Annotated in this window: 98 protein-coding genes and 1 riboswitch (2 of these 99 cut by a window edge); of the genes, 38 read left to right on the top strand and 60 right to left on the bottom strand. The window is 57.6% G+C overall.

Annotated features, from left to right (window positions below; all coding sequences use genetic code 11):
• The 3 genes from CFBP5473_RS01455 to fdxA form a co-directional block, all read left to right on the top strand.
• Nucleotides 1-671, top strand: the end of a protein-coding gene (locus CFBP5473_RS01455; protein ID WP_027673533.1) for a helicase-related protein. The gene continues 2,383 nt to the left of window position 1, outside the view; the window shows 671 of its 3,054 coding nt (coding positions 2,384-3,054); the start codon falls outside the window, past its left edge; its stop codon occupies nt 669-671.
• 4 nt (nt 672-675) lie between these two features.
• Nucleotides 676-1,086 carry an RNA-binding S4 domain-containing protein gene (locus tag CFBP5473_RS01450; RefSeq protein ID WP_027673532.1) on the top strand — a complete coding sequence of 137 codons (411 nt, stop codon included), beginning with the start codon at nt 676-678 and terminating at the stop codon, nt 1,084-1,086.
• 254 nt (nt 1,087-1,340) lie between these two features.
• The gene (gene fdxA / locus CFBP5473_RS01445; protein ID WP_027673531.1) at nt 1,341-1,679 is read left to right on the top strand and encodes a ferredoxin FdxA; all 339 of its coding nucleotides are present in this window, start codon (nt 1,341-1,343) and stop codon (nt 1,677-1,679) included.
• A 141-nt stretch (nt 1,680-1,820) separates the two neighbouring features.
• On the opposite strand, the gene holA is transcribed toward fdxA, so the two are convergent.
• Genes holA through leuS form a run of 3 tightly spaced genes read right to left on the bottom strand, consistent with a single transcriptional unit; the run spans nt 1,821 to nt 6,036 of the window.
• Entirely contained in the window at nt 1,821-2,858 is a 1,038-nt protein-coding gene (holA, locus tag CFBP5473_RS01440) for a DNA polymerase III subunit delta (RefSeq protein WP_027673530.1), read from the bottom strand.
• A 9-nt stretch (nt 2,859-2,867) separates the two neighbouring features.
• The gene (locus CFBP5473_RS01435) at nt 2,868-3,416 is read right to left on the bottom strand and encodes an LPS assembly lipoprotein LptE (RefSeq protein ID WP_027673529.1); all 549 of its coding nucleotides are present in this window, start codon (nt 3,414-3,416) and stop codon (nt 2,868-2,870) included.
• Complete coding sequence (leuS, locus tag CFBP5473_RS01430; protein ID WP_027673528.1) at nt 3,406-6,036, bottom strand: leucine--tRNA ligase; 2,631 nt, start codon at nt 6,034-6,036, stop codon at nt 3,406-3,408. Before leuS ends, CFBP5473_RS01435 begins: the two co-directional genes overlap by 11 nt.
• A gap of 192 nt (nt 6,037-6,228) precedes the next feature.
• Here leuS and CFBP5473_RS01425 point away from each other — a divergent pair, with 192 nt between their 5' ends.
• Nucleotides 6,229-6,888, top strand: coding sequence for a YggS family pyridoxal phosphate-dependent enzyme (locus tag CFBP5473_RS01425; protein ID WP_027673527.1), 660 nt, complete (start codon nt 6,229-6,231; stop codon nt 6,886-6,888).
• A gap of 89 nt (nt 6,889-6,977) precedes the next feature.
• Here the strand turns inward: CFBP5473_RS01425 and CFBP5473_RS01420 are convergent, their stop codons facing one another.
• A complete protein-coding gene (locus tag CFBP5473_RS01420) occupies nt 6,978-15,470 on the bottom strand; it encodes a glycoside hydrolase family 94 protein (RefSeq protein WP_027673526.1) in 8,493 nt (2,830 codons plus the stop codon).
• A gap of 594 nt (nt 15,471-16,064) precedes the next feature.
• On the opposite strand from CFBP5473_RS01420, the gene CFBP5473_RS01415 reads away from it, so the two are divergent.
• Nucleotides 16,065-17,204, top strand: coding sequence for a M20 aminoacylase family protein (locus tag CFBP5473_RS01415; protein WP_106389315.1), 1,140 nt, complete (start codon nt 16,065-16,067; stop codon nt 17,202-17,204).
• 55 nt (nt 17,205-17,259) lie between these two features.
• Here CFBP5473_RS01415 and cobM read toward each other — a convergent pair whose 3' ends face one another.
• From cobM to CFBP5473_RS01400, 3 genes are read right to left on the bottom strand one after another with little or no spacing between them, the layout of a single operon-like run.
• A complete protein-coding gene (gene cobM / locus CFBP5473_RS01410; protein WP_027673524.1) occupies nt 17,260-18,024 on the bottom strand; it encodes a precorrin-4 C(11)-methyltransferase in 765 nt (254 codons plus the stop codon).
• Nucleotides 18,021-18,428 (bottom strand): cobalamin biosynthesis protein, encoded by a 408-nt coding sequence (locus tag CFBP5473_RS01405; RefSeq protein ID WP_027673523.1) that lies wholly within the window; start codon nt 18,426-18,428, stop codon nt 18,021-18,023. Before CFBP5473_RS01405 ends, cobM begins: the two co-directional genes overlap by 4 nt.
• On the bottom strand, nt 18,395-19,660 hold the full coding sequence (locus tag CFBP5473_RS01400) for a bifunctional cobalt-precorrin-7 (C(5))-methyltransferase/cobalt-precorrin-6B (C(15))-methyltransferase (RefSeq protein WP_027673522.1): 1,266 nt from the start codon (nt 19,658-19,660) through the stop codon (nt 18,395-18,397). The genes CFBP5473_RS01405 and CFBP5473_RS01400 overlap by 34 nt, the downstream gene beginning before the upstream one ends.
• On the opposite strand from CFBP5473_RS01400, the gene CFBP5473_RS01395 reads away from it, so the two are divergent.
• Nucleotides 19,659-20,426 carry a cobalt-precorrin-6A reductase gene (locus CFBP5473_RS01395; RefSeq protein ID WP_027673521.1) on the top strand — a complete coding sequence of 256 codons (768 nt, stop codon included), beginning with the start codon at nt 19,659-19,661 and terminating at the stop codon, nt 20,424-20,426. The genes CFBP5473_RS01400 and CFBP5473_RS01395 overlap by 2 nt on opposite strands.
• Here CFBP5473_RS01395 and CFBP5473_RS01390 read toward each other — a convergent pair.
• From CFBP5473_RS01390 to CFBP5473_RS01360, 7 genes are read right to left on the bottom strand one after another with little or no spacing between them, the layout of a single operon-like run.
• The gene (locus tag CFBP5473_RS01390; RefSeq protein ID WP_027673520.1) at nt 20,393-21,154 is read right to left on the bottom strand and encodes a precorrin-3B C(17)-methyltransferase; all 762 of its coding nucleotides are present in this window, start codon (nt 21,152-21,154) and stop codon (nt 20,393-20,395) included. The genes CFBP5473_RS01395 and CFBP5473_RS01390 overlap by 34 nt on opposite strands.
• Entirely contained in the window at nt 21,151-21,930 is a 780-nt protein-coding gene (locus CFBP5473_RS01385; protein ID WP_037170644.1) for a precorrin-2 C(20)-methyltransferase, read from the bottom strand. The genes CFBP5473_RS01390 and CFBP5473_RS01385 overlap by 4 nt, the downstream gene beginning before the upstream one ends.
• Nucleotides 21,927-22,559 carry a precorrin-8X methylmutase gene (locus CFBP5473_RS01380; protein ID WP_027673518.1) on the bottom strand — a complete coding sequence of 211 codons (633 nt, stop codon included), beginning with the start codon at nt 22,557-22,559 and terminating at the stop codon, nt 21,927-21,929. Before CFBP5473_RS01380 ends, CFBP5473_RS01385 begins: the two co-directional genes overlap by 4 nt.
• Nucleotides 22,556-24,046 (bottom strand): precorrin-3B synthase, encoded by a 1,491-nt coding sequence (cobG, locus tag CFBP5473_RS01375; RefSeq protein ID WP_027673517.1) that lies wholly within the window; start codon nt 24,044-24,046, stop codon nt 22,556-22,558. Before cobG ends, CFBP5473_RS01380 begins: the two co-directional genes overlap by 4 nt.
• Nucleotides 24,043-27,387 (bottom strand): cobaltochelatase subunit CobN, encoded by a 3,345-nt coding sequence (gene cobN, locus CFBP5473_RS01370; RefSeq protein WP_027673516.1) that lies wholly within the window; start codon nt 27,385-27,387, stop codon nt 24,043-24,045. Before cobN ends, cobG begins: the two co-directional genes overlap by 4 nt.
• Nucleotides 27,388-27,393: 6 nt before the next feature.
• On the bottom strand, nt 27,394-28,431 hold the full coding sequence (cobW, locus tag CFBP5473_RS01365; protein ID WP_027673515.1) for a cobalamin biosynthesis protein CobW: 1,038 nt from the start codon (nt 28,429-28,431) through the stop codon (nt 27,394-27,396).
• Nucleotides 28,425-28,850, bottom strand: coding sequence for a DUF1636 family protein (locus tag CFBP5473_RS01360; RefSeq protein ID WP_051441130.1), 426 nt, complete (start codon nt 28,848-28,850; stop codon nt 28,425-28,427). Before CFBP5473_RS01360 ends, cobW begins: the two co-directional genes overlap by 7 nt.
• A 111-nt stretch (nt 28,851-28,961) precedes the next feature.
• A riboswitch (cobalamin riboswitch) is annotated at nt 28,962-29,172 on the bottom strand.
• 107 nt (nt 29,173-29,279) lie between these two features.
• Here CFBP5473_RS01360 and cobO point away from each other — a divergent pair.
• Entirely contained in the window at nt 29,280-29,897 is a 618-nt protein-coding gene (gene cobO, locus CFBP5473_RS01355) for a cob(I)yrinic acid a,c-diamide adenosyltransferase (RefSeq protein ID WP_027673513.1), read from the top strand.
• Between the two features lie 3 nt (nt 29,898-29,900).
• Entirely contained in the window at nt 29,901-31,358 is a 1,458-nt protein-coding gene (locus CFBP5473_RS01350; protein WP_027673512.1) for a cobyric acid synthase, read from the top strand.
• Here the strand turns inward: CFBP5473_RS01350 and cbiB are convergent.
• On the bottom strand, nt 31,345-32,310 hold the full coding sequence (gene cbiB, locus CFBP5473_RS01345) for an adenosylcobinamide-phosphate synthase CbiB (RefSeq protein WP_027673511.1): 966 nt from the start codon (nt 32,308-32,310) through the stop codon (nt 31,345-31,347). The two genes, CFBP5473_RS01350 and cbiB, sit on opposite strands and share 14 nt — an antisense overlap.
• On the opposite strand from cbiB, the gene cobD reads away from it, so the two are divergent.
• Complete coding sequence (cobD, locus tag CFBP5473_RS01340) at nt 32,309-33,337, top strand: threonine-phosphate decarboxylase CobD (protein WP_027673510.1); 1,029 nt, start codon at nt 32,309-32,311, stop codon at nt 33,335-33,337. The two genes, cbiB and cobD, sit on opposite strands and share 2 nt — an antisense overlap.
• A 57-nt stretch (nt 33,338-33,394) precedes the next feature.
• Here cobD and CFBP5473_RS01335 read toward each other — a convergent pair whose 3' ends face one another.
• The 7 genes from CFBP5473_RS01335 to CFBP5473_RS01305 all read right to left on the bottom strand — a co-directional run bounded on the left by CFBP5473_RS01335 (nt 33,395) and on the right by CFBP5473_RS01305 (nt 41,369).
• Complete coding sequence (locus tag CFBP5473_RS01335; RefSeq protein WP_027673509.1) at nt 33,395-34,672, bottom strand: L-fuconate dehydratase; 1,278 nt, start codon at nt 34,670-34,672, stop codon at nt 33,395-33,397.
• Nucleotides 34,673-34,726: 54 nt separating this feature from the next.
• Nucleotides 34,727-35,737, bottom strand: coding sequence for a zinc-binding alcohol dehydrogenase family protein (locus CFBP5473_RS01330; protein WP_027673508.1), 1,011 nt, complete (start codon nt 35,735-35,737; stop codon nt 34,727-34,729).
• Nucleotides 35,738-35,740: 3 nt separating this feature from the next.
• Nucleotides 35,741-36,562 carry an amidohydrolase family protein gene (locus CFBP5473_RS01325; protein ID WP_027673507.1) on the bottom strand — a complete coding sequence of 274 codons (822 nt, stop codon included), beginning with the start codon at nt 36,560-36,562 and terminating at the stop codon, nt 35,741-35,743.
• Between the two features lie 4 nt (nt 36,563-36,566).
• Nucleotides 36,567-37,580 carry an aldo/keto reductase gene (locus tag CFBP5473_RS01320; RefSeq protein WP_027673506.1) on the bottom strand — a complete coding sequence of 338 codons (1,014 nt, stop codon included), beginning with the start codon at nt 37,578-37,580 and terminating at the stop codon, nt 36,567-36,569.
• A 152-nt stretch (nt 37,581-37,732) separates the two neighbouring features.
• Nucleotides 37,733-38,674, bottom strand: coding sequence for an ABC transporter substrate-binding protein (locus tag CFBP5473_RS01315; protein ID WP_027673505.1), 942 nt, complete (start codon nt 38,672-38,674; stop codon nt 37,733-37,735).
• Between the two features lie 98 nt (nt 38,675-38,772).
• Nucleotides 38,773-39,795: an ABC transporter permease gene (locus CFBP5473_RS01310; protein WP_027673504.1), complete on the bottom strand. Its 1,023-nt coding sequence runs from the start codon at nt 39,793-39,795 to the stop codon at nt 38,773-38,775.
• A gap of 8 nt (nt 39,796-39,803) precedes the next feature.
• Nucleotides 39,804-41,369 (bottom strand): sugar ABC transporter ATP-binding protein, encoded by a 1,566-nt coding sequence (locus tag CFBP5473_RS01305; protein ID WP_027673503.1) that lies wholly within the window; start codon nt 41,367-41,369, stop codon nt 39,804-39,806.
• A 256-nt stretch (nt 41,370-41,625) separates the two neighbouring features.
• On the opposite strand from CFBP5473_RS01305, the gene CFBP5473_RS01300 reads away from it, so the two are divergent.
• Together CFBP5473_RS01300 and CFBP5473_RS01295 are read left to right on the top strand one after the other, a co-directional pair.
• Nucleotides 41,626-42,318, top strand: coding sequence for a FadR/GntR family transcriptional regulator (locus CFBP5473_RS01300; RefSeq protein ID WP_027673502.1), 693 nt, complete (start codon nt 41,626-41,628; stop codon nt 42,316-42,318).
• A gap of 41 nt (nt 42,319-42,359) precedes the next feature.
• On the top strand, nt 42,360-43,892 hold the full coding sequence (locus tag CFBP5473_RS01295; RefSeq protein WP_027673501.1) for a UxaA family hydrolase: 1,533 nt from the start codon (nt 42,360-42,362) through the stop codon (nt 43,890-43,892).
• Nucleotides 43,893-44,018: 126 nt separating this feature from the next.
• Here the strand turns inward: CFBP5473_RS01295 and purH are convergent, their stop codons facing one another.
• From purH to htpX, 4 genes are all read right to left on the bottom strand, one after another.
• A complete protein-coding gene (gene purH / locus CFBP5473_RS01290; protein WP_027673500.1) occupies nt 44,019-45,635 on the bottom strand; it encodes a bifunctional phosphoribosylaminoimidazolecarboxamide formyltransferase/IMP cyclohydrolase in 1,617 nt (538 codons plus the stop codon).
• Nucleotides 45,636-45,762: 127 nt separating this feature from the next.
• Nucleotides 45,763-47,445 carry a heparinase II/III family protein gene (locus CFBP5473_RS01285; RefSeq protein WP_413228959.1) on the bottom strand — a complete coding sequence of 561 codons (1,683 nt, stop codon included), beginning with the start codon at nt 47,443-47,445 and terminating at the stop codon, nt 45,763-45,765.
• Between the two features lie 184 nt (nt 47,446-47,629).
• Nucleotides 47,630-48,898 carry an RsmB/NOP family class I SAM-dependent RNA methyltransferase gene (locus tag CFBP5473_RS01280; protein WP_234881768.1) on the bottom strand — a complete coding sequence of 423 codons (1,269 nt, stop codon included), beginning with the start codon at nt 48,896-48,898 and terminating at the stop codon, nt 47,630-47,632.
• Nucleotides 48,899-49,002: 104 nt separating this feature from the next.
• Nucleotides 49,003-49,962, bottom strand: coding sequence for a zinc metalloprotease HtpX (htpX, locus tag CFBP5473_RS01275; RefSeq protein ID WP_027673497.1), 960 nt, complete (start codon nt 49,960-49,962; stop codon nt 49,003-49,005).
• A gap of 115 nt (nt 49,963-50,077) precedes the next feature.
• Between htpX and CFBP5473_RS01270 the strand changes: the two genes are divergently transcribed.
• Nucleotides 50,078-50,278, top strand: a complete 201-nt coding sequence (locus tag CFBP5473_RS01270) for a DUF1674 domain-containing protein (RefSeq protein ID WP_027673496.1) — start codon at nt 50,078-50,080, stop codon at nt 50,276-50,278.
• 54 nt (nt 50,279-50,332) lie between these two features.
• Here CFBP5473_RS01270 and CFBP5473_RS01265 read toward each other — a convergent pair whose 3' ends face one another.
• The 8 genes from CFBP5473_RS01265 to hemE all read right to left on the bottom strand — a co-directional run bounded on the left by CFBP5473_RS01265 (nt 50,333) and on the right by hemE (nt 59,055).
• Nucleotides 50,333-51,217, bottom strand: a complete 885-nt coding sequence (locus CFBP5473_RS01265) for a ParB/RepB/Spo0J family partition protein (protein ID WP_027673495.1) — start codon at nt 51,215-51,217, stop codon at nt 50,333-50,335.
• A gap of 38 nt (nt 51,218-51,255) precedes the next feature.
• On the bottom strand, nt 51,256-52,050 hold the full coding sequence (locus CFBP5473_RS01260) for a ParA family protein (RefSeq protein WP_027673494.1): 795 nt from the start codon (nt 52,048-52,050) through the stop codon (nt 51,256-51,258).
• A 20-nt stretch (nt 52,051-52,070) separates the two neighbouring features.
• Nucleotides 52,071-52,688 carry a 16S rRNA (guanine(527)-N(7))-methyltransferase RsmG gene (gene rsmG / locus CFBP5473_RS01255; RefSeq protein ID WP_027673493.1) on the bottom strand — a complete coding sequence of 206 codons (618 nt, stop codon included), beginning with the start codon at nt 52,686-52,688 and terminating at the stop codon, nt 52,071-52,073.
• Nucleotides 52,689-52,699: 11 nt separating this feature from the next.
• A complete protein-coding gene (gene mnmG, locus CFBP5473_RS01250) occupies nt 52,700-54,577 on the bottom strand; it encodes a tRNA uridine-5-carboxymethylaminomethyl(34) synthesis enzyme MnmG (RefSeq protein WP_027673492.1) in 1,878 nt (625 codons plus the stop codon).
• A 53-nt stretch (nt 54,578-54,630) separates the two neighbouring features.
• Nucleotides 54,631-55,947 carry a tRNA uridine-5-carboxymethylaminomethyl(34) synthesis GTPase MnmE gene (mnmE, locus tag CFBP5473_RS01245; RefSeq protein ID WP_027673491.1) on the bottom strand — a complete coding sequence of 439 codons (1,317 nt, stop codon included), beginning with the start codon at nt 55,945-55,947 and terminating at the stop codon, nt 54,631-54,633.
• 80 nt (nt 55,948-56,027) lie between these two features.
• Nucleotides 56,028-57,293, bottom strand: coding sequence for a transcription termination factor Rho (rho, locus tag CFBP5473_RS01240; RefSeq protein ID WP_027673490.1), 1,266 nt, complete (start codon nt 57,291-57,293; stop codon nt 56,028-56,030).
• A gap of 185 nt (nt 57,294-57,478) precedes the next feature.
• Nucleotides 57,479-58,024 (bottom strand): protoporphyrinogen oxidase HemJ, encoded by a 546-nt coding sequence (gene hemJ, locus CFBP5473_RS01235; protein WP_027673489.1) that lies wholly within the window; start codon nt 58,022-58,024, stop codon nt 57,479-57,481.
• Nucleotides 58,021-59,055 carry a uroporphyrinogen decarboxylase gene (gene hemE / locus CFBP5473_RS01230; RefSeq protein WP_027673488.1) on the bottom strand — a complete coding sequence of 345 codons (1,035 nt, stop codon included), beginning with the start codon at nt 59,053-59,055 and terminating at the stop codon, nt 58,021-58,023. The genes hemJ and hemE overlap by 4 nt, the downstream gene beginning before the upstream one ends.
• 98 nt (nt 59,056-59,153) lie before the next feature.
• On the opposite strand from hemE, the gene CFBP5473_RS24980 reads away from it, so the two are divergent.
• The 6 genes from CFBP5473_RS24980 (at nt 59,154) to dnaQ (ending at nt 63,113) form a co-directional block, all read left to right on the top strand.
• Nucleotides 59,154-59,501 carry a hypothetical protein gene (locus CFBP5473_RS24980; protein WP_169696859.1) on the top strand — a complete coding sequence of 116 codons (348 nt, stop codon included), beginning with the start codon at nt 59,154-59,156 and terminating at the stop codon, nt 59,499-59,501.
• The gene (locus CFBP5473_RS01225; protein WP_027673487.1) at nt 59,465-60,286 is read left to right on the top strand and encodes a pyruvate, water dikinase regulatory protein; all 822 of its coding nucleotides are present in this window, start codon (nt 59,465-59,467) and stop codon (nt 60,284-60,286) included. The genes CFBP5473_RS24980 and CFBP5473_RS01225 overlap by 37 nt, the downstream gene beginning before the upstream one ends.
• A 28-nt stretch (nt 60,287-60,314) precedes the next feature.
• Nucleotides 60,315-60,914 (top strand): Maf-like protein, encoded by a 600-nt coding sequence (locus tag CFBP5473_RS01220; protein WP_027673486.1) that lies wholly within the window; start codon nt 60,315-60,317, stop codon nt 60,912-60,914.
• A complete protein-coding gene (locus CFBP5473_RS01215) occupies nt 60,907-61,770 on the top strand; it encodes a shikimate dehydrogenase (RefSeq protein ID WP_027673485.1) in 864 nt (287 codons plus the stop codon). The genes CFBP5473_RS01220 and CFBP5473_RS01215 overlap by 8 nt, the downstream gene beginning before the upstream one ends.
• Complete coding sequence (coaE, locus tag CFBP5473_RS01210) at nt 61,767-62,351, top strand: dephospho-CoA kinase (protein WP_027673484.1); 585 nt, start codon at nt 61,767-61,769, stop codon at nt 62,349-62,351. The genes CFBP5473_RS01215 and coaE overlap by 4 nt, the downstream gene beginning before the upstream one ends.
• Nucleotides 62,352-62,414: 63 nt before the next feature.
• Complete coding sequence (gene dnaQ, locus CFBP5473_RS01205) at nt 62,415-63,113, top strand: DNA polymerase III subunit epsilon (RefSeq protein ID WP_027673483.1); 699 nt, start codon at nt 62,415-62,417, stop codon at nt 63,111-63,113.
• 112 nt (nt 63,114-63,225) lie between these two features.
• On the opposite strand, the gene secB is transcribed toward dnaQ, so the two are convergent.
• Both secB and CFBP5473_RS01195 read right to left on the bottom strand, forming a co-directional pair.
• Nucleotides 63,226-63,708 (bottom strand): protein-export chaperone SecB, encoded by a 483-nt coding sequence (gene secB / locus CFBP5473_RS01200; RefSeq protein WP_027673482.1) that lies wholly within the window; start codon nt 63,706-63,708, stop codon nt 63,226-63,228.
• Nucleotides 63,709-63,792: 84 nt separating this feature from the next.
• Nucleotides 63,793-64,305, bottom strand: a complete 513-nt coding sequence (locus CFBP5473_RS01195; RefSeq protein ID WP_027673481.1) for an FxsA family protein — start codon at nt 64,303-64,305, stop codon at nt 63,793-63,795.
• 141 nt (nt 64,306-64,446) lie between these two features.
• On the opposite strand from CFBP5473_RS01195, the gene CFBP5473_RS01190 reads away from it, so the two are divergent.
• From CFBP5473_RS01190 to gyrB, 5 genes are all read left to right on the top strand, one after another.
• Entirely contained in the window at nt 64,447-65,139 is a 693-nt protein-coding gene (locus CFBP5473_RS01190; protein WP_027673480.1) for a Tim44/TimA family putative adaptor protein, read from the top strand.
• Entirely contained in the window at nt 65,139-66,254 is a 1,116-nt protein-coding gene (mltA, locus tag CFBP5473_RS01185) for a murein transglycosylase A (protein ID WP_027673479.1), read from the top strand. The genes CFBP5473_RS01190 and mltA overlap by 1 nt, the downstream gene beginning before the upstream one ends.
• A complete protein-coding gene (locus CFBP5473_RS01180; RefSeq protein WP_027673478.1) occupies nt 66,254-66,826 on the top strand; it encodes a Smr/MutS family protein in 573 nt (190 codons plus the stop codon). Before mltA ends, CFBP5473_RS01180 begins: the two co-directional genes overlap by 1 nt.
• Entirely contained in the window at nt 66,823-67,188 is a 366-nt protein-coding gene (locus CFBP5473_RS01175; RefSeq protein WP_027673477.1) for a helix-turn-helix domain-containing protein, read from the top strand. Before CFBP5473_RS01180 ends, CFBP5473_RS01175 begins: the two co-directional genes overlap by 4 nt.
• A 160-nt stretch (nt 67,189-67,348) precedes the next feature.
• On the top strand, nt 67,349-69,784 hold the full coding sequence (gyrB, locus tag CFBP5473_RS01170) for a DNA topoisomerase (ATP-hydrolyzing) subunit B (RefSeq protein WP_027673476.1): 2,436 nt from the start codon (nt 67,349-67,351) through the stop codon (nt 69,782-69,784).
• A gap of 108 nt (nt 69,785-69,892) precedes the next feature.
• Here gyrB and CFBP5473_RS01165 read toward each other — a convergent pair whose 3' ends face one another.
• Nucleotides 69,893-70,492 carry a nitroreductase family protein gene (locus CFBP5473_RS01165; RefSeq protein ID WP_027673475.1) on the bottom strand — a complete coding sequence of 200 codons (600 nt, stop codon included), beginning with the start codon at nt 70,490-70,492 and terminating at the stop codon, nt 69,893-69,895.
• A gap of 129 nt (nt 70,493-70,621) precedes the next feature.
• On the opposite strand from CFBP5473_RS01165, the gene CFBP5473_RS01160 reads away from it, so the two are divergent.
• From CFBP5473_RS01160 to CFBP5473_RS01125, 8 genes are all read left to right on the top strand, one after another.
• A complete protein-coding gene (locus tag CFBP5473_RS01160; RefSeq protein WP_027673474.1) occupies nt 70,622-71,464 on the top strand; it encodes a fumarylacetoacetate hydrolase family protein in 843 nt (280 codons plus the stop codon).
• 543 nt (nt 71,465-72,007) lie between these two features.
• Nucleotides 72,008-73,243: a polyhydroxyalkanoate depolymerase gene (locus CFBP5473_RS01155; RefSeq protein ID WP_027673473.1), complete on the top strand. Its 1,236-nt coding sequence runs from the start codon at nt 72,008-72,010 to the stop codon at nt 73,241-73,243.
• Nucleotides 73,244-73,286: 43 nt separating this feature from the next.
• Nucleotides 73,287-74,051 carry a M48 family metallopeptidase gene (locus CFBP5473_RS01150; RefSeq protein ID WP_027673472.1) on the top strand — a complete coding sequence of 255 codons (765 nt, stop codon included), beginning with the start codon at nt 73,287-73,289 and terminating at the stop codon, nt 74,049-74,051.
• Nucleotides 74,052-74,155: 104 nt separating this feature from the next.
• Nucleotides 74,156-74,812, top strand: coding sequence for a phosphoribosylanthranilate isomerase (locus CFBP5473_RS01145; protein ID WP_027673471.1), 657 nt, complete (start codon nt 74,156-74,158; stop codon nt 74,810-74,812).
• A 2-nt stretch (nt 74,813-74,814) separates the two neighbouring features.
• Nucleotides 74,815-76,035, top strand: coding sequence for a tryptophan synthase subunit beta (gene trpB / locus CFBP5473_RS01140; protein ID WP_027673470.1), 1,221 nt, complete (start codon nt 74,815-74,817; stop codon nt 76,033-76,035).
• Nucleotides 76,036-76,039: 4 nt separating this feature from the next.
• A complete protein-coding gene (gene trpA, locus CFBP5473_RS01135) occupies nt 76,040-76,879 on the top strand; it encodes a tryptophan synthase subunit alpha (protein ID WP_027673469.1) in 840 nt (279 codons plus the stop codon).
• Nucleotides 76,880-76,915: 36 nt separating this feature from the next.
• Complete coding sequence (accD, locus tag CFBP5473_RS01130; RefSeq protein WP_027673468.1) at nt 76,916-77,812, top strand: acetyl-CoA carboxylase, carboxyltransferase subunit beta; 897 nt, start codon at nt 76,916-76,918, stop codon at nt 77,810-77,812.
• A gap of 30 nt (nt 77,813-77,842) precedes the next feature.
• Nucleotides 77,843-79,195 carry a bifunctional folylpolyglutamate synthase/dihydrofolate synthase gene (locus CFBP5473_RS01125; RefSeq protein ID WP_027673467.1) on the top strand — a complete coding sequence of 451 codons (1,353 nt, stop codon included), beginning with the start codon at nt 77,843-77,845 and terminating at the stop codon, nt 79,193-79,195.
• Nucleotides 79,196-79,271: 76 nt separating this feature from the next.
• Here the strand turns inward: CFBP5473_RS01125 and trxA are convergent, their stop codons facing one another.
• From trxA to chvI, 12 genes are all read right to left on the bottom strand, one after another.
• A complete protein-coding gene (gene trxA / locus CFBP5473_RS01120) occupies nt 79,272-79,592 on the bottom strand; it encodes a thioredoxin (RefSeq protein WP_027673466.1) in 321 nt (106 codons plus the stop codon).
• 75 nt (nt 79,593-79,667) lie between these two features.
• On the bottom strand, nt 79,668-83,234 hold the full coding sequence (addA, locus tag CFBP5473_RS01115; RefSeq protein ID WP_027673465.1) for a double-strand break repair helicase AddA: 3,567 nt from the start codon (nt 83,232-83,234) through the stop codon (nt 79,668-79,670).
• Nucleotides 83,224-86,451 carry a double-strand break repair protein AddB gene (gene addB / locus CFBP5473_RS01110; protein WP_051441129.1) on the bottom strand — a complete coding sequence of 1,076 codons (3,228 nt, stop codon included), beginning with the start codon at nt 86,449-86,451 and terminating at the stop codon, nt 83,224-83,226. The genes addA and addB overlap by 11 nt, the downstream gene beginning before the upstream one ends.
• On the bottom strand, nt 86,420-87,142 hold the full coding sequence (locus CFBP5473_RS01105; RefSeq protein WP_027673463.1) for a nucleotidyltransferase family protein: 723 nt from the start codon (nt 87,140-87,142) through the stop codon (nt 86,420-86,422). Before CFBP5473_RS01105 ends, addB begins: the two co-directional genes overlap by 32 nt.
• A gap of 10 nt (nt 87,143-87,152) precedes the next feature.
• On the bottom strand, nt 87,153-88,670 hold the full coding sequence (gene tsaE, locus CFBP5473_RS01100) for a tRNA (adenosine(37)-N6)-threonylcarbamoyltransferase complex ATPase subunit type 1 TsaE (RefSeq protein ID WP_027673462.1): 1,518 nt from the start codon (nt 88,668-88,670) through the stop codon (nt 87,153-87,155).
• Nucleotides 88,667-91,207, bottom strand: coding sequence for a PAS domain-containing sensor histidine kinase (locus CFBP5473_RS01095; protein WP_106389312.1), 2,541 nt, complete (start codon nt 91,205-91,207; stop codon nt 88,667-88,669). The genes tsaE and CFBP5473_RS01095 overlap by 4 nt, the downstream gene beginning before the upstream one ends.
• Before the next feature lie 249 nt (nt 91,208-91,456).
• Nucleotides 91,457-92,857: an adenosylhomocysteinase gene (gene ahcY / locus CFBP5473_RS01090; protein ID WP_027673460.1), complete on the bottom strand. Its 1,401-nt coding sequence runs from the start codon at nt 92,855-92,857 to the stop codon at nt 91,457-91,459.
• 130 nt (nt 92,858-92,987) lie between these two features.
• The gene (locus CFBP5473_RS01085; RefSeq protein ID WP_027673459.1) at nt 92,988-93,263 is read right to left on the bottom strand and encodes an HPr family phosphocarrier protein; all 276 of its coding nucleotides are present in this window, start codon (nt 93,261-93,263) and stop codon (nt 92,988-92,990) included.
• A 12-nt stretch (nt 93,264-93,275) separates the two neighbouring features.
• The gene (locus CFBP5473_RS01080; RefSeq protein ID WP_027673458.1) at nt 93,276-93,677 is read right to left on the bottom strand and encodes a PTS sugar transporter subunit IIA; all 402 of its coding nucleotides are present in this window, start codon (nt 93,675-93,677) and stop codon (nt 93,276-93,278) included.
• A gap of 125 nt (nt 93,678-93,802) precedes the next feature.
• Nucleotides 93,803-94,267: an HPr kinase/phosphorylase gene (locus tag CFBP5473_RS01075; RefSeq protein ID WP_027673457.1), complete on the bottom strand. Its 465-nt coding sequence runs from the start codon at nt 94,265-94,267 to the stop codon at nt 93,803-93,805.
• On the bottom strand, nt 94,257-96,047 hold the full coding sequence (locus tag CFBP5473_RS01070) for a sensor histidine kinase (protein WP_027673456.1): 1,791 nt from the start codon (nt 96,045-96,047) through the stop codon (nt 94,257-94,259). The genes CFBP5473_RS01075 and CFBP5473_RS01070 overlap by 11 nt, the downstream gene beginning before the upstream one ends.
• A gap of 50 nt (nt 96,048-96,097) precedes the next feature.
• Entirely contained in the window at nt 96,098-96,823 is a 726-nt protein-coding gene (chvI, locus tag CFBP5473_RS01065; RefSeq protein ID WP_106389311.1) for a two-component system response regulator ChvI, read from the bottom strand.
• Between the two features lie 342 nt (nt 96,824-97,165).
• Here chvI and CFBP5473_RS01060 point away from each other — a divergent pair, with 342 nt between their 5' ends.
• Complete coding sequence (locus tag CFBP5473_RS01060) at nt 97,166-98,776, top strand: phosphoenolpyruvate carboxykinase (protein WP_027673454.1); 1,611 nt, start codon at nt 97,166-97,168, stop codon at nt 98,774-98,776.
• Between the two features lie 112 nt (nt 98,777-98,888).
• Nucleotides 98,889-99,323: an alternative ribosome rescue aminoacyl-tRNA hydrolase ArfB gene (arfB, locus tag CFBP5473_RS01055; protein ID WP_027673453.1), complete on the top strand. Its 435-nt coding sequence runs from the start codon at nt 98,889-98,891 to the stop codon at nt 99,321-99,323.
• A 33-nt stretch (nt 99,324-99,356) separates the two neighbouring features.
• Here arfB and coaA read toward each other — a convergent pair whose 3' ends face one another.
• The 7 genes from coaA to hisB all read right to left on the bottom strand — a co-directional run bounded on the left by coaA (nt 99,357) and on the right by hisB (nt 104,012).
• Entirely contained in the window at nt 99,357-100,349 is a 993-nt protein-coding gene (gene coaA, locus CFBP5473_RS01050; RefSeq protein ID WP_169696889.1) for a type I pantothenate kinase, read from the bottom strand.
• A 5-nt stretch (nt 100,350-100,354) separates the two neighbouring features.
• Nucleotides 100,355-100,678, bottom strand: coding sequence for a phosphoribosyl-ATP diphosphatase (locus CFBP5473_RS01045; RefSeq protein ID WP_027673451.1), 324 nt, complete (start codon nt 100,676-100,678; stop codon nt 100,355-100,357).
• 15 nt (nt 100,679-100,693) lie between these two features.
• Nucleotides 100,694-101,470, bottom strand: a complete 777-nt coding sequence (gene hisF, locus CFBP5473_RS01040; protein ID WP_027673450.1) for an imidazole glycerol phosphate synthase subunit HisF — start codon at nt 101,468-101,470, stop codon at nt 100,694-100,696.
• Nucleotides 101,467-102,201 carry a 1-(5-phosphoribosyl)-5-[(5-phosphoribosylamino)methylideneamino]imidazole-4-carboxamide isomerase gene (hisA, locus tag CFBP5473_RS01035; RefSeq protein ID WP_027673449.1) on the bottom strand — a complete coding sequence of 245 codons (735 nt, stop codon included), beginning with the start codon at nt 102,199-102,201 and terminating at the stop codon, nt 101,467-101,469. The genes hisF and hisA overlap by 4 nt, the downstream gene beginning before the upstream one ends.
• A 1-nt stretch (nt 102,202) precedes the next feature.
• Nucleotides 102,203-102,853 carry an imidazole glycerol phosphate synthase subunit HisH gene (gene hisH / locus CFBP5473_RS01030; protein WP_027673448.1) on the bottom strand — a complete coding sequence of 217 codons (651 nt, stop codon included), beginning with the start codon at nt 102,851-102,853 and terminating at the stop codon, nt 102,203-102,205.
• A gap of 1 nt (nt 102,854) precedes the next feature.
• Nucleotides 102,855-103,343 (bottom strand): DUF2628 domain-containing protein, encoded by a 489-nt coding sequence (locus CFBP5473_RS01025; RefSeq protein ID WP_027673447.1) that lies wholly within the window; start codon nt 103,341-103,343, stop codon nt 102,855-102,857.
• A gap of 72 nt (nt 103,344-103,415) precedes the next feature.
• Entirely contained in the window at nt 103,416-104,012 is a 597-nt protein-coding gene (gene hisB, locus CFBP5473_RS01020) for an imidazoleglycerol-phosphate dehydratase HisB (protein ID WP_027673446.1), read from the bottom strand.
• Between the two features lie 221 nt (nt 104,013-104,233).
• On the opposite strand from hisB, the gene hslV reads away from it, so the two are divergent.
• The 4 genes from hslV to CFBP5473_RS01000 all read left to right on the top strand — a co-directional run bounded on the left by hslV (nt 104,234) and on the right by CFBP5473_RS01000 (nt 109,531).
• Nucleotides 104,234-104,758 (top strand): ATP-dependent protease subunit HslV, encoded by a 525-nt coding sequence (hslV, locus tag CFBP5473_RS01015; protein ID WP_027673445.1) that lies wholly within the window; start codon nt 104,234-104,236, stop codon nt 104,756-104,758.
• A gap of 75 nt (nt 104,759-104,833) precedes the next feature.
• On the top strand, nt 104,834-106,141 hold the full coding sequence (gene hslU / locus CFBP5473_RS01010) for an ATP-dependent protease ATPase subunit HslU (protein WP_027673444.1): 1,308 nt from the start codon (nt 104,834-104,836) through the stop codon (nt 106,139-106,141).
• A gap of 148 nt (nt 106,142-106,289) precedes the next feature.
• Nucleotides 106,290-107,243: a DUF1402 family protein gene (locus tag CFBP5473_RS01005; protein ID WP_027673443.1), complete on the top strand. Its 954-nt coding sequence runs from the start codon at nt 106,290-106,292 to the stop codon at nt 107,241-107,243.
• Nucleotides 107,244-107,362: 119 nt separating this feature from the next.
• The gene (locus CFBP5473_RS01000) at nt 107,363-109,531 is read left to right on the top strand and encodes a malate synthase G (RefSeq protein ID WP_027673442.1); all 2,169 of its coding nucleotides are present in this window, start codon (nt 107,363-107,365) and stop codon (nt 109,529-109,531) included.
• Between the two features lie 71 nt (nt 109,532-109,602).
• On the opposite strand, the gene CFBP5473_RS00995 is transcribed toward CFBP5473_RS01000, so the two are convergent.
• Nucleotides 109,603-110,289 carry a L,D-transpeptidase gene (locus CFBP5473_RS00995; protein ID WP_027673441.1) on the bottom strand — a complete coding sequence of 229 codons (687 nt, stop codon included), beginning with the start codon at nt 110,287-110,289 and terminating at the stop codon, nt 109,603-109,605.
• 185 nt (nt 110,290-110,474) lie between these two features.
• Here CFBP5473_RS00995 and CFBP5473_RS00990 point away from each other — a divergent pair, with 185 nt between their 5' ends.
• Nucleotides 110,475-110,960 carry an MmcB family DNA repair protein gene (locus CFBP5473_RS00990; RefSeq protein WP_027673440.1) on the top strand — a complete coding sequence of 162 codons (486 nt, stop codon included), beginning with the start codon at nt 110,475-110,477 and terminating at the stop codon, nt 110,958-110,960.
• Nucleotides 110,961-110,962: 2 nt separating this feature from the next.
• On the opposite strand, the gene CFBP5473_RS00985 is transcribed toward CFBP5473_RS00990, so the two are convergent.
• The 3 genes from CFBP5473_RS00985 to hrpB all read right to left on the bottom strand — a co-directional run.
• Nucleotides 110,963-111,547: an ActR/PrrA/RegA family redox response regulator transcription factor gene (locus CFBP5473_RS00985; protein WP_027673439.1), complete on the bottom strand. Its 585-nt coding sequence runs from the start codon at nt 111,545-111,547 to the stop codon at nt 110,963-110,965.
• 65 nt (nt 111,548-111,612) lie between these two features.
• On the bottom strand, nt 111,613-112,917 hold the full coding sequence (locus CFBP5473_RS00980) for an ActS/PrrB/RegB family redox-sensitive histidine kinase (protein WP_027673438.1): 1,305 nt from the start codon (nt 112,915-112,917) through the stop codon (nt 111,613-111,615).
• A 16-nt stretch (nt 112,918-112,933) separates the two neighbouring features.
• A protein-coding gene (gene hrpB, locus CFBP5473_RS00975) for an ATP-dependent helicase HrpB (protein WP_027673437.1) crosses the window boundary here: on the bottom strand, nt 112,934-115,343 show its 3' portion. Its footprint extends 80 nt past the window's final position; the window shows 2,410 of its 2,490 coding nt (coding positions 81-2,490); the start codon falls outside the window, past its right edge; its stop codon occupies nt 112,934-112,936.

The raw sequence follows: 115,343 nt of genomic DNA, 5'->3' as shown, positions 1-115,343 counted from the left end.
AAGAGATTCTGAAGGGTCTTGGCTACCGCGCCGATCAGGTTTCGGCAGAAGAGGCAGCAAGCTTCCTCGCCAGCCAGAGCGGTGATGCCACCAAGGTAGAGGCAACCGAAGCCGCTCCCGCCGAAGAAACAGCGCATGACGATGCAGATGCCGAGGAAACTTCCGAAGGCGAAGCTTCTGCGGAAGTTGCGACCGAAGCCAAGACGGACGAGGCACCTGCCGAGGCCAAGGCCGACGACGCTGCCACCGAGAATGCCGAGCCGAAGCCGGTTCTGCTGTGGCGTCCGGGTGGCCGCAACGACAACCAGCGCACCGACAATCGCCGTCCGGGCAACCGCAATGCCGGTAACCGTGGCGAAGGTAATCGCGGTGAAGGAGAGCGTCGCGGCGACGCAGGCGAGGGCCGTCAGGGCAACCGTCAGAACTTCAACCGCGACGGTGATCGCAAGCGCGAAGGCGGACGTCCGGACAACAACAACGGCCGCGGCAACAACCGCAATGAGCGTCATGATCGCGGCGAGCGCAAGGATCGGCCAGAGCGTAACGACCGTGGCGGTAAGCCACAGGGTCAGCAGCGCTTCGAATCCAAGCCACCGCGCAAGGAAAAGCCGATGGACCCGGATTCTCCATTCGCAAAACTCGCTGCTCTCAAGGAGCAGTTGAAGAAGTAAGGCCATGGGCGAAAAGGAACAGTCACAGGATTCAGGGCGCCAGCGCCTCGATAAGTGGCTGTTCTTCGCCCGTATGGTCAAATCCCGCTCTTTGGCGCAAAGCTATATCCAGTCCGGCAATGTCCGCATCAACGGCGCGCCGGTCCGTCAGGCAAGCCATGTGGTAAAGATCGGTGACCGGCTGGACATCGGCCTGGAGCGCGTCGACCGTGTTCTCATAGTAAAGGCAGCGGGAGATCGACGCGGCCCTTATGAAGAAGCCAAACTGCTTTATGATGACCAGACACCACCGAAAGAACCCGGCGAGCGCCTGACATTGCTTGAGCAGGCCGTCCGTGAGCCCGGCAGCGGTCGCCCGACGAAGAAGGAGCGCCGCGCGCTCGACAGATTCATGGATGACAGCAGCGACGACTAAGGATCACGGCAACACTCAGTGTCACTGCTTACCGAAGACCGTTCGCCACATGCATGGTCTGCCGACGAGCGAATCAGAACGCCCTCGACGCTTTAGAATAAATCACTAAGATGAGCCTGTTTTTCAGGATTGTTTATCCTTGCTATCTGCTGGCAAAGGCATTACCTCACTTGCCAAAATGCCCTATCTGAATTCCGGGCGAGGGCTTCCGTTTCAAAGCCAAACCACCCGGCCTGCATATTCTGGAGTTCATCATGACGTATGTCGTGACCGACAATTGCATCCGCTGCAAATATACCGACTGTGTTGAAGTCTGCCCCGTGGACTGCTTCTATGAGGGCGAGAATTTTCTGGCGATCAATCCCGATGAGTGCATCGACTGCGGCGTATGCGAGCCGGAATGTCCCGCCGAGGCCATCAAGCCGGATACGGAGCCGGGTCTCGACAAGTGGCTGAAGCTGAATGCCGAATATGCCGCCATCTGGCCGAATATCACGGTCAAACGCGACCCTATGCCGGAAGCCAAGGAAATGGACGGCGTGGAAGGCAAGCTGGACCTCTATTTCTCCGCAGAGCCCGGCAAGGGCGACTGAGCGAGAATCTACTGCGCGAATTTTAAAAGCCTCCCGGCAAAGCTGAGGAGGCTTTTTCAATGTCTGTGAGCCGCTTTCTACGTTGAGACAAATGCAGTCATTATTCTGCGACGTATGACAGCGCCGCCTGCCTGCCGAACCTCAACTCCCTCGTCCCGCCTGAAGCGTTGTAGCGAGCAGCGTTAAAAGTGCCACGCTTTCCTCCAGGCTTTGCCTCTGACGGCTTTGGAGGATGGCGGACTGTAATCGGTTCATCTCACGCGCAATCGCCGCTGGCTGCCATGTTCTGAGCGCCCGCTCGATCACCGGCTTGCGCCGAAAGTGAATGCCGCGCCCGAGCGTCTGCATGACCTGACCGGCCTGCAGCTTCTTCTCATCCATTTCGGCCCGCATCTGGTCGAGAAGCTGGAACTGCCGCAGGCACCCCTGAAGCACGAGAAAGATCGGGGTCTTTGAGGAAATGATCTTCTGCGTTGCGTGGAAGAAGGCATTGCGGTCGCCTTTCAGAATGGCATCCACGGCATCGTCGGCGGAAACCGCGCTGGCATCGCCTATGATCGCCGCAACATCATCCTCTTCGATCACATCGCGACCACGGCAATAGAGCGCCAGCTTCCTGACCTCGTTGCGCGACGCGATGCGGTCGCCACCAAGCGATTCGATCAGACGCTGGCGCGCCGCTGGCGATATGCGAAGCTGTTCATCTGCGAGCTCGTGATCGATCAGCGCGTTCAGCGAACGGGCATCGTCCGCGTAGCAGGGAATGGCAGCAATAGCCCGCGACGGCTCGGCGATCTTGCGCAGGCCGACACCCTTCTTGATGTCACCGGCTTCGATGATCAGAAAGCTCGATTGAGGCGGCGTCTCAGCCAGCACGTTAAGCGCATCCACAAGCGCTTTCTCGTTTGCAGCGCCCTTCACCCAGACAAGCTTTTCTCCGCCGAAGAGACCGATGGCATTGACCTCATCCAGAAGCCGCCCGGGATCACCCTGCAGATCGGTCACGGCAAGCTTCAGGGACGCAAAGGCATCGTTGGGATCGATACCGGTCTTGGAGGCAATGGCTGCGGCGCGCTCGGAAACGAGACCGCGGTCAGGCCCGTACAGGACGAAGATGCGAAAACGCTCCGCCGGGTTCTCGGCGAAGCGTTCGAATTCATGAGACTTTATTTCCGTCATGGTCGCAGCTCATCGGCTGAGCGTGGCGGCAATGTCCGTGCGGATGATCTCGGCCAGTTCGCGCGCGGCACGGTTTTCACCGTCACGAATGGCGCGGATCTTGGCAAATTCCTGCTGTGGCAGGTCGAGCATGGAGGTGACGGTGCGCTTGGCGGAACGTAGCACCTGACCGTCCGACACGCGCGTCAGCACATATTGGCCCGTCATGGTAACGCGACCCGGATAGGGACCGTCATAATTGTTCTTGGCAGCCGAAAGGCTCGTATCGTTCGTGACCTCGGTGGAGGTCGCGCTGGACGTGACGACGAGCTTCACCTGATAATCCGTCTTCGTCGGCGAGCCTTCGCCGCCGTAAGCCAGAAATACGAGATGGTTACGCACTTCCTGTGTCAGCCGGTCGCTGGCTGGAGAAAAGTTGACCGAAGCCAGCTTCTCACGCGTTCCCGAAGCTTCGCCATAGAGAGGGCGCACCTGGCAACCCGCCAGAAGGCCAGCGAAGAGAACGACTGAAATTGCCGCTGCTACGCGGCCCCATCTGGAATAGGCATCAGACAACAATGTTCACAATCCTTTGTGGAACCACGATGATTTTCTTCGGCTCGGCACCGGCCAGCGCCGCTTTCACGGCATCCACTTCCAGCACGGCGGCGCGGACGGCATCTTGATCCGCATCGCGCGCGATTGTCAATTCGCCACGCTTCTTGCCGTTGATCTGGATCGGCAGAACGACATCGTTCTCCTCGACCAGCGCGGGAACGAAATTCGGCCACGCCGACTGCGCGACCAGACCGCTATTGCCCAGCACCGTCCAGCACTCTTCCGCCAGATGCGGGGTCATCGGCGCGATCATGCGGATAAGGATTTCGACCGCTTCGCGCGCGGCTGCCTTCACATCGTTCGGCTTGCCGCCAGCAGCGATCTCGGCCAGAGGCCCGGCAATCGTGTTGACGAATTCATAGATGCGGGCAATCGCCTTGTTGAAGGCGAGCTTGTCCAGATACTCCTGAACGGCCTTCAGCGTCTTGTGCGCGGCCTTGGACACGACAAGACCTTCGCCTTCCGTTGCAGGAGCGGCGTTCACCGTCTTGAGCTCTTCCGCTGCTTCACCGACGATGCGCCAGACGCGCTGCACGAAGCGATGCGCGCCTTCGACACCTGCTTCCGACCAGATCACGTCGCGATCCGGTGGGCTATCCGAGAGGACGAAGAAACGGGCGGTATCGGCGCCGTAAGACGCAATGATATCGTCCGGATCGACCACGTTCTTCTTCGACTTCGACATCTTCTCGATGGAGCCGATAGCGACTTCCTCGCCGCCTTCCAGCATGAAGGCGCGGCGCTTGCCGTCTACTTCTTCGATGCGGATGTCTGCCGGTACGACCCACTGGCCGTTCTGGCCTTCACCGAGGCGATAGGTCTCATGCACCACCATGCCCTGCGTGAACAGGCCCTTGAAGGGCTCCTTCACGTCCACATGGCCGGTTTCCTTCATCGCGCGGGTGAAGAAGCGGGAATAGAGCAGATGCAGGATCGCGTGTTCGATACCGCCAATATACTGGTCTACAGGCAGCCAGCGATTGGCGACCTTCGGGTCGGTCGGCTGGTCTTCCCACGGCGCGGTAAAGCGGGTGAAGTACCAGCTGGAATCCACGAAGGTATCCATGGTGTCGGTTTCGCGCCGTGCATCATGACCGCATTGCGGGCAGGCAACGTGACGCCAGGTCGCGTGGCGATCCAGCGGGTTGCCGGGCACATCGAAAGTCACGTCATCGGGCAGCTTGACCGGAAGATCCTTCTTCGGAACCGGCACGACGCCACAGACTTCGCAGTGAATGACCGGGATCGGGCAACCCCAATAACGCTGGCGCGAAATGCCCCAGTCGCGCAGGCGGAAATTCACCTTGCGCTCTGCCTGCGGCTCATTGCCCAGCGTCTGAGCGGACAGCCTGGTGACGACGGCTTCGAAAGCATCCGTCGTCTTCATGCCGTTCAGGAACTTGGAGTTGATCATGATGCCGTCATCGACATAGGCCTCGTCGCCAACAGCGAAGGTCTCGGCATCACCATCTTCCGGCATCACGACAGGCACGACCGGCAGCCCGTATTTGCGGGCGAAATCCAGGTCGCGTTGATCGCCGGACGGGCAGCCGAAGATGGCGCCCGTGCCATAATCCATCAGAACGAAGTTGGCGATATAGACCGGCAGCTCCCAGGAGTGATCCAGCGGATGCACGACCTTGACGCCCGTATCCATGCCCTTCTTTTCAGCCGTTTCCAATGCTGCCAGAGACGTTCCCTGACGACGGCATTCGTCGCAGAATTCGGCGATCTCGGCGTTGTTTTCCGCCAGCTTCTTCGCCAGCGGATGGTCTGCGGCAATGGCAAGGAAGGATGCACCGAACAGAGTGTCCGGGCGTGTCGTATAAACCGTAACGTCATCGAAACCGGCAGGTGCTGTTGCAGCAACCGTCTGCCAGCGCAGCGACAGACCTTCGGACTTGCCAATCCAGTTCTTCTGCATCAGACGGACTTTTTCCGGCCACTGGTCCAGCTCATCCAGCGAGTCCAGCAGATCCTGACTGAAATCGGTAATGCGGAAGAACCACTGCGTCAGTTCACGCTGTTCGACCAAAGCACCGGAGCGCCAGCCGCGCCCGTCGATAACCTGCTCGTTGGCCAGAACGGTATGATCGACCGGGTCCCAGTTGACCTTGGATTGCTTGCGGTAAACCAGCCCCTTCTCCATGAAGTCGATGAACAGCGACTGCTGGCGGTGGTAATAATCCACATCGCAGGTCGCAAATTCGCGCGTCCAGTCCAGAGACAGGCCCATGGACTTCAGCTGGCTGCGCATGCTCGCAATGTTCTGGTAGGTCCAGTCCTTGGGGTGAACCTTGTTCTGCATGGCGGCATTTTCCGCAGGCATGCCGAAGGCATCCCAGCCCATGGGGTGCAGGACGTTATAACCGCGTGCGCGCTTGTAACGCGCAACGACATCGCCCATGGCGTAATTGCGCACATGACCCATGTGGATGCGGCCCGAAGGGTACGGGAACATCTCAAGAACGTAATATTTCTCGCGTGCATCGCTGTTGTCTGTGACGAAAACCTTGTCTTCGTTCCACTGCTGCTGCCAGCGCGGCTCGGCGTCGCGAGGATTATAACGTTCGATGGCCATACTTCTGAAATCCGGGTATCGAGGGTAAATTTGCGCTGACCTTCACCATGAAACGACCCATGCGTCAAGTTTGGGAGGGGTTTCGCGGGACAATCTTCACGCTACCGCGCTTAAATGGTGACAATCGCGCTTGGCATCAAGGCGAAGCGCGTTTACCTAGCCTGCTAACGCATTCAAACGAAGGTCTTTGTCATGGAAATCGAAGCGCGTCTCGAAGAGGTCAGGCATCGGATCAGCAGCACAGCCGAAAAGGCCGGTCGCAAACCCACCGATGTCAATCTGGTCGCCGTCTCCAAGACCTTCGACGCAGATGCAATCCAGCCGGTGATGGATTGCGGACAGCGCGTTTTCGGTGAAAACCGGGTTCAGGAAGCGCAGGGCAAATGGCCAGCGCTTAAGGAAAAGACGCCGGATATCGAACTCCACCTGATCGGCCCGCTGCAATCCAACAAGTCGGCGGATGCGGTGGCGCTTTTCGACGTCATTCAAAGCGTGGACCGCGAGAAGATCGCGCGGGCGCTTTCCGAGGAATGCCAGAAGCAGGGCAGGGCACTGCGCTTCTATGTGCAGGTCAATACGGGGCTTGAGCCGCAAAAGGCGGGAATCGATCCACGCGAAACCGCAGCTTTCGTCAGCATGTGCCGCGATGAGTTGAAGATCGCCGTCGAGGGCCTGATGTGCATTCCGCCTGCCGATGAAAATCCCGGCCCGCATTTCGCGTTGCTGGGTAAGCTTGCGAAGGAATGCGGTCTGGAAAAGCTGTCCATGGGCATGTCCGGCGATTTCGAAACCGCCATCGAATTCGGCGCGACGAGCGTTCGAGTCGGCTCCGCGATTTTCGGCGCGCGCTGAACCATAATATCTCAACAAAAAGCCACGGCACCCTTCGGCGCCGTGGCTTTTTATTTGGACGGAGGACAGACAGCCTGCCCTCCGATCAATCAGTCGAACGGAATTGCGCGATCGGTACCCGATGCCGGCTTGCCATCGAGCGTAACGGCGACGTCCGGTGAACCTGCGGTGCGCTTGACGACGACTTCTCTCGTCTTGCCTTCCAGCGTGATTTTGGCGGAGAACGTATCCCAGCCTTCCGGCAGCGAAGGCTCTATATGTAGCTTTCCGCCGATCCGCGTGATGCCGAGTATGCCTTCGACAGCAGCACGGTAGAGAAGCCCTGCGGAGCCTGTGTACCAGCTCCAGCCACCGCGACCGGCATAGGCATTTTCGCCATAGACATCCGCCGTCACCACATAGGGCTCCACGCTATAGGCCTCGGCTGCACCACGATCCAGCGCATGGTTGACCGGGTTCAGCATAGAGAAGCACTTCCATGCATCCTCGCTGCGACCGAGCTTGGCGAGCGCCAGCACGACCCATGTCGCCGCATGCGTATATTGACCGCCATTCTCACGGACACCCGGCGGATAACCCTTGATGTAGCCAGGATTATGCGGCGTGCGACGGAAAGGCGGCGTGAACAGGCGGATGATCCCCGTCTCTTCATCGACCAGCTTCGTCATCACGGCATCCATGGCCTGCTGGGAACGCTGCTCCTCGCCTTCACCGGACAGAACACTCCAGCTTTGGCCGAGGGAATCGATCTGGCATTCGTCGCTGGTGGAGGAGCCGAGCGGGGTACCATCGTCGAAGTAACCACGACGATAATATTCGCCATCCCAGCCAGCGGTTTCCAGCGCTGCACGCAGCTTGTCGCGGTGCGTCTTCCAGCGTTCCACACGGTCAAGATCGCGCCGCTCTTCGGCAATCGCAATAAGATCGCGCAGCGTGCCGCAGAGGAACCAGCCGAGCCATACGCTCGTACCCTTGCCGCCAACACCGACGAGGTTCATGCCGTCGTTCCAGTCACCGCCCAGCATGAGCGGAAGACCGTTTTCGCCGGTGCGATGGATCGCAAGATCGAGCGCAAGTGCCACGTGCTCATAAAGGCTCGCGGTCTTGTCGCTGACTTCCGGCTGGAAGAACGCGTCATGCTGACCGGGCATCAGCGCCGCACCCTTAAGGAAGGGGATTTCCTCGTCAAGGATCGCCTTATCGCCCGTTGCCGAGATGTACTGATAGGTCGCATAGGCGAGCCAGACCACGTCATCGGAGATCGTGGTGCGGACACCTGCACCCGTCAACGGCAACCACCAGTGCTGGACATCACCTTCCACGAACTGACGCCCGGCTGCACGCGTGATCTGCTTGCGCGCGAGTTCCGGCTGGTAGAGCAGGAAGGCAAGCGTATCCTGCAACTGGTCACGGAAACCGAAGGCACCGCTGGACTGGTAGAAGGCGGTGCGTGCCAGAATGCGGCAGGCAAGCGCCTGATAGGGCAGCCAGCTGTTGACCAGATGGTTGAAGCCCGCATCCGGCGTGGACACCTGCAACTGGCCGGTAAAGCCAGCCCAGAAATCCTTGTTCGCCTGAAGCACCGTATCGAAATCAACCTGACGAATATCCTTCACCAGAGCGCGGGCTTCTTCGACAGTGTCGCTATCGCCAAGATAGAACAGCACATGCCGCTCTTCGCCGGGCTTCAGATGGATTTCCTGCATCAACGCGGCACAGGGAGCGCCATCCAGCTCCGTGGTGCCGGAAAGAGCGGCACCCGTCACCACTGCCTGCGGCGAGTGGATCGAGCCATAGCGACCGATGAACTCCCGCTTGCTGGTGGTGAAGCTTGTCGATGGTGCATCGAGCGAGAGGAAGGATGCCCTCTTGTTATAGTCGATGCTGTAGGGGTTCGAGGCGAAAAGTGCGCCCGTTTCCTCATCATGGCTGCTGAGGATGAAGGGAGCTGATTTCTGCGTGTTATTGCCCAGCACCCATTCGACATAACCATAGGTCTTCAGGCGTCTGTTCTGCGTTCCGACGTTGCGGATCGTGAGGCGCGAAAGCTTGACCGGCTTTTCGCGATCCACTGTCTGCGTCACCTCGATATCGAGACCATCATCCACGCTACGGAAGGTGGAGTAACCGAGACCATGACGGGCCTCGAAAACGGCTTCCGGGTGGCGGCCGATAGCGGCGAACGGCGAGTGGATCTTTCCGCTGTCGGCATCGGCAACATAGATCGCCTCGCCGGGACGATTGGTCACCGGGTCGTTCGTCCATGGCGTCAACTGATAGTCGCGCGAGTTTCTGCTCCATGTGAAACCAGCGCCTTCCGCCGAAACATGGAAGCCAAACTTTTCATTGGAGATGACGTTGATCCATGGATGCGGCGTGGATTGGCCGCGGTTCAGGCGCACGACATATTCACGCCCGTCCTTGGTGAAACCACCGAAGCCGTTCCAGAAATCGAGATCATGCGCATCCTCGACAGGATCTGCGACCGGATAGGCAGGTGCAGGCAGGCGTGCCAGCGCCACATTGGCATTGTCCGGTCCGCGATGGGCCGCAAAGAGCGACACGGCGCGGTTCACCTGATCCACGATCTTGCCGTTGCGGACGTGAAGAACGACACGGGACGCGGCGAGAAGTGCCGACCAGGTTTCCTCGTCGATCAGATCGCGGCGCACCGAGAAGACATGCGGTCTGCCGCCATCTGCCGGATTGATACGGCGCTGCGCTTCGGAAATGTGATCCAGCGCATGCTGCATGTCCTGGGCATAGGAAGCCGCACGTTCGTTGACGATGACGAGATCGAAGATCACGCCACGTGCGCGCAGATATTCATGGGCACTCAGCGCTTCACGCGCAATGTCCATATCCATGTCGTCATTTATGCGAAGGGCGAAGATCGGGAAGTCGCCCGAAATCGCCAGCGGCCAGAGGGCACGCTGCGAGGCAAGGCCCGTCTTCAACGTATCCGCATCGGCGCGCAGATGCATATCCGGATAAACCAGATAACGTGCAAGATGCTGGAACGCCGCCGCCTGCTGGGAAGTGACGCCGACATGGCGCATCTGAACCTGCGTGCGCGTCCAGGCATGAACGAGTTCATGCGCGAAAGCATCCGGGTGACGGTAGCGATCGATAGCCTTGTCGACCTCTTCGCGGCTTGGTGCGGCGATGGTCCAGAAAATCACACTGACTTTCTTGCCCGCCGGTACGCGCACCACACGGCGAAGCGACAGGATCGGATCGAGCGTAAAGCCATCGGCGCTGGAGAGCGTCGCACCCGCGTCGAATGCGGCAGCTTCCGAAAGCGAACGTCCGCGACCGAGGAACTTGGCGCGATCCGTTTCGAATTCCGTCTGGCGTGACGAACCGGCATTGTCCGCTGCTAGATGGGCGATAACGGTACCGGCTTCACTCGGCGAGCGCTTGTTGCGCCATGCACGAATGACATCGCCGCGCTTGCCGATTTCCGTCTGCACGAACATGCGGGAAAAGAGCGGATGAGCATTGTCATCGTCTTCATTCGCAATGACGGGCTCCATATAGGAGGTCACTTCGATGTAACGATCTTCCGTTCCGACATTGAGAAGCGTGACGCGGCGGCCTTCCGCATCATGCTCGGTGGCGACGATGCATTCGACCACGCTCTGCAGATCACCCACGGTTTTGTGGAACTCGGCGCGATCGTCCATGAAGACGGTCTTGGTCTTTTCGCCTTCAGCGACACGCGGCTCAGCCGTGGCGCTCCACCACTGACCGGATGCCGTATCGCGCAGGAAGAGGAACGTGCCCCAGCGATCTTCCGTCGGATCGGCCTTCCAGCGCGAGATCGCCTGACCGTTCCACTTGGAGTAACCGGCACCCGTCGCCGTCAGCATGGTCGAATAGTGACCGTTCGACAGGAACACCACTTCGCGGTCACGGACAGCCGGATCGGCAATCGTGCGAACTTCGGCACGCAGCAGGTCGGCCTGTTCCTTGCCGGGCGTTTCCGGCTCGTATTTCGCGCTCATGACCGGCACTTCGCGCGGCGCCTTTTCCTGCAACAGCAGTTCGGCCGCCTCGATGACCGGGTCGGCGTGGAAGAGTTCACGCAGGAAGCCATCGAATGCCACGTTGGCGACAGCCGCAATCGACATGCCATGGTGGTGGGCGTAGTAGTTGTAAACAACCGCGCAGACCTTGCCATCCGGCACACGGGTCGGCGTGAAGTCCACGGCATCATGGAAACCGTAGCGTCCAAGAGCGCCGAGCTTGCGCAGCTTTTCAAGGTTTTCCAGCGCGCCATCCGGATCATACTGCGCAGCGAGAATGGAAGCGTAAGGCGCGATAACGGCGTTCTGGCCGAGGCCGCGCTTGAGGCCGAGCGTCGGCACACCGAAGTTGGTGTACTGGTAGTTCATATTATGATCGCGCGCGTTAAAAGCGGCTTCGGAGATGCCCCACGGCGTACCGAGACGGCGGCCATGGTTCATCTGTTCCCGGACGATCAGATTGTTGGTCTGGTTGAGAATACCACCCTGACGCTCCTGCATGACAAGCGGCGGCATCAGATATTCGAACATCGAGCCCGACCAGGAGACCAGCGCACCCTGGGCGCCAATCGGCACGACCTGGCGACCGAGACGATACCAGTGCTCCGTCGGCAGGTCGCCCTTGGCGATGGCGAAAAGGCTGGTCAGACGGCACTCGGAGGCCAGAAGGTCGTAGCAGGCCTCGTCCAGTTCCTTGCTTTCCACGCGGTAGCCGATGGAGAGCAGACGGCGATCCTTGCGATAAAGGAAACCGAAGTCCATGGAGAAGGCGAGATCGCGGCTGCGATCCCTCAGCGATGCGAGACGCTCGCGAAGCGAATCGATGGTCGAGTGATCGAAGGCGCTATCTGAAATATGCGCTTCACAGCAATCCACCAGCATCTGCGCCCAGCGGGTCACTTCTGCACTTTGCTCGGACTTCACTTCCAGATCGAGGTTGGAAGCGAGCTTCTGAATGTCACGCGCCAGAACCGCAAGGTTGATGACGCGGATGGACGCAAACTCATGCTCGCGCTTCACGGCAGCAAGCGCGTTGGAGAAGCCGATGATGCGCTCTTCCAGACGACGATGCAGCGGACGCAGGTTCTTGCGGTCGTCCGGCAGTTCTTTCAGGCTTTCACGGACAATACCTGCGACATCGCCGATACCATCGAGATTGCCCTGAAGATGCGCCGATGGCGCTTCTGCCCACTGGCGGCAGGCAGAGGAAATGGCGATCAGGTGACCTGCGAGGTTACCGCTATCGACAGCCGAGACATAACGCGGTCCAAGCGTCTGAAGCGTATCCGTGTGGTACCAGTTATAGAGGTGACCGCGATACTTCTCCATCTTCTCGACGGTCTCGATGGTCTTCTCCAGACGCTCGATGGTATCGGAGAAGCTTATCCAGCCGAACTGGCGCGCGGAAATAGTCGACAGCAGATAAACGCCGATATTAGTGGGCGAAGTACGGCTGGCAACGATCGGCTCCGGCGTTTCCTGGAAGTTATCCGGCGGCAGATAGTTCTCGTCCTTGTTGACGAAAGTTTCGTAGTAACGCCACGTGCGACGTGCGATCTTTCTCAGCTCGCTCGAAACATGCTCGGACACGAACATGCGGTCCTCGGTCTCAGCCGACTGGCTGACATACCACGCGACGACAGGCGAGAAGACCCAAAGAAGCGCGAAAGGCACGCCCACAAGGAAGGCGTTGTCTCCCGGAAGCGAAGCGAACAGCAGGCCGAGCAGCGCTACGACCGGCGCATGCCACATCTGACGGTAATAATCGAAAACGCTGCCCTGCGCGCTGGACTGGATGCTGGCGGCAGTGCGCCATTCCAGCATCAGCTTGCGGCTAACGAAGAGACGATAGAGCGAACGACCGATGGCATCCGCCATCATGCATGCGCCATCCGCGATGAAGACGATGCGCAGGGCAACCTGCGCATTGGTCGCGCGGATTTCAGACCAGATCGTATGGAAATGCGCCTGCGGCACGATATCGGTGGAGCGCGGCACGAGACCGGACAGCAGCGAGATCGTCGGGGCAACGAAGAGCGAGAAGATCAGCAGGATCTGCCAGATCAGCGCGCCGAACGGACCCATGAAGTACCAGCCGAGGACGGATGCAACGAACCAAGCAATCGGCGTCAGTGAACGACGGAGATTGTCGATCATCTTCCAGCGGCCAAGCGGAGTAACGCCGCGCGCGGCATCGAGAATATAAGGCAGCAGCTGCCAGTCGCCACGCGCCCAGCGATGCTGACGCGAAACTTCCACCTCGTAACGGGTCGGGAAGTCTTCAACCAGTTCCACATCGGTCACCAATGCGCAGCGCGCAAAGGAGCCTTCAAGAAGGTCGTGCGATAGAACGGCATTTTCTTCGATACGGCCCTTGAGCGCCGTTTCGAAAGCATCGACGTCATACAGACCCTTACCCGTGAAGGTGCCTTCCGAGGTCAGGTCCTGGTAGACGTCGGACACGGTAAAGACATAAGGATCGATACCGCGATTGATCGAGAAAACGCGCTGGAAGACGGATGCGTCCTTACCGGTCGTCAGAGACGGTGTGACACGCGGCTGCAGAAGACCGTAGCCGTGGATGACGCGACCGGTCTCTGCATCGTGAACCGGTCGGTTGATCGGGTGATGCATCTTGCCGACGAGCTTGGTCACGGCGTCGCGCATCAGGCGCGTATCCGCATCCAGTGTCATCACGTATTTGACGTTCTCAGGCACGATATTGGCGCCGCTGAGGAAGGTCGTATCCTTGTCGCCGCGCAGCAGCAGGTTCAGTTCATGCAGCTTGCCGCGCTTGCGCTCCCAGCCCATCCAGCAACCTTCGGACGGATTGTAGATGCGGCGGCGATGCAGCAGGAAGAAGCGGGTCTTGCCATCAAAGGCGTAGCGCGCCGAAAGCGTTGCGATTTCGCGTTTGGCATAGTCAAGTATTTCCACATCCTCGGGCGTCTGCTCCTGCTGGGCATCGCGCCAGTCGCTGATCAGCGAGAAGTAGATTTCACCATGCGGATTGGCGAGATAATGAACCTCGAGATTGCGGATCATCTCATCGACGGCATCGCGACTGGTGATCATGCACGGCACGGCGACCAGGGTACGCGCATCTTCAGGAATGCCGTTCTTGAACTCGTAACCGACGAGGCGGAACGGCTTGACGAAGAATGTGACCAGCGTGTTGAAGAGACCCGTCGCGCCTTCCGACGCCGGAAGCGCAAACATCAGCAGGAACGCCGTAACCACGTACCAGGGCATGCCCGCTTCTGCCAGGAACCAGCCCACGGCAAGCATGGCAATCGCAGTCAACACCAGAACCGGTGCCGCAACCGCCATCCAGTTGAACCGGCGCATAACGCGCACGATCTTCTGCGAGACAAGCGGGTTATAGCCGATCCGTTTCTCAAGCTCCTTGCGGCGCTGGCCGACGAGGAAGGAGCCGACATTCGGCTGATGCGGATATGTCTCGTTGGACGAAGCGGTCTCGGCCACCATGTCGACCGCAGTCTGGGCGACTTCCACTTCGGTCTTGGAGGACCGGCGTGCCAGAAGCTCCACGGTGTTGCGGTAAGTATTGCGTGAGCCGAAATCCAGTGTCTCGTAATCGGTCTGCTCACGCAGAACCTTGTCGATATGGCTGACTTCCTCGAACCAGACCGACCATTCCGTATCATCGATCTCGCGCAGGCTCTTGACGATGTTACCCATCGTCACATTGCCGGAGGCGAGGCGGTTATGCTCCGCCATCATCACGTTTTCGGCGTCGGTACCGACGCTGTGAAGACGCTCTTCCAGCCAGTTCAGCGCAAAGTTCGATGTCTGTGAACCGTTTCTCAGACGGTAGAGGAACTGCGTTGCGAAGGTCGGATCATCGACCAGCGGGTCGATCTGCTTCAGGAATTCGGCGGAAGGCTCGGCCTCGTTGAGGCGGATGATTTCATCGACAACCTCATTCGCCTTCTGGCGCATGCGGCGCGAACGCTCCACGCGAATGGAAATGCGGCGCAGGTTTTCGATCAGCACGAAGCGGAGGAAGGAGGGCAGGGCCCAAAGCTCACCGATCTGCAATGTGCTGGATGTCTGGAAGCCTTCGACAAGCGCCGTCAGGCTTTCACGCGATACCGTACTGTGCGTATGGGCCACATAAAGCCAAGCCAGCGCCATAACCCGCGGAATTTCGACATTGCCGACCTTCATCGTCGGAAGCTGACGATAGAACTTGCGCGGGAAGTCGCGGCGGACTTCCTGGATCGCCTCTTCGATCACGTAGTGGTTGTCCAACAACCACTCGGCAGCAGGCGTAATCGTCTGGCCGTTTTCCGAATCCACCGCCGTCGTGCGGTACACTCTCAGAATTTCTTTTTCATTCTCGCGGTGACGCGCGAAGAAATCGAACTCCATGAAGCCCGGCAGGGTTTCGGCACCGGACTTTGAAAGCTCGGCTCCGCAAGCCTTCAGTTCGTCTATATTGAAATAGACGGACCGGATCGAATCGTTGTGATCGATCTGCTTGGTTTCTGAATCACGGGCGGCGGCGGTCGGCGTAATATGAAATGACATCGGCTCGTATTCTGGACCCTGAATGGAGATGCTTTAGACTTGTCTTAACCGGTACTTGTTTCAGTTTGCTTGTCGAGATTGAAACAACGTAGCTTTATTTCGCGCCGATCCTGAACCTTTGCTGAACCGTCGCGAACCAGCGAACGACGATTGGGATTGAAGTGCTCGCCCAACATAGTGGCTTTTTTGGGCGCATGGGATTTTAAAAAGCAATATCAATGGCTTGGAAGATATATCGCGAGTTGAGGCAGGGATATAAATCCCACCTTCGCAAATGTTTCGCCCACTCCCCCAATGCGAAAACGTCCACGCCCTTTCAAAATCCCCTCTTCAAGCACGATCCTGCTTCTTTTCTCGAAGCGATGTGACCCGAAGCTTGGGAATGTTTCAAGGCGCTTTCAGTTCCATGCCATCTGTTTTGTTCCTGCGCAAGCGGCGAAATATCGGGGTGTGCGGCTCCGGTCTTACCAGCACTCGCCAATGCTGCTATTCCTCTGCCTTGAGATTATGCCGGGCACTCGCAAGCCTGAGCAGGAAACTGGAATTCCCATCATGACGTCCCAAACCAAAACCATCTCCGCTTCATCCAATATCATGGAGGAGGTTGTCGAAATCCGTCGGCACTTGCATCGTCACCCCGAAATCGGCCTGTCGGAATTCAAGACATCCGATTTCATCGCGGATCGGCTGGTATCCATGGGGTACGAGGTGACGAGAGGTCTGGCCGGTACGGGCGTCGTTGCCACGTTGCGACACGGAAACAGCGGCAAAAGCGTGGGTATTCGCGCCGATATCGACGCGCTTCCGATCCACGAGGAAACGGGCGCGGATTATGCTAGCGAAAACCCCGGCATGATGCATGCTTGTGGCCACGACGGACATACCGCCATGCTGCTCGGCGCAGCGAAAATCATTGCGGAACGTCGTAATTTCGATGGCACCGTCAATCTGATTTTCCAGCCGGCCGAAGAGAATTTCGGCGGCGCGCGCATTATGATCGAAGACGGATTGTTTGAACGTTTTCCGTGTGATGCGGTGTTTGCGCTACACAATGAGCCAGCACATCCCTTCGGTCACTTCGTTCTCCGCGACGGCCCCATTATGGCGGCGGTGGACGAATGCAAGATCATCGTCAAAGGTTATGGTGGACACGGCGCCGAACCTCAAATCGCATCGGACCCGATCGTTGCGGGAGCTAGCATCATCATGGCGCTGCAAACCATCGTTTCCCGTAACATCCACCCTTTGATGCCAACCGTGGTAACCGTCGGTGCCTTTCACGCGGGGGTGGCGAGCAACGTGATCCCAGAAACAGCCGAGATGTTACTGACGATCCGTTCTTTTGATCCCGAAGCACGTGATGAACTTGAGAAGCGTATCCGACTGGTTGCAGAAGGGCAGGCTGCGAGTTACGGGATGACCGTGACGCTGGATTATCAGCGCGGCTATAGCCCGACCGTCAACCACAAGGCTGAAACTGATTACGTTATGGGCTTGGCATCTCGGTTTGTAGGCTCGGACAAAGTAATGGAAATGCCTCGTCCGTCCATGGGGGCTGAAGATTTCGCCTATATGCTGGAAAAGCGTCCCGGAGCCTACTTCTTCCTGGGCACCAAACGCACCGAAAACGATCCGCCGCTTCATCACCCGAAATTCGATTTCAACGATGACATCCTGCCAATCGGAACGGCATTCTGGGTCGAACTGGTCGAAGATTATCTGAAGTCTGGCTGAGGCAGAAGCCGCGTCGCGCAAAGCCCACGGCTTGCGCGACAGCACGGTTCAAGCGTCAGTCTGCCGAAGGCTTTCTGAATCTGCGAACGTAATCCGCGCTATAAAGCGCGCTTTCGCGAAAATCGGAAGAAGCGAGGCCCTTGCCGACAAAAATCATCGCGGTGCGCTCCACCGGTTCGGCTGCCAGCAGACCCTCTATGGTTCCAAGCGTGCCAGTGATGACCCGCTCTTCCGGCCATGATGCGCGCACAACGATGGCCACAGGGCAATCATCACCATAGAGCGGCATCAAATCTTCAACGACCTGACCGATGGCGTGAATGGCAAGGTGAATGGCAAGCGTCGCACCCGTTGCACCGAACGCCTTCAGATTCTCGCTCTCAGGCATTTTTGAAGCACGCCCGGAAATACGTGTCAGCACAAGGCTTTGTGCCACTTCCGGCACAGTTAGCTCGCGTCTCAGCGTTGCGGCAGCGGCGGCGAAGGAAGGGACGCCGGGAGTAACGGTGTAATCGAGACCAAGGCGCTCCAAGCGGCGGATCTGCTCGCCCATTGCGCTCCAGACGGAAAGATCACCGGAATGCAGCCGTGCCACATCCTTGCCGTCGCGCGCAGCTGCTACGAATTCGGCTTCGATCTCATCCAGCGACAAAGCTGCCGTATCGACGATGCGCGCACCGGGCGGGCAATAGTCGAGAAGCGCTTTCGGCACCAGAGAACCGGCATAAAGGCATACGGCGCAGGCGGCAATGAGATCGCGCCCGCGAACCGTGATGAGATCTGCGGCACCGGGGCCAGCACCAATGAAGTGAACCGTCATTCCTTGTCTCCAGAGGTGGCAAAGGCCACCGTAATATCGCCAATCACCATACGAGGGCCGATCAGCTTTGAACTTTCACCCAGCGCCGCCAGAGCGGAGGCTTCGCTGACGCTTGGCGAACCTGCATGGTTCAAACTCACCGCAGATTGCGTCAGCGTGCGCCCGCTCGCAGCCTCGAAATCCACCTGCGCGACCACCACGAAAGCCATGCCAAGCCGCGTCGCTGCTTCCAGCAATCCCGGTTCATCGGCCTTAATCGGGGCTGTGGCGATGAAATCGACGCTGATTTGATGCGCGTTTGAAGCCTGCTCCAGCGCAGCGATGATTGCGTTCGCACCGACACCCCTTCGACACCCGATACCGGCAACGATCACGGCATGTCCTTCGGCTTGACCCAAGTCCATTGCGTGACCGGCATGGCCGGACGCCATCCCTGCATCTGCCCAACAGGCGAGGCGCGTGCGATGTCGATCCTGATCAGCGAGCCGCCCAGCCGCGCCTGCGCTGCCAGCAGCATCGCTTCCATCTCCAGCGTAACGGCATTGGCGACCAGCCGTCCGCCCGGCTTCAGGGCCTCGACAGCGCCATCGAGAACACCTTCCTCGCTGCCACCGCCACCGATGAAGATGGCGTCAGGCTGCGAAAGCCCCTCGAAGGCCTGAGGCGCAGTTCCGATAACGACCTCCAGCCCCGGAACACCGAAGGCTTCGGCATTGCGCATGGCCCGCTCCGCCCGCTCCGGGTTCTGTTCGATTGCGATGGCATTCAGCGATGGGTGAGAAAGCATCCATTCGATGCCAATAGAACCGGAGCCCGCCCCGATGTCCCACAACAACTCACCATATCGCGGTGACAGCGAGGACATTGTTATAGCTCGAATTTCCCGCTTGGTGATCTGACCGTCGTGCTCGAAGAGACTATCGTCCAACCCGCTGGAAAAGGGCAAAATGCGCGCCTTCTTATCTGCCACCACCTCGATGGCGATGACGTTGAGCGGATCGATATCGGAAAAGGCAAACTCTCTCGCTCTCGTCTTCCGCAGCCTTTCGCCGCTCCCGCCGATGGCTTCCAACAGAGTGAAAGCCGAGTGGCCAAAACCCGTCTGGGCGAGCAGCGAGGCGATAAGAGAAGGTGCATTTGCATCCGAGGTCAAGGCGATGATCCGCGCACCCGGATGCAGATGTGGGCGGATGAGATCAATCGAACGACCATGAAGCGATACGCATTCCGCCGTCTGCAAGGCCCAGCCGAGACGTGATGCAGCGAGCGAAAAAGCTGACGGCGCGGGATAGGTGACAACCTCCCTGGCATCGATCTGCCTCAGTAGCGTTACCCCGACGCCGTAGAAAAACGGATCGCCTGAAGCGAGAACGGAGATTTTTCTGCCCGCCAGAGCAACAACCTCGGCCATGCTGGGATCGAACGGAACCGGCCAGGCGCGTGCCTCGCCCGCGATTGCGGAGGAAGCCAACTCAAGATGGCGCTTGCCGCCAAAGACGACCTCGGCCTCTGCAATGGTGCGACGCGCGTTCTCTCCCAATCCACCGAGACCATCTTCACCGATCCCAACGATCGAAAGCCATGGCGCTCGATTTTCGGTGGCGGAGCCGGAGGTTCCGTCATATTCAACAGCCATGACGCGCTCCATTCTCATTCTCGGCGGCACGGCGGATGCCCGCATTCTGGCCGGTCGGCTTGTCAAAGATTCCGGCCACAGGATTTTGCTGTCCATGGCGGGCCGCACGAAAAATCCTGTCGAGCAGCCCGTTCCCGTCCGTATTGGCGGTTTCGGTGGCGCCGAGGGGCTTGCCAATTTCCTTCGTTCGGAAGGTTTCGACCTGCTGGTGGACGCGACCCATCCCTATGCGGCACGAATTTCCGCTAATGCTGTTCACGCCGCGAAGAGTGCCGGGGTTCCGCTGGTAACGCTGGCGCGCCCTGCGTGGGTGCCCATACAAGGCGACAATTGGAACGCCGTCGCAGATGTCGAGGATGCCGTCTCTACGCTCGGCGCCGAGCCCAAAAATGCTTTTCTCGCACTTGGTCGGCAGGAGCTTCTGCCTTTTGAGGCAGCCCCTCAACACGCTTATCTTATACGCAGCGTCGACCCTGTCGAGCCGCCGCTCTCGGTGCCACAGGCGCGATACATCACCGCGCGCGGGCCTTTTGCGCTCAACGATGAAATCGCGATGCTCAACGACAACGGCATCGACGTGATCGTGTCGAAAAACTCCGGTGGCAAGGCAGCCTATGGCAAGATCGAGGCGGCGCGTGTGCTCCACATTCCAGTCATCATGATCGACCGGCCGCCGCTTAGCGATGGCGATACGGTGCCGGATATCGAAACTGCGCTGGCCGCCATTCGCCATCAGCTTTCCCTTTTGGAAAATCGCGGCGAGTAAACGATAGGCTGCCTGTCTTTACGCTCGATGATGCGTGTCTCGGTGGAGCCGACGATAATGCAGGTCGCCATATCGGCCATGTTGCTCGAAGCCTCGGACAGCGGTACGACGCGCATGCGCTCATCGGCACGTCCAGCAGCACGACCGAAAATGACCGGCACGGTTCCGGGAAGATGAGCCCGCAGCACATCGAATGCTGTTGCCAGCTGATGCGGGCGTGCCTTGCTGACGGGGTTATAGAAAGCCATGACGAAACCCGCTTCCGCCGCCGCAATCAACCGCTTTTCGATCAGGGACCATGGCTTCAGATTATCGGAGAGCGAGATTGCGCAGAAATCATGCCCAAGCGGCGCGCCAGCCTTTGCCGCAACGGCCAGCATGGCGGTGACACCGGGAACGACCGAAAAGTCGATATCGCGCCATTCCTCTGGCCCGTTTTCAATCGCCTCGCAAACCGCCGCCGCCATGGCGAAAACACCGGGATCACCGCCGGATACCACGCAAACCTTGCCACCCGCCGCCGCAATGGTTAGTGCTGCTTCTGCGCGGGAAATCTCCTCGCGATTATCCGAGGCGTGACGGCGTTGGTCTTCACGAAGCGTGAGCCGGTCGAGATAGGGAATATAACCGAAGAAATCCTCTGCCTCCGCCACGGCTGCGAGAGCTTCTGGCGTGATCTGGTTGAGGTTTCCGGGGCCTAGCCCAACGACAGTCAGCCGACCGCTCAACGTGCGTCTCCAGCCGGTCGGTCTTTCCAGCCGGGTACGAGAACCAGCGAGAAATAGGGCGCAGGCAACTCGTCGCGCTCGACCAGCCGTATTGCGTGACCGTTCGCCATGGTTCCGCGCTCCACATAAAGAGCGCCTTCCAGTTTGCCCGCTCTTTCCAGCGCGCGACGGATTTTCGGCAGGTTACGACCAACCTTCATGATGACAGCGCCATCCGTACCGGACAGCCGCTGAAAAAGCTTCTCCTCGTCCAAAGTGCCCGGAAGAACGCTCAATATGTCATCGCCCTGCACCAGCGGCATGCCGGTCATGGACCAGCAGCCGGACATGGCTGTGATGCCCGCAACAACTTCTGCCGGATAATTCGGCGCCAACCGCAAATGCAGATGCATGTAAGAACCGTAAAACAGCGGATCGCCTTCCGACAGCACCGCAACCGTGCGGCCTGCGTCCAGATGAACGGCAATATCACGCGCGGATTGATCGAAGAAGGCCGCAATCGCACCGCGATAATCGTCGCCATTCTTGTCGCTCTCGACGGTGACCGGGTAGACCAGCGGCATTTCCAACGTGCCGGGACGGATAAAGCTTTCAACGATACCGCGCCCGTTGCCCTTGCTGCCTCTCTTGCAGAAAAACGCAACGACATCGGCATTCTCAATGGCGCGGACGGCTTTTAGCGTCAGAAGATCTGGATCGCCCGGGCCTGTGCCCACGCCGATGACCTTGCCCTTCAATGCCTTTTCCGGCGTCGGATCGAACAGCGCCGCACTCATAGGCCAGCCCTCGCAATGGCGTTGACGGCGGCTGCGGTCATGGCGGAACCACCCATGCGGCCCTTTACGATAGCGTAGGGAATGCCGAGCAGGCTCTCCTCCAGCGCATCCTTGGACTCCATGGCGCCAACAAAACCAACCGGCATCCCGATGATGGCAGCAGGGCGGGGAGCGCCTTTTTCCAGCATTTCGAGCAGATAGAAGAGGGCAGTCGGCGCATTGCCGATGGCAACCAGTGCACCGTCCAACTGCTCCGCCCACAGATCGAGCGCGGCAGCGGAGCGGGTATTGCCTATCGCCTTCGCCAGTTCGGGCGTGCGCGGATCGCGCAAAGTACAGATGACGGCATTGTTCGCAGGCAGTCGCGCCCGCGTCACACCATGTGCAACCATTTCAGCATCGCAGAGGATCGGTTTCCCAGCGGCGAGAGCGCCGCGCGCTGCGGAGACGAAATCCGGCGAGAAGCGAAAATGCTGGGCAGCCTCGACCAGTCCGCAGGCATGGATCATGCGGATGGCGACATCCGCCTGCTCGGGCGTGAAGGCGGACAGATCCGCCTCTTCACGAATGATGGCAAAGGAACGCTCATAGATCCCATCGCCATTGCGGATATAGTCGTAAGTCGTCATCTCTCATCCTGTCGGAGAGCCTCGACAATTCTTGCTTTCCCCAATCGGGAAAGAAGAGCGCGGGCATTTTCTCCGGGCTTATGTTCTTTTTCGTAAAGGCGGGCAAGTCGCGAAAGCGCGGCCTTTTGGTCTGCAAAGGGTAAAACACCGTCCGGAACGGCGGAAACTTTGGCGCAATAGCCGAAGGCAAGCCCATCGGACGTGCCGGAAAAGGCTAAAAGTGCAGGCGAAGGATGGGCGCAGCCTTTACCGCAACCGGAAAGATGCAGAGTGAAAGACCCGTCCAGCACCTGGACGCATTCTTTGGCCGCAAATTCTGCTAGTTCCCTCACGGGGGCAAATGCGGATGCGCAGGCGGGCGAGCCGGAGCAGACAGCAATCGAGGTTCGCGGGTCGTTATCGCTGACGATGAAACCGGCGTTCTCCGCGTAGTCGAGAAGCGAGTCGCAGACCTCATCCGTTCCAAGGAAATAGAGAGCGTGCAGGGGACCGGGACGGACGGATTTCACGTTCAGTTCCGACGCTCTTTTGCAAAGATCTGAAAGCGCACCTGATGGGATTTGCCCGAAAGCGGGTGCGATGACGGCGACGGAGAGATTCGATTTCAAAGGCCAAAGTTTGCGTTGGTGGGTGTGGTTTACCCCCCTCTGTCCTGCCCTCAAAGGGGGAGATTGAAAAGACGTAGGCTTCTCATCCAATTCAAACCCCTTGAGGGGGTCGAGAGGTTGTCGCGAGTCGATCTCTCCCATTGAGGGTGAGATGTCCAGCGGGACAGAGGGGGGTAAGCCAAACCCACCAACGACGCCAAGGCGCGCCCCGCAGACCTGCCGCACCGTATCGATATCCAGATCACGCCCCCGCGCATCCGGCCCCAAATCAGCAAGGTGGGAGAGCAGTTCAACGACGCAATCCGCAGCATTTTTCGTCTGCAAGACACCTGCAAGCAACGCCTTGCCTTCACTTCCACCCAGCATCAATTGCCAAACGATACCGCTATTCAGCGTGACTGCCTTCAAACGGATATCCGCAAGCAAATCTCCCATCAGAACAAGCCCGCCGCCATCCACTATGACCGACATTTTGGCCGCCAGCCTCTCGTGAAGGCGAAGCGCCATGGTATTCTCGGAAATCTGGCGAATAATGACGCGGGGATCGGCGATCTCACTGCCGTCCACACCGGCAAGCGGCGACGTCTCTACCGCCAGCCCCTGCCTCAGCGGCAGACCAAGCTCCAGTACGTCGCGTTCAAGCGCGACAGCGCTCTCTGCCGTCAGCCCGCGGAACTGAAAGCTGCCACGAGCGGTAATATCCACAAGCCCGTTGCCATGGTGGCGCGAAAGGTCGCAGAGACGTACCAAATCATTCGGAGAAAGATCGTCGGTGAAAGCAACGCGTGACAGAAGTCCGTCACCCGTCTGCATCGGTGCGGAAAGGGCCGGGCAGACGCCTCTTCGCGAGAAGGGCTGGATATCTGGGAGGGCGGTCATGCCGAAGCCCTTTCGGATTTCGGTGAGATCAGCATTTCCAGTTCCGCATCCACCGCATTGCGGCGGCTGTGCCAGAGATTGCGGCGGCGCGCGGAAAGGAAGCGCTGCGCCATGACTTCTGCTGCCTTGGGGTTCTCCCTCAGAATGAAATCGCGGACCTCTTCATTGCCGAAATAGGCGTCGTAAAGCGCCTCGATCAAAGAGGAGGAAACGGCATGCGTCGTTTCGGCAAATCCGATGAGGCGGTCGACTGTCTCGGCAAATTCGGCGGCACCACGCGGACCATGACGCATCTGCCCCGCGATAAAGCGTGGGTTGACGGCGCGAGCACGCACAATTCGGGTAATCGCCTGCGCGATGGAGCGGGCACGCGGACGCGCCGGATCGGTCGTGTCCAACGCCACGACATCAGCCGCTTGTCCCAACCTCGCCTTGGCTGCGGCAAAGCCGCCGATAAAGGCAACGTCAGAGGAGCCATCGAGCAGATCGCGCCCCGGATCGTCTCCGGAATGGACAAGAAGTTCAGCCTTCTCGACCTGCGTAGCGAAGCCTGCGTCGGAGAAGATACTTAGACCATCCACACCGCCAAAGGCGTGGCTTGCCGTGTCCAGATAAGTTTGACCGAGGTCTTCTCGTTCGGCCCAGTCCCCGCTTGCCAGCTTTTCTTCAATGCCAGCACCGTAAGTGCCGGGCGCAGAGCCGAAAATTCGCGCAGGCATGCGCCCGAGAGAGGCTGTCTCTTCTGCCAAGGGATTGTCGCCCGGTGCTTCCTGGCGTGCGGCAATAGTTCTGGCCGCAGCATCAAGCAGGGCGATAAGTGCGGGGAACATATCGCGAAACAGGCCGGAAATGCGGAAGGTGACATCCACGCGTGGGCGTCCCAGCGCCGCGGGCGGCAGAACTTCGATACCGTTCACGCGGCCTGTCGCCTGATCGTAAATGAGCCTTGCGCCCATCAGATGCAGCGCCTGACCGACATCTTCGCCACCGTTGCGCAGTGAAGCGGAGCCCCAGAGGTCGAACACCATATGCCGCGGCCAGTCACCGTGGCTTTGCAGATAATGGCGCAACACTTCTTCACCAGCCATGCGGCCCAACTCGAATGCCGTTGGCGTCGGCATGGTGCGCGGATCGGCAGCATAGAGATTACGCCCCGTCGGCAATACATCCAGCCGCCCGCGTGCTGGCGCGCCAGATGGGCCGGGAGGAATATGCAGGCCATTGAGCGCGGAAAGCAGGGATGCCTTTTCCTGCGCAGCACTCTCCTTGCGAAGCCGATCGGTCTCATCAGCCGCACAGCGACCGAAGACATGCTGCCCATCCTTGATAGCGAAATCCTTGAGATCGCAAAGAAACGCATCGATACGCGTCAAGGCAGAATCCGCATCCTCATCCGAACCGATCCCGGCATCCGCTGCGAGACCCGTCTCAAATGCTTTTTCGACGATCAGCTTCGCAAGCCGATCCCGACGGCGGCGGTCCAGACCATCGGCTTGAGCATACTCATCGACCAACTGCTCCAAAGCAGCCTGTTCCGGCGAAAGACCGGCATCGACCAGCACAGGTGGAACATGCCCTATGGTCACCGCCGCGATGCGGCGCTTGGCAACGGCAGCCTCACCGGGATTGGAGACGATGAAAGGATAGATGACCGGTAGAGAGCCGGTAACGATTTCCGGGAAACAATTCTCCGAAAGCGCGACAGTCTTCCCGGGCAGCCATTCCAGCGTTCCATGTGCACCCACATGGATGATGGCATGGGCCTCGAAATCCTGTCGCATCCATGCACCGAAGGCTGTGAGAGCATGGCGCGGAGGAAGGGAGGGGTCGTGGTAGTCCACGCGCCTGTCTGCCTGACGTCCGCGGTCTGGCGCAAGCGCTACGACGACGGACCCGAAACAGGCGGCGCGGAAGCAAAATTCATCATCGACAACGGCCTCGTCCTCGCTCGCGTCGCCCCATGTACCATCCAGCGCGGCGCGTACTTCAGCAGGCAAGGAGGCGAGAAATTCTCGATAGCGGCCCACGTCGAGCTTCGCGGTTTCACCCTCGATCCGATCCAGCAATTCCCGTGCAGTAGCGGGAATATTCTGAAGAACATAGCCCGCATCGCGAAGATCGCACAGCATTTCTAGTACGCTTTGCGGAACGTCCAGACCAACCGCATAACCCGTGCGGCCAGGCGCGGCACCCGGATAATCCGGCATCAGGATAACGATGCGCCTTTCGGCCACCGCTGCTCTTTTGAGGCGTAAGAATGCAGCAATGCGGTTCGCTACCTGCGCGATACGATCCGGCTCAGGCGCGTTGGTCAGCTCTCTACGCCCATCCAGGTCCGCCTGCTTGAAAGAGATCGCGCCCGCCAGAATTCGCCCATCCAGCTCCGGCAAAACCACATGCATGGCCAGATCGGAAGGGTTGAGGCCCCGACTGTTTTCCGCCCAGCCATCGCGTCGCGTGGTCGCCATGATGACCTGAAACACGGGCACACCCAGCCGGTCGAACAGCGTCTGGCCGTCATCATCCGTCTGGCTCGCAAAGGCTGTTGCAGCGATAATTGCGTCAGGCTTCAATGGTGACAGCGTGTCTTCCAGAAAGCTGATCGCGTCACCGTCTTTCAGCCCGCTCACGAAGATAGGCAGCGGTGCGCAGCCGCGTGCTGCTAATGCATCGAACAGAGCGCCGATTGGCGCGACATCCGCAGCCAGTAACATGGAGCGATAAAAGAGGATCGGCAGTCGAGGAGCGTCAGGCGCATGCGCTTGAAGCGCGTTCTCGAGATCAACGACGCCCTGGCCGGGAAGATAGATACCTGCCTTCGGCAGCGGTTCTGGTGACACTTCCGGCCAGACGCCTTGCTTGACGAAAGCCGCAAGCCCTTCTGAAAGAAACCACATATTCCGCGGTCCGCCTTCGCGGAAAAATGACAGGATCGACGTTAGCGTTCGATAATCGACGGTGGAGGCCGCCTCAAGCTTCTCGTCTCTCTCGCTGCACTCCCCCGGCAAAAGCACCAGCTTGATACGGCGCCTGCGTGCCATCCGCTCTAACTGATCGACACCGTAGCGCCAGCGATCGGCACCGCCAAGAATCCGGATAAGGATCAGCTTTGCATGTTCCGCCGTCTTCTCGATCCAGAGATCGACGGACATGGGGTGACGAAGTTCAGAAAGGTTTGCCGAACTCAGCGATACCACACCATCCTCTGGCCAAACTCTCCGCAAACCCGCGAGGTCGCTGGAGGAAAAGGAGAGCACCACCACATCCGCCCGCGGCTGGTTGAGATCAACCGGCTCTATCAGGTCATCCAGAGACGAAGATGTGGTGGCGAGGATATGCATGGATAATCAGGCCGCCAGCATCTGTTCGATTTTTTCGCGGTTGATGCCCTTCTCACCGATCACAACGAGAGCAGAACGGCGCACTTCACCGGCGGCCCAAGGGCGGTCGAAATAATGGTTGACGCGCGAACCGACCGCCTGAACCTGCAAGCGCATCGGCTTTGCCGAAACCTCAACAAAGCCCTTGATGCGCAGAACATTTTCAGCAGCAGCCGTTTCCGCGATGCGTGCGGCCAGCGCTTCCGGATCGGACACGGCACCGAGCTCCACGACGAAGCTGTCGAACTCGTCGTGATCGTGATCTTCTTCGTCATCGTGATGCGTGTGGCGGTTTTCGATGTCGTTTTCGACAGCAAGACCAAGCCCGATCAGGACAGCCGGGTCGATGGCACCATTGGAGGCAACGACGATCTTTGCGGCCTTCGGAAGATGCTCGCCAATATGCGCCTTGGCACGCTCAAGACCATCGGCATCCAGGAGATCGCCCTTGGTGAGCACGATGAGATCGGCGCAGGCGATCTGGTCTTCGAAGACTTCCTCGACCGGATCATCGTGATCGAGCGCTTCGTCATTGGCGCGCTGGGCAGCGAGTGCCTCCAGATCGTGGGAAACCATGCCCTCGGCAAGGGCTGCACCATCCGCCACGGCAACCACGGCATCGACCGTAACGCGGCTGTTGATTGCGGGCCATTGGAAGGCCTGCACCAGAGGCTTAGGCAGGGCAAGACCGGAGGTCTCGATAAGAATGTGCTCGACCTTCGGCTGACGACTCAGAATCTGCTCGATGGCGGGCTGGAAATCATCCGCAACGGTGCAGCAGATGCAGCCATTGGCCAGTTCCACGATGTTTTCTTCCGGGCAACTTTCGATGCCGCAGCCTTTGAGGATTTCACCATCGATGCCGACATCGCCGAACTCGTTGACGATGATGGCCAGACGCTTGCCATCCAGCTTTTCCAGAAGGCCGCGCAGCAGGGTGGTCTTTCCCGCGCCTAAAAAGCCGGTAACGATGGTGCAGGGAACGCGGTCTAGCGTGGTCATGATCTCTCCTCGGTAAAATTCAATGGGGGTATGCGCGCGACCATGCCGCGCTTCAAACTATCGGGACGGCCACGCCATGGCATGAGGCCGTCGGCGGAACCTGCGAGCAGCTTTGCACCGGAAATCAAATCCTCGGCATTGTCGGGCGTCAGCCCGCCGAACACGTAGGACCAGCCGTCGGCGCTGCGCATCGCCGCACTCGCACCGCGCTTGCAATTGGCAAGGCAATTGACGCTGCGAACTTCGACGTGGCTTTGCGCACCAAGATGAACTGTCGCTTCCGCCAGCAGCGCGCCCGGACGCGGTTCGGCATTCGGATCGGCCTCATCACGGCAACTGCGGCACACGTAGACGACCACGCCGGAAACGGTGCCTGCGTCTGCTCGTTCAGTCTTTTGAGAAGATGTCGCTGTAATATCCAAACCTGAGTCCGCGCCTTTAAACCAAACAGGGGTGCGGATGCCGAAGACGGTGCGCGGAAGGCGCGAACCAGCATTCGACCGAACCGACTGACCGGAGCACCCCGCCCGACAGACGTTTTTCCTGAAACGGCAGGTCTCCTGGCTCGCGGCTTGAAATGACCGCCCTTGCACCGCCTTCCCGGAGATTCATCCAGTGGCTTAACAGTGCGGGCTCACCGCTTACAGTTGCGGGGGCAGCCACGGATTGACCCGGATGGGCGGAACCGTGTTCCCTCTTAGCTTTTCCCGTTGCCGGAAAAAGACCGTCAGTGCCTTACCCTTACGGCCAAGCGGCTTTGGGGTCAATGTGTTAATGCCGCATTGCCGCGAGGGTCGATTCGACTATAGTCGCCGCTTCGAAAAGCATCTGGCCCGAGAGGAAGCGACATCATGACACGCGATATCAGCGATAGCGAAGCCGCGCGCCACCGCGAAAAAATGGTGAACCGTAAAACGGTGCAGGATGCGGAAGTCGCTGAAAAGACCATCGAAAAAGGTCTGCTGATGATCAACACCGGTCCCGGCAAGGGCAAGTCCACGGCGGCTTTCGGCCTCGCCCTGCGCATGCTCGGCACCGGCAGAAGGGTCGGCGTCGTGCAATTCATCAAGGGCGCGTGGTCCACTGGCGAGCAGCAGGCTCTGACGCTCTTCGGAGACAAAGTGGAATGGCGCACCATGGGCGAAGGTTTCACGTGGGACACTCAGGACCTCAAGCGCGATGTCGCCGCTGCGGGCAAAGCCTGGGAGGAGGCGAAGACTTTGATGGCGGATGAAAGCATCGGCCTTCTCGTCCTGGACGAGCTGAACATCGCCCTGCGCTACGATTATCTTTCCCTGGATGATGTCGTCGCAACGCTCTCCGCCCGTCGCCCCGATCTCCACGTCATCGTCACCGGGCGCAACGCCAAGCAGCCCTTGATCGATGCCGCCGATATGGTGACGGAAATGACGCTGGTGAAGCACCATTTCAAGGCAGGCGTCAAAGCGCAATCCGGCATCGAGTTCTGATCCATGGTCGCCAAATCCATCATGTTTCAGGGGACCGGCTCGGATGTCGGCAAGTCACTGATGGTGGCGGGTCTGGCGCGCGCCTTTATCAAGCGCGGGCTTTCGGTGCTGCCTTTCAAGCCGCAGAACATGTCCAACAATGCCGCCGTTACCGCCGATGGCGGAGAGATTGGGCGGGCGCAGGCATTGCAGGCGCGCGCAGCAGGCGTTCCGCTTTCCGTGCACATGAACCCAGTGCTGCTGAAGCCGCAAAGCGAAACAGGCGCGCAGGTGGTGGTGCAAGGCAAGGTGCTGGGCAACGCCAAGGCGGCTGATTACCAGCATATGAAAGCCGGGCTGATGCCCCGTGTACTGGAAAGTTTCGAGCATCTGAGAGCCAATGCCGACCTTGTGCTGATCGAGGGCGCGGGCAGTGCGTCTGAGGTTAACCTGCGCGCCAACGACATAGCAAATATGGGCTTTGCCCGCGCTGCGAACGCGCCCGTCATCCTGATTGGCGACATCGACCGGGGAGGGGTGATCGCCAGTCTCGTCGGCACAAAGGCAGTGGTGGATGCCGCCGATGCAGAGATGATCAAGGGCTTCATCGTCAACCGTTTTCGCGGCGATCCAGCATTGTTCGATGAAGGCATGCGGATCATAGCCGACCATACCGGCTGGCAGTCCATCGGTCTGCTGCCGCATTTTGCCGAGGCATCCCAGCTGCCCGCAGAAGACGCGTTGGGATTGGCGTCATCAAATCAGGCAAAACCGGATGCGAAAATCCGCATAGCGGTGCCGATCCTGCCGCACATCTCCAATTTCGATGACCTCGACCCACTGGATATGGAGCCGGATATCGAACTCACCCGTGTGCGTCCGGGCCAAGCCATTCCCGGCAATTGTGCACTGGTGCTGCTTTGCGGATCCAAGGCAACGATTGCGGATTTGGCCGTCCTCAGACAGGCTGGTTTCGACATCGATATCAAGGCGCATATGCGGCGTGGCGGCTATGTCCTTGGCCTATGTGGCGGGTATCAGATGCTTGGGAAAACCATCTCGGACCCGCAAGGCATAGAGGGTGCGCCGACCAGCGTAGAGGGTCTAGGCCTTCTCGATATCGATACGGTTCTGGCTCGAGACAAGAGGCTCGTATCGATAACGGGCCGCAGCTTCGATGGGCACGCCTTCTCCGGCTATGAGATGCATGTCGGCGTAACACACGGCGCCGACTGCCAACGTCCCTTTGCGACCATCGGCAATCATGTCGACGGAGCCATCTCACCGGATGGTCGCGTTTTCGGCACTTATATCCATGGCCTGTTTTCCGATGACCTTCAACGCAGCGCCTGGCTCAAAAGACTCGGCGGGCAAGCCTCGACGCTGAACTACGAAGCACAGGTGGACGCGGTTCTGGATCGGTTGGCCGAACATATGGAGCGCCATCTGGATCTCGATGCGCTTCTCGCTATAGCCCGATAATGAGCGCGAGTGCGCCGAAGACGCCAATCAGCAGACCATCGGCAACCCGTGCCAGCTTCAGCGCCTGTCGAATATCGGCAGCGCTTAAATCCCGCCGTCCTCCTTCCCCCATGAACCGCGCCTCGATCATCTGCCCGCCATAGGATCGGGGCCCGGCAAGCGCAAAACCCAGCGCACCGGCCAACGCCGCTTCTGGCCAACCGGCGTTGGGTGAACGGTGGTGACCCGCGTCTTGAGAAATCGCTCGAATGGCATTTGCTGGAGAGGCGCCTTTTACGAAGAACGCCGCTGAAACGAATAGCAGGCCACTCAACCGAGACGCGGGCAGGTTTACGAGATCGTCAAGCCGGGCAGATGCCCAGCCGAAGGCTTCATGCCGCGCGGTGCGGTGTCCGATCATGCTGTCTGCGGTATTGATGGCCTTGTAACCGGCACCACCCGGCAGACCAAGAAGGCCGAGCCAGAGCGAGGGCGCAACGATGCCGTCCGAGAAATTTTCCGCCAAACTCTCTATAGCTGCCCTGCAAACCGCCGCTTCATCAAGCTGATCCGGGTCCCGACCAACGATCATCGAAACCGCCTTACGCCCACCCTGAAGCCCTTCGGTTTCCAGAGCCGTCGCAACCGCCGCAACATGCTGCTCAAGGCTTTTTTGTGCCGGAAGCGACGCACCAATGACAGCAACGAAAAGCAAGCCCACCGGCAGAAGCAGAAGTGCGCCCTGCATAAGGATGGACAACAGAACCGTCACACCGAAAAAAACCGACAGCGCCAGTGCACCCTTCATTTTCCGCTTTGAAAACGCCTCATCTTCCCGGTTCCATTTTTTGTCCAACAGCGCGATAAGCGAACCGATCCACGTGACCGGATGGCCGATAAGGCGGAACAGCCAGTCCGGATAGCCGACGAGACGTTCGATCAGGAGCGACAGGAAAGCGAGAGCGAAGAACATGAGCGAGATTTTACCGGATAAGGCGCAGGAACCGATCCGCCACGGTGGCGATCTTGGTCGGGCGCGCGCGCTTTATCCGCATGCGCCAGAACCCTGGATCGACCTTTCGACGGGTATCAATCCGCATTCCTACCCGCATTCGCCCATCCCCGCCAGCGCATTTGCCCGCCTGCCTGAACCATCCGGCTTGGCGAGGCTGAAGGAGACAGCGGCGAAAGCCTTCGGCGCTCCATCAGCTGCACATGTGACCGCAGCGCCGGGAACGCAGATGATGATGCCGCTTCTCGCTCAAACCGCGTTGAGGCATGGCGCAAAGACAGCGGCTGTATTGACGCCGGCCTATGCAGAACATGCAAGAACCGCCCGCATGGCTGGCTTGACCGTGACGGAAGTTGCGAATTTTTGCGATTTATACGCGTTCGATTACGCCGTCGTCATCAACCCCAACAATCCCGATGGCCGGGTCATCGACCGTGCCGATCTCCTTGACCTCGCTGCGCATATGAGCACCAAGGGCGGCATGCTCGTCATTGACGAGGCCTTCATCGAAACCGGCTATGCCAAGAGCGTGGCGGACGCCACCACGATCAATGGGCTTATCGTGATGCGTTCCTTCGGTAAGTTCTACGGCATGGCCGGCTTGCGCCTCGGCTTTGCAATCGCACATCCCACCATCGCCGCCACGCTGGAGGCGCGTCTGGGCCCGTGGGCGGTATCCGGTCCCGCCCTGCACGTAGCGACGGAAGCGCTTGCGGATGAAGATTGGCGCGATGAAATGAGAATCCGGCTAAGTCGAGAGGCTGAGCGGCTCGACGTCTTGCTCAATGAGGCGGGGCTTTATGTTGCGGGCGGAACAAGCCTTTTCCGGCTGGTGCATGATGCGCGCGCATCGTCGGTTGCCAAACACCTTGCCGAACAGGGAATTCTCATCCGTATTTTCGAAGAGCGCCCGGAAGACATGCGCTTTGGGCTTCCCGGAACAGAGCAGGAGTGGCAGCGATTGAAAGCCGCATTAGCAGCTTTGTAGCGTTGTCTCCATCACATGCTCGGATTCAACCGGGCATGTGATGGCTAACGAGCTTTTTCACCCTTCAAACGTATAAGTCTCAATCGACTCCGGCTTCATTTCAATCGAGAAGCCTGGCATCTTTGGCGGCATGTAAGCGGCATCGCGGATATCGCAGGGCTCGATGAAGTGCTCGTGCAGATGGTCGACATATTCAATGACGCGGCCTTCCTTGGTGCCTGACACGACGAGATAATCGATCATCGACAGATGCTGGACATATTCGCAAAGCCCGACGCCACCCGCATGTGGCCAGACGGGGAGATTGTATTTTGCAGCAATCAGCAGCACCGCCAGAACTTCGTTTAGCCCGCCCATACGGCAACTATCGATCTGCACGACATCGATTGCGCCTTCTGCGATAAACTGCTTGAACATAATGCGGTTTTGGCACATTTCGCCGGTCGCGACTTTGACCGGCCCGATAGCCTGACGGATCTTTCTGTGACCGGCAACGTCATCCGGGCTCGTCGGCTCCTCGATGAAGAATGGTTTGCAGAAAGCCAGCTTCTTGACCCAGTCGATAGCCTGATCCACCTCCCATACCTGATTGGCGTCGATCATGAGATAACGGTCAGGCCCGATGACTTCGCGAGCAATGGTGAGGCGGCGAATATCGTCTTCGAGGTCGCGACCCACTTTCATCTTCACATGGTTGAATCCGGTGTCGATAGCCTCCTGGCAAAGGCGACGCAGCTTTTCGTCGTCATAGCCAAGCCAGCCAGCGGAGGTCGTGTAGCAGGCGTAACCCTCACTCTTTAAGATATCGATGCGCTCCTTCTTGCCGGCCTCGGCTTTTTTCAGGATTGCCAAGGCCTCATCGCGCGTCAGCACATCGGTCAGATAGCGGTAATCGACGATATCGGCGACCTCTTCCGCACTCATATCAGCAACCAGCTGCCAGACCGGCTTGCCCGCCTGCTTCGCCAGCAAATCCCAGACTGCGTTGACGACGGCACCGGTGGCGAGATGCATGGCGCCCTTATCCGGTCCGATCCAGCGAAGCTGGCTATCGCTCGTAAGATGCCGCCAATATTGGCCGGGATTTTCGAGAACCTTGGCGAGATCGGTTCCGACGACCAGATGCCGCATCGCCTCGATTGCCATGCAGCAGATATCGTTGCCGCGCCCGATGGTGAAGGTAAGACCATGCCCTTTCAGGCTTGGCTCATCGGTATCGAGAATGACATAGGCAGCCGAGTAATCGGGGTCCGGGTTCATGGCATCGGAGCCGTCGAGGCTCTGGGAGGTCGGGAAGCGCAGGTCGAAAACGCGCAGGTCGGTGATCTTGGTCATGGCCGTTTACTCGCGGTCAGAGGTCGTTGAATTCATGCGTCGTGGACGTCGCGCTCAGGCGACCTCCACCATTCCCTTGATGACGCCCGCTTTGGGGTTCGTCAGATCGGCAAATCGAGACGGTACGTCCGAGAGCGTCATGCGATGGGTGATGAGCGCTTCCGGCACCTTGCCTGCCCGCAGCGCCTCCAGCACCCGCTCGAAATCTTCCGGCGTCGCGTTGCGGCTGCCGAGAAGGGTCGTCTCACGTTTATGGAATTCCGGATCGTTGAAGCTGATATCACTCGCGACGATAGAGACGAGGACGTAGGAGCCACCATGCCCGACGAAGGAAAAGCCACGCTCCATGGCTTTCGGATTGCCGGTCGCGTCGAAGACGACATCGAAGAAATTGCCGCCGGTGATCTCGCTCAATTGGTCCTTGTCGCCTTCGCCAAGGAGAACGATGTTGGAAACGCCGAGGTGATCCCGGCAGAAGGATAGCCGGTCTTCACGGCTGTCGATCATCGTGACCTTGCCGCCATTCAAAACAGCAAAGACGGCAACCGCCATGCCGATGGGACCAGCGCCGACGATCAGGACATGCTGGTCCTTTTCGACAGCACCGCGACGCACCGCATGTGCGCCGATGGCCAAAAACTCAGTCATTGCCGCCTGATCGAGGCTGAGGCCTTCCGCCTTCAGAACGAATTGTTGCGGAACGCTCAAATATTCCACCATGCCGCCATCGCGGTGAACGCCGAGCACACCGATATTGCGGCAGCAATTGCTCTTGCCCTTCAGGCAGGCGCTGCAATGGCCACAGGAGATGTAGGGAATGATGGTGACGATATCTCCGGCAGCAAACATGCTTCCTTCCGGCGCTTCTTCCACCGTACCCGCCAGTTCATGACCCATGATCCGCGGATAGGAGAGGTAGGGCTGATTGCCGGTGAAGATGTGCAAATCCGTGCCACAGACGCCGATGCGACGAATGCGGACCAGAACCTCATCTTGGCTGCGGGAGGGCTTTGGCAGCTCCTTCGCGCTGAGTTGACCGGGTTTGTCGCAAAAAATCGCCAGCATGAATCACCTGTCTGAAAGAGAATAAAAACGAACGGCATTTCCACCAAAGACAGCGGCGTGATGCTCCTCCGGCACCATATCCCGGCAAAAATCGAGCCAGCCCTGATAGTCTCCCGCGAGCCGCAGCACCGGCCAGTCGCTGCCAAAAATCACACGCTCCGGGCCGAAGAGTTCAAGGATGGTTTCCGCATAGGGGCGCACGGCTTCCGGCTTCTGTTCACCGCGTTCCGTCAAAAGGCCGGAAAGTTTGCAGTGAAGATTGGGAAGGGCGGCGAGGGCGGCCATGTCCTTGCGCCATGCGCTATAGTGACCGGTCGCGATCAATGGCTTCGCGCCATGGTCGATGACGATGGGCAACGCGGAGTACTCCGTGGCGAAGCGCAGCAGATAGGGGAGATGCGGCGGCAGCACGAGAGCATCGAAAACAAGGCCATGCTCGATAAGCGCATTCACGGCAGGCTCAAGAGCGACATCGTGAATCCAGCTAACATCCGCAATATCCTGCAACATGGGCCGCACGCCCTTGAAGGCAGGATGCATCGCACGCCGTGCGATTTCCGAAGCGGCATTGTCAGCCTTCATATCCACCCAGCCAACCACGCCCTTGATGAAAGTATTATCATCGGCCAGCGCAAGCATGAAGTCCGTATCGGCAGCGGTTTCCATCGTTTGCACCAGCACGGTGCCGGAGATGTCCGCTTGCTCCATCAAAGGCTTCAGATCAGCGGGCAGAAAGTCGCGGTAGATCGCCGCGAGTGACGGCGGCGGCCATTGGCCCTGTCGGTCTTTCAGCAGCCAGAAATGCTGATGCGCGTCGATCAGCATCGGCTCAGCCCTCATTGCCCGGTACTGGCGCGCCGTCTGAAATCAGTCCACGCCTTTGCAATTCGCTCCAGAACTCAGCCGGAATCTGCTGCTCGAACCAATCGATATTGGAGGAAAGCTGCTCGGCATTGCGCGCGCCGGAGACGACCGTAACCGAGGCCGGATGCGCAAGCGGAAACTGCAACGCCGCCGCTCGCAGGGAAACGCCAAGTTCTTCACAGACATCGTGCAGCGCATCGACGCGCGCTAGCATGTCCGCAGGGGCATCGGCATAATTGAACTTGCGATTGCCCGCCAGAATGCCTGAATTGAACGCGCCAGCCACGACGATGCCGACACCCTTTTCGGCGCAGGTGTTCATGAAACCGAGGCTCTGCTGCTCCAGCAGCGTGTAACGGCCTGCAAGCATGGCGACATCGATATCGAATTCATCCATCGCGTCGCGCACGACTTCCCACTCGTTGACGCCAAGACCTACGGCCTTCGTGGACCCTTCGGACCGCAGCCTGTCCAGCGCCTTGAACCCGCCGCCCGATGTCAGCTGATCCCAGTAATGCTGGTGCTTTTCGCCATGGGTGAAGGGGCCGATATCGTGGATATAGAGAATGTCAGGCTGGAGGATACCCAGCCGCTGCTGACTCGCCTCGAAAGAGCGCATGATGCCATCATGCGAATAATCGTAACGTGGACGGAAGGGCAGGGGCGCGACGTAGGCGTCTTCCTCAGGTCCAACCGTCTCATCCGGCACCATGACGCGCCCGACTTTGGTGCTCAGCGTATATTCGCTGCGGTCATGCTCCGTTACCATCGTACCGAGCCGACGCTCCGAGCGCGTGTAGCCATAGAACGGCGCAGTGTCGAAATAGCGCATGCCGCTGGCCCACGCCGTATCGAAGGCCCCCTTGGATTCCTCGTAGGGGGTCAGGCGATAGAGATTGCCCATCTGGGCGCAGCCGAGACCCATCACAGTCACTTCGACATCGCGGCGTGGCAGTTTGCGTTTCTCGGAGACTTTCATGGCAATCGCTTTCAGAATTTGCAGATGGGTTGGTTGCGGTTCTCTCTTCGTCATCCTCGGCCTTGAGCCGAGGATCCACTCACGCCGGACCGAATGAGACCGCAATGGATCCTCGGGACAAGCCCGAGGATGACGGAGGCAATGGGTACAACTCAGTACAGAACGTTCTTCGCTTCCGGCTTGTCGATGTTGTCCTTGGTCACGACCACGACGCCGGTATCGACGAACTTCTCGACCTTTTCCTTCTTGATGAGCTTGGTGACGGTTTCGACGCCCTTCTCACCCATCTGATAGGAGCCCTGAACGACGATGCCGGCAAGCGTGCCGTCCTTGACGAAGTTCTGGAGATCCTGATTGCCGTCGAAGCCGATGGCGACGACCTTGCCAGCCTTGCCGGATTGAGCCAGTGCACGGCCAACGCCGATAGCCGTCGGCTCATTGGCGCCGAAGATGCCCTTGAGGTCGGAATTGGCGGCCAGAACGTCGGTGGTCTGGTTAAGCGCGGTCGCCATCTGCGACTGGGAATAGAACGGACCGACGATCTGGAGCTTCGAGTTCGCCTTGATGTAATCGGTAAAGCCGCCGACGCGACCGATTTCCGAACCGGCACCGGCCACATAAGACATGACCGCGATCTTGCCTTCCTTACCGACCTTGTCGATCAGGGCCTGAGCGGCAAGCTCACCGGCCTTCTTGTTATCGGTTGCAAGGAAGGACTGGTAATATTGCTCGGCTCCCTTGGCGAGCTGCGAGTCCACGATCACCACCGGAATACGGGCTTCCCAAGCCTTCTTAACGGCAGGCACCAGCGCATCCGGGTCGGACGGCGCAAGAACGATACCGGCAACCTTACGGTTGACCGCGTTTTCGACCATGTTGACCTGATCGGCGATGGCCGATTCAGAGGCCGGGCCCTGGAAGGTCATGGTGTTGCCGGACGAATTCTTCATCGCCGCATCCGCGCCCTTCTGGACGTTCTGCCAGAAAGTCGAGTTGACGGTTTTCACGATGACGGCGATTTCGCCAGCCTGAACCGTGGAAACGCTCCACAGCGCAATGGCGGAGGTCAAAAGGGCAGTCGCAAGTTTCTTCATGTCTTCCTCCAATGTGCCTGCACTGCGAGAGCTCCTCTTCCCAATGCCGGCTATCCCGCGGATAGGGTCCGCACCCTTTTCTTGAAACCTTGAGTCGATCAGCGGCGGTTGCGCAGCTGGTCGATCCACACCGTGCCCAGAATGACGAGGCCAATGATGATCTGTTGAGTGAAGGCGGAGACGCCATTCATGTTGAGGCCGTTGCGTAAGATTCCGATCACGAAGGCACCGATGAATGTGCCGGAAATCGTGCCCACACCGCCGATCAGCGACGTTCCGCCGATGACGGCACTGGCAATGGCATCAAGTTCATACATCACGCCCTCATTCGGCTGGGCCGTGACAAGGCGAGACATCAGCACGCAGCCGGTCAGGCCAGCCAGCGTGCCAGACAGAATGTATGTAAAATTCGTGACCCGGGCGACGTTGACGCCGGAAAGGCGTGCCGCTTCCGCATTCGAACCCACCGCATAGATGTGGCGGCCTAGAACCGAGCGGTTCAGCATGAAGGACACGGCAACCGCGATGACGATCATGAGAATGACGGGGTAGGGGATGCCCGGAAAGGCAACATTCGGAAAACCGTCATCACCAATCGTGACGACCTTGAACAGTGCACCATTACCCAGCTCACCAAAGGATTCGCCAAGCCCGGAAACCGCGCGCGCACCCGTAATCTGAAGCGCGACGCCCCGTGCAATCAGCATCATTCCAAGCGTGGCGATGAAGGGCGGCAGCTTGAAACGGGTGACCAGCAGGCCGTTGATGAGGCCGCAGAGCGAGCCCGTGAAAATGCCGAGCAACATGCCGACAGGCACCGGCATTCCGAGTTCTTTCACGGCAAGCGCGGCAACCACACCGGACAGCGCCAGCACGGAACCCACGGAAAGATCGATACCGCCGGTGATAATGACGCAGGTGGCGCCGATGCCGAGAAGCGCAATGGAAGTCACCTGAAGCGCAATCGTCATGGCATTGTTGACTGTGAAGAAGGCGCTGCTGGTAGCGGAAAACACCATGGTCAGCACCACAAGGCTGCCGAGCGCGGCGAACTTCTGGATGATGTCCTTCTGCCGGTCGTTGAACTTAAAGCTTTTCGACGTTTCTGCGATATTCGCCATGTCTCACCTCATTGCGCCTTGCGGCTATAGCCCGAGGCATAGCGCATGATTTCTTCCTGATTGGTCTTGGCCGTCTCGACCACGCCGGTAATCGTTCCCTCGTGGAAGACGGCGATACGATCCGTCAGCCCCAGCACTTCGGGCAGTTCCGAACTGATGAGAATGACGCCGATGCCGCGTGCGGCCAGCTCGTCCATGATCTTGTAGATCGCGAATTTCGCCCCGACATCAATGCCGCGCGTCGGCTCATCGAAGAACAGCACGCGCGACTGCCGGAACAGCCATTTGCCGATAATGATCTTCTGCTGGTTTCCACCGGAAAGCAGCCGAACCGTCTGCTTGATCGACGGCGTGCGGATATTGAGAAGATCAACGTAGCGCTTGGCCACCTCGTCGTGCTTCTTGAAATCGATCAGGCCGAAGCGGTTGGAAACCTCGTCCATATTGGCAAGCGATGTATTCGCAGCCACTGACATCTTGATCGCAAGGCCATCGCTCTTTCTATCCTCGGAAAGATAGGCGATGCCCTGTTCGATAGCATCCTGCGGCGATTTAATCGAAAGCTCGCGGCCTTCGAACGTGATGGTGCCTGCATCGAAGGCATCCGCGCCGAAAATGGCACGGGCAACTTCCGTTCGCCCGGCGCCCATAAGGCCTGCAAAGCCTAAGATTTCGCCACGGCGCAACTCGAAGCTCACGTCATTGAACACGCCGGTCCGCGTCAGTCCTTTTACCGAGAAGATCACCTCGTCACTCGGCACGGATGTCCGCTCCGGAAATTTCTCTTCCAGCGACCGACCGACCATCCGGGTTACGATATCGTCCACCGTGATGGCGCTGAAATCATCCGTCGAAATATAGCGCCCGTCGCGCAGCACGGTCACGCGGTCGACAATTTCCGCCATCTCATCCAGACGGTGCGAGATATAGACGACGCCGACGCCGGATGCCTTGAGATCGCGAATGACCTTGAACAGCAGCCGCGTCTCCTGCTCGGTCAGCGAAGATGTCGGCTCGTCCATGATGAGAACTTCGGCATCGAGAGACAGCGCCTTGGCTATTTCGACCATCTGGCACTGCGCGACCGAAAGCCCGCGAACCAGGCGGTCGGGATCGAGATCGATGCCGAGGCGGTCGAGACAGCGCTTCGCATCGGCGCGCAGCTTCTTCCGGTCAACCAGAAAGCCTTTTCTTGGCTCACGGGCCAGATAGATATTCTCGGCAACGCTCAAATGCGGGACGAGGTTGAGTTCCTGATGGATGATCGCGATGCCAGCCGCTTCCGATTCCAGCGGCGAGGCATATTCGACCTGCTGACCTTTGTGGAGGATCGTACCGCTGGTGGGCTGGTAGACGCCACTGACGATCTTCATCAGCGTAGACTTACCGGCTCCGTTCTCACCGCAGACGGCGTGAACTTCACCGGCGCGCAGATCGAAATGCACATCGCTCAGCGCTTTGACGCCGGGAAATTCCTTGCTGATATTGTCCAGCCTAAGAAGCACCCGCGATTGCTCGCGCGGCTTCCGGCGGACGCCATCATGGCTCGAAATAGTCGATGCGCCTTGCGCCATCCGCTCCTCCCAAAACGCGCCCGGTCTCCTCCCAGAGCGCTGCGAATGGCGAAATGGTTAGGCCGCATTTTTATCTTGGTCAAGCCAATTAAAGATTTTTGAGAGAGGATTTTCCGTAGCGAGCTAAAACAGCTTTGTTGAAAATAGCAATTACTATAGTTTTTTCAATGAACTATAATATTGCTTTGCCAAGATGTCAGCTTGGCGATACGGTAAGGCCAAATCCTTAACTCGAACAGGCTGTCGCGCATAATCCATGAATGGTCAGGCCAAAATCATCGAACCCCGCAGGCTGTATCAGCAGGTCGCCGATCAAATCCGCGAGCTTATCGAAGGCGGAGAGTTTCAGCCGGGCACACGTCTGCCCGCGGAGCGCGAGCTGGCGCAGAAACTGGGCGTCTCACGACCTTCGTTGCGCGAAGCGCTGATCGCGCTTGAAATCGATGGCAGCGTCGATATCCGAATGGGCTCCGGCGTCTATGTTCTCCCGGAACAGGGATCGCAGCCGACGCGCACCAAATCCCTTGGCGAAAGTCCATCGGAACTGATGCAGGCGCGCTCGACGCTGGAAGGCGCAACCATTCTGCTTGCGGCAAGCCGCATCGATGCCGCAGCCCTTTCCGCGCTTCGCTCCAATCTGGACGAGATGCGCGGCGATATCGAAGCTGGTCGCAAGCCGCTCGATCAGGACCGGAAGTTTCACACCATCATCGCCGAACAATCCGGCAACAGCGTGCTGGCCCGGCTTGTGGCTGATCTCTTCGATGAGCGGCATAGCCCCATCTCGGCGCAATTGCGCGTGAAGTTCGAGGACAAGGACACATGGGCCTTCGCCCTTCAGGAGCACGAGGCCATTCTGGCCGCGCTCGAGGCAAAGGATCCACTGCTTGCGCAGGCGGCCATGCATATTCATCTGGAAAGCTCGAGACGGCGCTGGATCGATAAATAATCAAGAAATGCCTCGGCAGGCATGTCGGGAGGAGGACATTTGTGACTGAGAATACCGAAGCAACCATTCTGCTGAATGCCAATGACAACGTGGCCGTTGCGCGCCGCTCGATAAAAGCGGGTAGCGAGACAGGGCGGGGAGACCTCAAAGCGCTCGACCTGATTGGCCGTGGCCACAAGGTTGCGCTGAAGCCGATCAAATCCGGCGAGGAAGTGCTGAAATACGGCCAGGTCATCGGCATCGCCACGCAGGACATCGAGCCCGGTCGCCATGTGCACCTGCACAATCTCGCAATGGTGCCGTCCGAACATGCGCATCAGTTCAGCACCGACATCGAAGAAAGAGGCATGCTGCCGGAAGCAGAACGCCGGACTTTCATGGGCTTCGATCGCGGAGCAGGAGGCGTTGGTACGCGCAACTATATCGGCGTCATCGCTTCGGTAAACTGTTCCGCCACCGTCTCCCGCTACATTGCCGATTACTTCAACAAGGAAGGCGGGCTGGACGGTTTCGAAAATGTGGATGGCGTCGTGGCGCTAACCCATGGCGGCGGCTGCGCGCTGAACACCAAGTCGGAAGGCTATCGCCTGCTGATCCGCACAATCCAGGGCTATGCACGGCATCCCAATTTCGGCGGCATTCTGCTGATCGGCCTTGGCTGCGAAACGAACCAGATCGCGCCCATCCTCGAACATTACAAAATAGAAGAGGGTGATCGCCTTCGCACCATGACCATCCAGCAGCATGGTGGCACGCGCAAGACCATCGAAGCGGCCATCGCCAACATCAAGGAGATGCTGCCCGCCGTCAACGCAGCCGAGCGGACTGAACAGCCCCTATCGAAGTTGAAGATCGCGCTGGAATGCGGCGGTTCAGACGGCTACTCCGGCATTTCCGCCAATCCCGCGCTCGGCTATGCTTCAGACCTCATCGTTCGCAACGGCGGAACGACCGTTCTTTCGGAAACGCCTGAAATCTATGGTGCGGAGCATCTTCTGACGAAGCGCGCCGTGACGCCAGCCGTCGCCGAAAAGCTGTTGCAACGCATCGACTGGTGGCGCGATTATACCGCCAGAAACGGTGACGAACTGAACAACAACCCCTCGCATGGCAACAAGCTGGGCGGCCTCACCACCATTTTGGAGAAGTCTCTGGGCGCTGTCGCCAAGGGCGGCTCGATGCCGCTGAAGGCCGTCTATGAATTCGCGGAAACCGTCACAGAATCCGGCTTCGTATTCATGGATACCCCCGGCTACGATCCCGTTGCCGTGACGGGGCAGGTTGCAGGAGGCTGCAATGTCATCTGTTTCACCACTGGTCGCGGCTCCGTCTCCGGCTTCAAGCCCGCGCCCTGCATCAAGATCGCCACGAATTCCGAAATGTATGAGCACATGAAGGAAGACATGGACATCAATTGCGGTGAGATCGTTACCGGTGCCGAGACAATCGAAGAATCCGGCAAACGGATTTTCGAACACATTATCGCGGTGGCTTCTGGCGACAAGACCGTCAGCGAAATCTATGACTATGGCGACAATGAATTCGTGCCGTGGCAGGTAGGCGCGGTAACGTGAGCTTGTCTCACGTGAAACGTCTCCAGACGAGTATAGAGACGTCTAAACAATCCTCCTCGGGCGAACCCGAGGAGAACCAAGATTGAAGAAGCGCCGCGGGTCGAAACCGCGACGCTTGATCACATCTTAGTGCCGGAAGTGGCGCATTCCGGTAAAGACCATAGCAACATTATGCTCGTTAGCAGCGTCGATCACTTCCTGATCCCGCATCGAGCCACCCGGCTGGATAACGGCTGTTGCACCGGCAGCGATGGCAGCGAGAAGACCATCGGCGAATGGATAGAAGGCCTCGGAGGCAACGGCGGAGCCCTTCGTCAGCGGCTCGGCAAGCCCCATGGCCTTGGCGGCATCTTCAGCCTTCTGCGCCGCGATGCGCGCGGAGTCGACACGGCTCATCTGTCCGGCGCCGATACCCGCCGTCTGTCCGTCCTTGGCATAGATGACGGCATTCGATTTGACGTGTTTAGCAATCTTGAAGGCGAACTTCATGTCTTCAAGTTCCTGCGCGCTTGGAGCACGCTTAGTGACGACCTTGAGATCAAGGTCTTCGACCATGCCGTTGTCACGGCTTTGCACGAGCAGACCGCCCGAAACCGTTTTGGCGGTGATACCCGCCGCGCGTGGATCGGGAAGGCCACCGGCAGACAGGAGGCGCAGGTTCGGCTTGCGCGCAACGACAGCCTTGGCTTCTTCCGTCACATCCGGCGCGATGATGACCTCGGTAAAGAGCTGGATGATCTCTTCCGCCGTCTCCGCATCAAGCGTCTGGTTCAAGGCAATGACGCCACCGAAAGCCGATACCGGATCGCAGGCCAGCGCCCGCTTATAGGCTTCCAGAAGCGTGGAGCCGGTTGCAACGCCGCACGGGTTGGCGTGCTTGATAATCGCAACGGCGGGTGCGTTTTCCGGCAGGAACTCAGCCACCAGCTCGTAGGCCGCGTCCGTATCGTTGATGTTGTTGTAGGATAGCTGTTTGCCCTGAAGCAGCGTCGCGGTTGCTACGCCTGGACGCTTGTCGCCAGTCAGGTAAAAGCCTGCGCTCTGGTGCGGGTTCTCGCCATACCGCATCTTTTCTTTTAGCACGCCGCCAATGGCGCGGTAGTGCGGCGTCTCAATGGCAAGAGCTTCCGCAAACCAGTTGGAAATCACGGCATCATAGGCCGCGGTGCGGGCATAGGCCTTGGCAGCGAATTTCTGCCGCAACGCATAGGTCGTCTGGCCTTCATCGGCCTGAAGCGCTTCCAGCAGTTCCGGATAGTCAGTCGGGTCGGTTACGACTGTTACATAGGCATGATTCTTGGCGGAAGCACGGATCATCGCAGGACCGCCGATGTCGATATTCTCAACCGTGGTCGGATAATCGCCACCCTTTGCGCGCACCTCCTCAAATGGATAGAGGTTGATGATGGAGAGGTCGATGCCTTCGATACCATGTGCACGCATGGCTTCCTGATGCTCCGCATCGTCGCGAATGGCCAGAAGACCGCCGTGAACATTCGGGTGCAGCGTCTTGACGCGACCGTCCATGATTTCTGGAAACTTGGTAATATCGGAAACGTCGGTGACCGGCAGTCCTGCATCCGCAATCGCCTTGGACGTACCGCCGGTGGACAAAAGCTTCACGCCAAGCTTTACCAGCGCACCAGCCAGCTCGATAATATCCGTCTTGTCGGAGACGGAAAGAAGTGCGGTACGAATCTTGACCTTATCGGGCGCGGGGATTTTCTTGGAAACGACAGCCATCGGGATTACTCCGTGAAACGTGGAGAAGAGCCGGAAACGGACACGCCCCGGCGGTTGCCGCCGCGTTAGCACAGCTTGACGGATTAATAAACAGAGCCAACAGCTTTATCCGCGACAGCGACGTCTCTTACACCCGCCGCTCGAGCAGCCAGCGTATGTCTAGCGTTTCCGCGAGGTCGAAGGCGATTTCGATCTGCAGGGACGCACGAATGCCTGAAGCATCCGCCATGAAGACATCCTCGCCGATACTTATCTGACGGGCTGGAGCAGAAAACGCCCAGGTCGTTCCATCCGGCGCGCGCATGACGACGGTTTCTTCATCTTCCTGAACCAGTTCGATTAGGGGATGAACGTGGAATCGTGAAATCGCTTCAACCGGCTGGATGCGCGCCTTCTCATCGGCTCTCAACCAGTCTCTGCCCCTGATCTTTGTCCCCGTGGCATTCAACTCCAGCTCGCGTTGATGAACGTAACCAAGAGATGCGACATAGCCATCATGTGATGCAGAAAGCGCGTCTGCGCCCTTCTCATCCACACCCCTTTGTATCTCGATTTCATCAATGCCTGAAACGACGACTGGACCGAGAAGCCGGGATCGTGAAATGCGCGAAGACGAGCGGTCACCAATCGTAACCGTGGAATGCGCGGCCGTCGATCTGCTGACCCGTCGAAACTCCCGCGTGGCATATTGAGGAAAGCCGGAATTGACGATGAACCTGTAGCGACCCGACGAGAGCTCAAACGAAAGACAACCGCAATGAGCGTTGCGCGAGAGCTCGATGGATCTCGGTTTTCCGGTGTCCACGATGATGACCGTGTCTGCAACGGCCAGACGATGATAGGCAATGTCCTGCAGCGACCGGGAGGGGCGTCCTGCGGTTTCATCGTAGCGCAGCACCGAGGCCAGCTCATTGGCAAGCGTCGCCGTTGCACCATTGAACAACGCAAGGTCACCATCCTGATGCCGGAAAAACCGGATGGCGGGGAACATGCGGTCGATGGCTGGCACAAGCCCTATCGGTACGTCATGCCCCAGATTGATGTAGCTCTGACGTAGAGGCAACAAATCCAGAAGCAGCTCGAGAATAACCCGTGGATTGCGTGACACATGGCCACCATCTGGAAGAATCTGGCGTTCCATTTCCCGGTCAAGCTTTGCGCCGTAGCGCGCGATCCTTGCCGCGCTGTTGGGCATGGAAATTGATGCCATCGCCAGTGCTATACGGATTTTGAGCCGAACCTCGCCATCCTGCGTGTATTTCGCGATCAGATTAAGGTAGCGAACATGCAGCCCGATACACTTCAGGAACCGGCGATAAAAACTCGCATCTGCCTTCTGAAGAATGATGGGGGAGTGGGATAGCCACGAAATCAGCCTCTGAGCCGCCATTTCAGGCGCCCATGCAAGCCCGCCGATTTTACGGCCATAGAAGCTCATCCATTCCGCAACATGCAGACGTGCACGATTGCAGGCCTCTTCTGATTTACTCGCTCGAACATGGCGCAGCCATCCAAAGGCGTGTAGTCGTTCTTCGAAAGCAGGAGAAGGCATCTCCAGCAGAAATGGCGAAACACCGCCAGTCTCAAGAATACGGCCCGCCAGGAATATCCGCCCATATACGAGTTCCTGCGCCACATAAGGATCGACTGCGCGCAAATCTGTCGGTGCGGCGACCAATCCGCTCGGTGTGCGATTGGAAAGTCGAAGGAGATGCAGACGCAGAGGCGCAACCGCGATCATTGCGCGGTTGAAGCTCGTGCGGATGAAATAGCCCGCCACGCTGACACGATTGTTCAGGGAGCTCGCCAAACTGTGTTTCCTGCCTCGCGGAATTTTTGTTTTTTCAGAGAACGCGCATGCGAAATCATCATGAAGGAGTCATTCAAAGTTTCACGAAAAGCTTCACATTTTGTAAATGAATGACGGACGTAACGCGGTTAGCCGCGAGGCTGAATACGCGTCCCGGTTCAAATGTCAAAATGAATGTAGCGCCTTAGCGTCTGCGAAGCACAGCGGCATAGAAGCCGTCGACACCACCGAACATATCCGGTGTCGTGCGAAGATCACCGTGAGAACTGATGGCTATCTCCATACCCGGCAAGGCCTCAGGCGTGACAGCGACCCGCTCGACGCCTGCATCGCTTTCCAGCACACGCGCCACCATTGCCTCACCTTCGGACGGATCAAGCGAGCAATTGGAGAAGACGACCAACCCGCCAGACTTCACCAGCCCGATAGCATGGCGCAGCATCTGCTCCTGAAGGTTCGCCAGCTTGGCAATATCTTTCTCGTCTTTCGTCCAGCTAACATCCGGGTGCTTGCGCAGGGTGCCGGTGGAAGAACATGGGGCATCCAGCAAAACCGCATCGAACAACTCGTCCGGCAGGAACTTAAGCATGTTCTCTTCAACCGTTTCGGCAACGAATCCAAGCCGAGACAGATTTTCTTTCAGCCGCTTCAATCGGTTTCCTGATTGATCCAGAGCAGTCACCTTCGCTCCCGCAAGAACCAGCTGTGCAGTCTTACCGCCCGGTGCCGCGCAAAGATCGGCAACACGTTTCCCCTTGATATCGCCCATCAGCCGCACAGGCATGCTGGCAGAAAAATCCTGTACCCACCATTCGCCTTCGACAAAGCCTTCAAGGGCAGACACCTGCCCCTCGAAAGAGCCCAAACGCACCGAACCGTTTGGCAATACAGTGCCATTGAGCTTCTTTGCCCAGCCTTCCGGATCTGACTTGACGGTGAGATCGATAGCGGAGGGAACGAGTTGAGACTGCGCGATACGCGCCGCGGCGTCCTCACCGTAGGCTGCCACCAAACGATCCTGAAACCATTGTGGAAGCACAGGGATAACTTCTATCGTCTCCATAGCGGCTTCTTTTTCTCGCCCAAGCCTGCGCAGCACAGCATTGACGAGCTTAACGAAACGCTTGTTGCGAGGATCGCGATGCGCCTGCTCGACTGCCAGATCCACTGCGGAATGATCGGGCACATCTAGATAAAGCATCTGCGCAACGGCAACGACGAGAACGTGATGAAGCGACCGCGCGCCCTGTGGCAAAGGCCCATCCAGCATCATCGAGATTGCCGCCTCGATACGAGGCAGGTGGCGGAGCGCACTGTTGATAATCGCCCGGACGAGAGCGCGGTCAGCGAGGCTGAGCGAGCGATAGGAGGGATTGCCATGTTCCGCATCGAGCATGCCATCGAGAGACGTCTTCTTGTCGATGACGGCAGCTATGATCTTCACAGCGGCCATGCGAGCAGAGAGACCCGGCTTCCAATCCCCACCTGGAACAGCTGAATCAGAAACAGCTGGCTTTCTTTTTTTGAATTTTGGCCGGGTAGGGGTGTCGGAAGATGTCAAGACCAGGGACCTTTACGCTCATTATCATCGCCACGCCCGAAGCCCGCATTGGGAACGGAACGTGATTTGCGCACGGGCTTATCACTTGCAGAGCGGAAGGTCGATGGCTGCGCGAGATCCTGCGACATGGCGTGAAGCGCGGCGATACGGTTTTCAGTATTGGGATGGGTAGAAAACAGATTGTCCATCCGTTCGCCTGACAGTGGATTGATAATGAACATATGAGCAGTGGCAGGATTACGCTCTGCATCGTCATTATGGATTTGCTGTGCAGCACCCGCAATTTTCTGAAGCGCGGATGCAAGCCAGAGCGGGTTACCGCAGATCTCTGCGCCGCGGCGATCAGCAGAATATTCGCGTGTGCGGCTGATTGCCATCTGAACCAGCATCGCTGCCAGCGGCGCAACGATCATGGCAACGAGGACACCGATGAAGCCGAGCGGATTATTGTTTTCCCTGTTACCGCCAAAAAAGAAGGCGAAATTGCCCAACATGGAGATCGCACCCGCAAGCGTGGCCGTAATCGTCATGGTCAACGTGTCGCGATTCTGGATATGCGCCAGTTCATGCGCCATGACACCGGCCACCTCCTGTGGCGTCAAACGTTCCATCAAACCCGTCGATGCCGCAACAGCGGCGTTTTCAGGATTACGACCGGTCGCGAAAGCGTTAGGCTGCGGGCTATCATAGACGTAGACCTTGGGCATCGGCAGGCCAGCATTGTGAGACAAATCCCGGATCATATTGAAGAATTCGGGAGCATTGCGCTCATCCACCTCCTGTGCACGGTAGGCGGACAAGACCATCTTGTCGGAATTCCAGTAGGAGAAGAGGTTCATGCCTGCGGCGATGAGAAGCGCAATCATCATGCCGCCGCGGCCACCAATCAGAAAACCAACCCCCATGAACAAGGCTGTCATGAAGGCCAACAGCATGGCGGTACGCATCAGGTTCATCCAGAATCTCCGTCAAATCGTGAAATCGGCCGACAAGGCTTATCAAGCCGGTCAGTTTTCTATAATCTGGTTACGCTGAAATGCTTTTCAATATGCCGTGACGAGGTGCCCGCCTATGCAAAACGCTGACAACGATAATGCCGATATCGGAAACAAAAAGATATCGCCTGCTGCGCAGCGCGCCCTGAAGGAAGCGGAAGAGCGCCGTCAAGCAGCGGAGGCGCTCAAGCTTCCTCCTGAAACCGGCGGGCGCGGTGGCGCAGAACCCGTTCGGTTCGGAGATTATGAGATCAACGGTCGTGCGATTGATTTCTAAAATAAAAAAGCCCCTTCAACGGGGCTTTTTTATTGTTAAAACAAATAGTTAGGACTATTTCTGCTCCAGAAGGCGACACACAGCTTCGAGCTGTTCCAGTGTACGATAATTGATCCGTATCTGGCCGCCATTCCCCTTATGGCTGATCTTTACATCCAGGCCCAGAGCATCGGACAACGTTCTTTCCAACGCGATGGTATCGGAGTCCTTCTCGCTATCGGACTTACGCGGCTGGGTCGGATCCATTTGAGCCCGAATGTCGCTCTGCGCCATTCGCTCCGCGTCGCGAACTGAAAGACCTTTCGAAACAATGGTTCTCGCCAGTTGGGTAGGATCAGAAGTCGACACCAGAGCGCGCGCATGGCCTGCAGACAACGAACCTTCCGACAGCATGTCTCGTACTGGATCCGGAAGCTTGAGAAGCCGCAAACTATTGGCAACATGGCTGCGGCTCTTGCCAATAATCTCACCGAGATCATTCTGCGTATATCCGTGCTCGGCAATCAGCTGCTCGTAACCCAGCGCTTCTTCGAGAGGATTAAGGTCGGATCGCTGGACGTTTTCAACAATCGCCAGCTCCAATGCCGTGCGATCATCGACATCGCGAACGATGACCGGCACTTCCGTAAAGCCAGCCAACTGCGCAGCACGCCAGCGGCGCTCACCCGCAATGATCTCAAAGCGATTCTGGCCAACCGTGCGGACGACGACTGGCTGCACGATACCATGCTGACGGATCGATGCAGCGAGATCCTGAAGTTCATTTTCATCGAAATGACGGCGCGGGTTACGCGCACTTCGTGCGATGAATTCAATAGGAACGGTTCTATCAGGGCTTACCGCCTTCTGCGGCTCGCCAACCGGCAGGGGCTGATCCATTTCGCCGATAAGAGCAGCCAAGCCGCGGCCGAGGCGGCGCTTAGAGAGATCGTCACTCATAAATTACTCCATGCAATCCAAGTCTTCAGGCCAAATCTTCAGGCGGCCTTGCGCAGTCGCTCGCGCTGAATGACTTCTGATGCCAATTGCAGGTACGCCTGACTACCCGCGCATTTCAAATCGTAAAGAATGGCAGGCTTGCCATAGGACGGCGCTTCGGAAACGCGTACGTTCCGGGGGATCAGAGTGTGATAGACCTTCTCGCCCAGATGCGTTCGAACATCACTTACGACTTGCTGAGCAAGATTGTTGCGCGAGTCGAACATCGTCAAAACGATACCCTGAATATCGAGCGCCGGATTGACGGTGCCTCTGATCTGGTTGACCGTATCTAGCAGCTGGCTCAACCCTTCTAACGCGAAGAATTCGCACTGGAGAGGTACAAGCACGGAATGCGCGGCAGCCATCGCGTTCATCGTTAAGAGGTTGAACGAAGGGGGGCAGTCCAGAAGGACGTACGAATAGGCAAGCGCCTCGTTGCTCTGCAAAGCATTGCGCAACAGAAAAACGCGATTGGACGCGTTGGCAACTTCCATCTCAAAGCCAAGCAGGTCCATTGTAGACGGAATGATATCGAGATTCGGTACTGCGGTCGGCACCACGACTTCAGCAACGGAATGAGCGCCAATCAACAGATCGTAGGAAGACATCTTCCTCTCACGACGATCGATTCCCAAGCCGGTGCTGGCATTGCCTTGTGGATCAAGGTCAACGACAAGCACTCGTTCACCAATCGCGGCCAACGCGGTTGCGAGATTAATCGCCGTCGTCGTCTTACCGACGCCGCCCTTTTGATTCGCGATTGTGATAATCCGGTTTTTTTCAAACATCATGCCGCACCTGGCTTCATTGATCAGCTCTTCGAGGCGAGGTTACTGATCTCCAGGACCACTGAACTCGCTTCGACAGCACTTTGATGTTTTAACAGATCAAAGTTCCAACGACCACGGGCTTTCGCTATCTCGGCTTCATAATCCCGGCCTTTATTGAGATAAGCGCGCATTTCAGAATTCAATTGTGCCCATGGATGTATGTATTGAAACAGCAAATCAAGGTCTGCCAGCGCCCGGGCCGATACAGCATCACAACGCCCAACAACGTCCGGTGCACCTTCAATGCGGATTGGATGGACACTGCCCCTTGCGCCCGTTTCGGCCAGTGCGACCCTTAAGAAGCCGGCCTTCTTGTGATTGCTCTCAACAAGATGAACCCAACCCCCGCCTAGTTCCGCCAAGAAAATCGCGGTGATTACGCCCGGAAAACCGCCCCCACTGCCAAGGTCCGCCCATGTCAGCGGACGGGGATTAAGTTGAAATATCTGGGCACTATCCGCAACATGGCGAGACCATAGATCGCTTAAAGTAGAAGGAGCGACGAGATTTGTAGTGGCATTCCATTTCTTGAAAAGTTCAACGAAATGCTCAAGCCGCTCATGTGTTTCACGTGAAACACTTTGGCCGTTTATCTTCATGTTGGGACTCGTTAGGGATGTACGCGTAATGTCTCGCTACGCGTATAAGTCCCTTTCTTCACCAAAGCAAGAACGAGTGAAATAGCAGCCGGTGTCATGCCGTCTAACCGCGATGCCTGAGCAATGTTTCTCGGTTTCGCCGCCAAAAGCTTCTGTTTCAGCTCATTCGATAGACCTGATAAAGCCTGAAAATCAAAATCATCTGGGATAATGCGATCCTCATCTCTCTTGATATCGATGATATCCGCATTTTGTCTCTGCATGTAAACAGCGTAACTGGCTTCGATTTCGAGAACCTCAGCGACCCGGGGTTCAAGCAAACTTAGCTGCGGCCAAATCGGCTTAAGGGTCTCGAGGTACATCTCGGGATACGCCAAAAGCTCATAGGCGCTACGCTTTTGACCGTCCTGATTGAGTTTCAATCCCTGCTTCAAAGCTTGAGTCGGTGTAATCGCAAGTGACCTCAACGTATCACGGCCCGCTTCGAGCGCAGCCATGTAAGAAGCAAACTTACCAGCTCGCTGCCGCTCAACCAATCCGACGTTAAGGCCAACCGGCGTAAGCCGAAGATCCGCATTATCGACGCGGAGCGAAAGCCGGTACTCCGCACGTGACGTGAACATCCGATAGGGTTCAGTCACACCCTTTGACGTGAGGTCGTCAATCATCACTCCGATATAGGATTCTGTGCGACTGAAGATGTAAGCATCGGTCGCAGCGGATAATCGAGCAGCGTTTAGACCAGCGACCAGTCCCTGCGCTGCGGCCTCTTCATAGCCCGTTGTGCCATTGATTTGGCCTGCCAGAAAAAGTCCCGGTATTTTTTTGCATTCCAAGGAAGGCTTTAGTTCGCGGGGGTCGACGTAATCATATTCGATTGCGTAGCCGGGCTGGATGATTGTCACATTCTCCAAGCCGGGAATCGTATGAATAAATGCTTCCTGAACCTCGGCGGGTAGGGACGTTGATATTCCATTCGGGTAGATCGTATGATCGTCCAGTCCCTCTGGTTCCAAGAAAATCTGGTGACCGTCGCGCTCACCAAATCGAACGATCTTGTCTTCGATCGACGGGCAATAACGGGGACCGACACCTTCGATCTGTCCGGAATACATAGCCGACAGGTGTATATTGTCCTGAATGATTTTATGGCCTGCTGGCGTCGTCCGCGTGACCCCGCAGTCGATTTGTTCGTTGGTGATTTTATCCGTCATGAACGAGAACGGGACCGGATCTTCGTCAGGACCCTGCTTCTCCACTGATGACCAATCTATCGTTCTCCCGTCCAGCCGTGCAGGAGTACCCGTCTTCAAGCGGCCAAGCATCAAACCGGCTCGCATCATTGTCTGAGACAAACCAAGTGAAGGAGCCTCCCCAACTCGACCGGCAGGAATCTTTTCGGAACCGATATGAATAAGGCCCCTTAGAAAGGTGCCTGTTGTTAGAACGACAGCTCCACAGGGTATACGGCGACCATCTGCCATGATCACCGCTTTCACGGTATCATTCTGTATTTCGATGTCGAACGCATCGCCTTCGATAATATCGAGATTTGCTATCGCATGGATTTCAGTCTGCATTGCTTCTTTGTAGAGCCTGCGATCAGCCTGGGTCCTTGGGCCGCGCACAGCAGGCCCCTTTTTTCGGTTCAGCATCCGAAACTGGATTCCACCAGCATCCGCGACGCGACCCATCAGCCCGTCCAGTGCGTCAATTTCCCGAACGAGATGTCCCTTGCCCAGACCTCCGATGGCCGGATTACAGGACATAACACCAATCGTTTCTCGCTTATGTGTAATCAGCGCAGTGCGTGCGCCATAACGCGCAGAAGCGGAAGCCGCTTCACTACCTGCATGTCCACCACCGATAACGACGACATCGTAAACCATCGAACTTCCAAGCTTAAACGAAAGGTGCAGTTACACCGAATGTTTCACGTGAATCATTTGCCAATGCAGAATTCAGAGAAAATGACGCCGAGTAAATCCTCGACATCTACTCTGCCTGTGATGCGTCCAAGCGACGTCGCGGCGAGCCTAAGATACTCCGACCGAATGGCAAGTTCCATGCCTTCGGATGCAAGCGCTTCCCTAACACAGTTTAGCGTCTCTTCAAGTCGTTTTTTGTGTCGGCTGCGTCCCGGCATCAGACTGGCGGCTCCACCAACCTGTTGCTCGATAGCTATTTTGATAAGATGCTTTAATTCATGAAGGCCCTCTCCGGTCACAACGGACACCGAGAGATCACTGTTCAATGAGGTGACGCCAATATTGTCAGCCTTGGTGTGAAGACGACGGGTTGCTTGACTCTCCCATATTTGTTCCGGATACGAATCGGTATCTGACAAATGTAAAACCAGGTTTGCAGTTTCGGCGGTTAGCGTCGCGCGTCTGATACCCTCTTTTTCAACGATATCAGATGTGTCTCTAATTCCAGCGGTGTCAAACAGCGTAACCAGATAACCATCAACATCGAGATCGATGCTCAGAACATCGCGGGTGGTGCCTGCAATATCGGTAACGATAGCGACATCACGACCGCTGAGCGCATTCATTAAGCTGGATTTGCCGACATTCGGCGCGCCGACGAGAGCCACTCTGAAGCCATCACGAATGATTTCAGAGCCTGTTCCGCTTTCGATGTGCGCTGATAGGTCCTGCTCCAATTGAGCGACCTTGGCCCACACTTGTTCTGCCACGGAATCCGGCACGTCTTCTTCATCCGCGAAATCAAGCTCAGCTTCGATAAGCGCTCTGCATCTCGTTAGTTGGTGTGCCCAACCATCATAGAGGTTTGAAAGGTTTCCCGTACTTTGCTCTACAGCAAGACGCCGCTGCATCTCCGTTTCTGCCGTCAGAAGGTCGGCGAGGCCTTCCACTTCGAGCAGGTCCATCTTTCCGTTATCAAAAGCCCGTTTTGAAAATTCTCCTGCCTCTGCAGGGCGAAAATCAGTTTGGCTTTCCAGAATATCAAAAATTGCTGCTACGACGGCGCGGCTGCCATGAACCTGAAGCTCGACGCAATCTTCACCGGTAAATGAATGGGGCGCCTGAAAATGCAGCACCAGTGCCTGATCGATAGGCTGACCGTTCCGGCTTCGAATCGTTCGCAAGGAAGCCTTACGAGGCGTTAGTGATTCTGCACCAACGAGTATTCGTGAAGCTTCGAAGGCTTTGCTTCCACTGATTCTGATAACAGCAACACCTGCGGGTAGCGAACCGCTGGACAGAGCGTAGATGGTATCTGAGGAATAGGACATGCCAAAGCTCTTCTAAAGAAAATGGCCGCGTCTGTTTTACAGACGCAGCCGATATCAGCCAAAGAATCCGGCTAAAGGGATCAGGTATTCATCGAGTCGAAGAAATCGCCGTTGTTCTTCGTCTGCTTGAGCTTGTCGATGAGGAACTCGATTGCGTCGGTGGTGCCCATCGGCGCCAAGATACGCCGCAACACGAAAATCTTCTGGAGATCCTGACGCGGAACGAGAAGGTCTTCCTTACGCGTGCCGGACTTGAGGATATCCATGGCCGGGAAGATACGCTTGTCTGCGACCTTGCGGTCGAGGACGATTTCAGAGTTACCGGTACCCTTGAATTCTTCGAAAATGACTTCGTCCATACGGCTGCCCGTATCGATCAGCGCCGTTGCGATGATCGTCAGCGATCCACCTTCTTCGATGTTACGTGCGGCACCGAAAAAGCGCTTCGGACGCTGGAGAGCATTCGCGTCGACACCGCCTGTCAGAACCTTACCGGAAGAAGGAACAACGGTGTTGTAGGCGCGACCGAGACGTGTGATCGAATCGAGAAGAATGACGACATCGCGACCATGTTCGACAAGGCGCTTTGCCTTCTCGATAACCATTTCAGCGACCTGTACGTGGCGTACCGCCGGTTCATCGAAGGTGGAAGATACGACTTCGCCCTTAACCGAACGCTGCATGTCCGTCACTTCTTCCGGGCGCTCATCGATCAAAAGAACGATGAGATAACACTCAGGGTGATTCGCCGTGATGGAATGGGCAATGTTCTGGAGAAGAACCGTCTTACCCGTGCGCGGTGGAGCAACGATCAGGCCACGCTGTCCCTTACCAAGGGGCGCAACGAGATCGATAACGCGCGACGACAGATCCTTCGATGTTGGAACATCGAGCTCCATCTTGAAGCGCTCATTCGGGTAGAGCGGCGTCAGATTATCGAAGTGGACCTTGTGACGGATTTTCTCCGGGTCATCGAAATTGATCGTGTTAACCTTGAGCAGGGCGAAATAGCGTTCGCCTTCCTTCGGCCCCCGGATCGGACCTTCTACCGTATCACCCGTCTTCAGCGAGAAACGGCGGATCTGGGACGGCGAGATGTAAATATCGTCGGGGCCGGGAAGGTAGTTTGCGTTTGCGGAACGCAGGAAGCCGAAGCCATCCTGAAGAACTTCCACCACGCCTTCGCCGATGATTTCGATGTCCTGGCTGGCCAGCATCTTGAGGATCGCAAACATGAGCTCCTGCTTGCGCATCGTGCTCGCATTTTCAACTTCCAGGGATTCGGCAAAAGTCAGCAAATCGGTTGGAGATTTGCTCTTGAGTTCCTGAAGCTTCATTTCAGCCATGAAGAGAAAGACCGTTTTAATATCTGTGTGTGGGGAAAGGCGTGTTCGCGAATCAGGTACTGTGGTCGAACCGCAGACGTCTGAATAATTCACATGCCAGGAGATGAGTGGCCTGAAAATAGCGGCTCAATCCAAAAGCCGCAAGAGGAAAGCACCAATTCCGGGAAAATTATCGTGATCGGCCTTCAACCGAACGGTTTCACAACCACAAGTATGACTATTGCGATCATCAGAATGGTCGGAGCCTCATTCATCAACCGCCAGTGACGGGCAGGCCTGGTATTTTCATCCCGGCCAAATGCTCTCGCGCTTCGGCTGAAATAGACATGCGTAACGGTGAGAAGCACGACCAGCGCGATTTTTGCGTGGAGCCAGCCGCCGGTGAAGCCATAAACGGACCAGGCGAGATAGAGCCCGAGCACCCATGTTATCATCATCGCGGGGTTCATGATGAAGCGAACGAGGCGCTGCTCCATCACCTTGAAGGTTTCCGATTGCGGCGAGCCTTTTGGCGCATCCGTGTGGTAAACGAAAAGCCGCGGCAGGTAGAGAAGACCTGCCATCCACGAAATCACCGCGATGATATGCAGTGCCTTGATCCACAGATATGCATCCGCCGGATCGACATGCAGGATGAGCGCAACGAAGGTGATGAAAGCCGCTATCGCCGCAGCAGCCCTCAGGCGTGTTTTGCGGCCAGACCCCGGAGACGTCTGCGTCTCGTTGCTCATCGGGATGCTCCATAGGACCGAACACGCTCCACGAGCCGCGTAACATTTTCCGGGTCCGCCTGTGGCGTAATGCCGTGGCCGAGATTGAAGATCAGCGGACCGTTTCCGAGAGACTGCAGAACAGCGTCTATACCGTCCTCAAGAGATTTTCCTCCAGCGATCATCAGCATAGGATCGAGATTGCCCTGAACAGGGCCATCCTTTTGGAGTTCACGCGCGAACGACAGCGGAACGCTCCAGTCCAGCCCGATTGCGTCGGCACCGGTTTTCTGGCGATAATCCTTGAGCAAAATTCCGGCACCCTTGGCGAAGGCAATGATCTTGGCATCGGGTCGGCGCGCACGCACCGATTGGATGATGCGGGCTACCGGTTTGACGGCGTAGACTTCGAATTCCTTCTCACCTAGCACACCTGCCCAGGAATCAAAAATCTGCACGGCATCGGCACCGGCATCGAGCTGGGCCACCAGATAGTCGGCAGATACTTCGGCGAGGAACGCCAGCAGCGTCGCCATCGCTTTCGGTTCCTGATATCCGAACAGACGGGCAGGGGCCTGGTCGGGAGTTCCATGGCCAGCGATCATATAGGTCGCCACCGTCCAGGGAGCGCCACAGAAGCCCAGCAGCGTCGTCTGGGATGGCAACTCGGCGCGAAGCTTCCCGACGGTGCGGAAAACCGGGTCGAGATGCTCCAGCACCTGCGAGCGGTCCAAAGCGCCAATGTCGGAAACGCTGATCGGATCCATCTGTGGACCCTTGCCCTCAGAGAAGGTCACATTGCGCTTCAACGCATCGGGTATCACCAGAATATCGGAAAACAGAATGGCAGCATCCAGACCAAAGCGACGAATAGGCTGAAGCGTCACTTCCGTCGCAAGATCCGGATTATAACAGAGGTCCAGGAAACTTCCGGCTTGCTTGCGCGTTTCCCTGTACTCCGGGAGATATCTTCCAGCCTGTCTCATAAGCCAGATTGGAGGGGGAGTGGATGTCTCTCCGTTCAAAACCCTCATGACACTGCGTTCGATCATCGCACTCAACTTTTCTAAATCTAAAAACAAAGAGATTTAAAAGATTTTCTATTTCTTAGAGTCGGTGAGTAGCAAGGATTAAAAACAATCCGGCCTTTATGCCGCATCTCGCTGAGATGAATTCCTCGAGAGAACGAAATTCCGAGAAGAATGGAAAACTTGAAGGAAATCCAGTTTTTCATGAATTTTTTCAGTATGTTAATTTACGGCTTGAGGTTACCCCGTCTGTGGATAACCGTTGGAGCAAGTTCCTGAAGTTTTCTTCCATCCTCACAATTCACAAGCCTGCTTCAGCTTGCTACACCGTTTTTCGATTTGTGGATAAGGCGGCGGTTTTCCCGCTGGCCGATCCCGCCGCTGGGAAGGGTCGAGCTTTGTCCAGCCTTATCAACAGGGAGGCGAAAACAGCGTGGAGAACAAAAAAAACTTCTTCCATCTTCACCTGATTTCGGACTCGACGGGAGAGACTCTCATGTCCTCCGGGCGTGCGGTGTCCGCACAGTTTCATGCATCGATGCCGATTGAGCATGTCTATCCGATGATCCGAAATCAGAAGCAGTTGCAGGCCGTTGTCGAGTCGATCGACAAGCAGCCGGGCATCGTGCTCTATACGATTGTCGATCAGGACTTATCGTCGTTTCTTGAGATACAATGCCACGCTCTCGGCGTTCCATGCGTCAATGTGCTCGAACCGATTACCAGCATTTTCCAGACGTATCTCGGAACGACATCCCGGCGGCGCGTCGGCGCGCAGCATGCGTTGAATGCCGAATATTTCGCGCGGATCGAGGCCCTCAACTTCGCCATGGATCACGATGACGGGCAGATGCCGGAAAATTATGATGAAGCCGAAATCATCATCATCGGGATCAGCCGCACGTCGAAGACGCCGACAAGCATCTATCTCGCCAATCGCGGCATCAAGACCGCCAATATTCCCGTCGTACCGAGTGTGCCTTTGCCAGACAGTCTCTATAAGGCAACCAAACCTCTGATCGTGGGACTAGTTGCGACATCCGACAGAATCTCTCAGGTCCGGGAGCATAGGGAGCTTGGATCGACCGGTGGCTTCGACAGGGGACAATATATCGATCGCGCGACGATCATGGAGGAGTTGAAATATGCAAGGTCGCTCTGCGCGCGCAACAATTGGCCACTCATCGATGTAACGCGACGATCCATCGAAGAGACAGCCGCGGCAATCCTTGCCCTGCGCCAAAGGACGCGTTAATCCGATCTCATATTATCGGAGAAAACGAATGCCTTCCGAACTGATACTGGCCTCGTCCAGCGCTTCTCGCCAGATGCTGATGCGAAATGCAGGACTGGATTTTTCCAGCATACCTGCCGACATCGATGAACGCTCCATTGACGCAAGGCTCGCAGATGAGGGCGCTGCACCGGAGACGATAGCCGTTGAGCTTGCGAAGGCCAAAGCTCTCGCCGTCAGCCTTCTGCACCCTTCAGCTTTTGTGATTGGTTCAGATCAGACGATGTCTCTGGGAAGCAGGATTTATCACAAGCCGAAAGATATGGATGAGGCGCACGCCAACCTCATGTCGCTTTCCGGAAAAACCCATCGATTGAACTGCGGTGCGGCGATTGCGCAAAACGGCAAGATCATCTGGGACATCGTGACGGTTGCGGATATGACGGTGCGGAATCTCGACAAAGATTTTGTCACCCGGCATCTCGCACGTGTCGGCCCGAAGGTCCTGTCCAGTGTCGGCGCTTATCAGCTTGAAGGGGAGGGGATCCAGCTATTCACTTCAATCGAGGGGGATTATTTCACGATCCTCGGCCTGCCGCTTTTACCTCTCTTAACGAAATTGCACATGTTAGGTGTCATCGATGGCTGATTCACGTGAAACATTAACCAAGAAAGCTTTCGTTGCCGGCTACCCGATAAAGCATTCTCGATCTCCGATCATTCATAATTATTGGCTGAAGTCTTTTGGCATTAATGGCCATTATGAAGCAGCGGAAATTTCGCCTGCCGATTTTGAGAGATTTATTGCCTCGCTAAAAGAAGGTGATTCATCATTTTATGTCGGTGGCAACGTCACTATTCCCCACAAAGAATCCGCCTACCGATTTGCTGACCGACCAGATGCGCTGGCGGCAGAATTGGGAGCGGCCAACACCATCTGGGTAGAAGAAGGGCTGATCCACGCAACAAACACCGACGGCTTTGGCTTCGTCTCCAATCTTGATGATCGGCAACCGGGCTGGGATAGGACAGACAAGGCGGTGATTTTGGGAGCAGGGGGTGCCAGCCGCGCCGTGATCCAAGCGGTGCGCGACAGAGGAGTTTCGGAAATCCACGTCGTGAACCGGACTGTCGAGCGAGCGCAGGAACTGGCAGATCGATTTGGCGATCAGGTCTTCGCGCACCCGATGGAGTCGCTTCCAGAAGTATCGAAGGGATGCGGCCTGTTCGTCAACACCACCTCCCTTGGCATGGATGGCTCAGCCGCACCGAATATTGATTTTTCAGGACTGGCGACCGGTGCTGTTGTAACCGATATCGTCTATGTGCCGCTCAAGACGCCGATCATCGAAATGGCAGAGCAGCAGGGCTTCGCCACCGTCGATGGTCTCGGCATGCTGCTTCATCAGGCGCGTCCGGGCTTCGAAAAGTGGTTCGGTCGCAGACCGGACGTTACGGAAGAGCTTCGCTCTCTTATTACCGCTGACATGGACCGTCACGCATGATCACCATCGGCCTCACCGGCTCCATCGGAATGGGAAAATCGACAACCGCAGACCTGTTTGCACAGGAAGGCGTTCCAGTCTGCGATTCCGATCAGGTGGTGCATGATCTCTATGAAGGAGAAGCGGTCGCGTCTATCTCATCTGCTTTTCCCTCAGCAGTGGTCAACGGAAAGGTGGATCGAGAAGCGCTGAGTAGAATACTGCGTCAGAATCCGGCTAACTTCGGTGTGCTGGAAAATATCGTGCATCCTCTCGTTCGGCTAAAACAGATTGAATTTCTGGCGGAGCAAAAGAACAAGGGAGCAGCATTTGTGCTCCTTGATATTCCACTTTTGTTTGAGACGGATGCGCAGGATAGAGTGGACGTTGTCGTAGTCGTCAGTGGCGCTTCGGAAATACAGCGACAAAGAGTGTTGACGCGCGCTGGCATGACGGAAGAAAAATTCGCAATGATCCTTGCTCGCCAAATGCCGGATGTGGAAAAGCGGGAAAGAGCGGATTTCGTTATCGATACCGGAAATGGTATTGAGAATGCGAGAGATCAGGTCCGTGCGGTGCTTGATTCGCTACGGCGTCGCTGATCGTTTCAATGTCCGTTGTCGAATGTTGGCTGAGACACGTCAGATAAATAAGGTTGCACCTCCATGCGTGAGATCATCTTCGATACCGAAACCACAGGGCTTGAATCCAAGGTTGATCGCGTCATCGAAATCGGCGGCATCGAGCTGATCAACCATTTTCCAACCGGAAAATTCATCCATATCTACATCAACCCGCAAGATCGCAAAGTGCATCCCGACGCGCTTGCCGTTCACGGGATCACGGATGAGTTTTTGCAGGACAAGCCAGTATTTGCGGATGTTGTGGACCAGATCCGCGAGTTCTTCGAAGGCGCGCGCTGGGTGGCGCATAATGCCACCTTCGATATGGGTTTCATCAATGCGGAATTTGCCCGGCTCGGCATAGAGCCTGTTTCACCGGAACTGGTGACGGACACGCTTTCGCTGGCACGCCGCAAAAATCCGATGGGCCCGAATTCACTCGATGCACTTTGCCGTCGCTACGGGATAGATAATTCCCGTCGCGACAAGCACGGCGCCTTGCTCGACTCCGAGCTTCTGGCCGAAGTCTATATCGAGATGATCGGTGGACGTCAGACCGCTCTTAGTTTCGGCGCCGCCGCAAAGACGGAAGTCATTGTCGTTGAGGATGATACGCTAGCCGCACCGATGCAGAGGGAAAAGCCTCTTCAGCCGCGGCTCGATGTGCAGGCTCTCGCCGCACATGAAAAGCTCATACAAGCGATGGGCGAAAAGGCAATCTGGAATAAGTATCGGCAGTAGACTGGTCTGCCTGACTTGTTCTGAGAAGCCTTAGCAAAACTTCGAAATCTCATCATCAGGCAATAAAAAACCCGGGCTGAAACCCGGGTTCTAAAATCACGATGTCTGTCGATCAGTTCGGAACGGCCTGAACCTTGGCGCGTGCCTGCTCTTCGGCAACGCGCTGCGCGAACATCTGCGCGAAATCGATAGGGTCGATCATCAGTGGCGGGAAGCCGCCATTGCGCGTTACGTCTGCGATGATCTGGCGCGCGAACGGGAAGAGGAGGCGCGGGCACTCGATGAAGAGAACCGGCAGCATGTGCTCCTGCGGGAAACCCGTGATGCGGAAAACGCCGCCATAGGTCAGCTCGGCGACGAACAGAACCTTGTCGCCATCCTTGGCTTCGGCATTGAGCGTCAGCACGACGTCGAAGTCGGAACTGGAAATCGGGTTTGCATTGACATTGACGTTGATATTGATGGCTGGCGCGCCATCGCGTGCCTGAAGCGAGCGAGGGGCACCGGGATTTTCGAAAGAAAGATCCTTGGTGTACTGGGTCAGAATATTCAGGGAAGGGCTCGCGCCGTTCTGCGCACCGTTTTCAGTGGTCATGATATGTCCTCGCGGATTGAATGCCTTGCAAGCCGTCTATCATCTAGGCAGAGGGCTTACAACCCTCCGATATTCATGGTTTGCTTACTGTTTTGGAAGATCGCGGTCGTTGCGATCCGGCGACCAGGGAGAGTTGTTCGGACCGTCGCGGCGAAAATCTTCTTCATCGAGATCGACCACTTTCGAGGAGCGTGTCTCATAACGACCGCCGCCGAAACCGGATCGCCTAAAATCCCCCGCCACCACGATTTTCGGGCTGAAGGCCTTCCAGAAAAACTTTCGAACCGCTGGCATCAGAAGTAGAAGACCGATGATGTCGGTGATGAAGCCGGGAACGAAAAGCAGAATGCCTGCAATGACGCGCATGCCGCCGCTGACGATGGCCTCTGCCGGTTCTGCGCCCTTCTGGCTTGCATTCTGCAAATTGCGCACCATGCCGAGGCCACCATTTCTCAAAATGATGAGACCGAGCAGAGAGGTAAGGATGATCAGCGCCAAGGTGAGCCAGAGACCAAGCGCCTTTCCGACCACGATGAACCCGGCAATTTCCAGAATGGGCATCAAAAGCACGATGACCGGCAGCAGTGAGAAACGCATATTTCTAGCCTTGCGTGTTGTTCCTTGGCAGAAAAGGCAATCGGAAGAGACTGCCGATTGAATCTGCATATTTGAAGATTAGGCAGATGCAGACTATATGATGGTTGGAACGATAAATTTAAATGGCGGTTTTGGTAAAAGATGGGCTCAAGCGACTTTATAACATTGTTTTTCCTTGTGGCGGCGGTGCTGATTTTCCTCCAACTCCGCAGTGTGCTCGGTCGCCGCACCGGTAATGAAAAGCCGCCAATCGACCCATATACTGCCCGCGAGGTCAGTAAAGCGCCGGCAGACGATAACAAGGTCGTTACCTTGCCGAAGCGTGGCGAAGGGGAAGAAGAGAACCGTTTTGCAGCGGTTGATGCCATTGCTCCCGCCGGGACCGCTCTGAACGACTCCCTTCGTGAGCTGGTCAAAAGCGATGCCTCCTTCCAGCCGAAGGAGTTTCTCAATGGCGCGCGGATGGCATATGAGATGATCGTGATGGCGTTTGCTGACGGCGACCGCAAGACGCTAAAGAACCTTCTTTCCAAGGAAGTGTATGAAGGCTTCGACGCTGCAATATCGGAACGCGAGAGCCGTGGCGAAGTGGTAAAATCCACATTCGTCGGCATCGAAAAGATCGATATAACGCAGGCCGCTATCCGTGGTTCTGAAGAGCAGATTACGCTGCGCATCATCAGCCAGCTGATTTCCGCGACCTATGACAAGGACGGCAAGCTGGTGAATGGCGATGCGGAAAACGTTTCCGAAGTGGATGACATCTGGACCTTCTCGCGCGACATTCGCTCGCGCGACCCTAACTGGAAGCTGATTGCGACTGAATCCGAATAATGAGTGCTCCGGCAGACTTTGAACTTAAAGAAGTTTCCTTCGAGGAATTGCAGGGCTGGCGGGATGACGATCCGTCAGCCCTCTTCGCGAGCATGGGCGATATTCTCGCCCATCTTGAAAGAAGCAAGCCTTATCGAACCGGTGCGCTTGGTCTGACGGCAGATGATCTGAAGCAATTGCTGATCAAGGCAAATGCGGCTGAGATTGGCAGCGCTGAAAAGGCGAGAGCCTTTTTCGAGGCCAACTGCGTTCCCTTCAGGATCGATCTTCCAGAAAAGAAACGCGGCTTCGTCACTGCCTTCTATGAACCAGAGCTGGAAGTGTCAGCCAGCCCAGACGCGATCTGGAAATACCCGATCTACAATCGCCCGGCAGACCTCGTCGATCTGGACGACGGCAACCGCCCGGCAGATATGGATTCCTATTACGCCTTCGGTCTGGAAAAAGACGGCAAGATTTCCGTTTATCCGGATCGCCAGGCCATCGATCAGGGCTATCTCGATGGCCGCGGGTTGGAGATTGCCTGGGCAAAATCGAAGGTCGATCTGTTTTTTGTCCATGTTCAAGGGGCAGCACGGCTTCGTTTTCCAGACGGAACGCTGAAACGCATTACCTACTCAGCCAAGGCCGGACACCGCTTCTCACCCATAGGCAGGTTGCTGCTGGACCGTGGCGAACTCGATCCGGCGACGATTTCGATGCAAACGATCAGGCATTGGCTGGCAGAGCATCCCGAGCAGGTGGATGAAGTGCTCTGGCACAATCGGTCCTACATCTTCTTTCGGGAAGCCGCCGTGGAAGGTCTCGAGCAGGGGCCTATCGCTGCGGCGAAAGTGCAGTTGGTTGCGGGCCGCTCTCTTGCCGTAGACAGGCTGATCCACACGTTCGGGTTTCCGTTCTTCATCAGTTCACCAAGCCTCACTCATCTCGATGAGGGCCATTCCTTCGGAAGATTGATGCTCGCGCTCGACACGGGCTCGGCCATCGTCGGCCCCGCGCGCGGTGATATCTTCACGGGCTCCGGTTATGAGGCTGGCGAGCTTGCAGGGACGGTGCGCAACGAGGCGGATTTCATTATATTGATACCTCGTGAGGCAGCGGGAAGGTATTGTTGATGAAAGGCGGGCGCAAACTCGGCAGGGAAGAGCGTATCCTCTGGGGCAAAGTCGCCCGCACGGCGCGACCGATCTCGGGGCGTGCCGAGGAACTGCTGGGTTTCGATGACATAGCTCCTGAACAGCCCGAGCCTACCATAGCTGCCCAACCGACCATTCCCCCATTCCCACGGATGATCATTGAGCCGGTGCCCGAGCAGCAAATGCCGGGACTGAAAAGAGATCGTATCCACCAGCCGATGGAAAAGCCGGTCAAGCGCAAGCTGACCCGTGGGCGCCTGGCGCTTGAAGCGCGGATCGATCTGCACGGTATGTTTCAGAGCGAGGCGCATGCAGTTCTTCTGGATTTTTTGGTCCGGGCTCATGAGCGCGGTTTGCGACATGTGCTTGTGATAACGGGGAAGGGGCGCTCCATGGGCAGCGACGGAGCGATGAAACGCGCCGTACCCATGTGGTTCTCCAAACCGGAATATCGCCACCTGATCTCTTCCTATGAAGACGCTTCGATGAACCATGGCGGCGACGGCGCTTTGTACGTCCGGCTGTCGCGAAGGCGCGGTGACAAGTCATGACACCCTTTGCGGAAGCAGTCAGGGTCCTCAGGGAAAAGAAGGGCGTGTCGCAGAAGGAAATGGCCCTCGCAATCGGGGTGTCGCCTGCCTATCTATCAGCCCTGGAACATGGACGGCGCGGAAAGCCGAGCTTCAATCTGCTTCAGCGCATCGCAGGTTATTTCAACATTATCTGGGATGACGCCGAGGAGTTGTTCCATCTTGCCGGGACTTCTGATCCGCGCGTGACGATCGATACGATTGGTCTGCCGCCGGAATATACCGCTTTTGCCAATCGTCTTGCGCGAGATATTCGCAAGCTGCCGCCAACTGTGATAGATGAATTGGCAGCCGTGCTGCAAAAAAGCCGTTCTTGCGATTGAAACCCGCGCTATCCCCTGTTTTGTGCGGGGTTTGAGCCTGCGTGGACTTTGGATATCGGGGCGGAATTCCTATAGTCGGACGGACTGTATTAAGAGTGATTCGCTGGCATCGCCGCCTTTCTGAGGCGCGCTTTGGCAGACCCATTTGGAAAGAGTGCTTATGACTGAAACATCGTCGAGCGAAAACAGCGTGAATACGGAATATGGAGCCGATTCGATCAAGGTTCTCAAGGGCCTTGATGCTGTGCGCAAGCGTCCCGGCATGTATATCGGTGATACCGACGATGGTTCCGGTCTGCACCACATGGTCTATGAGGTTGTGGACAACGCCATCGACGAAGCGCTGGCCGGTCATGCCGATCTCGTAACGGTGACGCTGAATGCCGACGGATCGGTGACGGTAACCGACAATGGTCGCGGCATTCCGACGGATATTCACTCCGGCGAGGGCGTGTCCGCTGCCGAAGTCATCATGACCCAGCTACATGCGGGCGGCAAATTCGACCAGAACTCCTATAAGGTCTCCGGTGGTCTTCACGGCGTGGGCGTTTCGGTCGTCAACGCGCTCTCCGTCTGGCTGAAGCTGCGCATCCGCCGCAATGGCAAGGTTCATGAAATCGGTTTCAGCCACGGCGTGGCGGACAAGCCGCTGGAAGTGATCGGCGATTATGAAGGCCGGTCCGGTACGGAAGTCACCTTCCTGGCCAGCCCCGACACCTTCACTATGACGGAATATAATTACGCAACGCTTGAGCATCGCCTGCGCGAACTCGCGTTTCTGAATTCCGGCGTCCGTATTCTGCTGACCGACAAGCGCCATTCCGACATCAAGCAGGAAGAGATGGTCTATGATGGAGGCCTCGAAGCCTTCGTGCGCTATCTCGACCGCGCCAAGAAGCCGCTGGTCGACAAGCCGGTCGCCATTCGTGGCGAAAAGGACGGCATTACGGTTGAAGTGGCCATGTGGTGGAACGATAGCTACCACGAAAACGTGCTTTGCTTCACCAACAACATTCCGCAGCGCGATGGCGGCACGCATATGGCTGGCTTCCGCGGCGCGCTAACGCGTCAGGTCACGTCCTATGCCGATAGCTCCGGGATCACCAAGAAGGAAAAGGTCTCCCTTCAGGGCGAAGACTGCCGCGAAGGCCTGACAGCCGTTCTGTCTGTAAAGGTGCCGGATCCGAAGTTCTCCTCGCAGACCAAGGATAAGCTGGTCTCGTCCGAAGTGCGCCCGGTCGTGGAAAACCTCGTCAACGAGGCGCTCAATACCTGGTTCGAAGAGCATCCGACGGAAGCGAAAATTCTCGTCGGAAAGGTTGTCGAGGCAGCCGTTGCCCGTGAAGCAGCCCGCAAGGCGCGTGAACTGACCCGCCGCAAAGGCGCGCTGGATATTGCATCGCTGCCAGGCAAGCTTGCTGATTGCTCGGAACGCGATCCCGCCAAGTCCGAAGTTTTCCTCGTGGAGGGTGACTCCGCTGGTGGTTCGGCAAAGCAGGGTCGTTCTCGTGAGACGCAAGCAATTCTGCCGCTGCGCGGTAAAATCCTCAATGTTGAGCGCGCCCGTTTCGACAAAATGCTGTCCAGCCAGGAAATCGGCACGCTGATCACGGCGCTTGGTACCTCCATCGGCAAGGACGAGTTCAACGCCGACAAGCTGCGCTATCACAAGATCATCATCATGACCGATGCTGACGTGGATGGCGCGCATATTCGCACCCTGCTGCTGACTTTCTTCTTCCGCCAGATGCCGGAACTGATCGAGCGCGGCCATCTCTACATCGCCCAGCCGCCGCTCTATAAGGTCACCCGCGGCAAGTCCATTCAGTACCTGAAGGACGAAAAAGCGCTGGAAGATTATCTTATCTCCATGGGTATCGAGGAGGCGTCGCTGACCCTCGGCTCAGGCGAAGTCCGCATTGGTGAAGACCTTCGCGGAGTCATCTCCGACGCGGTTCGCATGCGTTCCCTCATCGATGGTCTGCATTCCCGTTACAATCGGGCGGTCGTTGAGCAGGCGGCCATTGCCGGTGCGCTCAATGCCGAATTGACAGCAGACCCGAGCAATGCCGAAACCACCGTTGCGGAAGTTGCCCGTCGTCTGGACATGATCGCGGAAGAGACCGAACGCGGCTGGTCGGGCGAGGTGCTGGCCGATGGCGGCCTGCGTTTCCAGCGTATGGTGCGCGGCGTGAAGGAATTGTCCACCATCGATATTGGTCTGCTCGGTTCCGCCGACGCTCGTCATATCGATCAGCTGGCAGTTCGCACACGCGATGTTTACGCAACGGCACCTGTGCTGCACCGCAAGGATGGAAGCCTGCAAATTTCCGGTCCCCGCGCCCTGCTGGAGGCTATTTTCGCTGCCGGTCGCAAAGGCCTTTCCATGCAGCGCTATAAGGGTCTTGGCGAGATGAATGCGGAGCAGCTCTGGGAAACGACGCTTGACGCCAATGTCCGCTCGCTGCTTCAGGTCAAGGTCACCGATGCGACCGATGCCGATGGTCTTTTCGCCCGTCTTATGGGTGATGAGGTCGAGCCGCGCCGTGACTTCATTCAGGAGAACGCCCTGAGCGTTGCCAACCTCGATATCTGATTACTCTGTAGATCGTGCGGTGGCAGGATTCACGTGAAACGGTTTTTTAATGAAAAAGCCCGGCAGCGATGCCGGGCTTTTTGTTTCATCGGTAACTCGCGCGGTGCCTCAATCGGCTTTGCCCGTAAAACTTCCCTCAAAGGCAACATCCGCAAGCGGCAACCTTTTGCTCGGCACTTCGCGTTCCGCAAGATCATCGGGCAGGGTGTCTTTGTGGGCCATGGTGCCGATGGCGACTGCCGCTTCGACGGCATATCCCTCAGGCACGTTCAACTGCTCGATGATCTTGTCCTTGAAAATACCAGCCATGCCATGAGCATGGTAGCCCAGCAAATGCGCCTGCGTCGCTAGCGAGAACCAGGCTGCACCGGCATCGAAGGAATGGGTTGGCGCTGGCTTCTTCTCGCCGTCGCGCACATTATAGCTGCGCGACAGAATGATGAGCAGAGCGGAAGCATTCTTCGCCCAGCGCTGATTGCCTTCCACCAGGAGGCCTACAAACTTGTCCCATTCCGCTGAGCCATTCAGCGCATAGACGAACCGCCAAGGCTGCTGGTTGGACCCAGACGGTGCCCAGTGTGCGGCATCGAGAATGGTGAGTAAATGATCTATCGGCATGGGCTTGCCATCGAAAGCGCGGGGCGACCAGCGATCGAGAAAAAGAGGATCGACCGGATACTCGGACTGACGGGAATTGCTGGTCGTCATGGTGTCTCCTTGGGGATTTAACAGGAATAGGCGGATCGTATTTTTCCCACCTCCCAAAGGTCAAGGGGTGACAAGGATAAATAGTTCGTTCATATATGCATCATCTTGTCTGACAACTGGGAGAGTTTCATGAAACTGATGCGCGTCGGTCAACCGGGCCACGAAAAGCCAGCCATTCTCGATAGTGAAGGAAAAATCCGTGACCTCTGCGGTCACGTGCAGGATATCGGCGGCGAGGCGATTTCACCTGAGGGCCTGAAGAAGATCGCATCGATCGATCTCTCTACACTGCCTGTTCTGCAGGAAGATCGTATCGGCGCCTGCGTAACGGGAACCGGAAAGTTCATCTGCATCGGCCTCAACTTTTCAGACCACGCGGCTGAGACAGGCGCTACGGTTCCGTCAGAGCCGGTTATCTTCATGAAGGCGACGTCCGCCATCGTTGGCCCCAACGATAACGTCATTATTCCACGCGGGTCGGAAAAGACCGACTGGGAAGTCGAGCTCGGCGTGGTCATCGGCAAGACGGCGAAATACGTCTCCGAAGAGGAGGCGCTTGATTATGTTGCCGGCTATTGCGTCTCGCATGACGTATCGGAACGCGCCTTTCAGACGGAGCGCCAGGGCCAGTGGACCAAGGGCAAATCCTGCGACACTTTCGGCCCGATCGGCCCATGGCTCGTCACGAAGGATGAAGTCGCAGATCCGCAAAACCTTGGCATGTGGCTGAAGGTGAATGGCGAAACCATGCAGGACGGTTCCAGCAAGACCATGGTTTATAGCGTGGCCCATGTCGTGTCCTACCTTAGTCAGTTCATGTCCCTCCACCCCGGCGATGTCATCTCCACCGGCACCCCACCCGGCGTCGGCCTCGGCATGAAGCCACCGCGCTTCCTGAAGGCGGGCGACGTGGTTGAGCTCGGCATCGAGGGACTTGGTTCGCAAAAGCAGACCTTCGTCGCGGATACGTAAGGTCAAAACTGGGGCGTCATCAGTCACCTCCCGTCATGCTCGGGCTTGTCCCGAGCATCTGCTGCCGCCCAAACTGGTTCGACGTTTGGATCCTTGGGTTAAGCCCACTGCTGTCTGTTTGAGACTTATGGACTTGGTACAGGGTATTGATTGCATTTCGTTTTTTTGTAATCTGTAAGAACTCGAACTCGCCAGTGCAACGCTGATTGTGAATGCGGCAACGGCACTCCCACTTCCGTCATCCCGGACTTGATCCGGGATCCAGCCAGACCAAGTCGTTGGTCTGGAAGACTCTTTTGACGCGCAGACGCGCGTCTGCTGGACCCCGACTCAAGGCCGGGGTGACGGGTGGTGGGGACCGTTCTCGCCCCACACTACCAACTCAGTTTCATCCGGACAGCGATGGGTCAAGCCCGAGGATGACGTCGTGGGTGAGGCTTCGTCGGTAAGACGAACAGCGAGCGCCAACCCAAAAATTTGTGCAACTGCGAAAAGATGTTAGTATGACAAAAAGACGACGATGACGACGGGAGGCGTTTCTTCGTGTTCTATCAGCTCTATGAAATGAACCATGCCGCCATGGCACCGCTGCGCGCCAGCGCCGACATGATGCGACAGGCATGCAACAATCCGCTTAATCCACTTTCAAATACCGCGTTCGGGCGCAGTCTGGATGCAGGCTTCGAAGTCTTCGAGCGCCTGACCCGGCGATATTCCAAGCCGGAATTTGGACTGACCCAAACGGAGATCGACGGCAAGGCTGTGGAGGTTGTCGAGGAAATCGTCTGGTCGAAGCCTTTCTGCCGGCTCATCCATTTCAAGAGAAATCTAGCCGAAAAAAGAGCATCTGATCCGAATGTGCTGCTGGTCGCACCCATGTCCGGCCACTACGCGACCCTGCTCAGAGGTACCGTCGAGGCACTGCTTCCGAATGCGGATATTTACATAACGGACTGGATCGATGCCCGGACGGTGCCGTTGAGCGAAGGCCGCTTCGATCTGGATGACTATGTTTCCCACGTCATCCAAATGCTGCACCAAATAGGGCAGGGCACGCATGTCGTCGCGGTATGCCAACCTTCGGTACCGGTTCTGGCAGCCGTGTCGGTGATGGAAGCCGATGGCGATGAATTCGCCCCGGCCTCGATGACGCTGATGGGCGGGCCAATCGATACACGGATCAACCCCACCGCGGTCAATGAGCTTGCGACTGCAAAACCCATCGAATGGTTTCGCGATAATGTGGTGATGCAGGTGCCATGGCCGCAGGCCGGCTTCGGGCGCTCCGTCTATCCCGGCTTCCTGCAATTATCCGGCTTCATGTCCATGAATCTGGACCGACACATGACGGCACATAAGGATTTCTATCTGAACCTCGTCAAGAACGATGGAGATTCAGCGGAGAAGCACCGCGAGTTTTACGATGAATATCTCGCCGTGATGGATCTGACGGCAGAATTCTATCTCCAGACAGTCGAGACTGTTTTCATTGAGCACGCGCTACCGAAGGGCAAAATGATGCATAGGGGCAGGGCGGTTGAACCCGCTGCCATCCGCAATGTCGCGCTCTTTACTGTCGAAGGCGAAAACGACGATATTTCAGGCGTCGGGCAGACGAAGGCTGCGCATGATCTCTGTTCCAGCCTGCCGCAAGAAAAGCGCAAACATTACATGCAGCCGGATGTCGGCCATTATGGTGTCTTCAACGGCTCCCGCTTCCGCCGGGATATCGTTCCGCAGATGGTGGATTTCTTCAAGGCACATGGCAGGCAGGCGTAAGGGAGCAATAGCTTTTTGAGGAGCGAATCGCTATGAAAGTCTCATGTTTTCGCTGCTTCGAAAGTCCCTGAAATCCACCTCTTCCCGCAAACCGGCGTTCACGCAGCGCACGGTTGAGGTCAGTGGTCGCGATGTGCCGATCACCATCAAGGAAAACCAGCGGGCAACGCGCATCACCTTGCGCATAGAGCCGGGTGGGAAGGCGCTGAAGCTGACAATTCCCTACGGCTTGCATCATGCGCAAGTGGACGAGTTTCTGGACCGGCATCAGGGTTGGCTGGAATCAAAGCTTTCGAAGTTTTCGACCCAGGCCGGAATGACAGATGGCGCGATGATCAGCATTCGTGGCGTTCCTCATCGCATTCAACATACCGGTTCGCTCAGAGGCATAACGCATGTTGCCAGAAATGCGGATGAACCGGTTCTGCTTGTCAGCGGCCTGCCGGAACACACCGGAAGACGCATCGCAACGTTTCTGAAGAAAGAAGCGAGGGCCGATCTCGAAAGGCTCGTGGCATTGCATGCAAAAGCTGTCGGTCGACCCGTGCGCTCTATCGCCATGAAAGACACGCGCAGCCGCTGGGGTTCGTGCTCACATGAGGGAAATCTGAGCTTCTCCTGGCGCATCGTCATGGCGCCGGAAAGCGTCATCGATTATCTGGCGGCGCATGAAGTGGCTCATCTCTGCGAGATGAACCATGGCCCCAAATTCTGGGCCCTATGCAAAAAGCTCTGCCCTGAGATGGAAACGGCCAAAGCCTGGTTGAAGCATAACGGTTCCCAACTCCACGCGATAGATTTCGAATAGCGGTACAATTGCAGGTTTGGATTCACGTGAAACACTTTTCTTAAGCGTCTCGACCGATTGCGATTTGGCTCGACTCGGAGCCCATTTCGTGGCACCTCCACCTGATGAAACCCGATATCAAGATTTGCGGATTGAAGACGCCGGAAGCGGTTGAACGTGCCGTCAGGCGCGGGGCAAGCCACATCGGCTTCATCTTCTTTGAGAAGAGCCCACGCAATATCGAGCCGGATCTTGCTGGCAAACTGGCGGACGCCGTTCGTGGCAGCGTCAAGATCGTGGCGGTTACGGTCAATGCCGATAATGACGAACTGGACGAAATCGTCGATCTCTTGAAGCCCGACATTCTTCAGCTGCATGGAAGCGAAAGCCCGGAGCGGGTGCTGAGCGTGAAGGCGCTCTACGGCCTGCCGGTCATGAAGGCATTTTCCATTCGCGATGCCGATGATCTTGCCAAAATCGATCCCTATATTGGCATTGCCGATAGTTTCCTGTTCGATGCGAAAGCACCGGCGGGATCGGAGTTGCCCGGCGGAAACGGCGTTTCCTTCGACTGGACGCTGTTGCGCTCTCTTGACGAAGGCGTGAATTACATGCTTTCCGGTGGACTAAACAAGGATAACGTTGTTGAAGCTCTGGCGGAAACCGGGGCGAGGGGACTGGATGTATCGTCCGGCGTGGAAAGTGCGCCAGGTGTGAAGGATTTGACCAAGATCGACGCATTCTTCGATGCCGTCAGGTCTTCAAGGTCGCAGGGAGTTTGAAAGTGAACGAAACGCTGAAACCCAACTCGTTCCGCGCCGGTCCCGATGAGGACGGCCGCTTCGGTATCTACGGAGGCCGCTTCGTTGCCGAAACGCTGATGCCGCTGATCCTCGATCTGCAGGCCGAGTGGGACAAGGCGAAGAACGATCCTGAATTTCAGGCGGAGCTGAAGAATCTTGGCACGCATTATATCGGACGCCCGAGCCCGCTTTATTTCGCCGAACGCCTGACTGCTGAACTCGGTGGCGCGAAGATTTACTTCAAGCGTGAAGAGCTGAACCACACCGGCTCGCACAAGATCAACAACTGCATCGGCCAGATCCTTCTGGCAAAGCGCATGGGCAAGACCCGCATCATCGCTGAAACCGGTGCCGGACAGCACGGCGTGGCATCGGCAACGGTTGCCGCCCGCTTCGGTTTCCCCTGCGTCGTCTATATGGGCGCGACCGACGTTGCCCGTCAGGCACCGAACGTGTTTCGCATGAAGCTTTTGGGCGCCGAGGTAAAGCCGGTGACGGCTGGCCACGGCACGCTAAAGGATGCGATGAACGAGGCGCTGCGCGACTGGGTCACCAATGTCGAGGATACCTATTACCTGATCGGCACCGCAGCCGGTCCGCATCCGTACCCGGAAATGGTGCGCGATTTCCAGGCCGTGATCGGCACCGAAGCCAAGGCGCAGATGCTGGAAGCGGAAGGCGGCCTGCCTGATCTCGTCATTGCTGCCGTCGGCGGCGGTTCTAATGCCATCGGCATCTTCCATCCGTTCCTTGATGATGCGGGCGTGAAGATTGTCGGCGTCGAAGCCGGTGGTCGTGGCCTTCAGGGCGAAGAACATTGCGCGTCGATCACCGCCGGTTCACCTGGCGTGCTGCACGGCAACCGCACCTATCTGTTGCAGGATAAGGACGGCCAGATCAAAGAAGGTCACTCCATTTCCGCTGGCCTCGATTACCCCGGCATCGGGCCTGAGCATTCCTGGCTGAACGATACGGGCCGCGTGGAATATGTACCGATCATGGACCATGAAGCGCTGGAAGCTTTCCAGATGTTGACGCGTCTCGAAGGCATCATTCCGGCGCTCGAGCCGAGCCACGCTTTGGCCGAAGTCATTAAGCGCGCGCCGAAAATGGGCAAGGACGAAATCATCCTGATGAACCTTTCCGGTCGCGGCGACAAGGATGTCCACACCGTCAGCCAACATCTTGGAATGGATCTGTAAGAACATGACTGCACGTATGGACAAGCGCTTTGCCGATCTGCGCGCGCAAAATCGCCCGGCTCTGATTACCTATTTCATGGGTGGCGACCCGGATTTCGAAACCTCGCTCGGCATCATGAAGGCGCTGCCGGATGCCGGTGCCGATGTTATCGAGCTTGGCATGCCGTTTTCCGATCCGATGGCAGATGGTCCAGCCATTCAGCTGGCAGGCCAACGTGCCCTAAAGGGCGGCCAGACGCTGGAAACGACGCTCGATCTGGCGCGGGAATTCCGCAAGCAGGATGACGCGACGCCGATCGTTTTGATGGGCTATTACAATCCGATCTATATTTACGGCGTCGAAAAGTTTCTTGAGACAGCACTTGCCGCTGGTATCGATGGCTTGATCGTGGTCGATCTGCCGCCGGAGATGGACGACGAACTTTGTATCCCGGCGCTCAAGCACGGCATCAACTTCATTCGTCTGGCAACGCCGACGACCGATGAAAAGCGTCTGCCGACCGTCCTTAAAAATACCTCAGGTTTCGTCTATTACGTTTCCATGAACGGTATTACCGGTTCGGCACTGCCTGATCCATCGCAGTTTGCGGGCGCGGTTGAACGTATCAAGTCGCACACGACCCTGCCGGTCTGCGTCGGCTTCGGCGTCAAGACGGCGGAGCACGCAAAGGCCATCGGTGCCGTCGCAGACGGCGTCGTTGTCGGAACCGCCATCGTAAACCAGATTGCCTTGAGCCTCACCAAGGATGGCAAGGCGACGAATGACACTGTTCCAGCGGTAACAACGCTGGTAAAGGGACTTTCAACAGGCGTGCTTGCATCGCGCCTTGCTGCTGCTGAATAACAACCAGCGACGCGCAGACAGTCAGGAGTATTAGACGTGAACTGGATCACCAATTACGTACGCCCGCGGATCAACTCCATGCTGGGCCGCCGTGACACGCCGGAAAATCTCTGGATCAAGTGCCCGGAAACGGGCGAGATGGTTTTCCATAAGGATCTGGAAGAAAACAAGTGGGTTATCCCTGCTTCCGGCTTCCATATGAAGATGCCTGCAAAGGCTCGTCTTGCAGACCTTTTCGATGGCGGTGTCTATGAAGCGCTGCCGCAGCCGAAGGTGGCTCAGGATCCGCTGAAATTCCGTGACTCCAAGAAGTACACGGACCGTCTGCGTGACAGCCGCACGAAAACCGAGCAGGAAGACACGATCCTTGCTGGCGTTGGCAATCTCAAGGGTTTGAAGATCGTCGCAGTCGTTCACGAATTCCAATTCATGGGCGGTTCGCTCGGCATTGCTGCTGGTGAAGCCATAGTCAAGGCTTTTGAGCGCGCCATTTCAGAGCGTTGCCCGCTGGTCATGTTCCCAGCCTCAGGCGGAGCGCGTATGCAAGAAGGTATTCTCTCGCTGATGCAGCTGCCGCGCACGACGGTTGCCGTCAACATGCTCAAAGAAGCTGGCATGCCGTACATCGTCGTTCTCACCAACCCGACGACGGGCGGTGTAACGGCCTCTTACGCGATGCTGGGCGATGTTCACATTGCCGAGCCTGGCGCGGAAATCTGCTTCGCGGGTAAGCGCGTTATCGAGCAGACCATTCGCGAAAAGCTGCCGGAAGGCTTCCAGACCTCGGAATACCTGTTGGATCACGGCATGGTGGATATGGTTATCGACCGCCACGAGATTCCCGACACGCTGGCCAATCTCTTGAAGATCATGACGAAGGCGCCTGCCAATACGTCCGTAAAGGACATAGCGCCTCTGGCTGCCACGGCCTGAACTGGCGGATAAAGTGCTCCGGAGGGGCAGATGACAGATAGGACGAAGCCCGAAATGACCGAGGCAGAACGCATCATCGAAAGATTGATGCAGCTGCATCCCAAGGGCTTCGATCTGTCGCTCGACCGGATCACACGGCTTCTCGAAAAGCTCGGCAATCCGCACAAGCGGCTGCCGCCGGTGATCCATGTCGCCGGTACCAATGGCAAGGGTTCTGTTACGGCGTTCAGCCGCGCGCTTCTGGAAGCGGCTGGCCTTGCAGTCCATGTCCACACATCGCCGCATCTGGTCAACTGGAACGAACGGTACCGCATCGGTGTGCCGGGCGGGCAGGGGTATCTCGTAGAAGATGCGATGTTCGCCGATGCGTTGGCGCGGGTCGAGGCAGCCAATAACGGGCAGCATATCACCGTTTTCGAAATCCTGACCGCGGTTACCTTCGTGCTTTTCGCCGAACAGCCAGCGGATGTCGTTATTCTGGAAGTTGGTCTCGGCGGGCGTTTCGATGCGACCAATGTCATCGCCAACCCCGCCGTCTCCATTATCATGCCGATCTCGCTCGACCATCAGGCCTATCTCGGAGACCGGGTCGAACTGATTGCGGCGGAGAAGGCCGGCATCATGAAGAGCGGCTCGCCCGTCGTCATTGGCCATCAGGAATATGACGCCGCGCTTGACGTTTTGATCGCGACCGCCGAGCGCCTGAAATGCCCGACAGCGGTCTATGGCCAGGATTTCTCGGCCCATGAAGAATATGGGCGGCTTGTCTATCAGGATGAATTCAGCCTGGTCGATGCGCCACTGCCGCGCCTTCCGGGCCGCCATCAACTGGCGAATGCCGCCGCCGCGATCCGCGCGGTCAAGGCCGCCGGTTTTGAAGTGACCGAACGCATGATCGACAAGGCCATGACCTCGGTCGAGTGGCCGGGACGTCTCCAGCGGATCACCCAGGGCCGCATTTTCGATCTCGCGCCAAAGGGTAGCGAAATCTGGATCGATGGCGGGCACAATCCCGGTGCTGGCGAAGTGATTGCCGAAGCCATGGCCGGTTTCGAGGAAAAGCGGGCGCGGCCTCTCTTTCTCATCGCTGGCATGATCAATACCAAGGATCAGGTCGGTTATTTCAAAGCCTTCGCGGATATTGCGGAATATGTCTTCACCGTGCCGATCCACGGGTCCGATGCGGCAATCGACCCGGTGGTTTTGGCCCATGCCGTGTTTGATGCCGGTTTGACGGCAGCGCCGACGTCTTCGATTGAGGAAGCGCTGGAGGAACTTTCCACGCGGCTGGACCCGAACAAGCCTGCGCCACGAATTTTGATTGGCGGGTCGCTTTATCTGGCCGGGAATGCGCTGGCCCTGAACGGCACGCCGCCGAAGTAATGACTTTTCAGGCAAATGGACCAAAGAAAAAGCCCGGCATTACCGGGCTTTTCTCATTCTTAATGACTGACGGAAATCAGGCTGCACTGGAAATCCAGGCGGCAAGTGCTGTCTTGGGAGCAGCGCCAACCTTGATGTCGGCAACTTCGCCGCCCTTGAACATGGCGAGCGTCGGAATGGAGCGGACGCCGAACTGGGCTGCAAGTTCTGGGTTTTCGTCGATGTTGAGCTTCACGACCTTGACCTTGCCAGCAAGCTCGGACGAGATTTCTTCAAGGCTCGGAGCGATCATCTTGCAAGGGCCGCACCACTCAGCCCAGAAATCGACGACGACGGGTTCGGCGGCATCGAGAACTTCGGACTGGAAGTTGGAGGTATCGACTTTCACGGTAGCCATAAGCGGCTCTCCTTTCAGTGAATCTGTTCGGCATTTATGTGATGCGAGGAACGCGCATTTTCAATGTCCGGTATCTCACTTTGTCGAGATTGCGGCAAGAGCTTGCGACAGGGCTTCCTCACCAAGCGTCATGAAGGACGCATTCTCCGTATAGACGAGCGCGCAGACAAACGTCTTATCCGGATAGAGCGGTTTGAGGATTTCCCTGTAGATGGCAAGCTGCGCCGTATGCGCAAAAGGAATGCGCCGCTCGTCTTCTGGCGGTACGCGATTGGTCTTGTAATCCACCAGAATGACCCGATCATCCTCGACCGCTAGTCTGTCGATGCGCCCTGACACGGCGAATTCCTGACGACCGAGACGAAGCGTACCCATGATCGAGACTTCAGCCCTGCTATTTGCGGAGAATGCGGGCTGGATCGCGGGTTCGCAGAGAACGGCGAGCGTTGAGTGGATCAGGCTTTCGCGTTCCTTCTCCGGCCAGAACTTCGCCGCGCGCTCGGCATAGCGATGAGCCGCCGCTTCGCGTTCGTTTTCGGGATAATCCGGCAAAGTTTGCAGCATGCGGTGAACGAGACGCCCGCGCTGAAGCGCAAGACCGGATGACGTTTTCGGCTTCGCAAAGAGCGGTGATGTGACCAGCAAATCCTCGGCACCGTCATCGATAATGGTGCCAGCACCGGAAGGGCTCAAAGGGCGCGGAAGGGCGGGCGCTGGCGGCAGCGGCTGCATAAGAGACGCGGGTAGGGGAGCGGGGCCCGGTTGATGCGCTTGTTCCGTCTTTTCGATGAGCCGTGGGGAACGGGTGCTGGAATGCCAGAGCAAGCCGTCCCATTCCTCTCCGCCTGCCGTAAACTGGTGGGTGCGACTGCGGTTCTCATCGGCTCCAAGTGAGCGCCTAATCATCGCGTGCCAGGAATCCGGGTTTTCCCGCGGACCTCGATAGCCGCAGACGATCAAGTGGTCGGCTGCACGTGTCATGGCAACATAGAGCAGACGACGATACTCCTGCTCGGCAGAGTCTTTCAGCCGCCTGTCATCTCGGTCGATCAGCGCGTTGTCAAAGCTCTTGCCCGGAAGCCAGATCGGGAAGGACGTTGCGGAAGCCTCAAGAAAACGAAGCTTCGGCACATGGCTTGGGATGAAGGCCTTGGAGCCGCCATCGACCAGAAAAACCACGGGCGCTTCAAGACCTTTGGAGGCGTGAACCGTCATTATGCGGACTTCGCCGCGTTCCTTGTCCTGCTCACGCTTGATCTCGGGAGCATCGGTTTCCAGCACCGAGATGAAGGATTGCAGGCCGGGAAGGCCGGTCTTTTCATGATCGAGTGCGAAGGAGAGAAACTCGTCCAGAACGTCGCTGGCTTCATTGCCGAGGCGACCGAGGAACTTCTTGCGGCCCCCGTGGATGGTCAGGACGGCGGCATAGAAATCATGGATCGTTGTGGTTTTCGAAAGCGCGATGAGGGTGGAAAGCAGCTTGTGGGTATGTGCAAAACGGCTGCCATCTTCGCGGCGAAGATGCTGCAAGTACTCCCAGACGCTGGTTTCTTCCGGGCGTTTTGCGGCTAGGTCGAAAATATCGTCTTCATCGTGATTGAAAAGCGGGCTTTTCAGCAGCGCACAAAGCGACAGATCATCCTGCGGCAAGAGCACGAACCGGCCAAGTGCCAGCAAATCCTGAATGGCGATGTGATCCGTCAGGCGAAGACGGTCGGCACCGGCAACGGGAATATTCTTGCGCTGCTTGAGCTCGCGCGTCAGCGCGTTGACGAAAGCATGGCGCTTGCGCACCAGAACCAGAATATCGCCGGGCTCGATAAAGCGCTCCACGCCTTTCTCGACCACGGTTTCCTTGCCGATCATCTCCGCGATGCGGGCCGCAATCCGCCGTGCGACGATGGCAGGCGGCGCGCTTTCACGCAGAGCATCGAAGGGTGCCGTCCAGTCCTCTTCGTCTTCCACCGGTTCGGCGGCGACAATGCCCCAGACTTCCACCGTGCCCGCGTGGCCAAGGCGGTTGGAGCGATGCTCGACGGGTTCGTTCTGGGCGCTCAGTCCCTCGGCATTTTCCGGCGTGGAAAAGACCTGATCCACCGCCGCAAGAACATCTGCCGTGGAGCGAAAAGAGAGCGGCAGTCGCACGGGATGAAAGACCTGCTCGACAGCAGTCACGCGCCGCGCCGTTTCCTCGCGCTCCTGCGAAAAACGCTCCGGTCGCGCGCCCTGAAAGGAATAGATCGACTGCTTTTCATCGCCCACGGCAAAGATGGTGCGCAGGCCAAGGCGGGCCGTTTCCCCATGGAAGAAATCGGCGGCCAGCGACTGGATGATCGACCACTGTACGGGGCTGGTATCCTGCGCCTCATCGACCAGAATATGATCGATACCCTGATCCAGCTTGTAGTGAACCCACGCGCCTGCGGTGTCCCTGTTGAGCAGCGTCGCCGCGCGCTCGATCAGATCTTCGAAATCGAGCTGACTTCTCTGCTTCTTCAGGTCTTCGAAATCACCGATCAGACGATCCGCCAAGGTCAGCGCATGCTTCGTCGCTTCGAGCATTCGCAGGGTGCGATAACGGTCACGGCAGGCGACGACGTGGTCTCGCGCCAGCGTCAGATCATCCAGCAGACCCGGTGCCGCGCCCTGCATCGCCTTGTTGATGACGTACGCGTCGGACTTTTTCTCGCCCTTGGCTGTGAGAAGCGCTGCCTCGATGAAGTCGATGCGCTTGAAGACATCGCGTTCGCGGGTGGTTTCACGCAATGCGTAGGATACATCGTGGGTGCGTGAACCACCGATTTCATCAGAAAGCGTCAGATAGGTATCCAGCGAAAGACCGGAGAGGCCGGGCAGGGGCCAGAAGGCCGCAGCTGCCGTTTCCTGCGTTTCCTCCGGGCCGATGTCAGCGCGTTTTCGCAGGGTAGCGTCTATTCCGCCCGTGCGCGCTGCCGTTTCGAGAAAGCCGCGTAGCGGATTGCGGTTGGCAATGATGGCGCTGAGCAGCGCTTCCAAACCCGTCTCATCGGCAAGATCGAGGACATAGGCGAGTGCTTGCGCCAGCGGCGTATCATGTTCCAGCGAAACGGCTGTCAGCAGGCTGCGGCGCGCTTCGGCCAGAAGGCTGCTTGCGGCGCGGTCATCCAGAACGGAGAAGTGACCCGCGACATTCGCCTCCAGCGGAAACTGGTGTAGCAGCGCTTCGCAAAAGGCGTGGATGGTCTGGATTTTCAGGCCACCCGGCGTTTCCAGCGCCTTGGCAAAGAGGCGGCGCGCTTCCTTCAGCTTGATGGCATCCGGCACGCGCCCTTCGATGGCTGTTATGCGATCCTTCAGATCGGAATCGGTCAGCGTTGCCCAATCGGCCAGTCTATCGAAGACGCGGCTCGACATTTCGGACGCTGCCGCCTTTGTATAGGTGAGGCAGAGAATGGCCGAAGGGCGACAACCGGCAAGCAGCAGCCGGATAACGCGCTGCGTCAGCACATGCGTTTTGCCGGAACCGGCGTTGGCCGACACCCATGCGGAACTTTTGGGGTCCGAAGCGCGGGTCTGCTGCCGCGTCGTCCAGTCGATCCAGTTTTTCGGATCGTCGATTTCGGGACCATGGTCGTCTACAGGGTACATCGGCTCATTCCGCATCGCCATCTCCCGGTTCTGCCGTGGACCATTCGGAAACCCGGGCGAGGTGGTCATATTCTCCACCATAGCTCTGCTGTTCCTCGGGTATCAGGCGGGAGACGAAGCCGTTCTTTCTCTCGCGCAAGGAAATGATGAACTTGCTCAGCTGGTCGATGGAGTCGGTCGCGAGTTCCACAGCGCTCTTCGGTACCGTTTTTGCGGTGGCTTTGGCATTCTCGTTATTGACGGTATCAGACCCGAAGCGTTCGCCGGGCCGTAATCGCACATAGATCAAATCTTCGGGCGTTGGCGATCCCGTATCACGAAACGCGCCGCGCATCAGCGCTGCGGCCTCAAGAGCCAACTGTGGATCGAGCAGCGAGCGCGCCTGTTTGACAGAGGGGGAAAGGCCGGTTTTGTAATCGATGATATCCGCCTTGCCTGAGGTTTTGATATCGATCCGATCGGCAACACCGGTGAGCCGTACGCCCGCTTCCGGTATCTCCTGACCTGCCCGCACTTCGATATGGCTACGGCGAACGATCTGTCGACGGTCCTTTTCCCAGTTCAGGAAGGCACGGGCCACGGCAACGAAACGCGGTCGCCAGACAACATCGATGTGAGAAGGCAGGTTTTCCGCGTCGAAACAGGCATTCAGTACCCGCATCATGGCCTTTTCCGCTGCAGGCGTGCCGGGCACATGCTCCTCGCGCGAATATTGCTCCATGATGCGGTGATAAAGCGTACCGCGGTCGGCCGCACCCGGATCGCGGTTGAATTCATCCAGCGGATCGAGCTTCAGGATGCGCCGTGCATAGATCGAATAGGGATCCCGGCGCAGGCGGCTGACTTCGCTGAAAGAATAGCTCTTCGGCTGAAGCTCCGCAGGCGGTGTCGGGGCAGGGCGCTTGGCGGCATCCTGAATGTCGCCATCGTCCAGCATATTTGCCCAATGCCGATAAGATTCACCCCGAGCCTTCAGCGTCTCGGCAAAATTTTCACCACCAAGTGCCAGAAGCCGTTGCAGCCAGCGGGACGCGACGGCAGGCGTCGAGCCCTGCCGCAGCGAACGGCTGTAAAAAATATGCCGCGTGCCGTTCGCCATTTCGAAATCATGCGCAAGCTGCCCGACCCGCCGTTCCGGCGGTTCGAGACCAATGGCCGTCTTCATATTGCGGGACAGGAATGGGTTGTTGGCGGTCTGCCCCGGCCAGATGCCTTCGTTCAGGCCGCCGATGATAACGGTATCAACGCTCTGCAAGCGGGCTTCCAGCGCGCCGAAGATGAAGACGCGCGGGTGGCGCATGGCGCGTGGCTTGATCGATTCACCGGCCACGAATGCCGCGACGATGTCGATCCATTGCGGACCGTCCGCCTCCAGAACCTGCCCGCATTCCATCAATTCCGCCAGAAGCCCGGAGAGCTTCTCTCCCGCTTCGCCCGACCAGAGGTTGGCAAGATCGCCCGCCTCATCCACAGCAATAGCTTCGATGACGCGGCCTGTACGCTCCGCCCAATCCGCCAGCGTCAGGCGGGAGGTGAGGCGTCCTTTGATCGGATCGCGGTGGATGAAGGCCGATTCCAGCGGTTCGATGGCAACCTTGATACGCGCGGCGAGATCAGCGGCAGCAAGGGCCGCGTCTTCGGAAAGCGCGGTACGCCATTTCGGTGGATGTCTGTCATCCGCGTGCAATGTCAGTTGATGCGCGAGAAGGCTACCGAGATTGCCAAGCATGGTTTCCTCGCGTCCGCCCCTCAAGCCGAGAAGCTCCATAGCCGCCGCTGCCTGTGTCATGTCCTCCAGATTAAGACCGAAGCGGCTGAGCGGATGCTTCAGCAGGGATATGATGGCGACGGGATCGCCGGGCCGCAGGATCGCTTCGAGCGCAAGCTGCAACAGCCCCGCCTGTGGCGTTGCGGAAAGCGGCGTACCGGCAGAGTCATCCGCCTCGATGCCGAAGCGCGCAAGCTCGGTCGCGACACGTCGTCCAAGACCACGATCCGGCGTAATCAGTGCCGCCTGCGAAGGGCCGTTCTGGCCGGGTTCTTCAAGGGCCAGGCGAAGGGCAATCGCAATGGAAGTTGCCTCCTCCCGCTCATTGGCAGCCTCGATCATGGCGGCGGAAGAAAAGGCGTTGTCGAAAAATTCCTCGGATTTTTCCGCGCGCCATGCATTCCACTCCGCCGTGGCTTTGGCAGGTGCAAGCGCCGTCGAGAAGATTTCAGCGCGGTTTTGAAGATCAGAATCCAGCGAACCGATCCGCTCGACATCATCGCGCAGCACACCGAGTTTCTGCAACAGGACGAAAAGGCCGTATTGCGAATGCGTGCGGCTGGATGCGTCATCCGGCGCTTCGTTGATCGCCTCCCACTGCTCGTCCGGCATGTCGAGATCGAGGCCCGGCAGAACGATGGTACCCTGCGGGAGCGAGGCGACGGCGGCGATGAGATCGGCAGCGGCAGGAATGGAGCCGGTAGAACCAGCAACGATGATCGGGTCAGTCGAGCCGATCCGCGCCAGACGCTCAGCCTCGGCGCGCAGGATTGCATTGCGGTGCCGCCCGGCGGATGATTTGTTGAGTTCGGCAAGGCGGGCTGGCCAGAAGACGCTGGCGATCTTGAGAAAATCCGCCGTCAGCTGCCACCATTGCGCATGGTCGGCAGTATCCAGTTCGGCGAGAGCCTCCCAATCCTTGTCCTCGGTGTCCATCGCGTCGATGACTTCGGCCAGTGCACGAGCAAGCCAAATGGCATCCGCAGGGCTGGCCGGAGCGACGAGCGGGGAATCGGAGTGTACGGCACGGATCGCATCGGGCAGGCTGTTTCGCCATGCAAGGATCAGCCGGGCCAATTCCACCAGTCGGGCCGTATTGGAAATCGGCGGGGCGAGATCGATCGTTGCAGGCGTCTCGATATCGAAATAGCCGCTATCATCATCCGTTTCGCCGAGCGGACGGATGACCGGCAGAATGGCGGAGCGACCGCCGAGAATATCGACGAATTCCGAGCGCAACACGCGCGCGGAACGCCGCGTCGGCACATAGATCGTGACCTTGGCAAGCGACAGCGGATCGGCAGGATCATAGGCATAACCCTGCGCCAGAGAACCATCGCAGAGGCTCCTTGCCAGGACTTTAAGAAACGGGGTTCCCGGCGCGATGGTCAGGATGCGTTTAGCATGCGCCAATGGCTCGACTTTCTTGCTGCTATAGGGTGGAAGCGATGGTTCGCTCCGCATCCTCTATAGCATCCGGCGTGCCGACCGTAATCCATTGACCGTCCAGGGAAACGCCAAAAAGCCTGTTTTTCGCAATGGCCCGGTCGAAATAGATGTTCAGATTGAAAGCGTCGGTGGGCGCGTCGTCGAGCAGCCGCGAATCCATCGCAATTGCGCCAGCATAGACGACCGAGTGCGGCTCGCCTTCCTGATAACGGGTCAGAAGGCCGTCTTCTGCGAGGTTGAAGTCCTTTTTTCCGTTGTGGCCGGTGGTGCGGTCCATATCGACGCAGAGCATCGCCATATCCATGCGCGTGGGCTCGAAAAATCGCGAAAGCTTTTCCAGATTGGATAGCTGTCCCACCTCTTCGCCGACCCAGAAAAGATCGGCATTCATGACCAGAACCGGGCCGGGTGGCAGCAATTTCAAACCCTTGGCAAGGCCGCCGCCGGAATTCATCAACTCTGCCCGCTCATCCGAGATCAGGACCTCGATATCGTTGCGCTGGCTCAGATGCGAAACCATCTGGTCCGCGTGGTGATGCACGTTGATCGAGACGGTCTCCACGCTTGCAGCCACCAGAAGATCGAGCACGTAGTCGATCATCGGCTTGCCGGCGATCTTTACCAGCGGCTTAGGGATCGTGTCGGTGATCGGACGCATTCTTGTGCCGAGACCCGCTGCCAGAACCATCGCTTGTCTGATCGTCATATCGAACGCTTCATTGGGAGTTGAGGTCTATACCTGCTTGAACAAACCAGTCGGCAAGTGGCTTGAGTTCCGGATGAGCAAGGGCGTCGCGCAGATAGGTGAAGGTGCGCGGCATGTGCTTCATATAGCCCGGCTTGCCGTCACGCTTCATCAGCCGAACCCAGATGCCGACCAGCTTGCAATTGCGTTGCGCCGACATGATCGCGAAGGCCTTGAGGAACGCCTTTTCATCGAAATTCGGGTTACTGCGGCGGATATCGAGATAGCGCTGCATCATTTTCGCCTGTAAATCCGGCGATATCGTCACGCGCGCGTCCTGCACCAGAGAGGCGAGATCGTAAGCGGTCGGGCCGATCATCGCATCCTGAAAGTCGATGATACCCACTTGTTGGATGCCGGATTTATTATTCTGCCAGATGATGTTCGGCGAATGAAAGTCACGCAGCAGAAGGCCGGTTTCGACATCGGAAAGCTTTGCGATGACTTCATCCCAGACGGCAAAAAACGCTTGTCTTTGCCCTTCATCGGTCGGTTTTCCGCCGTGGATATGGGGCAGATACCAATCGACCAAGAGAGAAGCCTCAATCTTCATCGCATCTGCGTCGAACGGCGGAACCTGATGTTGCACGCCGTTGGGCAAGCTGATTTTCTCTAGCGCAGGTTTTTCATGCAGCGCGGCCAGGCAAGCCGCACTTTGAACATAGCGCTCTTCGACAGGCTGGCCCGTAGCATCGAGTACGCCGTCGCGACCCATATCTTCGAGAAGCAGAATGCCTTGTTCCATATCCTGCGCCAGTATTTCCGGTGCGGTGAAGCCTTCACTCTGGAGATAAAGATCGATTGCAACGAAAGGCTCGACGGTGCGGGCAAGATGCACGATCTCAGCGTATGATTTGCCATTTTGAAGAACAGGACCGTGCGGCTGAGGTTGCCAGTCCATCAGCAGATATTGATGGCTCGCCTCGCGCAACAATTCATAGGTACGATAGGCCGCGTCCCCGCTGAAGTAACGCCGAGAGACATTGACCTTGCCGTTCTTTTCCAGAAACGCCCGAATGGCCAGCACGCGTTGAAGCCGTGCGATATGGCGAGGGGATGCCTCAATCATCGCAAGGCGACCGTCGCCCTCATGGGTCAGCCGCAGGATAATGGTGGAGTTTTTGGGAAGAACATCCGCCGCCATCTCGGGCCATTCGATCAGGCAAACGCCCTCCGACAGCATTTCATCGATACCGAGCTCATCCAGTTCCGAGACGTCTGAAAGACGGTAGAGATCGAGATGCGCGACCGGAAACCGCAAGGTATAGGATTGGACGATGGTGAAGGTGGGACTTGGAACTTCAAGCTCTGCATCATCCGCAATAGCCCGGATCAGCGCGCGGGCGAGCGTCGATTTCCCGGCGCCTAGATCGCCGATCAACGCCACCGCATCGCCGGGTTTGACGACAAGCGCCAGGTCTTCACCGAGACGGATCGTCTCGGCTTCATCGGCAAGATGGATGGAAAAATAGGTCGTCTCAGCGGTCATTCTGCGGCGATGGATTGCGGGCGGGCGCCGGAAGGAATGCGGCAGGTGACGACGGTGCCTTCACCGGCGCGGCTTTCTAGCGTGACATTGCCGTGGTGCAGGCTGACGAAACTTTCCACAATGGAAAGGCCAAGGCCTGCACCACTGCGCCTGCCACCATTGCTGTGGGTCGCGAAACGATCAAACACCGTTTGCAGCATGTCTTCGGGAATTCCCGGCCCCTGATCGGCAACGGAGAATATGAAATCACCCTCGGTCCTCTGGCAGGTCAGGCGGATCGCCGTGCCTTCCGGGGCAAAATTCGTAGCATTTGTCAGGAGCTTCAGGAGAATCTGTTTGAGGCGCTGATGATCTGCAATGATCGAACCAAGATGGGCAGGCGCAACGATTTCAAGCGATACGCCGCTTTCCTGAAGACGATCCGTGATCTGCACCGATACGTCGTCCAGCAACTCGTTCAGATCGTTTTCTGTATAGTTCAGATGCATGATGCCGGCATCGACTGTCGCGAGATCGAGAATATCGTTCACGATCGTCAGCAGAACCGAGGAAGACGTCGAAATATGATCGAGATATTCCGACTGACGGTCGTTGAGATCGCCCATGCCGGGCGTTTTCAACAGATCGGTGAAGCCGATAATATTGGTCAGTGGTGAGCGCAGCTCGTAAGAGACGTGCTGAACGAAATCGTTCTTCAACTCGTCGGCCTTGCGCAGCGCCTCGTTCTTTTCCTTCAAGGCGCGCTCTGCCCGCACGCTGTCGGTCATATTGACGAAGGTGAGCATGGTCTGCGCATCGGGCAACGGGATCACGGCGTAATCCAGTACGAGGCCGGAAAGAAGCTCGAGCGTTCCCTGTTTCGAAAGGCGCTCGTCATCGAAGCTAGTGATAAACTGGCTGAAAGCCCGCCATCCATCCGGCTTTTCATAGGATTGCGCACAGGCCGCTTCGATGGAACGAATGTGCTTGCCCGCCTCTGCATCGTCCGCAGTGATGGCCCAAAGCGCACGGAAGGCGGGGTTGGACAGGCGGATACGCCCATCTGCGCCGAACACGGCAACGCCTTCGGCTAGGTGGTCGATTGTCTCGCCTTGAACCTTGACCAGCGTATTGTAACGCGTCTGCAAATCCACCTGTTCTGTGAGGTTCTCGAAAACCCAGGTGGCGCCGCCCTGCGGATGCGCCGTCGCGATGACGCGCAGCGTCTGTCCGTTCGGCAGATGCCAGAGGTCGGTCTTTGTATCCAGCGAGCGGTAGACGGAAAGGGCGGTTTCCTTCCAGCTTTTCCAGCTTAGCTGTTCCGGCAGCTTTCCTGCGGAGCGGAGGCGATCCAGAAGTTCGGAATTGTCCGGCTTGGATTCCAGAAGAACGAGATCCAGCCCCCACAGGCTGACGAAAGCCTGATTGTAGAACTGCAAACGCTGCTGCCCGTCGAAGATCGCGACCGGCGTTCCCAGATGATCCAGCGTCTCAGCATGGCTCTTCAGCGTCCGCTTCAGCTCTTCGCTGATCGTCTCTGCATCCGATGCGTCGATTGCGATACCAGCCGACCCACTCGGCGTCTTGATATCGACCACGTCGAAGAAGGTTCTGTTACCGGAAACGACCGTCGAAATCCGGTCGTGATAGGGTGATTCGGGTGTAGCGCTGGCGCGGATTTTCTGTCGTGTAACGGTGTTCAGCAGCTCACGCTGTTCTTCAATCGTCTGTTGCGGTGTCGCTGCATCGACGGCCTGCGCATAGGCATGATTGACCCAGATCAGCTCGCCATCGGCATTTCTGCGCCAGACGGGCTGCTCGATGGAATCGAGAAGTTCCTGAAATGTGGACATGGAGGTCAGCAGACGCTCCCGCTCCACTTTGAGCTCCGCCAGTTCGGCGCGCATATTGTTGAGCGCGATGAAACGGGCAAAGGCTTTACCGCCGGAGACCCGCCCCTGAACTTCGATGACTTCGCCCCGTTGCGTTTCAATCGTCAGATCGAAGCTCTGCGCATGGCTGCGAAGCTTTTCGATGGCCTTTTCCAATGGAGCGGCAGAGGCCGGGCGCAGCCAGCGACCGAAGGCAAGGAAATCGGAATCGGCAGACGGAACGCCTGTTTCGATGGGAAGCTGACCAATGAACTCGGGACGCTCACCGGCGTTTTCCCAAACCACGATGCGGCGGGATTTATCGGAAATCAGCGCTTCGTATTTGGAAATCTTGTTTTGCGCTTCGGAAAGTGCGGTCCGGTACTCGTTGACTTCGCTCTCGATGTTTCCGCGCTGGCGCACCAGCCAGACGATGGAAAACAGCGTCGCGGATATGATGCCGATGACGAGCGAATAGGTGATGGTTTCGCTGGACGAGAAGAGACGTTCGCCCCTCTGCAGCATCGTGCCATCCTGTGCCTGTGCGACAGAGGAAAAGCCGCTCAGCGCAGTTCCTGCCAGCAGGGCGGAAAGGGCGCAGACCTTCCGGCGCACACCGGCCGCCATGAAAGCGAGCTTTGAGCGCATTCGTCCAAGAACGGGCGCCTCGTCGCTGCCCGCGTCCATATCGTCTTTAACCCGCGGAAGCGAGTTTGCTTTTTGTACCGTCATCCCCGGTCTGTCTCCGTCCTATGTGCCGCATCTTCGACAAGACATCCCATTTTCGCACGCATCTCGACGCATACGAATCAAGTCTTCAGACAATACCGCCTCAGCAAATTTCCGGGAAGGGAGGCGCCCAAAAAGAAATCGCGGACTTTGTCAAGTCCGCGATGCCTATATCTAGTGCTTTATATGTGGATATTAACTATAATATCAATATCTGTAGTGTTCAGCCTTAAACGGACCCTGCTTATCGACGCCAATATAATCTGCCTGGACGTCAGAAAGTTCGGTCAGCTTCACGCCCAGCTTCTCAAGGTGAAGGCGTGCGACTTTTTCATCGAGGTGCTTCGGCAGCACGTAAACGTCGTTCTTGTACTCGCCCTGCTTGGTGAAGAGCTCGATCTGGCCCAGCACCTGATTGGTGAAGGAGGCGGACATGACGAAGGACGGATGACCGGTAGCATTGCCGAGGTTCAGCAGGCGGCCTTCGGAGAGCAGGATCATGCGGTTGCCCTTGGCAAACTCGATCATGTCGACCTGAGGCTTGATGTTGGTCCACTTGAGGTTCTTCAGCGCAGCGACCTGAATTTCGTTATCGAAATGGCCGATATTGCCGACGATTGCCATGTCCTTCATCTCGCGCATATGCTCGATGCGGATGACATCCTTGTTGCCGGTGGTGGTGATGAAGATGTCGGCAGACGCAACGACGTCTTCCAGACGAACGACTTCGAAGCCATCCATGGCGGCCTGAAGCGCGCAGATCGGATCGATTTCGGTGACCTTGACGCGTGCGCCCGCACCCTGCAGCGAAGCAGCAGAACCCTTGCCCACATCGCCATAACCGCAGACGACGGCAACCTTGCCAGCCATCATCACGTCGGTTGCGCGACGGATACCGTCCACCAGCGATTCCTTGCAGCCGTACTTGTTGTCGAACTTCGACTTGGTAACGCTGTCATTAACGTTGATGGCCGGGAAGGGGAGAAGACCCTTCTTGCTGAGATCGTAAAGACGGTGAACGCCCGTGGTGGTTTCTTCGGTAACGCCCTTGATGGCATCGCGCTGCTTGGTGAACCAGCCCGGAGACGCTGCAAGGCGCTTCTTGATCTGGGCGACGAGGATTTCTTCTTCTTCCGAACCGGGGTTGGAGAGAACGTCTTCGCCAGCTTCGGCGCGTGCACCGAGAAGGATGTACATGGTCGCATCGCCACCATCGTCCAAGATCATGTTGGAAACGCCGCCATCGGCCCACTGGAAGATTTTGTCGGTGTATTCCCAATATTCGGTAAGGCTTTCACCCTTGACTGCAAAAACCGGAATGCCAGCAGCTGCGATGGCAGCGGCAGCGTGATCCTGCGTGGAGAAGATGTTGCAGGATGCCCAGCGAATGTCGGCGCCGAGTTCCTTCAGGGTCTCGATCAGAACGGCGGTCTGGATCGTCATATGCAGCGAACCGGAGATGCGCGCGCCCTTGAGCGGCTTGCTCGTACCGAATTCGGAACGGCAGGACATCAGGCCCGGCATTTCGGTTTCGGCAATATCCAGTTCCTTGCGACCGTAGTCGGCAAGGTTGATGTCGGCGACGATGTAGTCCTTGTCAGCGCTCATAAAAATCTCCTGCTCAAAGATGGCAGGGAACCATGCCGCTGCCTTGAAACTCAGGCTGCGGTTCTAACAGGCAAAGATCGATCTGGCAATAATGATATAAAGAAGTCTTTATGTCTTTATATGATGGTTATCAAAGTTCTTCGCCGAAGCGGTCAGCCACCAAGGCCTCCAGTGCCGCAAGCGCTTCCTCCGCCTGATTGCCGCTGGCTTCGACCAGAACGGTGCAGCCGGGGCTCGCCGCAAGCATCATCAATCCCATGATGGAAGTCCCGCCGACGGTCATGCCGTCCTTCGATACGGTAATGGCGGCATCGAAGCCCTCCACCATCTGTACGAACTTCGCGGATGCGCGCGCGTGCAGGCCGCGCTTGTTGATGATCAGCAGTTCCCGCGAAAGAGATGACATTCGGCTTTTTCTTTATTTGCCGCTGAGAACGCGGCTGGCGACGTTGATGTATTTTCTGCCAGCATCCGAGGCCTCCTGCAAGGCCTTCTCCATATTGTCTTCGCTGCGGATGCCCGCAAGCTTGATCAACATGGGAAGATTGACGCCAGCAATGACTTCCACGCTGCCACTGCTCATCACGGAGATGGCGAGATTGGAGGGTGTGCCGCCGAACATGTCTGTCAGGATGATGACGCCATTGCCGTCATTGGCGCGTGTTACGGCATCGATAATATCCTGCCGCCGCTGATCCATGTCGTCCTCGGGGCCGATGCACACGGTCTCGATCAACTTCTGAGGTCCGACCACATGCTCGACAGCATGGCGAAATTCCTCAGCCAGCTTGCCATGAGTGACAAGCACTAGTCCGATCATGAAATGCTCCCTTACACACGCACTCTCATTGGGCACTATCGCAATGCCGCAATACTGTCCATTGGTGGGAGCTCATCTTGATGAGGAAAATGGGAAGCGCAAGCCCCAAAATGCCGTATTTTCGTTCACATTCCCTTTGCCTTGAAGAGATTCTGAGCAAGTGCAGCAAATTTTCCATAGGGCGTGATGCTGGCAAGCGGAATCCGGATCAGTGGCAGCCGGGTATCGAACGGCAGTTCCAGCCACTCCTCTTCCGGCGGAAGACGCGGGCTCTGAGGGTGAGGCACGGGCGTTATCGCGTAGTGAAGAGCGGCAGACGGAACGCTGTTGACCGAAACGATGCCACTGCCACGCAGCTCCATCAGCCCGGCAATCACCTCCGGCCTTTCGGCAAGAACCGCGCCATTTTGCAATGAAATGAACACCTGATCGTCGGAGATGAGGGCAGCGCGCAATCCGCAACGCTCCGCTTCTGTCAGAAAACTGAAAGCCAGCTCGCTCTTGCCGCTTCCGGAAGGGCCTACGAACAGAAGGCCGGTATCGCCAATGACGATGGCTGTGCCATGGACGTTGGTGCGATCAGCGCTCATGCGTATGCGCGGCTGGCAGGGACAGCGTGAAACGGGCACCGGAAATCACACCATACTTGTCGATGATGTTTTCTGCTCTCAGCGTACCGCCATGGGCTTCGGCAATCTGGCGGCTGATGGAGAGGCCGAGGCCTGAATTCTGGCCGAAGCCTTCGCTTGCCGGGCGGTCGGTGTAGAAACGTTCGAAAATCCGATCGATATCTTCCGCCTGAATGCCCGGGCCATTGTCCTCGACGCGAACGAGGCAGCGATCCTTCTGGCGCAGCAGATGAACGAAGATACGCCCACCATCCTGCGAAACGAAGGAGCGGGCGTTCTCGATCAGGTTGGTAACGATCTGACCAAGGCGCAGATCGTGGCCGTTGACGACATAGCTGGTTTTGACACCAGCCTTATGGTCGGCAACATAATCGATGGTGACGCTCTTCTTCTTGGCGCTGATCTGGCGGGAGATTTCAACAAGGCTGTTGAGAAGCACTTCCAGATCGACCGGCGAGGAGTCGGCGCGGGCAAGTTCGGCATCGAGGCGCGAGGCATCGGAAATATCGCTGATCAGACGGTCCAGACGGCGAACATCGTGGAAAATAATTTCCGTCAGGCGCTGTTTGGATTCCTCCGTCTTTGCCCGGGGAAGCGTTTCAACGGCGCTTCTAAGCGAGGTCAACGGGTTCTTGAGCTCGTGGCTCACATCGGCTGCGAAGCTTTCAATGGCATCGATGCGGTCGTAGAGCGCATTGGTCATTTCGCGCAAGGCAATGGAAAGATTGCCGATTTCATCCTGACGCGCGGAGAAATCCGGAATTTCCTCACGCGCCTTGGCACCCCGGCGAACACGAATGGCCGCAGCAGACAGGCGGCGCAGCGGTGTGGCGATGGTGGAGGACAGGAGCAACGACAGCACGATATTGACCAATGTCGCAATGCCGAAAACGCGCATGATCGCGAGACGCTCCGCATGGACGATCTTGTCGATATCGCCAGCCTGCGTGGAGAGAAGCAGCACGCCCAGAACCGCACGGAAGCGCTGCACCGGAACGGCAACCGAAACGATAAGCTCACCCTTCTCGGTAACGCGCACCACAGCGCCGCGCACACCGGTCAAGGCGTTCATGACTTCGGGATAGATCGATCCGTCACCGCCCGGCGTTTCCTTGTAAAGCGGCAGGCTGCTTGGCTGAAGCATGCGGTTGAACAGGCTTGCGAACCAGTCGCTCCACGTCTGGGTTTCAGGCGTAACCGGCGGAAGATCGTAGCGAAGTACCTGACCGCGGGAATAGAGATGCCGGGAATCGAGCAGCATATTCGCGTCCGCGTCGAAAAGACGGGCGCGTGTGCGGGTAGGGGAGATCAGGCGTCTAAGGACCGGCGCGACCCGTTCCGGATTGATCGGAAAGCTCAAATCCTCGTCATTTGGAACAGGCGTTATGCTCTGACCGGCCTGAAGTTCCAGCAGCTTCTCAGGGTTGATGGTAATCGAGTTGGTGTCGACGGATGCGGACGCCGAAATCGCGCCGGCGATGATTTCGCCCTGCGTCAGCAGGCTCTCGACGCGCGCGTCGATCAGACCTTCGCGGAACTGGTTGAGGTAGAGAATACCGCCAACCAGAACCACGGTCGCGGCAACGTTGAAGAACAGGATGCGGCGGGTAAGGCTGGAGAAGACGGCATTGCCGAAGATGCGCCGGATAATCGTCAAAGGATGAATCCGGTGCCGCCGCCCGCTCTCGCGTTCGTCGGCATCGGAAATATCCGATACGCTATCCTGCGTCTTGTTCAACAATTGCTTTCCTCAGCGCTGCTAACCCGCAGCGTCGGTCCCTGATTCTGGGGTTACGCCGCTTCGCGGAAGCGATAGCCCACACCATAGAGGGTTTCAATCATGTCGAACTCGTTATCGACCAGCTTAAACTTCTTGCGAAGCCGCTTGATGTGGCTGTCGATGGTGCGGTCATCCACATAGACCTGCTCATCATAGGCCGCATCCATAAGTGCGTCACGGCTTTTTACCACGCCGGGGCGCTGGGCCAGTGAATGAAGGATGAGGAATTCGGTGACGGTCAGCGTCACGGGCTCACCCTTCCAGGTGCAGGTATGGCGTTCCTGGTCCATGGCCAGCTGTCCGCGCTCCAGCGTGCGCGCCTGCTGGTCCGCCGTTGGCTTGAGCGGGCTTGCGCCGGGAATGGCTGCGTCGCGGCTGCTCGCGCGGCGAAGGATGGCCTTGACGCGCTCCACCAGAAGTCTCTGCGAGAAAGGTTTGGTAATGAAATCGTCCGCACCCATCTTCAGGCCGAACAGCTCGTCGATTTCCTCATCCTTGGAGGTGAGGAAGATCACGGGGAGATCGGACTTCTGGCGCAGACGACGCAGGAGCTCCATGCCGTCCATGCGGGGCATCTTGATGTCGAAGATCGCCAGCTGCGGCGGACGCGCAATCAGCCCATCCAGCGCAGACGCGCCATCCGTGTACGTTTCGACCTTATAGCCTTCCGCTTCGAGCGCGATCGAAACCGAAGTCAAAATATTCCGGTCGTCGTCTACTAGCGCAATTGTCTGCATAAAATTGGTCTCCATCGTCATTATATCTTTTACTCCCGACATCCACCCCAGCCAAGGTTGTGCGCGCCGTGAGCCATTCTCATGAGTATAAAGGTGGAACAAATTGTGGCAAAGGCCAAGCACCAATTATCGCTTCAACTTTGGGAGTATTTTCTCCCACGGCTTAGAACCGGATATTTTAATCAGAACTAAACCGATTTAAAATGGAATAAAATCTTTTAAATCGATTAATATATTGAATTTATTGAATTTTTCTAAGTGAGCGTCTTGCTTTTTCTAAGCTCCGCATTTAGTTTCCGAGAAAATTTCAACGGCTTTGTCTTCAAGAAAAAGGAACGCGCCATGAAGGAACTCGGAGTACACAATCCTGAAAACGGGGTATCTGCACTCGGTCTGGGCGACGCCGCTTTCGTGCATTACAACCTCATCGAGAGTGAATTGTACGAAGCAGCGATCCGTAACGGTGAAGCAGACGTGACCGTGGATGGTGCACTTCGCGCAGTCACCGGCCAGCACACCGGTCGTTCGCCGAAGGACAAGTTCGTCGTTCGCGATGGCAACACCGAAGACAAGATCTGGTGGGATAACAACAAGCCGCTTTCGCCCGAGCATTTCGAAATCCTGCACAAGGACATGCTGGCGCACGCAGCCGGCAAGACGCTGTATGTTCAGGATCTGATCGGCGGCGCCGACGAAGAGAACGCTCTTCCGACCCGCGTTGTGACTGAGCTTGCCTGGCATGGCCTCTTCATTCGCAACCTTCTGATCCGCCCTGCGCGTGAGACGCTTGCAAACTTCAGCCAGAAGCTGACGATCATCAATCTGCCAAGCTTCAAGGCCGATCCGGCCCGCCATGGCTGCCGCACGGAAACCGTGATTGCCTGCGACCTGACCAAGGGTCTTGTCCTGATCGGCGGCACGTCCTATGCCGGTGAAAACAAGAAGTCTGTCTTCACCGTGCTGAACTACCTGCTGCCTGCCAAGGGCGTGATGCCGATGCACTGCTCGGCCAATGTTGGTCCGGCTGGCGATGCGGCTGTCTTCTTCGGCCTTTCCGGTACTGGCAAGACCACGCTTTCGGCTGATCCTGCCCGCACGCTGATCGGCGATGACGAGCATGGCTGGGGCGAACACGGCATCTTCAACTTCGAAGGCGGCTGCTATGCAAAGGCCATCAAGCTTTCTGCCGAAGCCGAGCCTGAAATCTACGCCGCGACCCGTCGTTTCGGCACGGTTCTGGAAAACGTCGTTCTCGATGAGAACCGCGTCCCTGACTTCAACGACAACTCGCTGACGGAAAACACCCGCAGCGCCTATCCGCTGCACTTCATCCCGAATGCATCGGACACGGGCATTGCCGGTCATCCAAAGACGATCATCATGCTGACGGCTGACGCTTTCGGCGTGCTGCCTCCGATTGCGCGCCTGACACCTGAGCAGGCCATGTATCACTTCCTCTCCGGTTACACGGCAAAGGTTGCCGGTACGGAAAAGGGCGTGACTGAGCCGGAAGCAACCTTCTCGACCTGCTTCGGCGCTCCTTTCATGCCGCGCCATCCGGCAGAATACGGCAACCTGCTGCGCGACCTGATCGCCAAGCACAATGTCGATTGCTGGCTGGTCAACACCGGCTGGACCGGCGGTGCCTACGGCATCGGCAAGCGTATGCCGATCAAGGCAACCCGTGCTCTGCTGACGTCCGCACTGACCGGCGAACTCAAGAACGCCGAGTTCCGCACCGACGCCAACTTCGGCTTTGCGGTCCCGACCTCGCTCGAAGGCATCGACAACAGCATCCTCGACCCGCGTTCGACCTGGGCCGATGGCGCAGCTTACGACGCACAGGCGAAGAAGCTGGTTTCCATGTTCGTCACGAACTTCACCAAGTTCGAAGACCATGTCGACAGCACCGTGCGCGATGCAGCCCCAGGCCTGCTGGCCGCTGCCGAATAAGAGAATTCCAATCTTGGATTCACGTGAAACCCGGCCTCGCGCCGGGTTTTTCGTTTGAATGGGCGGTTTTCATTTGGCGCCTGATGTGGCATCACGCCTGCCGGAGAACGACATGGCCAGCGCCCCGCTTTATATCAGCAGCAGAATTACGATTGCCGGATGGGAACTGACGGAGCAATTCGTGCTGGCTGGCGGGCCAGGCGGGCAAAATGTCAACAAGGTCTCGACAGCGGTGCAGCTGTTCTTCAGCGTGACAGATAGTCCGGCCCTGTCGGATCGTATCAAGACCAATCTTATCAAACTCGGCGGCAGGCGCGTCTCGAAAGAGGGCGTGCTGATGATCGAGGCCAACCAGTTTCGCACGCAGGAGCGTAATCGCGAAGATGCGCGGGAGCGGCTGAAAGAGCTGATCCTCAAAGCAGCCGAGCCACCCCCACCGCCGCGCAAGGCGACGAAGCCGACCAAGGGTTCAGTCGAAAGGCGATTGAAAGCGAAATCCGGTCGCTCCGACATCAAGAAGATGCGCGGCAAGCCCGGTTCTGATTAAGCCATTTTGTGCTCAGACGAGGCCGGGAAAAGCCTAAAGCTTTCTCAGCGCCACCATGTCGATCAGATGGTTTTCGCCCTTGCGGAGAATAAGGTCCGCGCGCGGCCTTGTCGGAACGATGTTTTCACGCAGGTTCTTCAGGTTGATGTTTTCCCAAAGCCCTTCTGCAATGGCTAGGGCCGCCGCTTCTGAAATCGACGCATAGCGATTGAAGTAAGAAGAGGGGTCGCGGAACGCGGTGTTTCGCAGGTTCATGAAGCGGTTCACATACCAGTTGTGAATGATCTTCTCGTCCGCATCGATATAGATGGAGAAGTCGAAGAAATCCGACACGATTGGCACGATCCGTCCCCCAGCTGGCAGATTACGCGCCTGAAGCACATTTATGCCTTCGAAGATCAAAATATCCGGCCTGTCGATGGTGGTGAATTCGTTCGGTAGCACGTCATAAACGAGGTGCGAGTAACGCGGCGCCTGAACATCCGGCTGTCCGGCCTTGATGGCGGAGAGGAAGCGCAGCAGAGCGCCGATATCATAGCTCTCCGGAAAGCCCTTGCGATCCATCAGGTTCTCACGCCGCAAAACATCGTTCGGGTAGAGAAAGCCATCCGTGGTGATGAGATCGACTTTGGGGCTGGAGGGCCAGCGCGCCAGAAGCTCTTTCAGAATACGGGCCGTGGTGGATTTTCCAACGGCAACCGAACCGGCAATGCCTATGACGAACGGTGTCTTGTTCACATTCCCCATATTGAGGAAGCGGTTACGCTGCGCGAACAACAGCTGCGAAGCCTCCACATGGGAAGAGAGAAGGCGTGAGAGCGAAAGATAAATGCGCCGGACCTCATCGAGATCGATGGGGTCGTTCAGAGAGCGAAGCCGTTTGACCTCGTCGGCGGAGAGCGTCAGCGGCGTATCGGCGCGAAACTTCGACCATTCTTCCGAGCTGAAGAAGTGGTATGGCGAATATTCATCTGGCCGGAAATGATCGAGTGTTGTTGGCATGCCTTGTCCCCCCGTGCGTGCCATTGTCGTCATGTCTGGGGCCTTGATGCTTTTTCCTGAATGCCGGACTGGCCGGTGCGGCGTTCCAGCTCGGCGAAAACCTCGGTCAGGGGGATATCGGCGATCTTGAGCACGACGAGGAGGTGGTACAGCAAGTCTGCTGCCTCATCGGTCAGGTTTTTTCGGTCGTTAGAGATTGCCGCAATCACCGTTTCAACCGCCTCTTCACCCAGCTTTTTGGCAGCCTTGCTCTGGCCTGCGGCAAAGAGCTTTGCGGTCCAGGACTGCTCCGGCGAGGCGCTGGCGCGTTCCGCGACGATGCGTTCGAGATCGGAAAGGGAAAACCCGCTCATGCTTCGTATCCTTGATCAATCGAGACGCATGGCGATGCCGTGATCGGCCATATAGGCCTTGGCTTCACCGATGGAATATGTGCCGAAGTGGAAAATGGAAGCGGCGAGAACCGCGGTCGCATGACCGTCCTTCACGCCCGCCACCAGATCGTCCAGCGTGCCGACACCGCCGGAAGCGATGACGGGAACGCGAACCTGATCGGCAATGGTGCGAGTCAGCGCGATGTCGTAACCGCTCTTGGTGCCGTCGCGATCCATCGAGGTTATCAGCAATTCGCCAGCGCCGCGCTCGACCATCTTGATGGCGAACTCGACCGCATCGATGCCGGTAGGCTGACGACCGCCATGGGTAAAGATTTCCCAGCGATCCGCTTCACTCGTACCCGATACCTTTTTCGCATCGATGGAAACGACGATGCACTGGTTGCCGAACTTGTCGGCAGCCTGCGCCACGAAATCCGGGTCTTTCACCGCTGCCGAATTGATCGAAACCTTGTCGGCACCGCACAGCAGCAGCTTGCGAATATCGGAAACCGCACGCACACCACCGCCAACCGTAACCGGCATGAAGCAATGGTCTGCCGTGCGCGAAACCACATCGAAAATCGTTTCGCGATTGTCGGAGGACGCAGTGATATCGAGAAAGCAAAGCTCATCGGCACCAGCCGCATCATAGGCCTTAGCCGCCTCAACGGGATCGCCCGCGTCGATCAAGTCAACGAAGTTGACGCCTTTGACAACGCGACCGTCCTTGACGTCAAGACAAGGAATAATTCGAGCTTTCAGCGTCATGCGCGCGCTCCCTTGATCAAGGCCAGCGCCTCAGCCGGATCGATCCGGCCATCATAGAGCGCACGACCGGAAATCGCGCCTTCGAGCTTGGCCGCATCCGGCTCCAGCATGCGCTTGATGTCATCGATGGAGGCAAGGCCACCGGAAGCGATGACGGGAATGGAAACCGCATCGGCAAGCTCGAGCGTGGAGGACCAGTTGATCCCGGCCAGAATGCCGTCACGGTCAATATCCGTGTAGATGATCGCGGCAACGCCAGCGCCCTCGAAGCGCTTGGCCAGTTCAATGACGCCGAGTTCTGACGCTTCCGCCCAGCCTTCCACCGCAACCTTGCCACCCTTGGCATCGATGCCGACGGCGACCTGTCCGGGGAAGCGCTTGCAGCCTTCCAGAACCAGAACCGGATCACGTACGGCAACGGTGCCGAGAATGACGCGGGCGAGACCACGGCTCAGCCACGCCTCTATATGATCCAGCGTGCGAATGCCGCCACCCAGCTGCACCGGGTTCTTGGTGGATTTCAAAATGGCATCGACTGCTTCGCCGTTGACTGTCTGGCCTGCAAAGGCACCATTCAGATCCACCACATGTAGCCACTCGAAACCCTGATCTTCAAAGGCTTTCGCCTGCGCGCCGGGATCTGTGTTGTAGACGGTGGCCTGGTCCATATCGCCAAGTTTCAGGCGAACGCACTGGCCGTCTTTAAGGTCGATTGCGGGAAAAAGGATCATGTCAGGGCTTCCAGCGCAGGAAATTCGAAATAATGGCGAGGCCGAGCGTCTGGCTCTTTTCCGGGTGGAACTGAGCGCCAGCCTTGTTGTCACGACCGACGAAAGCCGTCATCGCGCCGCCATAACTGGTGGTGGCGATGACGTCTTGAGCGTGCTTTGCCGCCAGATGATAGGAGTGGACGAAATAGGCATGCAGGCCATCGGCACCGGTCTTGACGCCATCGAAGAGCGGGTGAGGGTGGTGCAGCTCCAGCGTATTCCAACCGATCTGCGGAATTTTGAGGGCAGGGTCGGAAGGCGTCATCTCGACAACATCGCCCTCGATCCAGCCGAGACCTTCGCTGGTGGTCTTTTCAAGCCCGCGCGATGACATCAATTGCATTCCGACGCAGATGCCGAGAAAGGGGTGGGCCTTTTTTTCCACCACATCGAGAAGCGCGTCATGCATGCCGTCGACGGCATCGAGACCGGCCCGGCAATCGGCATAAGCGCCGACACCCGGCAGAACGATGCGGTCTGCGGAGGCTACGCGCTCGGGCTTGTCTGTTAAATCTATCGTCGCATCGATACCGGCTTCACGCGCCGCACGCTCGAACGCCTTGGTGGCGGAGCGCAGGTTGCCGGAGCCATAGTCGATAATTGCCACACGCATGTCAGCGCCTTCCATTCAAATCGAATTGGAACGAACCAGCCGGATCGTTCGTCATGAAACCACCCGTGGTGGCCCTTGTTTTCCATTCGGGCTGAGGGACCAGATTATTCGGCTGTTCGCTTGTCGGGAGGTTGGAGAAATACATCTCTTCCGCTGCCGATAAGCTGGGGGCGACAACCATGCCCTTCAAGGTCCAGCCCTTGGTCGTTAGGCTGTGTTGCAAAATATTGCGCCCTTCGAATCCGGCTATCAGCCCAATCGCGACCGCCACGAGCAGACCGGTAACGCCAAAGCCTTCCAGCTGGGACACCTGCCCGGCGGCCACCTGAAGGACGACGATTACGATTGCCACCCACCAGACCCGATGGATCGCGAACCAGAGCCAGGGAAAAAACAGCGCCAACCAGGAAAACCTGTCCGGAATGAACCGCGTGGTGCGGTGATCCCTGTCAGGGCCGCCCGGTGCTTCGAAAACCAGATAAGATATCATTGGCGTTCCTGACGACATCAAGAGCAGGGAAAAGGGTTCAACGTCCCGATTGCTCTAACTGTTTCATAGGGATCAGGCCAGCATGCCCTTCGTCGAAGGAATGCGGCCTGCCTGCCGGGGGTCGATTTCGGTGGCGCTGCGCAGCACGCGGGCAACCGCCTTGAAGCATGTCTCGGCGATATGATGGTTGTTCGCGCCGTAATGGTTCAGAATATGCAGGGTAATACCGGCATTCTGCGCCAGCGCCTGAAAGAATTCACGCACCAGTTCGGTATCGAATGTGCCGATCTTCGGCGCGGAGAAATTGACGTTCCAGACGAGGAACGGACGACCCGAAATATCGACGGCGGCCTTCGTCATCGTCTCGTCCATGGCGAGATCGAGCGAGGCGTAACGGGTGATGCCCTTGCGGTCACCCAATGCCTTGGCGATGGCCTGACCGATGGCAATGCCGGTGTCTTCGACTGTGTGGTGATCGTCGATATGAAGGTCGCCCTTCACGTCGATCTCCATGTCGATGAGGGAATGGCGGCTCAGCTGGTCCAGCATATGGTCGAAGAAACCGACGCCCGTCGAAATCTTTGCCGTACCGGTTCCGTCGATATTCACGCGGACTGAGACGGAGGTCTCGTTGGTCTTGCGGGAAATCTCGGCTGTGCGCTCTGCCATTGCAGCTGCTCCTTGGAAAATATCGCCGTTCCTTATCAGTACCCCTTACAAATATCCAGTCATTCCATCACCTTGCTATCGTCTTGACTGTGACCCGAGGTGGCGTCGGGCCGATGAGATTGCAATCGCCAAAACCGGACTTACATAGATTGCGAAGAGAGCAGCGCTTGAGGCTCGCAAGACAATCATATGGAAGGCCCGACAGGGCAGACAGGTGTTTGATGACAACCATTATTACTGTGCGCAAGGGCGGAAAGGTCGTCATGGCTGGCGACGGACAGGTCAGCCTTGGCCAGACCGTGATGAAGGGCAATGCCCGCAAGGTGCGCCGCATCGGCAAGGGCGAAGTGATTGCCGGTTTCGCAGGCGCGACCGCCGATGCCTTCACCCTTCTCGACCGTCTCGAAAAGAAGCTTGAGCAATATCCGGGTCAGCTGATGCGCGCCGCTGTCGAGCTTGCCAAGGATTGGCGCACCGACAAATATCTGCGCAATCTCGAAGCCATGATGCTGGTGGCCGACAAATCCATTACGCTGGCAATCACCGGCAATGGCGATGTCCTGGAGCCTGAACACGGTGCAATTGCCATCGGTTCCGGCGGGAACTACGCCTTTGCCGCTGCCCGCGCGCTTATGGATTCGGAAAAGTCGGCGGAGGAGGTTGCACGTCAATCCCTCGATATCGCCGCCGATATCTGCGTCTATACCAACCATAATCTCGTGATCGAAACGCTGGACGCTGAATAAGCGGAGGCAAACGCATGGTTCCTGCGGGCCGGGCCTTGCAAAGGCTGGCCGCAACAGGAAGCCGAAAGGATCGAAATGACAACTTTTTCTCCCCGGGAAATCGTCTCGGAACTCGACCGCTACATCATCGGTCAGCATGATGCGAAACGCGCGGTTGCCATCGCGCTGCGCAATCGCTGGCGTCGTCAGCAGCTGGATGAGAGCCTGCGTGATGAGGTGATGCCGAAGAATATTCTGATGATCGGCCCGACCGGTGTCGGCAAGACGGAAATCTCGCGCCGTCTGGCAAAGCTTGCCGGTGCACCTTTCATCAAGGTCGAAGCCACCAAATTCACCGAAGTCGGCTATGTCGGTCGTGATGTCGAACAGATTATTCGCGACCTCGTGGAAATCGGCATCGGTCTAGTGCGTGAAAAAATGCGCGCGGATGTTCAGGCAAAGGCGCACGCCAGCGCCGAAGAGCGCGTACTGGACGCGCTGGTCGGCCAGACGTCTTCACCTGCCACGCGCGAGAGCTTCCGCAAGAAGCTGCGCGACGGCGAATTGGACAAGAAGGAAATCGATATCGAAGTCGCCGATACCGGCTCCGGCATGCCGGGCTTCGAAATTCCGGGCATGCCCGGCGCCAATATCGGTGTGCTGAACCTGTCGGAAATGTTCGGCAAGGCCATGGGCGGGCGAACGAAGAAGGTTCGCACCACGGTCGAGAAATCCTATGCAGACCTCATCCGCGACGAATCCGACAAGCTGCTGGACAATGAGTTGATCCAGCGTGAAGCAGTGAAATCGGTCGAGAACGACGGCATCGTCTTCCTTGACGAGATCGACAAGATCGCCGCCCGCGATGGCGGCATGGGCGCTGGCGTTTCCCGTGAAGGCGTGCAGCGCGATCTGCTGCCGCTGGTGGAAGGCACGACGGTTTCAACCAAGTATGGTCCGGTGAAGACCGACCATATCCTGTTCATCGCCTCTGGTGCTTTCCATGTTGCCAAGCCATCCGATCTGCTGCCGGAACTTCAGGGCCGTCTGCCGATCCGCGTTGAGCTGAAGCCGCTCACCAAGGAAGACTTCCGCCGCATTCTGACGGAGACGGAAGCCAGCCTTATCAGACAATATATCGCACTGATGGCGACGGAAGAGCTGAACCTCGAATTCACCGATGACGCCATCGATGCGCTGGCGGATGTCGCGGTTCACCTGAACTCGTCGGTCGAGAATATCGGTGCGCGCCGCTTGCAGACGGTGATGGAGCGTGTTCTGGACGAAATCTCGTTCAACGCACCGGATCGCGGGGGTTCTTCTGTCAATATCGATGAGGCCTATGTGCGCAAGCATGTGGGGGATATTGCCGCCGATACGGACCTGTCTCGCTACATCCTCTAAAATATTAATGAGTGCGGCAAATATTGCCGCACTCTTATTTTATCTGCCTTCTCTCGACATCCGGCCTTTCTTTTCGTTAAGGAAGTCCTGAAAGTCGATCCTGTGGATTATCCCGGCGTGACGTCGGCAAGGGAAAAGGCATCCGCTCGTGCGTAAAATTCTTCTGGCATTGGCCGCCACTTTGGCCATTGGCACTGTCGCTCCTTCTTATGCGCAGGCGGCAACCGTCGTGCCGCCGGGCAACCGCAATGCAGAACAGCCGAACGTGCCCGGAGCTTCGGCCAGGCGCACGAAGGGATCCAACTCCACCTATGAGCGGAAATACCAGAAGGTTTACGACCTTCTCTCCAGCGACAAGCAGCTCATCGCTAAAATCAAGTCCACGGCCAGCCGCTATGGTATCGACCCCATCCACATGATCGGTGCCATCGTTGGCGAACATACCTATAACGTGGACGCCTATGACCGGCTACAATCCTATTATGTGAAAGCGGCCTCCTACGCCGGAAACAGCTTCCGCTTCGGCTATAAGGATGAGACGATTGCGCAGTTTCTGACGCATTCGCAATTCGCCAAGTGCCAATCCAAGAGCGATTCCTATAGCCTTTGGAACTGCCGTGACGATGTCTGGGAAGCGAGCTTCCGTGGCAAAAAGGTTGATGGCGTCAGCTATCCCGACAATCGTTTCAGTGCTGTCTTCTTCCAGCCATTCTATGCTGGACAGACCTTCGGGCTTGGCCAGATCAATCCGCTGACCGCGCTCATGCTGTCCGATATGGTGACGCGTGTGTCGGGTTATGAGAAGCTGGACGAGAACGATGCCGCTGGCGTCTATAATTCGATCATGGACCCGGATCACTCGCTCGCCTTCATGGCCGCTGCCATCCGCAAGTCGATCGATGACTACAAATCGATTGCCGATATGGATATCTCGAAAAATCCCGGCCTGACCTCCACGCTCTATAATCTCGGCGGTTCCGGCCAACGCGCCGCAGCTCTTGCACAGAAAAACCGCCAGAGCGGCGGCACCGTCTTGCCTGAAGAAAACTACTATGGCTGGTGGGTGAACGAGAAGCTGCCAGAGCTGCAAAAGCTTCTTTAATCGGAACAGGTCTGGATCGATTATTTCCATTATGGAAAAAATCTTTGATGCGCCTCTGCGGTTGACGTGGGGGCCGTTCACTGGTCACTCTATGGCAAACACCCATAGGGAGACATCAGGTGAGCCGCATCGAAAACCACGGACTTTCGTTTGACGAAGCGCTTTTTCATTTTCTGAAGGACGAGGTTCTGCCGGAGACCGGGCTGAGCGCAGACACCTTCTTCAGCGGCTTTTCCCAAATCGTTCACGATCTCGCACCGAAGAACAGGCAGTTGCTGGAAAAGCGCGACGCTTTTCAGGAGAAGCTTGATAGCTGGTACCGCGAAAACGGCGCACCATCAGACCTTGCGGCCTACGAGGCCTTCCTTCGAGACATCGGCTACATCGTGCCCGAAGGTGCCGCCTTCCGGGTCAACACGCAGAATGTCGATCCCGAGATTGCCGAACTGGCCGGGCCGCAGCTCGTAGTGCCGGTCATGAATGCGCGCTACGCTCTCAATGCCGCCAATGCGCGCTGGGGTTCGCTCTATGATGCGCTTTATGGCACGGACGCCATTTCAGAAGAGGACGGTGCCGAAAAGGGTAGGGGGTACAATCCGAAGCGCGGCGAAAAGGTTATCGCCTGGGCTCGTTCCTTCCTCGATGAATCTGCGCCGCTTCTCAAAGGCAGCTGGTCTGACATCAGCGGCATCAAGGTCGTTGACGGCGTCTTGCAGCTGGATGTCGATGGAGGCGCTGTTGGCTTGAATGATAAGGGCCAGTTCGCAGGCTTCAACGGTGAGGCTTCCGAGCCATCTGCCATTCTTCTGAAGAAGAATGGCATCCATATCGAAATCGCCATCGACCCGACGACCGCCATCGGCAAGAGCGATTCGGCGGGCATTTCCGACGTCATCCTCGAATCAGCCCTGACGACGATCATGGATTGCGAAGATTCGGTCGCAGCCGTCGATGCGGAAGACAAGATCGTTGTCTATCTCAACTGGCTTGGCCTGATGCGCGGTGATCTGACGGAAGAGGTCTCGAAGGGCGGAAAAAGCTTTACCCGCAGCCTGAACCCGGACCGCAATTATACGGCTCCCGATGGTTCGGCGCTGACGCTTCCCGGTCGCTCGCTGATGCTGGTTCGCAATGTCGGCCACCTCATGACGAATCCGGCTATTTTGGATCGTGATGGCGGAGAAGTTCCCGAAGGCATCATGGATGCGGTCATCACCGGCCTGATCGCGCTCTACGATGTCGGCCCGAATGGCCGCCACCAGAATTCGCGCGCGGGCTCCATGTATGTGGTCAAGCCGAAGATGCATGGCCCGGAAGAGGTGGCCTTTGCTGCCGAAATCTTCACGCGCGTCGAAGCGCTGATCGGAATGCAGCCCAATACCATGAAAATGGGCATTATGGATGAGGAACGCCGCACGACGGTCAATCTGAAGGAATGCATCCGCGCCGCCAAGGATCGCGTCGTCTTCATCAATACCGGCTTCCTCGACCGCACCGGCGATGAAATTCATACGTCGATGGAAGCGGGTCCGATGATCCGCAAGGGTGACATGAAGCAGGCCGCATGGATTGCGGCCTATGAAAACTGGAACGTCGATATCGGTCTGGAATGCGGCCTCTCCGGTCACGCACAGATCGGCAAGGGCATGTGGGCCATGCCGGATCTTATGGCGGCCATGCTGGACCAGAAGATAGCGCATCCGAAGGCTGGCGCAAACACGGCCTGGGTGCCATCGCCAACGGCTGCGACGCTGCATGCGACGCATTACCATAAAGTCGATGTGTCTCACGTACAGGAAGGCCTGAAAAGCCGCGGACGCGCCAAGCTTGCCGATATCCTCTCGGTTCCTGTTGCCGTTCGTCCGAACTGGTCACCGGAAGACATTCAGCGGGAACTCGATAACAATGCCCAAGGCATTCTCGGCTATGTCGTTCGCTGGGTCGATCAGGGCGTCGGTTGCTCCAAGGTGCCCGATATCAACAATATCGGCCTGATGGAAGACCGCGCGACCTTGCGTATCTCCGCCCAGCACATGGCCAACTGGCTGCGCCACGGCGTCGTGTCCGAAGAGCAGATTGTCGAAACAATGAAGCGGATGGCCGCAGTCGTGGATCAGCAGAATGCCGGAGACGGGGCCTACCGTCCCATGGCTGGCAACTTCGATGATTCGGTAGCCTTCCAAGCTGCTGTCGAGCTTGTCCTGAAGGGCAGGGAGCAGCCGAACGGCTACACCGAACCAGTCCTCCACCGCCGCCGCCTTGAGCTGAAGGCGAAACAGGGCGCTTGATTCTTCTGACCAAACAAAAAAGCCGCCGGGAAAATCCTCGGCGGCTTTTTTGTGTTCGATGTGCTCCAGATTTACTGGATCACGATAACCTTGGATGTACGGCCCGGACGGATACGGCTGTAAAGGTCGATCACGTCCTGATTGATCATACGGATGCAGCCGGAAGAAGCAGCGGTACCGATAGACGCCCATTCTGGCGAACCGTGAATGCGGAACAGCGTGTCCTGGCCCTTATCGTTGAAGAGGTACATGGCACGCGCGCCAAGCGGGTTGGTGATGCCGGGGCCCATGCCCGCTTCGACATACTTGGCGATTTCAGGCTTGCGCTGTGCCATTTCCTTAGGCGGATGCCACATCGGCCATTCCTGTTTCCAGGCAACATAGGCTTCACCGGCCCAGGCAAAGCCCTGCTTGCCGACGCCGATACCGTAGCGAACGGCCTTGCCGCCGGGCAGGATGTAATAAAGGAAGCGCTCGCGCGTATTGACGATGACCGTGCCCGCCTTTTCAGGGGTTTCGAAGTTCACGATCTGGCGGTGGAACTTCTTGTCCACGCGGTTGATCGGGATAGCAGGCAGGGCGTATCCGGCGTCCGTGGTCGCGCCATAAACCTCGTCGCCGAAAATCTGTGTGGTTTCAACCACAACAGGAGCAGCAGCAGGACGGGCAGAGGCGGTTTCGGTCGTCGTGGACGCGCAGCCAGCCAGTGCAAGGGCAGACAAAAGGCCGAGTGCAGTCAATGAAGTGCGAATGCGCATGGGTGTTCTCGCGGAAAAATTCGCTTATATAAGCGATGCATGAAGCGATATTGAATAATCGGGTTATTTTCGATTAAGCTTGTCTTGGCAAGCCATTGCACCGCAGCAAGACTGCAGACAGTGCAAAATTGCTGCTTCATGGTGTTTTTGCAACAATCTCAGGGGGCGTTTTCCAGAGCCTGTCCATGACTATTCTTTCGCTTACCAACAACAATCCGTTAATCGACGGTCGTCAGTCAGAAAAAGCCATGCTGGTTCGCCGCGGCGTACAGGTGTTGCTCAATGAGATGCGCCATTCAGTCTTGCCTGAACTTCCGCTTGCAAGCGGCAGGCGGGCGGACCTGATCAGCCTGTCGGTCAAGGGTGAAATCTGGATCATCGAGATCAAATCCTCTATCGAGGATTTCCGGGTGGATCGCAAATGGCCGGATTACCGCCTGCATTGCGACCGGCTGTTCTTCGCCACGCACGCCGGCGTGCCGCTGGATATCTTTCCGGAAGAATGCGGGCTTTTCGTCTCCGATGGTTACGGCGCGCATCTTTTGAGAGAAGCGCCTGAACACCGCCTGCCACCGGCAACCCGCAAATCGGTCATGCTGGATTTCTCCCGAACCGCCGCCCGCCGCCTGATGATGGCGGAATGGTCCACGGGCACCAGCTATTCCGACTAGATTTACTTCGGCGCGCGCTTTGCTAGAATACGTTGCAAGGTGCGGCGATGCATATTCAGGCGCCTCGCCGTCTCCGACACGTTGCGTTCGCACATCTCATAGACGCGCTGAATGTGCTCCCACCGCACCCGGTCGGCGGACATCGGGTTTTCCGGCACTTCCATCCGGTCTCCCTCGCGCTGCGTCAGCGCGTTGAACACGTCGTCCGCATCCGCAGGTTTGGCCAGATAATCCAGAGCGCCGAGCTTGACGGCGGTGACCGCAGTCGCAATGTTTCCATAGCCCGTCAACACCACGATCTGCGTGTCGTCGCGATGCTGGCGAATGGCTTCTATCACTTCGAGACCGTTACCATCGCCCAGCCGAAGATCGACCACGGCATATTTCGGCGGCGCGATTTTTGATTTCGCAATACCTTCGCTGACCAATTCAGCCGTATCCACCACGAAGCCACGGGTTTCCATGGCGCGGGCCAGCCTGCGCAGGAAGGGTCCGTCGTCATCGACGATCAGCAGCGATTTGTCTGGCCCGATTGCATCTGATGTCGCCACCACGCTTGCATTCTGACTTTGATCGTCGTCGCTCATCCTCAAACCTCCAGCCATGTCACTTGCACGGATACTAACGCTCACGCTCGGTAAGTGTAAGATCGTCAGCCTCTATTATCGTCCATGACTGAACGAGGCCAGATCACCGTGACCCGCGCACCTGCGGCATTTGGTCCACGATTCTCGAAATTCAGCGAAGCCCCGGACCGTTCCAGCAAAGTCTTCGCAATGAAAAGACCGAGACCCAAGCCGCCCGCCGTCGTATCGCTGTGGCGTTTGGTGACATAAGGATCGCCAATTCTGGTCAAAATGTCAGGCGCATATCCGTCGCCGTCGTCTTCGATGATGATTTTGACCTGCTGCTGATCGTGCTCGACGGTAATCGTCACGATCTCGGTTGCGTAATCGACGGCGTTTTCGATGAGGTTGCCGAGCCCATAAAGAATTCCGGCATTCCGCGCACCGACCGGCTCGTTCGCGCGGCCTGATTTTTCCACCAGATGCAGTTTCACGCCAAACTCACGATGCGGCGCCATCACCTCTTCCATAAGGGAAGAAAGGGGCAGCCTGCGCAGGTGCTCGTCACCCTCGGCTGAAAGAGATGTGAGCCGACGCAATATGTCGCGGCATCTTTCGCTCTGGCTGCGCAGCAGGGCAACGTCCTCGCCAAACCGGGCATCCTTTCCAAGCTCCCGCTCCATTTCCTTGGCGACGACGCTGATGGTGGCGAGTGGCGTACCAAGCTCATGCGCTGCGGCTGCTGCCAGACCATCCAGTTGCGAAAGATGTTTTTCCCGTTCCAGCACAAGTTCCGTTGCCGCTAAAGCGTCCGCCAGCTGGTTCGCTTCGTGGGAAACGCGGTAGGCATAGAAGGCCGCGAAAAACATCATCGCAGTGATGGAGCACCAGATCCCGACATGGATGATGAGCTGGATAGGCAGTTCCTCGCCGGGATACCATGGAACAGGAAAAGGTGAGAAGGCGATGGCGGTAACGCAAACAATCGCGAAGGACAACAATATGAGAGAATGCTTCAGCGGCTGTGAGGCAAAGGCAATGATGACCTGCACGCAGATCAATGGCGCAAACGGGTTGGAAAGACCACCGGTAATGTAGATCAGCGCGGTGAGCTGTAGCAGATCGAAGGCAAGAAGAAGCGTCGCTTCCCATGCCTCCAGACGGTAGGTCGCAGGAAAGCGCGCAGAGAGGAATAGATTGGCCACAGCCAACGCAGCAATCAGGACGGCGCAGGTCAGCAACGGCAGAGGAAAGCCCAGACCGAAAGCGACGATCAGGATCGTGACACTCTGCCCCACCACGGCCAGCCAGCGCAGCCAGACGATTGTTTGCAGGCGAATCTGACGGCTGGCGCGACCGAACCTCGTGGTTTCTACTGGCTGGGCTGCCATCTGCCGTCTCCGTTGGTCATGTGCCGCGCGGTTTTGCGCGGTGCGTTGGTTGTGCCGATGCCGGATCTTCCGGCCAGGGATGGCGCGGGTAACGACCGCGCATATCGGCACGAACGTCTTTCCACGACCCGGCCCAGAAGCCCGGCAAATCCCGTGTCGTCTGTATCGGCCTGTGGGCAGGCGAGGTCAATTCCAGCAGCAGTGGCAATTTGCCGCCCGCCACACTCGGATGTTCCTTCAATCCGAACAACTCCTGCACGCGGATGGTCAGCGTCGGCTCTTCGCCTTCGTAACTGATCGGATGTTTCTGCCCGGTCGGCGCTTCGAAATGCGTGGGAAGAAGTTTGCCAAGATTGCGCTGCTCCTCATGGGGAACCAGCGACCGCAAGCCCTCGATAATATTTCCGCCGCTGATCTCATGAATTGTCTTCGCATCATGCTGAAAAGGCACGAACCACTCATCCAGCCGCTCGATCAGGGCTTCGTCGCTCGTATCCGGCCATGGCTCACCGACACTGCGGTAAAGAAAACCAAGCCGATGGCGAAATTGCTTCGCTTCCTTCGATAGAGGCAGGATGCTGAGGCCATATTCGCGCACGCCATTGGCCAGAGCCTGCGCCGCCTTCGCACCCGTTGGTCGCGCAAGGGGCGTTTCATCCAGAATGATGGCGCCAATCCGCGTCACACGCCGTGCGCGGACCTGGCCGCTCGCCTTGTCGAAGAAAAGCTGATCTTCCTTTTTGATCGCTTCGGGCAAAAAGGCTTCGACATCCGCCCTGTCGATAGAGGCGGCGGCCAGAATGCGTGGCTGAGCAGCGCGTCCAACGATATCGGCGACGATCAGCATTTTCTCAGCCGCCAGGCGCTCCGTTTCGGCAAGCTCGCCACCCCGGCCATTCGCCATCACATATCGACCACGCGCCCCACGCTGCAAAGCGATGCGGTCCGGAAACGCGTGCAATAAAAGCTGCCCAACCGTTATCGCCCCTGCTGCTGCTACCGTTGTCTTGCCGGGAAGGCCGGAAGCGAGACGCTTCGCCAGACCCTTCGCAGCCGTAGCGCGCTCACCTCTTTCGTTTTTGAACCGACGCAGCCGTTCTTCCAGATCGATATCGTTCCCGCCAAGCCCCTGTTCCGTCAGCAGAACGGCAAGCAGTGCCGCATCGTCAGCAAATCCCTGTTCATTCGCCGCCAGAACCATCGCGGAAAGGCGAGGGGGGAGCGCCAATCCTCGCATGAGCTTTCCACGCGCGGTGATGCTGCCTGCCTGATCCATCGCGCCAAGGCTTTGAAGCAAAGCGGTTGCTTCCTTCAACGTCGCTTGAGGAGGCTGGTCGAGGAATTTCAGCGCAGTTGGGTCGCTCACGCCCCAATGGGCGAGATCGAGCGCAAATCCCGCAAGATCGCTGGCCAGAATTTGCGGCGGCGTGAAAGCGGGCAACGCTGCCGTCTGTCCCGAGTGCCATAGCCGGATGGCCACGCCCGGCTCCGTTCGCCCGGCGCGGCCTGCTCTCTGTTCAGCCGAAGCGCGTGACACTTTCACCGTCTCCAGCCGGGTAATACCTGTCGATGGTTCGAAAACGGGAAGGCGCTGCAGCCCGCTATCGATAACGACGCGCACGCCATCGATGGTGATGGAGGTTTCTGCAATCGAGGTCGCCAGCACGATCTTGCGCTTACCAGCCTCCGACGGCTTGATCGCAGCGTCCTGCTCTTTCTGCGAAAGGTTGCCGTAAAGCGGAATGACGTCCGTATCGGTGCCGAACTTCCCGTTCAACCTCTCGGCGGTGCGCGTAATTTCCGCTTGTCCGGGTAAAAATGCCAGGATCGATCCGGTCTCGGAAGCGTGCGCATCCAGGATAGCACGCGCAACCCTGTCCTCAATGCGCTCCTGTCCCGGTCGCTCGTCATATCTCACTTCAATGGGAAAGCTGCGCCCAAGGCTTTTTACAATAGGAGCCTGATCGAGAAGGGCGCTGATGCGCTCCACATCCAGCGTCGCCGACATGACGAGAATGCGCAAATCTTCTCGCAGACCCGCCTGTACATCGAGCGCCAGCGCCAAACCGAAATCGCCATCCAGCGATCTTTCGTGAAACTCATCGAATATGACGGCAGAAACGCCGCCGAGTTCCGGATCGTCCAGAACCATCCGTGCAAAGACGCCTTCCGTCACCACCTCGATCCGCGTTTTTGCAGAGACGCGATTATCGAGACGCATTCTGTAGCCGACGGTTTCACCCACCGCCCCCCCTAGAAGAGACGCCATCCGGCTTGCCGCAGCGCGCGCCGCAAGCCGTCTCGGTTCCAGCAGAATGATCTTGCCTCCGCCCAGCCATGGCTGATCGAGAAGAAAAAGCGGCACGATGGTCGTCTTACCGGCACCTGGGGGAGCTGAGAGAACAACTCTCCCCGTCTTTGCCAGC

Source organism: Agrobacterium larrymoorei (genome assembly GCF_005145045.1).
GTDB lineage: Bacteria > Pseudomonadota > Alphaproteobacteria > Rhizobiales > Rhizobiaceae > Agrobacterium > Agrobacterium larrymoorei.
Note: the sequence above shows the minus strand (reverse complement) of the source record. Positions and strands in the feature narration are given on the sequence as shown.

What these genes read in the sequence shown, in the direction of transcription:
- CFBP5473_RS01450 (WP_027673532.1), top strand. Translation starts at nt 676, where the DNA reads ATGGGCGAAAAGGAACAGTCACAGGATTCAGGGCGCCAGCGCCTCGAT.
- fdxA (WP_027673531.1), top strand. Translation starts at nt 1,341, where the DNA reads ATGACGTATGTCGTGACCGACAATTGCATCCGCTGCAAATATACCGAC.
- holA (WP_027673530.1), bottom strand. Translation starts at nt 2,858, where the DNA reads ATGACGGAAATAAAGTCTCATGAATTCGAACGCTTCGCCGAGAACCCG.
- leuS (WP_027673528.1), bottom strand. Translation starts at nt 6,036, where the DNA reads ATGGCCATCGAACGTTATAATCCTCGCGACGCCGAGCCGCGCTGGCAG.
- CFBP5473_RS01425 (WP_027673527.1), top strand. Translation starts at nt 6,229, where the DNA reads ATGGAAATCGAAGCGCGTCTCGAAGAGGTCAGGCATCGGATCAGCAGC.
- CFBP5473_RS01420 (WP_027673526.1), bottom strand. Translation starts at nt 15,470, where the DNA reads ATGTCATTTCATATTACGCCGACCGCCGCCGCCCGTGATTCAGAAACC.
- CFBP5473_RS01415 (WP_106389315.1), top strand. Translation starts at nt 16,065, where the DNA reads ATGGAGGAGGTTGTCGAAATCCGTCGGCACTTGCATCGTCACCCCGAA.
- cobM (WP_027673524.1), bottom strand. Translation starts at nt 18,024, where the DNA reads ATGACGGTTCACTTCATTGGTGCTGGCCCCGGTGCCGCAGATCTCATC.
- CFBP5473_RS01405 (WP_027673523.1), bottom strand. Translation starts at nt 18,428, where the DNA reads ATGGACTTGGGTCAAGCCGAAGGACATGCCGTGATCGTTGCCGGTATC.
- CFBP5473_RS01395 (WP_027673521.1), top strand. Translation starts at nt 19,659, where the DNA reads ATGACGCGCTCCATTCTCATTCTCGGCGGCACGGCGGATGCCCGCATT.
- CFBP5473_RS01400 (WP_027673522.1), bottom strand. Translation starts at nt 19,660, where the DNA reads ATGGCTGTTGAATATGACGGAACCTCCGGCTCCGCCACCGAAAATCGA.
- CFBP5473_RS01385 (WP_037170644.1), bottom strand. Translation starts at nt 21,930, where the DNA reads ATGAGTGCGGCGCTGTTCGATCCGACGCCGGAAAAGGCATTGAAGGGC.
- CFBP5473_RS01380 (WP_027673518.1), bottom strand. Translation starts at nt 22,559, where the DNA reads ATGACGACTTACGACTATATCCGCAATGGCGATGGGATCTATGAGCGT.
- cobG (WP_027673517.1), bottom strand. Translation starts at nt 24,046, where the DNA reads ATGACCGCCCTCCCAGATATCCAGCCCTTCTCGCGAAGAGGCGTCTGC.
- cobN (WP_027673516.1), bottom strand. Translation starts at nt 27,387, where the DNA reads ATGCATATCCTCGCCACCACATCTTCGTCTCTGGATGACCTGATAGAG.
- cobO (WP_027673513.1), top strand. Translation starts at nt 29,280, where the DNA reads ATGACACGCGATATCAGCGATAGCGAAGCCGCGCGCCACCGCGAAAAA.
- CFBP5473_RS01350 (WP_027673512.1), top strand. Translation starts at nt 29,901, where the DNA reads ATGGTCGCCAAATCCATCATGTTTCAGGGGACCGGCTCGGATGTCGGC.
- cobD (WP_027673510.1), top strand. Translation starts at nt 32,309, where the DNA reads ATGAGCGAGATTTTACCGGATAAGGCGCAGGAACCGATCCGCCACGGT.
- cbiB (WP_027673511.1), bottom strand. Translation starts at nt 32,310, where the DNA reads ATGTTCTTCGCTCTCGCTTTCCTGTCGCTCCTGATCGAACGTCTCGTC.
- CFBP5473_RS01335 (WP_027673509.1), bottom strand. Translation starts at nt 34,672, where the DNA reads ATGACCAAGATCACCGACCTGCGCGTTTTCGACCTGCGCTTCCCGACC.
- CFBP5473_RS01330 (WP_027673508.1), bottom strand. Translation starts at nt 35,737, where the DNA reads ATGCTGGCGATTTTTTGCGACAAACCCGGTCAACTCAGCGCGAAGGAG.
- CFBP5473_RS01325 (WP_027673507.1), bottom strand. Translation starts at nt 36,562, where the DNA reads ATGCTGATCGACGCGCATCAGCATTTCTGGCTGCTGAAAGACCGACAG.
- CFBP5473_RS01320 (WP_027673506.1), bottom strand. Translation starts at nt 37,580, where the DNA reads ATGAAAGTCTCCGAGAAACGCAAACTGCCACGCCGCGATGTCGAAGTG.
- CFBP5473_RS01315 (WP_027673505.1), bottom strand. Translation starts at nt 38,674, where the DNA reads ATGAAGAAACTTGCGACTGCCCTTTTGACCTCCGCCATTGCGCTGTGG.
- CFBP5473_RS01310 (WP_027673504.1), bottom strand. Translation starts at nt 39,795, where the DNA reads ATGGCGAATATCGCAGAAACGTCGAAAAGCTTTAAGTTCAACGACCGG.
- CFBP5473_RS01305 (WP_027673503.1), bottom strand. Translation starts at nt 41,369, where the DNA reads ATGGCGCAAGGCGCATCGACTATTTCGAGCCATGATGGCGTCCGCCGG.
- CFBP5473_RS01300 (WP_027673502.1), top strand. Translation starts at nt 41,626, where the DNA reads ATGAATGGTCAGGCCAAAATCATCGAACCCCGCAGGCTGTATCAGCAG.
- purH (WP_027673500.1), bottom strand. Translation starts at nt 45,635, where the DNA reads ATGGCTGTCGTTTCCAAGAAAATCCCCGCGCCCGATAAGGTCAAGATT.
- CFBP5473_RS01280 (WP_234881768.1), bottom strand. Translation starts at nt 48,898, where the DNA reads ATGGCCGCTGTGAAGATCATAGCTGCCGTCATCGACAAGAAGACGTCT.
- htpX (WP_027673497.1), bottom strand. Translation starts at nt 49,962, where the DNA reads ATGAACCTGATGCGTACCGCCATGCTGTTGGCCTTCATGACAGCCTTG.
- CFBP5473_RS01270 (WP_027673496.1), top strand. Translation starts at nt 50,078, where the DNA reads ATGCAAAACGCTGACAACGATAATGCCGATATCGGAAACAAAAAGATA.
- CFBP5473_RS01265 (WP_027673495.1), bottom strand. Translation starts at nt 51,217, where the DNA reads ATGAGTGACGATCTCTCTAAGCGCCGCCTCGGCCGCGGCTTGGCTGCT.
- CFBP5473_RS01260 (WP_027673494.1), bottom strand. Translation starts at nt 52,050, where the DNA reads ATGATGTTTGAAAAAAACCGGATTATCACAATCGCGAATCAAAAGGGC.
- rsmG (WP_027673493.1), bottom strand. Translation starts at nt 52,688, where the DNA reads ATGAAGATAAACGGCCAAAGTGTTTCACGTGAAACACATGAGCGGCTT.
- mnmG (WP_027673492.1), bottom strand. Translation starts at nt 54,577, where the DNA reads ATGGTTTACGATGTCGTCGTTATCGGTGGTGGACATGCAGGTAGTGAA.
- mnmE (WP_027673491.1), bottom strand. Translation starts at nt 55,947, where the DNA reads ATGTCCTATTCCTCAGATACCATCTACGCTCTGTCCAGCGGTTCGCTA.
- rho (WP_027673490.1), bottom strand. Translation starts at nt 57,293, where the DNA reads ATGGCTGAAATGAAGCTTCAGGAACTCAAGAGCAAATCTCCAACCGAT.
- hemJ (WP_027673489.1), bottom strand. Translation starts at nt 58,024, where the DNA reads ATGAGCAACGAGACGCAGACGTCTCCGGGGTCTGGCCGCAAAACACGC.
- hemE (WP_027673488.1), bottom strand. Translation starts at nt 59,055, where the DNA reads ATGATCGAACGCAGTGTCATGAGGGTTTTGAACGGAGAGACATCCACT.
- CFBP5473_RS24980 (WP_169696859.1), top strand. Translation starts at nt 59,154, where the DNA reads ATGCCGCATCTCGCTGAGATGAATTCCTCGAGAGAACGAAATTCCGAG.
- CFBP5473_RS01220 (WP_027673486.1), top strand. Translation starts at nt 60,315, where the DNA reads ATGCCTTCCGAACTGATACTGGCCTCGTCCAGCGCTTCTCGCCAGATG.
- CFBP5473_RS01215 (WP_027673485.1), top strand. Translation starts at nt 60,907, where the DNA reads ATGGCTGATTCACGTGAAACATTAACCAAGAAAGCTTTCGTTGCCGGC.
- coaE (WP_027673484.1), top strand. Translation starts at nt 61,767, where the DNA reads ATGATCACCATCGGCCTCACCGGCTCCATCGGAATGGGAAAATCGACA.
- dnaQ (WP_027673483.1), top strand. Translation starts at nt 62,415, where the DNA reads ATGCGTGAGATCATCTTCGATACCGAAACCACAGGGCTTGAATCCAAG.
- secB (WP_027673482.1), bottom strand. Translation starts at nt 63,708, where the DNA reads ATGACCACTGAAAACGGTGCGCAGAACGGCGCGAGCCCTTCCCTGAAT.
- CFBP5473_RS01195 (WP_027673481.1), bottom strand. Translation starts at nt 64,305, where the DNA reads ATGCGTTTCTCACTGCTGCCGGTCATCGTGCTTTTGATGCCCATTCTG.
- CFBP5473_RS01190 (WP_027673480.1), top strand. Translation starts at nt 64,447, where the DNA reads ATGGGCTCAAGCGACTTTATAACATTGTTTTTCCTTGTGGCGGCGGTG.
- mltA (WP_027673479.1), top strand. Translation starts at nt 65,139, where the DNA reads ATGAGTGCTCCGGCAGACTTTGAACTTAAAGAAGTTTCCTTCGAGGAA.
- CFBP5473_RS01180 (WP_027673478.1), top strand. Translation starts at nt 66,254, where the DNA reads ATGAAAGGCGGGCGCAAACTCGGCAGGGAAGAGCGTATCCTCTGGGGC.
- CFBP5473_RS01175 (WP_027673477.1), top strand. Translation starts at nt 66,823, where the DNA reads ATGACACCCTTTGCGGAAGCAGTCAGGGTCCTCAGGGAAAAGAAGGGC.
- gyrB (WP_027673476.1), top strand. Translation starts at nt 67,349, where the DNA reads ATGACTGAAACATCGTCGAGCGAAAACAGCGTGAATACGGAATATGGA.
- CFBP5473_RS01165 (WP_027673475.1), bottom strand. Translation starts at nt 70,492, where the DNA reads ATGACGACCAGCAATTCCCGTCAGTCCGAGTATCCGGTCGATCCTCTT.
- CFBP5473_RS01160 (WP_027673474.1), top strand. Translation starts at nt 70,622, where the DNA reads ATGAAACTGATGCGCGTCGGTCAACCGGGCCACGAAAAGCCAGCCATT.
- CFBP5473_RS01150 (WP_027673472.1), top strand. Translation starts at nt 73,287, where the DNA reads ATGTTTTCGCTGCTTCGAAAGTCCCTGAAATCCACCTCTTCCCGCAAA.
- CFBP5473_RS01145 (WP_027673471.1), top strand. Translation starts at nt 74,156, where the DNA reads ATGAAACCCGATATCAAGATTTGCGGATTGAAGACGCCGGAAGCGGTT.
- trpA (WP_027673469.1), top strand. Translation starts at nt 76,040, where the DNA reads ATGACTGCACGTATGGACAAGCGCTTTGCCGATCTGCGCGCGCAAAAT.
- CFBP5473_RS01125 (WP_027673467.1), top strand. Translation starts at nt 77,843, where the DNA reads ATGACAGATAGGACGAAGCCCGAAATGACCGAGGCAGAACGCATCATC.
- trxA (WP_027673466.1), bottom strand. Translation starts at nt 79,592, where the DNA reads ATGGCTACCGTGAAAGTCGATACCTCCAACTTCCAGTCCGAAGTTCTC.
- addA (WP_027673465.1), bottom strand. Translation starts at nt 83,234, where the DNA reads ATGCGGAATGAGCCGATGTACCCTGTAGACGACCATGGTCCCGAAATC.
- addB (WP_051441129.1), bottom strand. Translation starts at nt 86,451, where the DNA reads ATGCGGAGCGAACCATCGCTTCCACCCTATAGCAGCAAGAAAGTCGAG.
- CFBP5473_RS01105 (WP_027673463.1), bottom strand. Translation starts at nt 87,142, where the DNA reads ATGACGATCAGACAAGCGATGGTTCTGGCAGCGGGTCTCGGCACAAGA.
- tsaE (WP_027673462.1), bottom strand. Translation starts at nt 88,670, where the DNA reads ATGACCGCTGAGACGACCTATTTTTCCATCCATCTTGCCGATGAAGCC.
- CFBP5473_RS01095 (WP_106389312.1), bottom strand. Translation starts at nt 91,207, where the DNA reads ATGGACGCGGGCAGCGACGAGGCGCCCGTTCTTGGACGAATGCGCTCA.
- ahcY (WP_027673460.1), bottom strand. Translation starts at nt 92,857, where the DNA reads ATGAGCGCTGACAAGGACTACATCGTCGCCGACATCAACCTTGCCGAC.
- CFBP5473_RS01085 (WP_027673459.1), bottom strand. Translation starts at nt 93,263, where the DNA reads ATGTCATCTCTTTCGCGGGAACTGCTGATCATCAACAAGCGCGGCCTG.
- CFBP5473_RS01080 (WP_027673458.1), bottom strand. Translation starts at nt 93,677, where the DNA reads ATGATCGGACTAGTGCTTGTCACTCATGGCAAGCTGGCTGAGGAATTT.
- CFBP5473_RS01075 (WP_027673457.1), bottom strand. Translation starts at nt 94,267, where the DNA reads ATGAGCGCTGATCGCACCAACGTCCATGGCACAGCCATCGTCATTGGC.
- chvI (WP_106389311.1), bottom strand. Translation starts at nt 96,823, where the DNA reads ATGCAGACAATTGCGCTAGTAGACGACGACCGGAATATTTTGACTTCG.
- CFBP5473_RS01060 (WP_027673454.1), top strand. Translation starts at nt 97,166, where the DNA reads ATGAAGGAACTCGGAGTACACAATCCTGAAAACGGGGTATCTGCACTC.
- arfB (WP_027673453.1), top strand. Translation starts at nt 98,889, where the DNA reads ATGGCCAGCGCCCCGCTTTATATCAGCAGCAGAATTACGATTGCCGGA.
- coaA (WP_169696889.1), bottom strand. Translation starts at nt 100,349, where the DNA reads ATGGCACGCACGGGGGGACAAGGCATGCCAACAACACTCGATCATTTC.
- CFBP5473_RS01045 (WP_027673451.1), bottom strand. Translation starts at nt 100,678, where the DNA reads ATGAGCGGGTTTTCCCTTTCCGATCTCGAACGCATCGTCGCGGAACGC.
- hisF (WP_027673450.1), bottom strand. Translation starts at nt 101,470, where the DNA reads ATGACGCTGAAAGCTCGAATTATTCCTTGTCTTGACGTCAAGGACGGT.
- hisA (WP_027673449.1), bottom strand. Translation starts at nt 102,201, where the DNA reads ATGATCCTTTTTCCCGCAATCGACCTTAAAGACGGCCAGTGCGTTCGC.
- hisH (WP_027673448.1), bottom strand. Translation starts at nt 102,853, where the DNA reads ATGCGTGTGGCAATTATCGACTATGGCTCCGGCAACCTGCGCTCCGCC.
- CFBP5473_RS01025 (WP_027673447.1), bottom strand. Translation starts at nt 103,343, where the DNA reads ATGATATCTTATCTGGTTTTCGAAGCACCGGGCGGCCCTGACAGGGAT.
- hisB (WP_027673446.1), bottom strand. Translation starts at nt 104,012, where the DNA reads ATGGCAGAGCGCACAGCCGAGATTTCCCGCAAGACCAACGAGACCTCC.
- hslV (WP_027673445.1), top strand. Translation starts at nt 104,234, where the DNA reads ATGACAACCATTATTACTGTGCGCAAGGGCGGAAAGGTCGTCATGGCT.
- hslU (WP_027673444.1), top strand. Translation starts at nt 104,834, where the DNA reads ATGACAACTTTTTCTCCCCGGGAAATCGTCTCGGAACTCGACCGCTAC.
- CFBP5473_RS00995 (WP_027673441.1), bottom strand. Translation starts at nt 110,289, where the DNA reads ATGCGCATTCGCACTTCATTGACTGCACTCGGCCTTTTGTCTGCCCTT.
- CFBP5473_RS00990 (WP_027673440.1), top strand. Translation starts at nt 110,475, where the DNA reads ATGACTATTCTTTCGCTTACCAACAACAATCCGTTAATCGACGGTCGT.
- CFBP5473_RS00985 (WP_027673439.1), bottom strand. Translation starts at nt 111,547, where the DNA reads ATGAGCGACGACGATCAAAGTCAGAATGCAAGCGTGGTGGCGACATCA.
- CFBP5473_RS00980 (WP_027673438.1), bottom strand. Translation starts at nt 112,917, where the DNA reads ATGGCAGCCCAGCCAGTAGAAACCACGAGGTTCGGTCGCGCCAGCCGT.